We start from the raw sequence: 113,956 nt of genomic DNA, 5'->3' as shown, positions 1-113,956 counted from the left end.
CGTCCACCAGGGCGGCCCAGACGCTGCCCGGTTCCGCGTCCGGCACGTGCACCGACGCGACGGCCTCGTGCGCCGCCACCGCCCATTCGCCCCGGTCCGCCCCGGGGCCGCCGATCTCGTCCAGCCGGGCCAGCAGCCGCAGCCTGGCCACCCAGCCGGGCGAGCGCTCGGTGCTGCCCGGTCCCACCTGCACCACCTCGGGCATCGCGCCGGCCAGCGCCGCCGCCGCGGGGAGCAGCCGCTCCAGCGTCTCCACCGGGCGGCCGCCCGGCGGCGGCGGGACCAGGCGCAGCCCGGGGACCACCCGCTCGCCGACGACCAGCGTCGGGATCTCGAACTCCATCGGTCCCGCCGTCTGCGGCGGTCCCGCGGACTCCAGCGAGCCCGCCCTGATCCACTCCGCGAGCAGCCGGCAGGCGGTCTGACGGCGCCGGGGGTCCACGGTGACCATGGCGCCGAGCACCTGGGCGAGCGCGCCGTCCCGCCGGGCGCGGAAGTCGCCGGGCCGCAGCGCCCGGCCCGTGATCACCGACAGGTCGGCCGCGAGCTGCCCGATGAGCTCGTCGGCGGGGTCGCCGCCGGGGTCGTTCCTAGTGAACTCCACTGAACGGGTCCTTCGTCTTCTCGTAGCGCGTGCCCGAACTGAGAACCTGCTGGAAGACCGACCCCGGGGGAGCGGTGAGCAGGTCCATGTGGTCGGGCACCCCGGGCCGTTCCGGGCGCTGGTCGTGCAGGCGCAGGGCGCCACCCTGGTCCACCGACAGCCACAGGGCGTCCGCGGGGAGCTCCATGAACACCTCGAAGTCGGGCCGCCGGGCGTTCTCCGCGCCGGCGCCTCCCGGCGGGGTCCACGCCTCGTCCGGGCGGCGCCAGTACAGCGTCCTGCCGGACACCCGCCGGACCAGGCCGCCCGGCGGGACCGGGAGACCCGCCGCCAGCAGCGGCTTCTGCCGTTGCACGCCGATCCCCGGCTGGTAGACGTCCACGTAGAGGGACACCGCGAGCGCCGGGGCGTCCTGCGGGCCGGTCCGGTCCACCAGCGCGGGCAGGCCGGCGGGCAGCGGCTGCGGCCGTCCCTCCAGCCGCCAGCCGGGCACCCCCTTGCACAGCAGCATGGTGACCCGCTCCTCCTGGTCGATCTCGAACCGCACCTGTACGCCCGCCTCGCGCAGCCGCCTGGCCTCCTCCCGGCTGACCCTGGTCGAGGCCGCCCACTGGGTGTCGCCGTCGGACTGGTGCGCCTGGCCGAAGGAGACGTCGTACCGGTGGATCTCGATCTTGGAGGAGACCGGGAAGGCGGCACTCTCGGCGTAGGCGTTGCCGCTGCCGTCCGGGTACAGGTGCAGCCCCCTGCGGAAGACGGGCTCGCGGCGGACGGAGGCGGTGTCCTGCCGGATGTGGAAGTCGGCTGCCAGGTTGACCCGCAGGTTGGAGGAGTCCACGTCGAAGTACGACCGCCCGGCGACCAGCTGGTCGCACACCAGCGGGTCCTCCGGCGCGACCGCGAAGTCGGCCACCGCGTTCAGGTACATGCCGCCGAGCGCGGTCCCGGTCTTGCAGTACGCCGGGTCGAACACCACCTCGAACGTGGCGTCGAGGCCCTCCTCCTCGAACCTCGCCCGCAGCGACTCCTCGATCCGGCGGCGCAGGTACCCCGACAGCAGCGACCCGCCGGAGAACAGCACGTGGTCCACCGACTGAGCCGACTCCGCCGCGGCCGGCGCCGACGTGTGCAGCCCGCCGTGCGCGATCCCCGCCGCCAGCGCGGCGATCTGGTCCACGGCGTTGTCCATGAGCGCGGTCAGCTCGGCGGCGGTGACGACCGTCTCCGTGCCCTCTGCCGCCGCCTGGGCGGGCAGGCCCACCTCGATCCGGCGCGCCCCGCCGGGACCCGCGTCCTGCCCCTGGCCCCCGGCCACCCGGACGGTGACGTCGCGGGCGTTCTCCTTCTTCAGCCCCTGGTGCTTGACCTCCTCCGCGGCCCGCCACAGGGCGTCGAAGGCGGCCCGCCGCTGCTCCGCCTCCTGCCCCTGGAGGCCCTCGAACTTGGTGATCTCGTCCGGGACGTTCAGCTTCCGCTTGAGCGCCTGGAAGATGTGCAGCGTGAGCAGGTCACCGCCCAGGTGCATCCGGCCGCCGGAGGCGAGCACCTCCGGCTGCAACCGGTAGAACCGCCCCCGGGAGTCGCCCGCCTCGGCCGGCGTGGCGTCCACGATCGCGGCCTTGACCAGCGCGCAGTCGGTGGTGCCGCCGCCCACGTCGATGACCAGCAGGTTCTCGTGCCACTGCCGGGCCTTCGCCCACAGCTCCGGCGCCTCCCAGGCGCGCGGCCCCTCCGGGCAGCGGGCGTGCAGCTTGAACGCCTCCACGCCGAGCAGCGAGTCCGCGCCGAACCTGCGCAGCAGGAAGAACCCCGCCGCCGCGGCCGACTCGTCGATCGTCATCTCCACCCGCGGCGCCAGGTCCCGCACCACGGCGAGCAGCTCCTGGCGGCGGTCCGGCGGCAGCTTCGTCGGATAGGTGATGTTCACCCGGCTGATCCGCTCGTCCTTGCCCAGGCCGACCTCCTTGGCGACCAGGTCGATGAAACGCTGGTACACCTGGTGGAAGAGCTTCTCGCCGGACATGCCGGTGTCGGCGACCTCCTCCTTGAGCTGGACGAGATAGCGCTTCACGCCGCGCCGCCGGGCCTGCTGGGTGCCCACGCTCTCGTCGGCGAACTCCGCCCGCCCGTCGGCGACGATCAGGTCGCTGCTGCGGACCCTGGTGGACTGCAGGTGGTTGACCTCCAGCGGCGGCGTGCCCAGCACCTCACGCCAGGCCGCCGCCCCCTCCTGCGGACGGCGGGCGGTGCGCCGGTCGATCTCCAGCCCCTGGTCGGCGTCCGGGTCGAGGGAGAGGTGGGCGACCGCGACGGCCCGCGCCAGGCCGTCCGCCGGCAGGGTGCCGCGGTCCATGTAGATCGCACGGTTGTTGGTGATGGCGCACACCGCGCGGCTGGTGCCGAAGTCGAAGGTCGCGGAGACGAGGTCGCGTTCGTCCAGGTCCGGTTGGCCGGAACGGTCTTCGGGCGTCATGGTGAGGTCCTTGATCTGGTGGGGCAGAAGGCGGAAGGCGGCGCGGGTCAGCGGGGACGGGGCCGACACCGACGGCTGGTCGCGGCGGTAGTAGACGACCACGGTCGGCCGGGCCAGGACGGCGTCCCACGGGGTCAGGGCCAGGTCGAGGTCGTGCGCGGAACCGTCCTGCGGCGGCCGGATCCCGGTGGTCGCCACGGCGCGGGCGCCGTCGAGCAGGTCCACCCGCTCGATCCGGCCCGGCACCGTGCCGGCGGACAGGCGCAGCCACCCCTCCCCGGGCGCGTGGGCGAGTTCCAGCGCGGGAGGCTCAGTCGGCACCGTCGGATCTCGCCTCCGCCAGCTTCAGCAGGTCCCGCCGGATGTCGTCGAACAGGAAGGGCAGCTCGGAGTCGTCCAGGTCGTTCTTCGGGTTCTTGAAGAACTCGATCAGGTCGGTCCTGGCCCGTACCGCCGTGGCCTCGAAGAGCGCGAGCAGCAGGCGTTCCAGCAGCTTGGCCAGCTCGTCCCTGGTCCTCGCGACCTTGCGGAAGGTGAGCCAGTCGGGGGTGAGGTCCTCGCCCGCGCCCAGGGTGAGCCGGTCCACGAGCTGGCGGGCCAGCCGGGCGAACTGCCCGGCCGCCTGGGACACGGTCGCCTCGTCCAGGCCGGGCGGCCGCCGCCAGCCGGGAGCGCCGAACTCGGCCGTCGTGTACTCCAGCTGCCAGGCCGCCAGCTCGGTGTTCAGCAGTTCGCCGGCGTCGTTCACCGCCTCGTGGGCCAGGCGGTCGAAGTCGAGCCCGGCGAGCGCGGCCCCGACGTCCTTGGCCGGGCCGAGCCACTGGTCCTGCCGGTGCTGGAACGCCTGGCGGACCGCCCGCCAGGTGGACGTGCCGTACACGGCGTCGATGGACACCTTGGCCGCGATCTGGCGCAGCTCGGCGATCGGCGTGGGATCCTTGGCCGCCCGGTCGCGCTGCCTGGCGGCCACCGCCTCCTGCTCGCCCGGGTCGGGCAGCCGTTCGAGCGCGTCGTCCACCAGCTTCAGGCCGAGGGCGATCAGCCGGTCGAGCTCCTCCTCGTCGAGGCGGCCGGGATCCTGGGCGGACAGCTCGGCGATCACCCGCTGGAGCTGGCCGACCCCGCCGTCGTCCAGCGCGGCGAACACCGCCTCCTGGAGCGGTCCAGGCTCGGTCGCCGTGCGCCGCGCCTCCCGCCAGCCCTCGCGCTTGAGCTCGGCCGTGTGCCAGGCGTGCGGGTTGTCGGGGTCGAACCTCGCCCACGCCTCCTGGTCGCCCATCGCCCACGGGCCGCAGACGGCCACGATCCTGGCCTGCCTGCCGTTGCCGCCGAGCTGGCCGAGGTTGCTCGCCACGGCGCCGTCGAGCGTCTTCAGCTCGTTGGCGTTGGCGGGGTTGTCGACGGCGTCGAGCTTGGTGGCCACCAGCACCGGATGCGAGCCGGGCGGCGCCGGCGGCACCGCGAACGACGTGCCGGCGCTGCACGCCATGGTCAGCAGGGCGATGTGCGCGCGGTCCCGCATCTCCTGGATGATCACGTCTTCGAGCGGCCCGCCGGCTCGTTTGCCGGGAGTGTCCACCACGACGACCGAACGCGTCCCCGCCCAGTCGAGGTTCCACACGTCCCGCGAGACGGGCAGCCCGACGGTCACCCGGGCGACCAGCTCGGTGCCGGTGCCGGCCGCGTCGAAGGTGAGGGCGCCGCCCCTGTCCAGGTAACCGGCCAGGTCGTAGGCGGCGCCGTACCCGAGGGTCCGGGCGGCCTCCGCCATCGCGGTCACCAGCTTCTGGTTCGGATGGGCGACGGTCAGCAGCTCCGTCAGCGGGCGCGGGTCGTCCTCGGTGAGGTCGAGCAGCGCGCAGGCCCGGCGGCGGGCGCCCTCCTCGGTCAGGGTGAGCACCCGGATCTCCGGCGTACGGCCGGCGTCGTCCGCCTGGGTGAGCCGCAGTTCGGTGGCCGCCACGGTGACGGCGCCCGGCCCGACCCGCAGGAAGTCCGAGCCCAGCAGCAGCCGGAGCATGGTGGACTTCATCGAACCCGACTGGCCGAGGGCGACGATGCGCACCTCGCCCGCCTGTACCCGTACCATCTGTTCGAGTACGTCGCGCAGCTGGGCCACGACGTCCTGGAGTACCGGTGATTGACCGGTGAAATCGTATTCGGCCAGGTCCTCGACGGCTCTGGCGAACGGATCCCACTTCTTTCCGAGCCCCATGCATCACCTTCGTTCCCTGCCCGCCTGAGGCGGCGCAAGCCCGTCCCTGAACGTGTTCGCGCGGCCGGTGGAAACGACGGCCACGTGATCCAACCCCCGGCGTCACTGTATGTTCGCGGGAACATGAGTGCAGCAGTCCACTCAAAGTTGTCGCGAAACAACACATGCCGCGTCAGGGTGAAATCACTCGGCAGGTAATCAAGCGGATTAGAGGGGCCTAACGTTCCTCGGCGGGCGCGTCCGTCCCGGACGCGAGACGGGTCATGCCCGGGGCCGGGAGGACGCGAGATCGTAACACGATCTTCACATGTGCCGGCTGCGGGCTCCCGGCCCCCCGGCCCGGCGTACGCAGAACAAGCTTCCGGTCCAGGTCACCGGCCCTGCGCGGGCTCCCCTGAGGGGCATTCCGGCCATCCGATAACCGGGAAACAGTGCCCTTTCATCACTTCTGACCATCTTGACCGCTTTATCACCTCTTTATACCATCTTGATCATCTTCCTCTGGCGTCACCCGAGACGCCGTTTCAAGGACGCCACACCCCCTGGCAGGGGGTGCGATCGTCCCTGCCCTCCTTCAGGAGTCGTAAATGCTGCCAAGTACGGCGAGGCGCGGGAGACCCGCGCACGGGAAGGTGGCGGGCGCCGCGGTCGTCGCGCTGACCGCCCTCTTGCTGCCGTTGGGTCCCGCCGCGAACGCGGACCGGGACGACCACTCGCGCCCGGACCGAGACCACACCTCGTGTAGCACGGACCAGAACGCCCGCCTGGCCTCGGTACCGAGCCCGGAGAAGTTCTTCGGCTTCCCGCTCGGCGCCGGCCAGCCCCGGGTGGTCACCTCAGACGAGATCAGGCGGTACGTCGACGCCGTGGGCAAGGCGTCCGACCGCGTGGTCACCGGCACGATGGCGCACAGCGTCTCGGGCCAGGCGCTGCCCTACGCCATCGTGTCCGACACGAGCCACGTGACGAAGGGCGAGCTCGCCAAGATCGTCAAGCAGATCCAGTCGCTGCGCGACCCCCGCTCGCTCCGGGCGGACAAGGCCGCGCGCATCGCCGCGGACACCCCCGCCATCGTGTGGGTGGCCGGCAACGTGCACGGCGGCGAGACGAGCGGCGCCGACGCCTCGCTGAAGACGCTCTACGAGCTGGCCAGCGGGCTGTCCTGTGACGTCGCCAAGCGCAACGACAACACCGTCACGGTGATCGTGCCGACGCAGAACCCGGACGGCCGCGACGCGAACCGCCGGCAGAACGACTACGGCTTCGACCTCAACCGCGACTGGTTCGCCCGCACCCAGCCGGAGACCGACGGCAAGCTGGAGATGCTGCGCGCCTACCCGCCGCAGATCTTCGTCGACGCGCACGAGATGGGCGGGCGGCAGTTCTTCTTCCCGCCGAACGCCGACCCGATCCACCACGAGATCGCCGACCAGCCGGTCGACTGGATCAACCGGATCGGCGCGGCCAACTCCAAGGCATTCGGCTTCAACGGCGCCTGCACCGACCAGGTCACCGAAGAGTGCTACTTCAACTACGCCCGCTACGACCTGTTCTACATGGGGTATGGCGACACGGTCCCGGCCACCGGCTTCGGCGCCGCCGGCATGACCTACGAGAAGGGCAGCTCCTCGGCCGTCCAGGACCGCGTGCAGCAGCAGTTCAACGTCCAGTGGGCGACCACCGGCTGGGCCGCGGAGAACAGGCGCGAGATCCTCGACGGCTACTACAAGATCTGGCAGACCGCGCTCGCCGAGGGCGCCGCCGGCGTGCTGGAGCCGAACGAGGTCGTCCAGCCGACCAACACCGTGCAGTTCCCGGTCCCCGACGTCAAGATCCGCTCGTACTTCCTGATGCCCGACCGGCAGCTCGGCGACGTGCGCAAGCTGGTCGACCGGCTGCGCGACATGGACGTCGAGGTCTACGAGGTGCAGAAGCCCCTCACCGTGCGCAACGCCCAGATCTTCGGCGGGCGCAGCGCCAGTAACCTCCGGGTTCCGGAGGGCGCCTACTGGATCCCGATGGACCAGCCGCAGAAGCACTGGATCCAGGCGCTGATCGGCGAGGACCCGTACGTCCCCTTCCCGTACTTCTACGACGTCTCCTCCTGGAGCAACCCGCTGCTGATGGGCGTGGACGCCGTCTACACCGGTGACGCGGTGTCGCCCAAGGTCAAGCGGGTGAACGGCATCGAGGGCGGCGTGGCCTCCCTGGCCTCCTCCCGCGGCTCGTACACCTACCCGCTGGACTCGGCCGCCGCGTCGCAGCTCACCTTCCGGCTCCTGGAGTCCGGCGTCCCGCTGTCACGCGACCTGAAGACCGGGCTCGTCGGCATCCCCGCCCGCGACGTGCGGCGGAACGACCTGGACAAGCTGGCCGGATCGCTCGGCGTCACCGTCGAAGGCGGCTCCGACCCGGCCTCCGGCACGCCCCTGCGGCTGCCCGACACCGGCCTGTTCTCCGGCACCGGCATCTCCACCTCCTCCGGCTCCCACGGCGAGGCGCGGTACGTGCTCGGCTCCCAGTGGGGTCTCGACCTCAAGCCGGTGACCTCCGCCGACATCAACGGCAACACCCCGGCGTTCACCGAGCGCACCGCGCTCGTCGTCCCGGACGGCAGCAGCTCCACCGGCGGCCTGGACGCGAAGGGCCTGGCCAACCTCAAGGCGTGGGTGGCCGCGGGCGGCACCTACATCGGCCTGCGCAACGAGGGCACCCGGGTGGCGCGCAGCGCCGGCCTGACCTCCACCACCGAGAAGGCCAAGCCGACCGGCTACGAGGTCATCGGCTCGCACTTCCGGGTGGACGTGGACAACGCCAACCCCGCCGCGCTGGGCCGTCCCGCCGAGGACTTCCAGTTCAACAACGACGACCCGATCCTGAACCCGACCCAGACCGGCACCAACGTGCTCACCTACCCGTCGGGCGACTCCTTCTGGTCCAACGGCTACACCGTGCACGCCGACGCCCTCAAGGGTTCGGCGGCACTGGTCGACGAGCCGACCGGCTCCGGCCACGCCCTGCTGTTCGCGTACAACCCGCTCTTCCGCGGCTACAACGAGAACGGCATCCACCTGGTCGCCAACGCGCTCCTCTACCCGGCCGCCGCGGCCCCCGCCGCCACCGCGCAGCTGCGCGCGGCGTCCCCGCGGCCGGACGTGGACGCGCTGCGCGCCGCCGCCCAGACGGCCGAGCAGCCGCCGATCCTCGGCGGCGAGTGGCGCCCGATCACCATCCAGGTCGCCGACGCCGACCTGGCGCGGGCCGAGGCGGTCGTCCAGAAGTACACCGGCACCGCGACGTCGGCCAAGGCCGACGGCTCGGCGTACATCACCATCCCCAACCCGGACGGCCTGACCGAGCACGAACACCCGTTCCTGCACGACCTGGTCACCGACCTCCAGCGCACCGGCATCCCGCTGCGCTCCCTGGTGGGCTGATCCCCTCTCCCCCCGATGACGAACAGGTTCTGGCCGGACTCCCGGCCAGAACCTGTTCCATCGAGGGTGCTTCATCAGATGAAATCGCCACTGGTTCGGAATACGCCAGAAGGACACCACGGTGTGACCGGTTCGGGTGGCCGGGCGTTCCTCTGAGCACCGGGCCGGGGCGTCGGCCTGTGGTAACGGTTGAGGAACCGGGGCACCGCCGGCACTCCGGAAGAGATCCAATAGGGGCATGAGGGCCAGACAGCCGCGACCGCCGGTCCGGCAGGTCATCGCGGCGGCGGCCACGGCCAGGGCGCGTCGCGTGGCCGAAGCCGCGGAAGCGGCGGCTCCTCCGCCTGCCCTGCCCCGCCCGGGGTACCGGATGGGGCGGTGGACACGCCGATTACTGTGGCTCATCCCCCTGCTGGTGGGGATCGCCGGGGCCGCTGTCACGGCGACCGACGAGCGCATCCCGGACTGGGGACGCTGGACCCTGGCCGGTCTCGCCCTGGCCGGCGCCGCCGTCCTCGGCATCGCCGTACTCATCGGGCCGGCCGCGCGCCGCCTGGCAGGCGAACGCCACCCGCTCACCCAGGCCGAGCGCGGCCAGATGACCGCCACGGAACGTGTGGAGGCCGTCAACGCCGCCCGCCACACCCTGATCCAGGCCGCCACCGGGCTGGTCGTCATCGGCGGCGTCGTCTTCACCGCACAGGGCCTGTGGTACACGGCAGAGTCCCTCGAAGCCTCCCGGCTGGCCCAGCGGACCGCCGAGCAGGGGCAGATCACCGACCGGTACACCAAGGCCGTGGAACAGCTCGGCTCCACCAGGACGGACGTTCGTCTGGGCGGCATCTACGCCCTGGAACGACTCGCACAAGACTCCCCGCGCGACCATCAGACCGTTTACGACGTGCTGGCCGCGTTCGTTCGCGAGCACGACCTCAAGCCCAGCGTCCTCATCAAGGACATGCCCGAGGTGCCCGCCACTGACGTGCAAGCCGCGATGACCGTCATCGGCCGTCGAGACGCCAACCAGGATGTGAGTGTGCCCAACCTGTTCCTGATCCGCGTTCCCCGTATGGACCTGACCGGCGCGAATCTGCGCGGCGCGAACCTGTACGCCGCGGACCTGATCGAGGCGAACCTGACCAGCGCCCACCTGGCCGGCGCGATCCTGCGCAACGCGGATCTGACCGGCGCGGATCTGACCGGCGCGACCCTGACAGCGCAACTGCCCGGCGTGAACCTGCCGGGCACGGACCTGCGCGGCGCGGACCTGACCGGCGCGATCCTGCGTGGCGCGGACCTGACCGGCGCGGACCTGAGGAGCGTACGGGGAGTCACAGAGGACGAGATCAGGAGAGTGGCCCGAGTCGATGGGACCACGAGATTCTGATCGACATGCCGGCGATGCGGCGGTGACGTGGTGAGAACTGCCCGAATGGGGGCTTGGTCATTGGACCTCGGCCTCGGTCCATGCTCGGGTGAGGATCTCGTTGACGGTGTCGTCCGGGGTCTGGCCGGAGGTGTCGAGCCAGAGCCCGAGGCGGGGGGTCTCGTTCCGCAGGCTGTCGTCGAGCAGGTCGACGGTCCACCGGTTGTAGGCGTTCTTGCCGCGGGCTGCCTCCCGGGCGGCGATGGCCTCGGGCCGTGGGGCGAGCACCACGACGAGCAGCGGCCGCTGCCGGATGAGTTCGATCGTCTCGGTGAGGTGTTCGCCGAGGATGACGTCCTGGGCGACCACCGTGAACCCCTCCCGGAAGTACTCATCGCAGATCGCCGCTGTCAGTCGGTGGCGCAGACGCAGCTGCCGGACCGCCTCCTCGGAAGGATCGGGGGTCATGTCCGCCCGCCCGTTGATCACCATGCGCCGGAACAGGTCACCTCGGACGTGCACCGAGCGAGGCAGCCGTTCGGCCAGCGACTGCGCGACGGTCGACTTCCCGGCCGCCTGGATCCCGGTGATGAGGATGACGGCCTGCTGGTGTGCTTCGGTCACGGTGCGGTGTCCTTCGTGGATCGGCGGCAGCTGTCGGCGGCGTAGTCCATCCGCTCGGCCGGCCGGCCGAGCAGGTCGGTGGTGGAGAGCATGCCCCGGATGGCCACGACCCGCCGCAGATGCCATGGGTTGGCCGTCACCATAGTCGGCCACCGCCTCCACCGCCCAGTCCATCACCGCAGCGACGTCAGCCGGATCGGCCGGCGGCCGACGTGCACCCGCACGATCAGGTACGGCGGCACCCGGGTGTCGATCCCGTCGTTGAACAGCGGGGTCCGCGGCAACTGGTTGACGCTCACGTAGAGACAGCTGTCGCTCGCGAGCGCGAGGGTGTCCGGCCACAACAGGTCCGGGGCGTGCAGCACGGTCGACCACGTCCCATCGACGTCGCGCCTGAGGACCGCGCTGTGCTCGTACGCCGTGGCGTACACCGCGCCGTCGGTGTCGGACTCCAGCCCGTCGGAGGCGCCCTTGTCCCCGAGGTCCACGATCGTGGCCGCGACCTGCTCGTCGTCCAGTGAACGGTCGATCAGCGCGGCGGTCTCGACGCTGTACAGGCGACGGCTGGACAGCGGGCAGTAGTAGAGGAGACCGCCGTCGGCGCCGATGGCGATGCCGTCCGCGCCGACCTTGTAGTTCTCCCGGACGATGCCCTGCACGATCGCGCGGAACCCCTCCGTCGCCCTGGTGCTCTCGTGGCCGCGCAGCCGCGCCCAGTTCTCCCCGGTGCCGAGGTCGACCACGATCAGCGCACCCTCGGGCTGGGAGTCGGTGAGGTACGCGTACCCGCCGGAGCCCCGCGAGAAGTCGAACCGCACGTCGTTGAGGTACGTCGTCGGGGTCACCGCGTCAGGGTCGAGCCGGACGACGCGGACCACCTGGTCACCAGCCGGATCGACCTCCACCAGCTTCGGCCCGTTCTCGACCCAGGGGGCGAAGGCGAGGCTGCCGGTGTCGAGCAACCACACGTGCCCGACGGGGTCGGTGACGACGCTCTGCACCGAGACGAGCCGGACCTCCGTGCTCTCCGGGTGCCACACGTTGATCTCGGCGTTCGGGTACGGGACCGGCGTGCCGTCCACGACCTCGGCGACGGTGTACGGCACGTCGTCGCCCCAGCGGGGGAAGGAGACGAACACGCGCCCTTCGTCCGTCACGGTCAGGCCGGTCGGCATCAGGACGTCGAACGCCGCGACGATCTCGTAGTCGGGAGCGACCCAACTGCCCAGCGGTGCGGCGACGTTGGCGGGAGAGACAGCCTTTCCGGACATGATTTTTCCTTCCCGGCCATTCGATCACGACGGCGCCCGGCACCAGTGCGACCTGCGGGCGCGAGGATGTCGTTTGCTTCGTCTGCAACGAGTTCCAGGAGCGGTCTTGCCGATGCGAGAGGATCGAGTGCGCGGTCCCGACAGACCTCCCTACCATGTCCGCCCGCGGTGGCTGAGCTTGTCCCGCTCGCACGGGCAATACTCCGTAACGAGGCTGGTGGCATGGGCACCCTCCCGAGTGGCTACTTCCCACACCTGTCTACTTAATACCAATATGTCCGATTCATTGATCCATTCTGGCGGGTACCGCTGTTTCGTGGCCTTGGGCGGGGGCGACGTCGTTCAGGGGTGGAGGTCGAGCATCAGGGCGCGGTGGTCGGACACCTCGGGTGTGTTCACGATCTCGAATCGTGCGACGGCGGCGGGGTCGGAGACGAGCAGGTAGCTCGCATGCCGTACGGGCTTGGGGTAGCGGGAGGTTCTGGTGTCGGCGTCCCGGACCAGGTCGGTCAGTTCGAGCTCGGCGAGGATCCGGAACGTCTCGCTGCCGGGCAGCAGGTTGAAGTCGCCGCACACCACGGTGAGGTCGCCCTTCTCGCGCACGCCGGTGATGAGGTCCGCGAGCCGTTCGGCCTGTGCGCGGCGGACCGGAGTGTCGGCCTTCCCCCGTGCGTCCCGCAGGCCGTGGAGGTTGACGACGGTGACGAACCGCCGTGCCCGGCGGTCGAAGACGCGCACGGCCAGTGCGGCGCGGGGCCGGTCGTGGCTCGGCCATCGGTCGTGGTGTTCGACGTAGCCGCCGTGCACGAACGCGGATCGGATGCCGACGACGGGAAGCGTCTCGGCGACGAAGGAGGCGAGCCCGAAGTCCTGCTGATGCGAACGGTGCTCGTGGTCGTTGACCGGGCCGGAGTCGCTGGCGGTGAACAGGCCGTGGTGATGGGGGAGGCGCGAGCGGATGTCGGCCAGGAGGTCCGCTCGCTGCGGCAGCGATCGCTCGTCGTCGTCGAACCGGGTCCAGCCGCCGGCGGTCGGCGTGTGGGTCACCTCCTGCAGGCACAGGATGTCGGCGTCGCAGCCGTCGAGCCAGCGGGCGAGTTCGTCGAACATCGCGCCGCCCCAAGCGTTCAGGGAGATGATTCGCACGGTTACGAACTTAGATCACGCCGGACACCGCCCCGTTCGCCCCGGCCGACGTCACCTTCGGCTCGCTGCTCGCCCACGGGGAGTGAGCCCGGCTCAGCGGCGGGTCCAGATCGGCTGCGTCACGCCGGCCACCCGCACCTCGCGCCCCCGGAGCGCGACCTCCGCGAACTGCCACAGGATCGCGCCGGTGGGCGCGTGGATCACGATCGACGGGCCGAGCGGCATCTGCAGCAGCAGCTTGCCCGCCGGGTCGGCCGCCCAGCGCGGCACGCCGGGGGAGAGGAACCGCTCCAGCGGCACCCGGTGCACCGAGGCGACTTCGAAGGCGTCGCCGCGGGGCTCCTGACGCCCGCCGAAGGCCACCACCGGAGTGATCACGAACCCGGAGTCGGTGACGAAGTCGTCGAGCAGCCCCGCCACGGCCACGCCGGTGACCGCGATCTCCTCGGCCAGCTCCCGCAGCGCCCCCGCCACCGCCTCCTCGCCGTCGTCGAGCCGCCCGCCCGGCAGCGCCCACTGCCCGGGATTCCGCCCGCGCGGCGCCCGCCTGATCACGACGGTGTACGGCAGGCCGGCTCCGTCTTCGAGCACGCACACCGTGACCGCGGCCCGCCGGTGGCCTTCCGGCGGAGGCACGGCGCGGCGCTCGAAGGCGGCGAGGTTGGCGGTGACGTGCTCGCGGAGCTCACCGATCGGGGGAAGCATCCTCGTCAGGATCGCACACCCGGCAGCCCCGCACCCGGCCGGGATCAGCCGGCGACGACCTCGACCTGGTAGCGGCCGTGCTCGTCGCGGTGGGCGCCGTGGATGTCGGTGGCCAGGTCGGGGAAGGCCAGGTCGAAGTCCTCCAGGGCGCGCAGGTAGGTCATCAGCGGGCCGCCGGCCGGGCCGGTCGCCTCCCCCGGCACCAGCATGGGGATCCCGGGCGGGGTGACGACGACCGTGGTGGCGGCGATCCGGCCGGGCAGCGCGGACAGCCGCTCGCCGTGGAAGTCGAAGAACGCCCGCAGACCGGCGACTTCAGGAAGGCGACTCCTCCGGCGTGCGCCGGCGTGCGCCACAGTAACGGTGGTGGTCTTCCAGCCGCCGCAGCGCGCCGAAGAACGGCGGCAGGATGCGCTGGGCGTACTCGTCGGCCGCGTGCGCGATCCGCCCGGCGATGAAGTCGGGAGTGTCCTCCAGCGGGAAGACGTAGCCCTGGATGACCTCGTACACCCACAGCGGCAGCTCCTGCTCGGAGGTCATCAGGAAGACGGGTAACCGCCGGAAGCGCCTGGCCACCGCGTCGAGCACCTTGTCGGCACCCGGAGCGTCCCAGGCCGCGAGGACCGCCGCCAGCGACGCGTCCGAGCCGATCACCGCGAGCGCGTCGTCGGCCCGGTGCGTCCAGCGCACCTGGAGCCCTAGGTCGCCCATGGCGGTCCGCACCCGGCGGATCTGCTCGGCGAGCGCCGAGTCCGCGTCGGGGCGCTCGGCGACGGCGGCGAGGACCGTGTGCTGCATGGGGACTCCAGGAGGCCGGGGGTATCCGGCCCGCTCCTACCCGCACCTGATGATCGTCACACTATGCGTTCATTCGATTACTCGAATTCGGTGTCGCAGCCAGGCGGCGAACGCGTCCAGCGCCTCCGGGGCGTCGAGGCGGCCGACTCCGAGGCGGAACCGGTCGGTGGGCGTGGAGGTCAGCTCGGACCGGTAGTTGTCCGCGGGCAGCAGCAGGACGCCGGCCTCCTGGACGAGCGCCGCGCAGAAGTCCTCGACCGAGCCGGGACCCAGGTAGCGGGGGAAGCAGACGCAGCCGCCCTGCGGTGCCGACCAGGAGAACAGGTCGTCGAACTCGGCGAAGAAACGCTCGAAGTGCGGCAGGTTCGCGGCGATGATCCCCCGGTTGCGGGCCAGGATCGTCTCCCGCGCCTTCACCGCGATCCTGGCGAGGATCTCGCTGGGCGCGGCGTTGCAGATGGTGGTGTAGTGCTTGGCCCGCTCCAGGCGGCTCAGCAGCTCGTGGTCGCGGCAGGCGATCCAGCCGACGCGCAGCCCGGGCAGGCCGTAGGACTTGGACATGACACCGAGCGACAGCGCCCGCGCGGACAGGTCCGCCGCCTGCGGGAGCGTGGCGGCGGGGTCGAGCTCCAGGCCCCGGTACACCTCGTCGCTGAACAGGCGGATCCCCCGGGCGTCGCAGAGTTCCACCAGGCGCCGGAAGTCGGCCTCGGGGAGCAGCGCGCCGGTCGGGTTGTTCGGGAAGTTCACCGACACCACGCGAGTGTTCGGCCTGAGGGCGGCCTCGATCGCGGCCAGGTCGAGGGCGAACCCGCGGTCGGGGTCGAGCGCCACCCCGGTCACCTCGCACAGCGACAGCGGCACCGTCTCGGCCGACTGGTAGTTCGGCGTGACCACCACGGCATGGTCGTCCGGGCCGAGCAGCACCCGCATGGCGAGGTAGATCCCCTCCTCGGCGCCCGCGAAGCACAGCACGTCCTCGGCCTCCAGGCCGGTGTAGGTGCCCGCGATCGCCGCCCGCAGCCCGGGGTCGCCGTACGTCCGCGTGTAGCCGAGCCGCAGGTCCGTCCACGCGGCGCGATCCTCCTCGTCGGCCAGGGCGAGCAGGTCGGCCATGGGGAGGGTCTCGGCGTCGGACGCGGTCAGATGGTGGCGGGCGTCGAACTCCCACCGGGAGAAGTACGTCTCCAGCCGGAAGTCGGGCAGGGCGGTCACGAGGTGCTCCTCAGCTCGGTCAGCAGGGTGTAGAGGGAGGATCGGGAGACGCGCAGCGCCCTGGCCACCACCGGGGCGGCGCCCCGCATGCCGAAGATCCCGGCCCGGTCCAGCTCGGCCAGCACCTCCAGGCGGTCGGCGCGGGTGAGACGGTCGGGCGGGCGCCGCCGGTCGCGGACGAAGCCGCCGACGATGTCGTTCACCCGCTCGGTCCAGTCGTGCTCGAAGAGCGGCTCCGGCCGGGCGGCGACCGGCGCGGCGAAGCCCCTGAGCAGCGCCGCCGCGTCCTCGATCGGAGTCCGGTCGAAGTTGACGCACAGCAGGAGCTCCGGACGGCCGCCGGCGCCGGGGACGACCGCGCTCACCGAGGAGATCCGCCTGCCGTCCGCCGACGTCTTCTCGTACGGGCCGTGGACGCCGTCCGCGCCGAGAGGCTGCCGCGCCAGCTCGCCTAGGAACGACGGATCGCCTGGCTTCCTCCCCGACAGCGGGTTCCAGACGGCCAGGACCTCGTCCCGCTCCGCGTCGTGCAGGACGACCTCGGCGTGCGGGGCGAGCAGCGCGGCGATCGCGGCGCAGATCGGCGAATACTGGGACACCCTCGGATCGGACACTCGGACATTATGTCCTGGATGGACGAGTTGTCTAACCGGTGTCCGGCGCGCACCGGCTCTGTGCGAGAACCGTAGATGCGCTGACGGCGAGAACCCCCGCGGACGGTGGCTCCAGACGGTGGCTCTAGACGGTGGCTCTAGCCGGTGGCTCTAGACGGTGAGGCGGTGACGGCGGGCGGCCGTGCCGGTGACGCTCAGCCGTTCCAGGAGCAGGCCCTCCCGGGTGGACCAGGGGCAGATCTCGACGCTGGGCGTCTCGCAGGCGTCCATCAGCGCCTCGGCGACCAGGGCGCCGGCGAGGGACTGCTCGGCACGGTGCCCGCTGATGCCGGGGAGGTCGCCGCGGCGGCGGATGTCGGTGCGGGCCAGCAGGGCGAGCGAGGCGCGCAGGCCGGTGAGGGTCAGCTCGCGGGCCTTGCGCGGAGACGCTCCCCGGCCGGCGCTGAGGCGGGCCAACTGGGTGAAGGTCTTGGAACTCGCCAGCACCCGGGTGCCGGGCCGGGCCGTGGGCAGGCCGGGCAGTTCGCCGAGGGCCTCGCGCAGGTGCCGGCGTAACCCGGACAGGTGGCGCTTGGAGGACACGGTGCCGCCGGGCAGCCACTGGCGGGTGACCGTCCTGGCGCCGAAGGGCAGGGAGAGCACGGTGTCGGGCTGCCCGCCGGTGCCGGAGGCGATCTCCACGGTGCCGCCGCCGATGTCCAGCACCAGGAGCGGGCCGTGGTCACCCGCCCAGTGCCGGGCGGCGACGTAGGCGAGGCGCGCCTCCTCCCGGCCCGGCAGCACCCGCAGCCGGGTGCCGGTGGCCCGGGCGACCCGGCTGATGACCTCGTTGCGGTTGGGCGCGTCACGGATGACGGACGTGGCGAACGCGAACACCTCCGGCCGCGGATCGGGGCCGGCCTCCATCGCCTCGACCACCGCGCGCTGCACGCTGCGCACCCCGCGCTCGCGCAGCCGTCCGTCGGGGGCGAGCATCTGATGCAGCCTCAACCGCACCTTGCGCGACAGCACCGTTTCCAGTCCCGTCGCCGCTTGTGCCGGCCGGACCACCGTGAGCAGAGCACTGTGGCACCCGACGTCGAGCACTCCCGCCTGCTGCATTCCGCACACTCCTCTCGCGCCCGTCCCACCCCCGGACGGGGACCGGATCGTCCTCCTCCATCGATCGTCTTACCCGTTCATTGTCCTACAGAGCGCGACCGGCGCGATCTGTAGGCCGCTGAACTGCGCGTTCTTCAGGATCGGCGCGAGGCGGGGCCGGTCAGGCGGGAGCGGTGAAGGCCACGGCCGCCTCGCCGGCGTAGGCCAGGAAGGTGAGGGACTCCTGCAAATAGAGCTGTACGCCGTGGGCGTCGTGCGACAGGTAGCCGATGGAGAGGTCCTGGCCGAGGTGCAGGGCGAAGTCGCCGCCGCGGGTGGACAGCAGGAACGCGCCGTCGATGGCCGGGGCCCAGATGATGTCGCCGTCGATCACCCTGCTCAGGTGCTCGTGGATCGGGTACCCGTGGTCGGAGGTCTCGTTGACCGCCGTGTAGGCGTCGGCGCTGAGCGCCAGCGAGTACGGCCCGTCCACGCCGGCCAGCCGCAGGGCGGTCACCGCCTGGCAGCGGCTTCCGCCGGGTTTCTGATGGATCAGCTGGCCGGCCGCGCCGGTGGTCGTCAGGCGGAGAGGCAGCGCAGCACGACGGGCACGGTCGTGCCGCCGAGCTCGGCGATCAGCGCCATGCCGGTGGTCAGCGGGATCTGCCCGGCGGCGACCCGGCGGAGGATCGGGGGCGCGACCTTCCGCACCCGGTCGCACGGCTCCGCCGGCGGCGCGGCGGCGGCCCGCACCCCCACCCCCGCGGCCCCGGCGGCCTGCGCCGCGGAGGGAACGGTGAGGGCGAGCAGCCCGGCGGCGGTGAGGGTGCCGAGCAGGGTCACGGTGGGTCGCATTGGGGCCTCCTGGAGCGCGGGGAGCCGCGGGCGCGGCCCCGTTCACCTGCGCAGCGTAATACAACGAACACAGATAGTCATGACTGTCCCGGAGTGTCTGACCTGCGGCGTCATCCGTCCCGGCGGCCCGCGTCACCCTGCCCCGAGGTGCTTCCTCACCCACGCCGCGGACACGGCGGCGGACTCCTGCGGAGTGGGCTGGTCGGCGAAGTCCACCTCGACGACGTACCAGCCTTCGAAGCGGGAGAGCGTCGAGAGGACGGCGGCGAGGTCCACGTCGCCGCGGCCGGGCTCCGTCCACAGGTGGTCCGACGTGCTCCGCTCGTAGTCCTGCCCCCGCTCCCGTACGGCGTGGCGCAGGTCCTTGAGGTGCACCGCGCCGACCCGGTCCAGGTGGCGGCCGATGAACGCGGCCGGATCGGCGCCCGCCCAGGCCAGGTGCCCGGTGTCCGGCCCGAACAGCAGCGTCTCCGCGCTCACCCCGGCCAGGACCGCGTCCGTCTCCTCCGGGGTCTCGATCCAGGTGCCCACGTGCGGGTGCAGACAGGGCAGCACGCCCTCCGCGGCCATCGCCGCCGCCGCGGCGGAGAGCCCCTCGATGATCCGGTCCAGCCGGTCCCGGTCGAAGCCCGCGCCCACCCCGGGTGCGGCGAGCCGCGGCCCGGCGTCGCCGAACCGGTCGGCGATGAAGATCCGCTCCAGCCCGAGCTCGGCATGCGCCCCGGCGGCCCTCCTGGCCTGCTCCGTGGTCGCCGCGATCGTGTCACGCTCGCCGAAGGGCGCCTGGAAGTAGCCGGGCGCGGGCGCGAGCCCGGAGTCGTCGAGGAGACGGCGGTACCCGGCCACGGTCATCGTGCCGGGGATCTCCACGTGGACCGCGTCGAACCCGGCCTCGCGAAGCTGCCGGTAGATCTCCGGCAACGGCGGCGCCACCGTGGCGTCGTACCGGCCGTCCGCGGTGAAGTACCAGGTCAGGGGGTTGAACGCGACCAGGGGGCGGGGCATCGGAGTTCCTCTCGTCGGAAGGCCGGACCGGGCGCCGCCGTCGCGGGATGAGACCGCGGACGATCACCATTCAACATAGACCCGATCACCGGCGCCGCACAGGTCCGCACGGGGGCGTATCGGGCCGCCCTGCCTCTGCCCGCCCGGCCGGCCGTGCGCCCGGCGACGCCCCGCTCGCCCCGCCCGGTGAGCCGGTGGCCGTGCCGGGCGTGTGGCGGGTTAGCGGTGGCGGGCGCCCTCGTGGTCGGCGTGGCCGGCGGGTTCGAGTTGCAGGGTGGAGTGTTCGACGTCGAAGTGGCCGGCCAGGCACTCGTGGAGGCGGTCGAGGAGCCGGCCGAAGTCGCCGTTGGCGAGGGTCTCCTCCTCGACGACGACGTGCGCGGACATCACGGGCACACCGGAGGTGATCGTCCAGGCGTGCAGGTCGTGCACGTCGGTGACGCCTGGCTCCTCCAGCAGGTGGCGGCGTACCTCGTCCAGGTCCACGTCCCTGGGCGCCGCCTCCAGCAGGATGTGCACGGCCTCGCGGAGCAGCGCCCAGGTGCGGGGCAGGATGAACAGCGCGATGACCACCGAGACGGCCAGGTCGGCGTACGGCCAGCCGGTCAGGGTGATGACGACCGCGGCCACGATCGTCGCGACCGAGCCGACCAGGTCGCTGAGCACCTCCAGATAGGCACCGCGCACGTTGAGGCTCTCGGCCTGCCCCCGGCGCAGCAGCCACAGCCCGATCGCGTTGGCCGCCAGCCCGGCCGCCGCGGTGACCAGCATGATCGGCCCGTCCACCGGCTCGGGAGCGGTGAACCGGCCGACGGCCTCGTACAGGATGTACGCGCTCAGGCCGATCAGCAGCACCGCGTTGACGGCGGCGGCGAGGATCTCGGCCCGCTGGTAGCCGAAGGTACGGCGGGCGCTGGCCGGTCGCGCCGCCATCCACACCGCGAACAGCGCGAGCGCCACCCCCGCGGCGTCCGTCGCCATGTGCCCCGCGTCGGCGAGCAGCGCGAGGCTCCCCGACAACACCGCGCCGACCGCCTCCACGACCAGGACGGTCGTGGTGAGGACCAACACGATGACGAGCCGGCCGCGATGGGCGGCGGCCGCGGTCCTTTCCGTGTGCCCGTGTCCGTGTCCGTGCCCCATGAGACCTCACTCTCCCCAGACCGTCCGCTACAGCCGCTTTTATACAGCAATCACTGTATATACAGCAAGCAATGTATAGAGAGTCGAGGATCTATGCATGTACAGCGAATGGTGTACCGTGATAACCGTGTTCACTGCCGCGACGCGTCTCGACGCGATGGCCAGGCTCGGCCGAGCACTGGCGGACCCCAACCGCTGCCGCCTGCTCATCTCCCTGCTGGAAGGCCCCGCCTACCCGGCCAGACTCGCCGACGACCTGGGCCTCACCCGGCAGAACGTCTCCAACCACCTCGCCTGCCTGCGCGGCTGCGGCCTGGTCGTGGCCGTCCCCGAAGGCCGCCAGACCCGGTACGAACTCGCCGACGCCCGGCTGGCCCACGCCATCGAGGACCTGGTACACGTCGTCCTCGCCGTAGACCCCGACCACCAGTGACGCCACCGGGCCGCACCTCCGCCGGCCGATCGATACGTGAACACGCCGCCGGGTAGGGGACGTGGTCGGGTCCATGACCTCGACGGGTGGCCGGCGCCGGTAGGTCTCCGCGGTCAGGCGGATCCGGGGTTCGGCGCTCTTCACGTCTCCTCGGCTCGCGAACCCGGGCAGGTGAGCCGGAAGCGGATCGGACGGGGTGATTGGCTACGCTGGTCGTCTTGGCGAACATGAGTGTGGGTCGTGACTCCGGGGGGCACGATGGGCTCGCAGCAGGTGGCGCCGCTGGCCGGCGTGCGGGTGATCGAGGTCGGCGTGTTCATGGCGGCCCCGTTCGCCGCCATGCAGCTCGCCGACCTGGGCGCCGACGTCGTCAAGGTGGAGAACCCGGCCGGCGGCGACCAGGTGCGCGACGTCGGGCCGTTCCTCGACGGGCACAGCTCGCCGTTCGCCCGGCTCAACCGCAACAAGCGCTCGCTCGCGCTGGACCTGAAGTCCGCGGCGGGCGTGTCCGTGCTGCGCCGCCTCGCCGACCGTTCCGACGTGCTGGTGGAGAACCTCCGGCCCGGCGCCATGCGCAGGCTCGGCCTGGCGTACGAGGATCTGCGCCGGACCAATCCGCGGCTCGTCTACGTCTCGGCGTCCGGCTGGGGGCAGGACGGGCCGCTCGCCGCGCTGCCGGGCCTGGACATCATGGCGCAGGCGCGCAGCGGGCTGATGAGCATCACCGGCATGCCGGACGGCGACCCCGTCAAGGCCGGCGTGCCCGTCGCCGACCTGACCTGCGGCCTGTACGGCGCGCTGGCCGCGACGGCGGCGCTGCGGGCGCGCGAGCTCACCGGCGAGGGACAGCACATCGACGTCTCGCTGCTGGAGTCGGCCGTCTCGCTGGCCATCTGGGAGGCCGGGAAGTACTTCGCCACCGGGGAGTCCGGCCGTCCCCTCGGCTCCGCGCACCAGAGCTCGGCCCCCTACCAGGCGGTGCGGACCGCCGACGGCTGGTGCACCCTCGGCGCGGTCACCCCGAAGACCTGGACCGGCCTGTGCACCGCCCTCGGCCTGCCCGGCCTGCTCGCCGACCCGCGCTACGCCGACGCGCACGACCGGCACGCGCTGCGGCACGAGCTCATCCCCGCCATCGAGGCGGTGACCAGCGGACGGCCCACCGCGCGGCTCGTGGCCGACCTCGACGCGCACGGCGTGCCGTGCGCCCCCATCCACGACTACGCGCAGGTCTTCACCGACGGGCACCTGTCCGAACGGGACTTCTTCTGGGACGCCGAGCACCCCGCGCTCGGCGGCGTACGCCAGCTCGGCTCGCCGATGCGCTTCTCCGCGACCCCGGCCCGCCGGGGCCCCGCGGGACCGCCGCTCGGCGCCGACACGCTCGACGTCCTGCGCGAGACCGGCCTCGCGGAGGACGAGATCGAACGGCTGCTCGCCGACGGCGTGGCGGCCCGCCCCGCACCGATGACGGCGAGGATCCGACCAGGGGAGTGACACATCCATGACCCAGCCAACGACCGAGCCCACGACCGAGCCAACCGGACAGCGGACGGAGACCGGCGGCGAGATCCTCGTCACCAGGGACGGTCCGGCGCTGCGGGTGAGCTTCAACCGTCCCGCCCAGCACAACGCGCTGACCTGGGCGATGTGGGACGGTCTCTACGAGGCGTGCGAGACGGCCGACGCCGATCCCGGCGTGAAACTGCTGGTGCTGTCCGGCGAAGGCGGGCGGGCGTTCGTCGCGGGCACCGACATCTCCCAGTTCGCCGCCTTCCGTACCGGGGACGACGGCGTCGCGTACGAGCACCGGATCCAGCGGATCATCGACCGCCTGGAACGCGTCAGGGTGCCGACCGTCGCTGCCGTCCAGGGGTACTGCGTCGGCGGCGGCCTGATCGTCGCGGCGGCCTGCGACCTGCGGATCGCCACCACCGGGTCGAGCTTCGGCGCCCCCATCGCCCGCACGCTCGGCAACTGCCTGTCGATGAACACCTACTCGCTGCTCGTCCACCACCTGGGCCCCGCCCGCACCCTCGACATGCTGCTGCGCGCCCGCATGTTCACCGCGGAGGAGGCCGCGGCCGCGGGGTTCGTGGCCGAGGTCTGCCCGCCGGAGGAGCTCGCGGACCGGCTCGCGGAGACCGAGCGGCGGCTGCTCTCGCACGCGCCGCTGTCGATGTGGGCGGCGAAGGAGGCGGTCAGGCGGCTGCGGGTGGCGTCGCTGCCCGACGGCGACGACCTCGTCTTCACGGCCTTCGGCAGCGAGGACTTCCGCGCCGCCGTCCCGGCCTTCCTGGCGAAGGAGAAGGTCGACTGGCGGGGCGTATAGGCTTAACCCAAAGTAATGACATGGTAACGTAGCGTCGTGTAAGGCTGTGGCGACTCGTCGCGGGCACACCGCGCGAAGGGAGACGGCAAGGTGCGACGCAAGATCATGTTCTCGGCCGGGGTTCTGGCGCTGGGACTCGGCGCCGGAGCGCCGGCGGTGGCGGCCGAGGCCACCGGGGCGGACAACCTGGCGGCCCGTTCCCTCTATGTCTACGAGCACGACGACTTCAAGGGCCGCTGGTCGCTCCTCACGGCCAACGACGACAACTTCCTGAACAACTACTGGTCCGACAGCAGCGGGAACATCAGCGACAACATCAGCTCCTTCAGGAACACCGGCGACCAGCGCGCGGTGATGTACTCCGACGTGCGTTACTCCGGCGCCGCCTACACCGCCCTGGCCCACTCCTCGGACAGGGATCTGACCAGCAACAGCAACAACCCCTCCAACTTCGACAACGTGGCGAGTTCCGTCCGCTTCGTCATCTAGCGGGGCGAGGGGAAAGCGGAGTCGTGCCGATCCGCCGGAGCGGCGTCGTGGTCCTCACCGCGGGTCTCGTCCTCGCCGCCGGATGCGCGGCGGGGACGGGCGCCCCGGCACCGGCCGAGGAGGCCCCCGAGGTGAGCGCGGAGGTCCGCGGCCTCCGCGTCCCCTTCGACGACTACAGCCTGTCCCGGCTCGACATCCACACCGTCGAGCACGCCGAAGACCTGCTCACCCGCACCTGCATGCGCGGTCTCGGCCTGGACTGGGAGACGCTGCCGCCGCCGGCGGAGCAGGACACGGATCCACTCAACCGCAGGCGTTACGGCCTGATCGAACCCGAGCTCGCCCGCCGCTACGGCTACCACCTGCCGCCGCCGGCCCCGGACCAGCGTGCCCGCGCGGAGGTGTGGCGGCGCAGGGAGGCGCTGTCCCCGGCGGTGCGGCACGCGGCCTACGGCGCGGACGGGCAGGGCGGCTGCCGGGCCCGGGCCCGCGCGCGGCTGGCCGAAGGACTCCCCGACATCGACCGGCAACGGCTGAACGGCCATATCGGCGAGACCTTCAGGGCGTCCCAGCGGGATCCCGTGGTCGTGGCGGTCTTCGGCAGGTGGAGCGCGTGCATGCGGGCCAGGGGATTCACCTACGGCGTCCCCTTCGACGCGTCCGCCGATCCGGCCTGGGCGCGATCCGGGCGGGCGTCACCGCGGGAGATCGCCGTCGCCGAGGCCGACGTCGGCTGCAAGCGGCAGGTGGGGCTCGTCGCCCTCTGGTCCGCCGCCGAGCAGCGCATCCAGCGCGCCGCCGTCGCCGCCCACCCCGAGGACTTCCGCCTCTTCCTGCGGGCACGGGAAGCCGAGCTCCGCAACGCCCGTCAGGTCATCGCGGACGCGGCCGGGCGAGCAACTCGGGGATGAGGGGCAGCACGACGGTGAGCCGGGTGCCGCGGGCCGGAGGGCTGGTGACGGTGAGACGGCCGTCGGCGGCGGCGACGCGGTCGGCGAGGGCGCGCAGGCCGGAGCCGTGCGGGTCGGCGCCGCCCACGCCGTCGTCGGCCACCGTGAGCCACAGAGCCGCGCCCACCTCGCACACCTCGACGGTGACCTCGGTCGCGGCGGCGTGCTTGGCGGCGTTGGCGATGGCCTTGGAGGTCACGAAGTAGGCGGTCCGCTCCACCAGGGCGGGCAGCCGCCGGTCCGGCACGGTGAGCAGCCGTACCGGCACCAGCGCCCGTTCGGCCAGCGACTCCAGCGCGGGGCCGGGGAACCGGCCGCCATCCTGGAAAGGCCGAACCACTCGGCGCGATGAGTCACAATGAGTGACGTCGGGTGATCGTCTGGCACCCCCTGTTGTGTGAGGGGCGGGGGTTGGGGGGAGGGTTACAGGTCAGGAGGGGTTCCAGGATTTCTGGCACCTTCCTGGCAGGGGGCTGGCATCTGGCCTGGCACCCCTGGCATCAAGATCGAAAAGTGCTGGGCGCGCAGCCGTACGCGCACGAGAGCGCCCCCTGCCCTCGGATGAGGACAGGGGGCGCCGTGTTGGCACCTCAGCGGGGACACGACCTGGGGGAAGCATGCCCCCGCCGAGGGGCTCAGAGGGTCGTCAGACGGAGATGCCGCGCCGAGCGGAGATGATGCCCTGCTGCTCGGCGATGGCCGAGACGAGCGCGTGGGGGTGGTCGCGGCGGATCTGCGCGTACACCCCCAACGCCTTCTCCTTCTCCGTGGGTGGGTCGACCTTGGTGGCCCACCAGCCGTCGTTGAGTACGGTGAACCGCCACGCGGGGAAGGTCTGGTCGAGGACGTTCAGGTGGAGCGCCTCTTCTTCCGGGGTCATGGGAGATTCTTCGTTGGGGTGAGGACGTACCTGATTCGCGTCGCGACCGCATGTAGGTCGCCCACGGGGGCTATCGGGTCGCCCCACGACCACCAGAACTGGCGCACGCTGTCGCCGTCCAGGGCGACAGTGATGGACTCGCTGAGCTGCGACACCCGCGGGTTCGTCACGACCAGGCGCGGGGTGTCACCGTCCTCTACCCGGGCGCCCAGGGACAGGCTGCCGAGCACGTCGGCGAGAGCCTTCAGGTGAGAGACCGCGGACATCGGCGGGGACTCCGGCCGGCCTCTCATCGGGCGTCCTGAAGAACCCGCGGACGCGGAACCACCGGGGTCATCGAGCGCATCTGTTCGGCGAGGTCCTCGGCGGTGCGCGCCCACAGGACGACCGGCTCGGAGGCCGGCCACGCGGCGATGGCGTAGAACTTCCTGCGGTGCAGGCTGTAGAGCACCAGCCAAGCCGGGGTGGCCGCGTTGAGCTTGGCGGCGGCGGACCGGCGCTCCGGGTCGTGGTTTCGGCGGTAGAGAACCGAGGGCTGTTCTGTCCTAGGGTGATGCATTGGGTCGCACCTCCATGCGATCAAGGAGCCCGCCGACGCGCTGCAGACGCTCGGCGGGTTCCGCCATGTAAGGGGGTGAGCAGGCGCAGCGCCAGGCCGAGACTCCGGTCGGAGGGCGAATAAGCCGACGCCGCACCTGCTCACATCGCGACCGTAGAACGGGCGTGACGCGCTGTCATTGACACTTTTCCGGACGTGATCTCGGAAGTGTCAATCCGCGTTAAACGCGCAGGTCAGTAAGCCATTCCTATCGTGTCCGCGAGGCTGCGCATTTCGTCTGTAAGGGTTCGCCTGCGATTGATCACACGGCCGAGGATGTCTTTCGCGTACCGCTGCGAAGCAATCCATTCCGGCGAACTCTGCGATAGGTCGGTCAGGACGCCTAGGGCCTCACTGCGTTGACGCGTGGACACCAGGGCATTCGCCACGTCGAGACGATGCCGGTTTCTGCTGGCAGATTGCCCATGTAGGAGCGTGGTGGGGACGCGGGCTGCAATGGCGAGCACCTTGTCCGGCTTGTCCTGAACGGTCGAATGTTCGGCGTGAATCATCGCGACGGTGACGGGGCCGAACGTCCGTGTCGTGCTGGCATCCGAAAGCGTCTCGTGACCGATGCGCACGGCTGCTGAGCGGGCGAGCCTGATCGTGTCCTCCGCTTCCCCCTCGCGGTTGTCGCGGATCGCGGCAGCGGACACGTTCAGCAGCAATCGCCCCCACACGCTCAGCTCGGCGGTTGTGGCCCTGCTGAATCGGGGCTCAAGCTCATCAGCCCACCGGACGGTCAACTCGCGGGCGTCGTCGAGCAGGCCGCGGCGTAGGTGCAGCCAGCCCAAGGTGTTGACGGCCGCGCCGGCGTCCAACCGGTTGTCCGCCGTGTCGAGCGCGAGTTGCAGGGTGGGTTCGGCGGCGCCGTACTGGCGAGTCTGGGTGAGTATCCACCCGGTCATGTTGAGCAGCCGGGAGCGGACCGCCCTGCCGTCCCCGCTGAGGGCGTCAGCGTCGCGCAGAAGCAGCGGGAGGAGCGATGCGATCTCGGCGTACTTGTTGGCCGCCAGAAGCGGTTTGAGCGCCTCGAACCCGGCACGCACGCCTTCGGCGGTCGGCGGCTCTGACGGCTGTTCCACCTGCCCGATGAGGGCTCGCTTGGTGGGCTCCCATATCTCGCGTCCGGCTGGCTGTTCCTGGTCGTCAGGGCGGGGGCCGACGAGTTGCGTGGTGGGGATACGCAGAGCGGTTGCGAATCGGCGAACCGTTTCAAGTCGGGTGTCTTGGACGACGCCTTGCTCGATCTTACGTACGAGGCTGACGGAGACACCGGCCAGATCGGCTAGTTCCTTTTGGGTTAGACCCCGCCGCTTCCTGACAGTCTGGAGCCGGGCAGAAAGCTTCATTCTGCTGTAACCTTCGGGCATAGCCCCGCCGCCTTCCTGAAAGTCTCGTCAACTATCAGGCTAGCTGTGCGGGGCTCATTCATGTCCAGCGCTGGGGATATCTCCTGCTACAGGCATCGCCGTTGCGGCCCTGACATGAGAAAAGGCCCCCACCGCCCCGCCGGGAATGGCGAAGCGGTGGGGCGTGCGTCCGTCGCGGTGACGGACGCGCGGTGGCTGCTGCCGCTCACGGCGAGCCGGGTCAAGCCCATCAGGGCCAGGGCGATACCGCCGCGGACGAACAGCGGGTAGCGGACGGTGACGGGGACAGGGAAAGCGGTGTGCATGCGAACCTCCGGGGGACGACCCTCGGCCGAGGGAAGGGATGAGGAAGGCCGGCCGCGAGCGTTCCCGGCCTGGGTGAGGTAGAGCCGTACGAGGGTGTCGAGCACGGGCTACGGGCCGACGTCGAGCCGCACGGTGACCTGTTCGATCTCGGCGCGATGGGTCACAATGAGTGACGTCCAAGATGCTCAACGTGTCAACCGTGTTCGGGAGCGTTCATGCGCATGTCCTTCGCCTGCGGCGTGGCCGCGGCGGCGTCCCTCCTCATCTCGGCATCGCCCGCGCACGCGGCCCCGGCCCCCGCCCCCGCCCCGGTCCCGGGCACTTTCTCGCTGACCGTCTCCGGCGACGAGAACACCTGGACCAGAGGAGTGCGGCTCACCTGCCCGGGCGGCGCGGGAAACGGCCATCCGGATGCGAAGGGCGCGTGCGCGGCCATCCAGGCGGCCGGTGGGAACTTCGACCGGCTGAAGGAGCCGCCGGGCGTCTGCACCCTGGAGCACGCCCCGGTCACCGCGACCGCGAAGGGGACCTGGAACGGCAGGCCGGTCGACTGGCGCAGGTCCTTCGTCAACCTCTGCGAGCTGCACGGGGCGACCGGCCCGGTCTTCCGCTTCTGACCGGCGGCGGGACGAGACCACCGTGGCCACGAAGGTCACGGCCGCATCGCCGGCCAGGTCGAGGGAGACCGGATGCCGCCGTCCGAGCGCGGCCGACCCGCCTGGCCGGGCGGGTCATTTCCCGCCCAGGGCGCGGTCCAGTTCGGTGCGCAGGATGTGCTGGAAGGCGCCGACGTGGTCGGCGTTCATGAGGGTGTAATGCTCGCCGGGTACCTCGATGTACCGGTTCTCGCCGCGGGCGAAGTCGTCCCATCTGCGTAGTTCGCCGGCCAGCCAGTCCTGTTTGGTCCCGTGCAGCGGGATGGCGTAGAAGACGCTGAGCGAGGCGACGCTGCCGCTCGGCTCGTAGGAGCGGCCCGCCCTCACCAGGGACTGCGCCAGCTCGACCCAGGCGGCGAAGCCCTTCCGGTCCAGGTCGAGCTCGGCCAGGCGGCGCTTGGAGGCGGCCCGCATGATGTGGTCGATCTGCCGGGGCCGGGACAGGCCGCGGATCCGGCCGAGGAGTTCGTCCCCCTGCTCGGGGGTGACGAGGTCGAGGAAGAGGGCCAGGTGCACCGCGCCCTCGGTGAAGTCCAGCTCGTGCATGCGGGCCCTGATGTGCGGCGGCAGGTTGAAGATGCCGACGAAGTCCACCCGCTCGCCCTGCCCCTCCAGCGCCTTGGCGATCTCGAACGCCACGGCGGCGCCGTAGGAGTAGCCGGCGATCGCGTACGGCCCGGACGGCTGGCGCCGCCGGATCGCGCGCACGTAGCAGGACACCATCTCCTCGAAGCCGGTGAAGTACGGTTCGCCGCGGGCGAAGCCCCGGGCCCGGAGCGCGTAGAAGGGACGCTCGCCGGTGAAGTAGCCGGCCAGGTTGACGAAGACGAGGACCTCGCCCACCCCGGGGTGCACGCAGAACAGCGGGGTGCGGTCCCCGGTGAGCTGGAGGGGCACGATGGGGTCGTAACCGTCGCCGGTCCGCGCGCCACGGCCGAGCAGGGCGGCCAGCGCGCGGACGGTGGGCGAGCGCAGGATCGTCAGGACCGGCAGGTCGGCGGCCGGGAAGGCGCGCTGGAGGCGCTGCTTCAGCCGCAGCACGTCCAGCGACGTCCCGCCCAGTTCCAGGAAGTTCGCCGTGGCGCTGACCCGGCCGGGGTCGAGGCCGAACAGGTCGGCGTAGACGCCGGCGACCGCGCGCTCGGTGTCGTCGCGCGGCGGCACGTTCCCGCCGAGCCGCCGTTCGGTCAGCTCGGCCACCCAGCGCTCGCGGGCCTCGAACTCCCCCCGCTCCAGGCGACCGCGCAGCACCGCGCGCTGGATCTTCCCCAGGCTGGTCTTCGGCAGCTCCGCCCTGGGCAGCGGCAGGATCAGCGCCGGGCGGAAACCCCAGAGCAGTACGACGGTGGTGCGGATCGCCACCAGCACCCGGTGGATCGCCGCCTCGTCGGACATCGGCACGGCCGGGGTGAAGGCGATCACCAGTTGCTCGGTGTCGCTGCCCGGCGGCCGGGTCGGGAAGGCGGCCACGCAGGAGTTCTCGACCTCCTCCAGCTCTTCCAGCGCCGTCTCCACGTCGTGGCTGTAGTAGTTGACGCCGTTGACGATGACGCTCTCCTTGGTACGGCCGGCCAGGCGCAGCCGTCCGCCGACGAGGGAGCCGCGGTCCCCGGTGCGGAACCAGCCGTCCTCGGTGAACGCCGCGCGGGTCGCCTCCGGGTCGTTGAGGTAGCCGCGGAAGACCATCGGGCCGCGCACCTGGAGCTCGCCCGTGGCGCCCTCGGGCAGCGGCGTGTCCCGCTCGTCCGCGACGCGCAACCGCAGGCCGCGGACGGGCGGGCCGAGCGACGCGAACTCCCGCCCGGCGTCCACGGCGGGGAACTCGCGGGAGAAGGTGCTGCCCGCGCACGTCTCGGTCATTCCGAACGCGGGCGCGATCGCCTCCTCCCGCAGCCCGTACGGCGCCAGGCCGGCCAGGAAGCGCCGCGCGGTGGCGCACACGACCGCCTCGCCGCCGGAGATGACGAGCCGCAGCGCGGACAGGTCGAGTTCGGGATCCGGGGGCGCGTCGGCCAGTGCCCGGTCGATGCCGGCGAAGAGGAAGTTGGGGGCGAAGGTGAGGGTGACCCGGTGCGCCGCCGCCAGGCGCAGGAATCGCACCGGGTCGCTCAGGACGAACTGCGGCTGCACCTGGACCTGGGCGGCGCCGGCCGACAGGGGGAGCAGGTGCCCTTCGAAGGCGGCCACGTGGTCGAAGGCGATCCAGTTCATCATGACGTCCTCGGCCTGGAACTCCAGCCGTTCGGCCTTCGCGGCCAGGGCCGCCAGCAGGTTGCCGTGGGTGAGCATGACGGCCTTGCTGTCGCCGGAGGAACCCGAGGTCAGCATCAGCAGCGCCACCTCGTCCGGGTCGGGCGCCGGGAACGCCGGTTCGGGGTCGGCGGCGGGCAGGTCCTCCAGCAGCACGACCCGGAGGCCGGGCGCGGTCGGCATGTCCCGCCTGATGGCCGCGCTCGTGATCACCACCGGGTCGCCCAGCAGCCTGCCGACGTGCCGGAGCTGCGCCGCCCAGCGCCCGGCGTCCCCGCGCAGCGGCGTCATCGGGCACGGCACGTATCCGCCGAGCACACACGCCCAGAAGGCCGGGACGACGTCCCGCGGCCGTTCCAGCAGCAGCGCCACCCTGGCCCGCGGCGCGAGGCCCGCCTTCCGCAGCCCGGTGAGCAGGCGGCGGGCCAGGTCCAGCAGGTCCCGGTACGGCTGGACGTCGGCGTCGCCCGAATCGTCGATGTAACAGACTCCCAAGTCCGGCGGGGATGTCGCCGCGGCCCGCAAGAGGAGTTCCGCGATACCGCCGTTCCCGCCCGGACTGGCTTCTCTCCTGACATGAACTCGCGATTCGCCAGTCACGATATTTCCCCCCGTGCCGCCAGATTAGGCGGAATGGGGACGGGGGCCGCCGGGGAGAAGATGAGCTTTGATGGGTATCTTGCGGGAAAGTTACCGTCTTCCCGGGACGCTCTACTGGGGCATGACCGTGCTTTACGGCGGGACCGCAGGCCGGCGGCTACCGGCGGCCCAGGTTGAACTGCTCGAATCTGCGCTTGGTGGCCTCGATGTCGTTGAGCCGCGGAAACGGCTCACCGGCCGGCACGTCGACGTCGAGGAAGGCGCACAGCGGTTCCCAGCCCTCGCGCACGTCGAAGACCAGGAGCCGGTCGGCGGGCAGGCTCTGCCGTACGGTGGCCACATGCCGGTCGAAAGCCCGCGCGGCCTGCTCCTCGCTCGGCAGTTCGTCCGGGAAACGCAGATCCTCCCCGAAGGTGGCGCGCACGATCCGTCCCAGCAGCGGCTGGATGCGCGCGAAGCTCGCCTGGAAGGACACGGCCGCCGCCGGGGCGTCCGGCGGCATCGGCTCGGCGCGCAGGCTGATCATGTTGTGGAAGCTCGTGCACCAGCCCGCGGGGTCGCGCACGGTGAGGACGACCTTCGCCCGCGGGAACGCCGCCGCCTGCTCGCGCCAGAAGAAGCTGGCCGGCCAGTCCAGCGTCGAACGGTAACCCGCGAACACCCGCTCCCATCCCGCCGGGGTGTCCGGCACGGCGGGCAGCCAGCGGTCGATGAGCTCAAGATGGTCGTAGATCTCGAACATGTGGTAGCACGGCCCGAACCCCAGCCGCTCCAACGCCGCCTTGAGCGACAGAGTGCCCGTACGCGGCAGGCCCGCCCCGATCACCTCGATCATGCTTCCCGCTTTCTCGCTCCCGGCCGCCCGCGACACCTGCCCCGGGCCCACGGAAGCACTGTCCGGCGATCCGCGGCACGAGGCGCAGGCGCCGCGCCGGGCGTACGGGCTCGCTTGACCCGAAGTCACCGCCGCCTTGGGGCACGGTGCCCGCCCTGCACGGCGCCTGACCGAGTGCCGCTATCGCCGGTGCGTCACCACCAGGCGGTGACGACGCTGGCGGCGTTGCAGTCCCAGGTCGGGTCCTTGATGACGCAGGCGCGGAAGGCCCGGGTGCTGCCCGAGGCCGTCGCATAGCCGCTGGTGTAGTTCCGGGTGCCGATCAGCCGCGAGTCGTTGCCGTCGGACCTGCGGTCGCCGGTGATGTCGACCTCGAAGAAGACGTACATGTCGGCACGGCCGTTGAGCACCCGGCCCCAGCCGTACTGGACGCCGCCACACGTGCCGTACCTGATCTGCACGGTGTAGCCGTTGCCGTCGGCCTGCCTTCCGGTCTGCACGTTCGTGCACGAGCCGGGGTCCGACAGCCACGGGGCCGCCTGTGCGGGGGGCGTGGCCGCGATCGACATGGCCGCGGTCATGGCCAGGGTTCCCAACAGGGCGCCGATCCGGCGCCCGGCGCCGCTTCCGCGCCTCCGTGCGGAGCGAGTCGCCGGTTCGCCGAGCCGGGCGTCCCGCTTGAGCGTGAGCATAGGTGCGTCCTCCGCATGTGTTTCGCATTGATCAACTACGGCGTCCCCAGGATGCTGGAGTCCGACCGGGCTTGTCGTTGGCAGTGAGCGCCATGCAGTTGACGACGCGTGCCACGGCCCGCCGGGCGCGTGCCGCGGTCCGCCGGGCGGATGCCGCGTTCGCCGGGCGGGGCGGGGGCGGGCGGTGGCTGCGGGCGGGGGTCAGGCGGCGTACGGGCGTCCGGTTTTGGCGTCGCGCAGGGCGTGGGCCCACCAGGCGAGCTGGTCGAGCATGGTCTTGGCCGCGCTCTCGCAGCCGGCCGGGCCGGTGGCCGGGTTCTCGGGGTCGAACCCGCCCCAGGCGTTGTGGAAGCTGACGGTGTCGCGGATGGTCACGGCGTGCACCTCGGCGAAGACGATCCTCAGTTGCTCGATCGCGCGCAGCCCGCCGGACAGGCCGCCGTAGGACACGAAGCCGACCGGCTTGGCGTGCCACTCCCGCTGGTGCCAGTCGATGACGTTCTTCAGCGAGGCGGGGAAGCTGTGGTTGTACTCGGGGGTGATCACCACGAACGCGTCGGCCGTGTCCAGCCGGGGGCTCAGGCCGGCCAGGGCGCGAACGGTCTCGGGCGACGGGGTGCCGCCGTAGGCGGGCAGCACCAGGGGGAGCGGGACGTCCGCGAGGTCCACCACGTCGACCGTCATGTCGGTGCGCCCGGCCGTCTGGGCGGCGAACCACCGCGACACGACGGCGCCGAACCTGCCTTCCCTGACACTGCCGACGATCACGGCCACCTTCAGCGGGCGGGGGTTTTCCAGCATGGCGAGATTCTCCTGTTCGTTCACAACCGTTTCGGTGCGCAGGAACACTCTCGGACTTAAACAAAGGTTTAAGTCAAGCTAGGCTGGCCGGTATGCCGGACCAGGGGACGATCACCAAGGAACTCACCATCGGAGAGCTGTCCGAGCGCAGCGGCGTGCCCGCCTCCGCGTTGCGCTTCTACGAGCGCCAGGGGCTGATCCGCAGCCGGCGCACCACCGGCAACCAGCGCCGCTACCACCGCACGACCCTGCGCCGGGTCGCCTTCATCCGCGCCACCCAGAGCGCCGGCATGCCGCTGTCCTGCATCGGTTACGTGCTCGGCATGCTCCCGCACGACGCGGAGCCCACCCGGGAGTTCTGGGTCGGCGTCTCGGAGTACTGGAAGCAGGAGGTCAACGCGCGCATCGCGAAGATGGAGCGGATGCGCGACCGGTTCACCGAGTGCATCGGCTGCGGCTGCCTGTCCTTCGAGCAGTGCCTGCTCGTCAACCCCGGCGACGTCCTCGCCGAGCAGGGACCGGGGCCCCGGTTGCTGGAGTCCTGAACCGGCCGGACCGGTTGCTGGAGTCCTGAACCGGCCGGGCCGGTTGCTGGAGTCCTGAACCGGCCGGGCGGGGCCTCCGGTCCGCCGCCACGCTGGACGACGCGCCGCGGCCGTGCCCGGCCATGCCGTACGCGCCATTGACGGCCCGCGGGGTGGGGGCCGTTCAGTGCTTGCGGGCGATGCCGCCGAACATGAGGCGCTGGCCCACGGTGAGGTCGGCCGGCACCTGCTCCTCCGGGCGCCACAGGGGCAGCGGGACGACGCCGGGCTCGACCAGGTCGAAGCCGTCGAAGAAGGCGGTGATCTCCTCCGGCGTGCGGAACCTGCCGGTGCCGAGGAGGGAGAGGAACTTCTTCTCCGCGTCCCTGGCGTCCTGGGTGGAGGCGCAGAAGTGGGTGACGAACAGATGGCTGCCGGCGGGCACGGCCTCCATGTACGACCGCACGAGGCCCGCGGGATCGTCGTCGTCGTGCAGGTGGTGCAGGACGCCGACCAGCATCACGCCCACCGGCCGGTCGAAGTCGATCAGCCGCCGCACGTCCGGGGCGGCGAGGATCTCCGCCGGGTCGCGCAGGTCGGAGGTGATCACCGCGGTCCGGGCGTTCTCGGCCAGCAGCGCCCGGCCGTGGGCCAGCACCATCGGGTCGTTGTCGACGTAGACGACCCGTGCCTGCGGGTCCGCCCGCTGCGCGACCTGGTGGGTGTTCTCCACCGTCGGCAGCCCCGAGCCCAGGTCGATGAACTGCGTGACACCCTGGCCGACCATGAAGCGCACGCCGCGGCCCAGGATCTGCCGGTTGTAGGTGGCCACGTCGTAGATCTCCGGGACGACCTTCGTGATCTCATGGACGAAGGCCCGGTCGACCTCGAAGTTGTCCTTGCCGTTCAGGACGACGTCGTAGGCCCTGGCGATGCTCGGCCGGGTGGTGTCGACACCGCTCTTCCACAGGTCTCGCCTATCGGTCATCTCGCCCCATCTCCGCGTGGTGTGCCACATCATGATCGACAAGCTCCAGGGGATCTTATGGGAAAACCTGTAGCAGCAACGGCGATTCACCGTTTCTTCGACCGCGCGCACCGGCGAGAACGGGAACATCTCACGTGACCGTGACCCTCTGTCAGCAGGGAGACGCCTGATCGTGTGGACGAGCCTACGCACAGCCGTACTGTCCGTACTTTCCGTACTGTCGGTCGTGGCCGCCGGGGCGGCCTGCACGGCCGCGGGAGACACTCCGGCGGGTTCCGCCGCACCGCCGCGGGGCTCGCTGCTGGACGAGGTGCCGCGGGCCGGGGTGCTGCGCGTCTGCACCACCGGCGACTACCGGCCGTTCACCTACCGCGATCCCGCGACCGGCGCCTATCGCGGCATCGACGTCGACATGGCCCGCGACCTGGCGGGGAGCCTCGGGGCCAGGGCCGACTTCGTCCCGGTCACCTGGGCGAGCCTGCTCGCCCAGGTGACGGCGGGCCGCTGCGACATCGCCATGGGCGGCATCACCGCGACCCTCGAACGCGCCCGTGAGGCGGTGTTCACCGCGCCTTACCTGGAGGACGGGAAGGCGCCGATCGCCAGGTGCGAGGACGCCGGCAGGTACACCGGCCTGACGCGGATCGACCGGCGGGGCGTGCGGGTCGTGGTGAACCCGGGCGGCACGAACGAGACGTTCGCCCGCACGCGCCTGCGGCACGCCCGCGTCACCGTCTTCCCGGACAACAACCGGATCTTCGACGAGATCGCGGCGGGCCGCGCCGACGTGATGATCACCGACGCCGCCGAGGCGCGCTACCAGGCCCGGCTGCACCCGGAACTGTGCGCCGTTCGTCCCGACCGCCCTCTCACCTTCGCGGAGAAGGCGTACCTGATGCGCCGCGGCGACCCGGACTTCCTGACCTACGTCGACCGGTGGCTACGCCTGCGCACCCACGACGGCACCTACCGGCGCTTCGCGCGCGCCTGGGAATAGGTGAACGTATATCCCGTGGAAACAGCGCGATCCGGTGGAGCGTGACGTCACTTCGGAGGGGAAACAGCAGGTCACCGAGGATGTGAGCGCTGAGGCGGGCCGGTATCGAGACTGCCCTGCCCGGGTGCCGGCAGCCGGAACAACGTGCCGGGACATGCCTGGGCGGCAAGGCATTCTATATCGCCCGGGCCGGTGATTGTTCAGGGTTAACCCCATAGTGTGCGAACCGGTCGGAGGTTATGTTTGACCCGTTGGTCCGGCCGTTTCGATGCTCAATTCGGGCGAATGAAAAGAGGGCTCATGAAATTGAAACACCTGTTGACCGTCGCGCTTTTCGCAGGCGCGGGAGTGCTGCCGTTCGCGGTTCCGGCCCATGCCGGCGCGCTGAACGCCGCCTCCTGCACGGCCGGCCCGTATACGTCCGGTGGCCAATACGGTGCCGTTTCCAGCTGCCCCGCCGGTACTTATGGAGTGGCGCATCGCCCGAGGGTGACATGCCGCAACGACCTGAGGCCGCCGGGCCAGCCCGTCACCCAGTACACCAGATACGGAGGCTGGGTAGGGGCCACCAGCAGGTCATACGTTCTGTGCGACACCGGCGACGCCCGGCTCTCCTACGGAGTCCAGCAGCAGGTTCAGGAATCCCGCATGCGCTGACCGGCCTCACGGTGACGCCCGGCTCCGCCCGTCGCCCGGGTGACGTCCGCCCGCGTACGTGATCGCCTCTGTGGCCGCGTTCATGACGCGGTCATGAAACCGCCGGTGGCGCGCGGTCCTCGTGGGGAGGACCGCGCGCGGGGCGGTCAGCGGGTGATCTTCACGTCGTCGACGCCCGCTTCGACGAGGCTGGCCGTCGCGGCGTCGGCGGCCTCGACCAGGATGCGGACGGTCTGACCCGCGTACCCGGACAGGTCGGCGGTGGCCGTGTTCCACACGCCGTCCCGGTCGGTGGCCGCGCCGAGCTGCTGGAACACCGTGCCGGTGGTGGCGCCGGCGATCCGCACCCGGAGATAGTCGGCGCTGGAGGCGTTGCTGCCGTGCGCCAGGTACCACGACAGCGACAGCCGCAGCGGCCCGGTCGCCGGGAGCGTGATCGGCGGGGACTGGATGGCCGTGGTGCCGCCGTCCACGTCGTAGTCGCCCGCCGCCGCCCCGGCGAGCCGCCCGGTGACCAGGTCGTTCACGCCGCTCACCGTGGTGCCGAGCTGCTTGGTCCCGCTGGAGGCGGTCGCCTGCGGGTCGCCCCGCTCCCACAGGCCCGAGGTCGCGGTGCCGGCGACCTGCGTCCAGCCGGTGGCGGTCTCGAAGTCATCGGACCACACGGTGACCGGCGGCGTGGCGGTGCCGATCGTCCAGACGGCGTACGCGACGGCGTCGGCGTTGCGGTTCAGCGCGGTGTCGTTGATGTTGGCCGTGGTGTCGCAGGCCCGGTGGTAACAGACGTCGAACGCCTGCCCCGCCGTACCGCCCCACAGGGTCGCCTGGGCGCTGGACTTGACGCCCTCGGCCCCGGTGAAGGTGCCGCCCGCCGCGATGCCGACGCCGATGAACGGCCCGTAGTCGGAGCGGCCGTCGAAGTCGGTGCCGCGGGTCGGCACGCCGATCGAGGTGAAGTAGTCCGCGAGCACCTGCTCCAACTGGGCGGAACCGGCGGGACCGGGGCCCGCGCCCACGCCGTCGGAGTTGTCCCCGTCGTAGAGGAAGTATCCGGGGTTGGGGGAGCCGACCATGTCGAAGTTCAGGTATCCCTTGATCTTCGAGCGCTCGGCGGCCGGCAGGTTGTTCACGTAGTACTGGGAGCCGCGCAGACCCAGCTCCTCCGCTCCCCACCAGGCGAAACGCAGATGCTTGGTGGGCGCGAGGTTCTGCCGGGAGACCTCCAGCGCGGTCTCCAGGATGGCGGCGCTGCCCGAGCCGTTGTCGTTGATCCCCGGCCCGGCGGTGACGCTGTCCAGGTGCGCGCCCACCATCAGGATGTCGTTCGGGTCGCCGCCCGGCCAGTCCGCGATCACGTTGTAGCCGGTCGCGCCGTTGTAGGTGAAGGACTGCAGCGTGGTGCTGTAGCCCGCCGCGTCGAGCTGTCCGCGCACGTAGTTGGCCGAGGCCAGGTAGCCAGGCCGCCCGTGCGCGCGGTTTCCGCCGTTGGCGTTCGCGATGGCCTGGAACTGGGTCAGGTGCGCCTTGACGTTGGTGAGGGAGATGTCCGGCGGAGCCGCGGCCACGGCCGGCCGGTTCACCTGGAACGGCACGCCCGGTAAGGCCAGGGCGAGCGCGGCGATGATCACCAGGAGACGTCTCATGCGGGTCCTTCTGGGGTGGGGGGTGATGCATGGAACGTAACCTCGTGGCACGGCTTCGCCTAGTAGTCCAGTGACACTTCGGGATCTTGAGGCGTTGGGGGCAGATGGCCTGGATGGTCGGGTTCAGCGAAACGTCACCGGAGTACCGGGTGATGCGGTCAATAGCAGGAAGGGTACGGCCATGGGCCGTTCAGGTAGCTGGCCATGGCGTTCCAGCTGTAGAACCAGTCGGACGTGTTGGATTGGCACGCCATATAGCTGTAACCGAAATCGCCGTTGTCGTCGGGGTAATTGGTGAAGAGTACGCTGTGGAAGACCAGAAACCATTTCGCCCTGTTGCCGTTGTGTGCCCAGCACAGGGCTTTCAGGGTCTGGTCGTCCATGATGCCGGCGTCTTCCAGGTGTTGGAGAGCCGGCCAAATTTCAGTCAGATCCCTGGGACGGTCCCAGCCGGGGATGGGCAGCATATCTCCGCTGCTCGGTTCAAGAACGACGACCCGGTTTCCCGCGGTGAGCCAGTAGTAGCCGTCGCCGTCGGTCGTGGCGCAGGAGATGCCGTTGGCCCAGTGGTCTTTCTCTTCTTGGCCGAATTCTCCGCTGTCGATCCGGCTGAGCCCGGCCCAGGTGTCCGTCAGTTTTGACGGCGCCCAGGTGACAGAGCTTCCGGTGCCGTCCGTTCTCGCGCAGTATGTGCCGTTGAACAGCCACCACATCCCGGTGCGGGGGACGAAGGTGCACGTGTCCAGTCCGCTGTCGAACTGCGCATAGTCCTTGAGGCAGGGCCATCCGTAGGTGTCTCTGAAATCCTGGGGGTCGGCGTTCATGGAGTTCCCGTCATACGCCGTGGAGAAGTAAATCGACGACACCGAGGACTCGTCCGGATTCGAATTGGTGGCGGTGAAGGCCCAATGGCCGTTGTAGAGGTTGATGGAGTTCACGGTCCACCACCGCAGGCCGTTCACGGGGTCCGGGGGGTCCCATGAGCCCGGGGGGACGTAGCCCGGGTCAGGCTCCGGCACCACGGCAGGATCGGGAATGTATCCCTCCAGTTTGACCCTTCCGTCCGACACCCTGTCCGACACCGCCTTGATCGTCTGCGCCTCAACGTCGATATAGGCACTTATCGCCTCGAAGAGCGGCGCGAGATCCCCCAGCACCTCCATGGCGGCTTTCAGGTACTGATTGAAGAGCTTCTTCATGCCGCCGATCCAGATGACCGCCTGCTTGCTCAAGTGAATGGTGTAGTGAAGGCCGCTCAATTCGCAATAGACGTCTCCACTGATGTCGGCCTTTCCGGTGTTGGTCCCCCCGGGGCGCGGGCGGTGCACGAGCGTTCCATCAACAGGTTGATTCGGAAGCGGCATAGCGTCTCCTCCAGGACCACCACGGACGTGCGTCGGCAACGCGCGAGATACGAGTAACCAGACAGCGTGCCGATGTCGACACATCGAGTTTATCGAGCGGTGACGCGCCTATACAAGGGTTCTCCGACAGGCGGCCGAGTCACCGCACTCGAGTTCATCTGACCCCTTAAACATTGGATTTTCGGCGGATACTACGGCGACCCGGGGCCCGAAGTGACGCCTCCGGCATCTCATTGCCGGCCTGATATGCGCGCCCGCCAACCGGACATCGTCATAGACCCGTCCCATCCCGCGATCCTCATGTGTCCCAGTAGTTCTCATCGAAAACAACGCCAAGCGGCAACGGCTTGGTACTCCAGTGACATTTCCGCGATTCATGGATTCGGGTCTGCGTCGGTAGTGGCGGTCCTGGTCACCGGGTGGCTACGGGCGGGTGAGCGCCCGCCGTTCGGGGACCGGGGGCGGCGTCAGCAGGGCGAGCGTCTCCAGGGGGCCGGCCAGCAGGTCGGCGAAGGCGAGTTCGGCGGCGCCGACGAGGGTGGCGTCGTCGCCGAGTGCGGAGGTGCGGAGCCGTACCTCGCGGGAGATCACCAGTGTGTTGGCGGCCACCCGCTCGTGCACCTGGGCGGCCGAGCCCGGGTAGACCTCGCGCAGCATCCCGCCGAAGATGACGAGACCGGGGTTGAAGAGGTTGATCAGGTTGGCCACGCCGATGCCGAGCCAGTCGCCGATCCGGCACAGCGCGTCCCGGGCCGCGAGGTCGCCCTCGCCGGCGGCCCGGACGACGGCCCGCACGCCCTCGCGGCCGGTCAGCTCGCCGGACCGGCCGGCGGCGTCGATCAGGGCCTGCTCGCCGACCTCCGCCTCCAGGCAGCCCCGCGAGCCGCACCCGCAGGGCCGCCCGTCGTAGGGGTTGACCATCATGTGCCCGACCTCGCAGCCGTAGCCGCCGTCCCCGTCGAGCAGCCTGCCACCGACGATGATCCCGCCGCCGACGCCGACGTCCCCGTGCAGGTAGATGAGGTTGCCGAAGCCGATGCCCGCGCCGCGCTCGTGCTCGGCGAGCGCGCCCAGGTGGGCCTCGTTGCCCACCGCCACCGGCAGCCCGAGGCCCAGCCGCCGCCCCAGCTCGGTGCCGAACGCCTGGTCCACCCATCCCATGTTCGGCCCGAAGCGCACCATCCCGTCGCCGCGCCTGATCATGCCGCAGTAGGCCGCGCCGACCCCGGCGCACACCGGCCCTGGGGGCGCCTCCCCGTGCATCTCCCGGGCGAACCCGGCGAGCACCTCGACCACGTCGTGCAGGTCGGCCCCGGCGCGGGCCCGGACCGCCTCCCTGCGGTCCAGGATCGTCCCGCCCAGCCCGACCCTGGCCGCGACCAGCCGGTCCACCCGGACGTCGAAGGCCAGCACGTACACCCGCTCGGACTCCGCCCGCACCACCAGCGAGGGGCGGCCCGCCCTGCCGGTGTCCCCGGGGAGCTCCTCGCGGACCAGTCCGGCGGAGGTCAGCTCGGCGGTCAGCGCCATGATCGTGCTGCGGTTGAGTCCCATCCGCTCGGCCAGCACCGCCCGGGAGAGGGGGCCGCCCAGGTGCACGTGCCGGAGCAACGTACCCAGGTTGCGCCGGCGAATCTCCTCCTGGACCCGACCGGGCTTCAGCATGGTGGCATCCTGACGACTCGGGGCTGTCATCATCGGGCGCTGCGACGACGGGCGGGGCCCGTCACACGCTGACAGTCTCCCATCAGCGGCGCCTTGCCACCATCCTGCTCAGCACCACCGTGCCGATGAGGCACCAGATCACGTTCAGGGCGGCGGACGGCCAGGCCGCGAAGTAGGCGGAGTTGACCATGAGCCCGGCCGAGCCGGCGAGGTTGAGCACCTGATAGGCCGCGCCGTCGCCGGAGACGCGCGCGGTGGAGACCAGCATGTAGCTCACCAGGAGCAGCGCGGCCCCGGCCCAGCCGATCATGGAGATCAGCAGGGTCACGGCCGGTCCAGGAGGTGAGAACTCATGCCACCATGATCTGAGCACACTGGGTAAAGTACAAATAACGAATTCTGAAATCGACCTTAAGCTGAGCTTCATGGACATTGATCCCCGGCGGCTGCGCGTCCTGCGCGAGGTCGCCAGGCGCGGCGGCGTCGGCCGGGCGGCGGAGGCGCTGCACCTCACTCCCTCCGCCGTCTCCCAGCAGCTCGCCCAGCTCGAACGCGAGGTCGGCCTGGCGCTCATCGACCGGTCCCAGCGCAGGGCCACCCTCACCCCCGCCGGCCGGGTGCTGGCGGGCTACGCCGACCGGGTCGAGGAGGAACTGGCCGAGGCGAGACAGGAGCTCATCCGCCTCACCGAGCGGATCACCGGCCCGGTCACCGTGGCCGCGTTCCCCACCGTCATCTGGCACCTGCTGGTGCCCGCCCTCGGCATGCTGCGCGAACGGCACCCGCGCATCGAGCCGTTCATCCGCGAACTGTACGGCCCGGCCGCCCTTCAGGAACTGCGCCTGGGCGAGGTGGACGTGGCGATCACCGAGCAGGACATGAGCCGCCCGGTGCCCGCGCAGCCGTCGATGACGTTGCACCCGCTGCACGTGGACGAGTACCGGATCGTGGCGCCGCCCGGCATGCCCGCCCCGCGGAGCGTCGCCGACCTCGCCGACGTGCCGTGGGTGGCCGGGCCGGTCGAGCAGGCGTGCGGCCAGGCGCTCGAACGGCTGGCCGCCCTGCACGGCTTCGCCCCGCGCAAGGTGCACGTCATCGTCGAGTTCCCGCCCACGCTGGCACTGGTCGCGGCCGGTCACGGGGTCGCCATCGTCCCGGCCCTGGCGCTGCTCGACATGCCGGGGGGCGAGGTGCAGGTGACCGGCATCCGGGACGTGGGGGCCCGCCGGATCGACGCGGTGACCCGGGCCAACCGCAGCAGGTCCGGCGAACCCGACCCGGTGCAGGCGGTGGTCATCGCCGCGCTCCGCGACGCCGTGGCCGAACTCGGCGCCCAGCCGACCGGCCACGCCGACGCCGGATGAGCCGGGTACGGCACGGCGGAGGGCCGGCGTTTCCACGGGGGAGTAGGCGCCCGTCCCGGTCGGCCGACAGGTACGGCCGAGAACCCGGCGCTTTCCACGCCCGGCAGGACGGCCCGGCCAGGCCGCCGTGAGGCCGTCCCCGGTCGTCACGAGGCCGTCCCCGGCACGGCGGCGTGCCGGGCGGCGGCGCGTTCGGCCCGCCCGCCGTACCAGGCGCTCCACACGCCGAGCAGGGCGACGGTGCCGAGGAGCAGCACCCAGGACAGGCCCGCCATGACGTCCACGGGCAGCCGGTAGACGAGGACCGTGCGGAGGGCGGACTCGACGAGGAGGGCCGCCGCCCAGGTGAGCGTCATGACCCGGGGATCGAAGGCGGCGGCCCGCGGGGCGAGCAGCCCGCCCATGCTGACCCCGAGCAGCGCCACCCGCCGCGGATCGACGAACGGAAGGGCCGGCACGTGGTCGAGCACCCAGATAAACACCCCATGAGCTGATGTCTTGCGCTTTGGACCTTGTTTACTCGAATGGCTGGATAATTTCGTGGCCGGGCCAGTGGACGGGGGCGTGACCGAGGGGCGCCGGCGGGCTGGGGGAAATGACAGATGAGCGTTGCGGAACCACGGATGTCCGGCGGCCTGCCGCTGGACGTCTTCGATCCTGCGCCGGTCGGGATCGCCGCGACCAGCGGCCCGGACCACCGCCTCGTCTACACCAACCACGCCTACCGGCAGATCGCCGGCGTGCGCCCCCTGGGCCTGCCCGCACGCGAGGCGTTCGGCGACCTGCGCAGGCAGGACTACCTCTCCCATCTCGACCTGGTCATGGAGACGGGACGGACGATCACCCTGCGCGAGCTCCCGTTCGAGTTCCGCTCCAACGGCCCGTCCGGGCGCGAGCGCCGCGCCTCCACGAGGATGGCGAAGATCTCGCTGGCGGCCGGTGAGCCAGGCGTGCTGATCGTGGTCACCGAGCGCGCCGGCCAGGTCGACCCGGAACGGCAGTTCGGCTCCGCCGCCGGCGGGCGGGACAGGTTCCTCCAGCGTTACCAGAGCCTCCTGCAGATCGAGACGCAGGCCGTGTGGGTGGGCGACCTGCTCGGCCGGATCACCGAGCCGAGCCCCGGCTGGCAGCGGCTGAGCGGGCAGACCTGGGAGGAGTACCGCGGCGACGGCTGGCTGCGGGCCATCCACCCCGAGGATCGCGCGCCGTCCGTGGAGGCGTGCTACCAGGCGATGCAGCGGCAGAGCCACCTGGAACAGGTCTACCGGCTGAGGATGCCCGACGGCACCTACCGGCACGTCCGCTCGCGCGCCGTGCCGGTCATCGACCACGGCGAGGTGGTCGAGTGGGTCGGCTCCTGCGCCGACATCGAGCAGGAGTGGCAGGAGACGCGGCGCAGGGAACTCCTCGACCGCACGGCGGCGGCCACCGCGGACGTCGCCGACCTGGAGGAGGTGCTCGGCATGCTGTCCGAGGTGATCGTGCCGACCCTGACCGACGGCTGCGGCGTCTACCTGCTTCCCCAGTTCGAGGACCGGACGTACTCCCGCCCTTTCATCGCCGAACGGATCACCAGCACGAAACGCGACGGGCTGCCCGCGCACCAGACGCTGCGCACCGAACGGTTCGAACCGGACAGCGGTTTCGCCGAGGCGATCAGGACGCGCCGCCCGATCCGCCGCGTCTTTCCGGGCGGGAGGATCCCGCCCGGTGTCGTGCCGACCGGGGCCGAGGAGTGGTTCGCCGCCGCCGGGGTCAACAGCATGGCCCTCGTGCCGGTGATCGTCGACGGCGCCGTGGCCGCGGTGGTCGACGCCGTGAACTGCGGCGACCGCGAGCCGATCACCGCCGCCGACGTCGACCTGCTCGGCGGGATGCTGGACCACGCGCACGCCCACCTCAGCAACGCCATGCGGTTCCAGCGCACCCAGCGGGTGGCCCTGGCGTTGCAGAACTGCCTGCTGCCCGACCCGCCCCAGGTGCCCGGCCTGGAGATCACCGCCCGGTACCGGCCGAGCGTCACGACGTCGGAGATCGGCGGAGACTGGTACGACTCGTTCCTGCTGCCGGACGGCGCCGCGATCGTGACCATCGGCGACGTCGCCGGGCACGACCTGGCGGCCGCCGTGACCATGAGCCAGTTGCGCAACATGCTCAGAGGGCTCGCCGTGGACCGCCGCGAGCCGCCCGGCGACATCCTGCGCCGGCTCGACGTCGCCACCGAGTCCCTGCACCACGAGGGCATGGCGACCTGCGTCCTCGCCCGCCTGGAGAGCTCCGGCGACGGCTCGTGGCGGCTGAACTACTCCGTCGCCGGGCACCCGCCGCCGCTGCTCGTCACCTGCGACGGCGAGGCCCGCTACCTGGAGGACGGCGCCAACCCGCTCCTCGGCCTGGCCGGCGACGAGCCGCGCACCAGCGCGGTCGCCACCGTGCCGCCGCGGGGCACGCTGCTCTTCTACACCGACGGCCTGGTGGAACTGCCCGGCGAGCACCTCGACGCGGGACTCGACCGGCTGCGCGGGCACGCCGCCGCGCTGGCCCGCGCGCCCCTCGACGCCTTCTCCGACGCGCTGCTCACCCGGATGCCGATCGCGAAGAAGGACGACATCGCCATGATCGCCGTGCGGGTGCCCGGAGTCTGAGCCGGCGGTACTCCTCCACTCCGATGGAACGCTCGCTGCGAACACCTTGGACCCGGCCTTGCCAGCCCTTGCCGTCACGCTGGGTAGTCATGAGGTACGGCGTTCGACCATAGGAGCAGCCATGACCGTCACCACTCCGACCAGTCCCGTAGGGGAGCCGGCCGGCAGGTCCGGGCCCGCCGCCCAGGCCACGGACAGGCGGGCATGATGGACGTGGTGATCGGGGCCGGACTGGCCGGCCTGTCCGCGGCGGTGCACCTGGCCGCGGCCGGCCGCGCGGTGACGGTGGTCGAGTCGCGGCGGCGGCCCGGCGGCTGCTGCGGCACGGCGGAGCTGGGGCCCCACCGCTTCGACACGGGCCCCTCGGTGCTCACCATGCCGGGCGTCCTGGCCGAGGTCTTCGGCGCGGCGGGGGAGGAGCTGGACCGCTGGCTCCCGCTGCGCCGCCTGGACCCCGCCTACCGGCTGGAGTTCCACGACGGCTCCCGGCTCGACGTGGTCGCCGACGACGCCGCCATGATCGAGCAGGTGAGACTGCTGTGCGGGCCGGCCGAGGCGGACCGCTACCGGCGGTTCCGCGACCTGCTGGGCCGGATGTTCGCGGCCGAGTGGCCCGCCTTCATCGACGCCGACATGACGACCCTGGGCGCCATGGCGAAGCCGTACGCGCTGCTCCGGCTGGCGTCGATGGGCGGTTTCCGGCGGCTGGACCGGCTCGTGGCCGCGCACCTGACCGACGAGCGGCTCATCAGGGCGCACACCTTCCAGTCGCTGTACGCGGGACTGTCGCCGCGGCGGGCGCTGGGCGTCTACGCGGTCATCTCGTACATGGACACCGTGGGAGGGGTCTACTTCCCCAGCTCGGGCGGCATGCACGCCGTCCCGGTGGCGCTGGCCGCGGTGGCGGAGAAGTGCGGGGCGTCGTTCCGGTACGGCACCAGGGCCACCCGGGTGCAGGCCGACTCCGGCGGGGTGACGGCCGTGTGCCTGGACACCGGGGAGCGCCTTCCCGCCCGGAACGTCGTCGTCGCCTGCGACCTGCCGGCGGCGCACGCCGGCCTGCTGCCGGAGGCCGCCGCCGACTGGCGGCTGCGGCGGGCCCGCCACTCGCCCTCGTGCGTGGTCGTGCATCTCGGCCTGGACCGCCCGCTGCCCGGCAGGACCCACCACACCCTGCACTTCGGGCGCAGGTGGGAGGCAGGCTTCGCCGCGCTGGAGGCCGGGTGGCCGCAGCCGGACCCCAGCATCATGGTCACCCACGCGGCGCCGGACACCCTCACCGCGCTCGAACCCGTCCCCAACCTGCACGGTCACGGCTGGGAACGGGTGGAGCGGCGGCTGCTGGACCGGCTGGCCCGGCTGGGATACGGCGACCTGTCCGAGGCCCCCCGGCTGATCTGGGATCCGCGCAGGTGGCAGGCCGAGGGGCACTCGGCGGGCACGCCGTTCGCGCTGGACCACCGGTTCACCCAGACGGGCTGGTTCCGCCCCTCGGGCGTCGCCCGCCGGATCCCCGGCCTGCACTTCGCGGGCATGCACACCGCGCCGGGCGTCGGCGTCCCTCCCGTGCTCGTCTCCGGGCGGCTCGCCGCGCGCCGCATCCTGGCGGCCGGCCGGTGAGCGTCCGGCTGTCCGGCCGCGGGCCCGGCGGTCCGGTGAGCAGCCTCACCTCCAGCTACGAGCACTGCCGCCGCCTGCACGCCCGCTGCGGGCGCTCCTACTACCTGGCGACGCTCCTGCTGCCCGCCTGGAAACGCCCGCACGTGCACGCCCTGTACGGCTTCGCCCGGCACGCCGACGAGATCGTCGACTCCTTCCGGCACCCCGACCGGGCGGGCGCGCTGGACGCCCTCTCGGAGCGGGTCGCCGCGGCGTTCTCCGGCGAGCTGGTCGAAGATCCGGTGCTGCCCGCCTTCGCCCACACCGTGCGGTCCTTCGCCATCGAGCGCGCCGACGTGGCCTGCTTCCTGCGTGCCATGCGCGCGGACCTCACCGTGACCCGCTACGCCACCTACGACGACCTGCTGGAGTACATGGAGGGCTCGGCGGCGGTGATCGGCACGATGATGGTGCCGATCCTGGAGCCGCTGCCCGGCGCCGGGCGGGCCGCCAGGGAACCCGCCAGGCAGCTCGGCCTCGCCTTCCAGCTCACCAACTTCCTGCGCGACGTCGCCGAGGACCTGGCCCGGGGGCGGATCTACCTGCCGGAGGCGGACCTCGCCGCGTTCGGCGTCACCGCGCGCGACCTGCGCGGGCCGCGCGCGGGGCCCGCTTTGCAGGCCCTGCTCGCCTTCGAGGCCGAACGCGCCCGCCGCCACTACCGGGCGGCCCTCGCGGGCATCGACCTGCTCACGCCCTCCTCCCGGCCGTGCGTGCGCGCGGCGTACGGGCTGTACGGCGGCATCCTCGGTGAGATCGAGCGCGCCGGCTTCCAGGTGCTGGCCCGGCGGGCGCGGGTGCCGGTGCGGCGGCGGGCGGTCATCTTCGCCCGGCACCTACTGGCCGCGCTGGCCGCCGCCCGGTGGGAACGGCGCGCCGCGGTGGAACCGCCGTGAGCCGCGCGGGCGCACGGCGTGCCCGTCCTCGGCCCGGCGGCCGGACGGTGCCCGTCGAGGCGGGCGGCGCCGCCGACGCGCCGGGGACGGTCCGGTGAGCGGGTCAGGTCAGCGGGTCGGCGCCGTTCCACGCGCCCGCGCTGGCGAAGGGGCGGAACCGGGCGAACAACTCCTCGGCGTACCAGTCCTCCCCGCGTACCCTCCCGATCACCTCCCGGTGCGCCGCCCCCCGGTAGGCGAACCCGTCGACGGCGCCGGCGTCCCGCCACAGCGAGAACGTCGCCTGCCGGGCCAGCGGCCACTCCCCGACGCCGACGGAGGCCAGGCATCCCGGCTGCCCAGCCAGCAGCCGGTCCACGCGCGGGACCGCCCGGTAGAAGGCCACCAGCCGGGACGGCCTGATGGACGCCCTGGTCAGCACGGCCACCGGCCCCTCCCCGGCGGCCGGGCGGGGCGGCCGGGCCGCGCCGGCGAACGGGTCGCGGCCGCCCCAGCGCCCCCGCCACGCCAGCGGCGTCAGCCTGACGTGCCAGGACTCGGCCGCCTCCCGCCGCCACCCGCGCGCGACGGGAGAGCCGTCCAGGAACGCGGCCAGGTCGGCCTCCTCCCGCCAGACCGCGAAGAGCGCCCACCGTCGCAGGTCGGCTCCCAGGCTCATCGAGTCGCCCCGGCCGGTGCCGAGCAGCCGGTGGAACAGCAGCCCGCCGGTACGCCGTAGCACCGGCCGGTCGAACGCCATGTGCCGCATGCCCCCCGCATCCGCATATCTCACGAGATGGAAGGACGCGATGGTCTCCTGGTTCGCGGCGGTCATCGTCGGCTACCTTCTCGGCTCGATCCCCGTCGCCGTGCTGTGCGGCAGGGCGCGCGGCTTCGACCCGCGCGAGGTCGGCGACCGCAACCCCGGCTTCTGGAACGTGAAGGACCGGCTCGGCCGCCGGGCCGCCGCGGCGGTCTTCGCCGGTGACGCGCTCAAGGGCGCCGCGGCGGGCCTGACCGGCCTGGCGGCGGGCGGCGGCGCCTGGGGACCGGTGTACGCGGCCGTCGCGGCGGCCATGGCCGGGCACGCGTGGCCGGTGTTCGCCCGGTTCCGCGGCGGGCGCTCGGTGCTGACCTTCGCCGGCGGGTTCGCGGTGATCTGCTGGCCCGCCCTCCTGCTGGGCGTGGCGGTGCTGGCCTGCGCCGGCCTGGCCGCCAGGTCGTTCGCGATCGGCGCGCGGGCGGGGGTGTTCGCGCTGCCGGTGCTGCAACTCGGGTTCGCCCCGGTGGAACGGGTGGCGGCCACCGGGGCGCTGATGTGTTTCATCGGGCTGCGCTTCTGGCAGGCCGCGTCGGCCGCGCGCCGGAGGTGAGACGCGCGTAGGTACGGCCGCGCCAGGTGCGCGCCGGGCGCACGGTGGCCTGGGTGAGCCGGACGGCGGTGGCCGGGTCCAGCAGCGGCGACAGCCATACTCCGGCACCGGGCCGCACGTAGCTGCCGCGCAGCACACCGGCCAGCGACAGCCGCGCGGCCAGCAGCCCGAGGTCGAGCGCGGTCGGGCGGCCCGCCAGCAGGCGCAGCACCGGCAGCGCCGCCGTCAGCCACACCACGGCGAGGTCGGCGGCCTGCCGGCCGGGGGCGGTGACGTCGGCCAGCGACAGCGTACGGCCCCACTCCCGCCAGACCCCGGCGGCCGACTCGTGCATGTCCACCCGCAACAGGTCGCCCGCGTCCAGGAAACCGACCGCCCAGCCGTCCCCGGCCAGGGTCCTGACCAGGGCGACGTCGTCGGCCAGGTGGCCGCGCACCCGGGTCAGGGCGCCGGCCCCGAGCATCGCCGCCCGGTGGAACGCCATGCACTGGCCGTTCCCCACGGCCCGGCCGGGCGGCGGCGGGACGGCGGGTCCGATCGGGCCGAAACGGAGGACCAGGGTCGCCAGGAAGGAGGCGTGCAACGCCTGCTCCGCCGGTCCGTCGCAGACGAACCGCGGCCCGGCCGTCACCAGGTCGTACTCCTCCAGCGCGGCGGTGAGCGCGCCGAACAGGCCGGGCCGGGGCCGGGTGTCGGCGTCCAGTGTGACCACCACCGGGCCGCGCGCGGCCAGGAGACCCTGGTGCAGCGCCCACTGCTTGCCCACCCAGCCCTCCGGCGGCGGGCCGCCCGGCACGACCCGGGCGCCGAGCCCGGCGGCCACCCGGGCGGTGGCGTCGGTGGACTCGTCGTCCACGACGATCACCTCGGCCACGGCCGGGTCGGCCAGCGCGGCGGTGAGGCAGGGGCCGATGCGGTGCTCCTCGTCGCGGGCCGGGACGACCACCGAGACCGTGCCGGGGGCGCAGGCGACCGGGCGCAGCGGCGGCCTGCGACGGCGGCCCGCGGCGAGCCTGGCCCCGGCGGCGAGCGCCGCGGCGGCCTGGGCCAGGGTGAGCAGGGTCGTCCACCTCATGGCGCGCCGCCCTTGCCCGCGGGGAAGTCGTGGTTCACCAGATCGGCGACGATCCGCCCGCCCATGGCGACGAGGGGCAGCCCGCCGCCCGGATGGACCGAGCCGCCCACCAGGTAGAGCCCCCGCCGCGGCCCCCGGTTGCCGGGCCGGCGGAAGGGGGCCAGCGGGCCCGCGTAGGCGGCGCCGTAGATGGCCCCGCCCCACGACCGGTAACGGTCGCGCAGGTCGGCCGGGGTGAGGATGTCCACGAAACGCAACCGGCCGGCCAGGTCGTGGCCGCGCTCGGCCAGCCGTTCCAGCACGAGGTCCCGGTACGCCTCCGGGCTGATCGGCCACCGGGAGGGGTCGCGCGCCGGCACGTTGACCAGCATCGTCCAGCTCTCCGCGCCCGCCGGGGCCTGGGTGGGATCGTCGGCCGACGCGCAGCCGACGTAGACGGTCGGATCCCGGGGCGGCGTGCGGCGGCGGAAGACGTCGGCGAACTCCGCCGGATAGTCGGCCGAGAAGAGCACGGAATGGTGCGGCAGGTCGTCCGTGCGCCCGTCCACCCCCGCCAGCAGGAGGAACGCCGAGGAGGACGGCCCGAGCGCGGCGATCCGGCGCAGCCTGCGCCGGTCGGGCAGCAACCGCCCGTACAACTGGGCCGCGTCCACGTTGGCCACGACCACGTCGCCGCCCACCCGCTCGCCGCCCGCCAGCCGCACCCCTTTCACCCGCTGCCCGTCGGCCAGGATCCCGGCCACCGGCGTGTCCAGGCGCACCTCCACCCCGGCCCCGGCCAGCAGCGCGGCCAGGTCCCCGGCGAGGGAGGGCAGGCCGCCCGGCACGTACCAGCCGCCGCCGTCGTGCTCGACGGCCGGGATGCAGCCCAGCGCGGCGGGGGCGCGGTAGGGGTCGGAGCCGGCGTAGGTGGCGTAGCGGTTCACGTACTGGCGCAGCCGCGCGTCCTGGAAGAAGCGGCGGGCCAGGCCGGCGAGGGTACGGCCGGGCGCCACGGCGCGCAGGTCGCGCAGGCTCGGCCGGACGGGAGGCCGGTTCGGCGGCCCGGCGAAGAAGGCGCGCGAGGACACCTCGAAGCAGTCCCGCGCCCAGGCGTGGAAGGCCCGCCAGCGGACGCCCTGTCCAGGGGCCAGCCGTTCGACCTCCGCGGCCATCCGGTCCGGGTCCCGGTGGGCGGTCAGCCGGCTGCCGTCGGCGAAGCGGTAACGGCACAGCTCACGCGGCTGCACCAGGTCGCGTTCGACGCCGAGGTCGCGGAAGAGGTCCGGCAGCGTGAGCAGGGAGGGCCCGATGGAGAACGTGAAACCGTCGCGCCGGTGCTCGGCCAGCTTGCCGCCCAGCCGCGGCAGCCGTTCGAACAACCGGACCTCGTGCCCGGACCGGGCCAGCAGCAGGGCGCACACCATGCCGCCGACGCCGCCGCCCACCACGTTCACCGCCGCCATCGACGCCTCCACGCCAGCACCGCGAACGCCCCCATCCCCACCCCGCCGAAGCAGGCGATCAGCGGGTCCGGCGGCTCGAAGACGAACGCGAAGCCCACCGTCTCCATCACCGCCATCACCGTGTAGAGCGTGACCAGCGCGGTGCCGCCCGCGATCCCCCCGGCGACGGTGTGGACGGCGGCCATCATCAGCAGCGAGACCGCGAGCCAGCCCGCGAAGTTGCTCAACGGAACCCCCCGGTAGGGTCCCTCCTGCTCCCATACCCACAGGCCGAGCCGCAGCATCTGCGGATCGAGGAACAGATCCCAGGCGGTCAGCGCGACCGCGCCGGTGACGACCCGCGTCCAGCCGCCGCCGGGCGCGACCGCGTAGGCCGCGAGCCCCATGCCGGCCCAGGCCAGCGCCACCACGACGGGCACCCCGGCGAGCTGGGGCTGGAGCACGCCGGTGTAGCGGTAGGCGCCGAACGGGACTCCCGTCGTGGTGCCCAGCAGTTCGGCGGCGTAGCCGATGACGGCCGCGCAGCCGAACGCGGCGGCGGCCCTGGGCAGGGAGCACGCCGACGCGGCCAGGGCGAGCGACGACGCGGCGAGCAGCAGGACCACGACGCTGGTCAGCCCGACCGGCCGCGGGTGCAGCCCCGAGGCGACCTGGGCGGCGACCATGCCGGCCAGCAGGACCGATCCCGCCACGAGACCGGTCCGGGGTGTGCGGAGTGTGTCGGACACACCCGTCCCTTCGTCACCACCACCCCCTCCGGATGCGTGCCCAACCGCACGCCGCCTCGCGCGCGGCGCGGGCTCGCGCTTTAGAGTGGCGGTCGAAGGGGAGTAGTTCCTTCGCCGGTCCTCGACATGCTGGAGCGTCCGCCGCTCCCGGTGGCCGGGCCTCACCCAGGTGAGGCGGACGAGACCTTCGATCGGTCGGCGACGTGTCGCCGCGGCGGTCGAGGTCTCCGGGCGCGCAGCCCTCTGGAGTTCGCCCCGCGGGTGACGCGGAGAAGGAACCTCAAGGGAGCACGCATGACGCGACCGTCACCCCACCTCTCATCGGCCGCCCCGGAGCGGCGGCTGTTCCACCTGCTGTGGCTGTCCGTCGCGGCGGCCGTGGCGACCATCGCGCTCAAGACGGCGGCCTGGCTGGCCACCGGCTCGGTCGGGCTGCTGTCGGACGCGGCCGAGTCCGTCGTCAACCTGGTCGCCGCCGTCGTCGCGCTCGGCGCGCTGACCTGGGCGAGCAAGCCCGCCGACGAGGAGCACACCTTCGGGCACGGCAAGGCGGAGTACCTGTCGGCCGGCGCGGAAGGGATGATGATCTTCGTGGCGGCGGTGAGCATCGCCGTCGCCGCGGCCGACCGGTTCCTGCACCCGCGGCCGGTCGAGGACGTCGGCGTCGGGCTGGCCATCTCCGCCGTGGCGTCGTCGATCAACCTCGTGGTCGGCCTCGCGCTGCTGCGGGCGGGCCGCAGGCACCGGGCGCTCATCCTGGAGGCGGACGGCAGGCACCTGCTCACCGACGTGTGGACGTCGGCCGGGGTCATCGCCGCCGTCGCCGCCGTGGGCGTCACCGGCTGGCAGCTTCTCGACCCGATCATCGCGCTGGCGGTGGCCGCCAACATCGTGTGGACCGGCGTCGCCCTGATGCGCCGCTCGATCGGCGGGCTGATGGACCGCGCCCTGCCCGCGGCCGAGCAGGAGGTCATCCGCCGGGTGCTCGCCGACCGGCTGGGCCCGGACACCGGCTTCCACGCGCTGCGCACCCGGCAGGCGGGGCGGCGGGCGTTCGTCTCCATGCACCTGCTCGTGCCCGGCGCGTGGAGCGTGCAGCGCGGCCACGACCTCGCCGAGGAGATCGACCACGCCCTGCGCCGCCGGCTGCCGCACGCCACGATCTTCACCCACCTCGAACCCCGGGAGGACCCCCGCTCCTTCGAGGACATCGAACTCGACCGGGACCACCCTCCCGTCGCCACCGAATAAGCCCGCGACCGGTTCCCGGCGATGCGTTACGCTGCTGCACCCCCGGCCGGGATCGGCACGATGCAAGCTCCTCGCCGTCGTCAGCGTCAGCAAGACCCACATCACCTTCGCCGCCGCCCGCGGGCTTCGCCACGGGAGCCGTATTGATCTACATCGTAAAGGCGGACGCCGCCGTCCCGACCGTCAGCCCGTGGCGCGGGCGGCCAGGGTGGCGCGGGCGATTCCCGGGTCGTCGGCGAAGACGCCGTCCAGGCCGGTGTCGTAGAGCTTGTTCAGGTAGCCCATGACGTCGCCGGTGGCGATGGCGTGCACGGGGCTGCCGGGGTCGCCGAGGCGGAAGTCCGCCGGGAGGTGGTGGTTCTCCGGGCGCACGGTCCAGGCGTGCACGAGGAGGCCGGCCCGGTGCGCGTCGCCGACGAACGCGGTCGGCCCGGTGGTGCGGTTGCCGGGGCCGGTGGGGAGGATGAAGGCGGTGTGCACGCCCACGCCGTCGGCGTAGGCGGCGACGTCCTTCAGCCCGGCCGGGGTCGTCATCTCCACGCCGGTGGGCGGGTCGCCGGCGGCCACCCGGTCGTACGGGGGCCGGTGGAGGTCGATGAGCTGGATGAGCCGCAGCCCCGTCCTGCCGCGCAGGTCGCGCAGGTTGGCGGTCTCGAAGGACTGGATGAAGACCGGGTCGTGCCGGTCCCGCCAGCCGTGCTCGGCGAGGCCGGCGAGCAGCGGCTCCTCCAGCGGCAGGCCGATGGAGTCGAAGTAGGTGGGGTGCTTGGTCTCGGGGTAGACGCCGACACCGTGCCGCTGGGCGAGCTGCACGACCTCGTCCAGGGTGGGGATCTGGGCCAGGCCGTTGAAGGCGGTGTTGACCGGGCGGATGAGGGGGATGCGTTCCCTCGCCCGCAGGGTGCGCAGCTCGGCGAGGGTGAAGTCCTCGGTGAACCAGCCGGTGACCGTCGCGCCGTCGATGGTCTTGGTGGTGCGCCGGCCGGCGAACTCGGGGTGGTTCTCGACGTCGGTGGTCTGGCTGATCTCGTTCTCGTGCCGGGCGACGAGCACGCCGTCCTTGGTGGAGACCAGGTCGGGCTCGATGTAGTCGGCGCCGAGCGCGATCGCCGCCTCGTAGGCGAGCAGGGTGTGCTCGGGCCTGATGGCGCTGGCGCCCCGGTGTGCGATGACGATCGGATCCCCGGCCCGCCCGCCGGCGGCCACGCTGGAAGACTGCGACACGACCGCGACCGTACCACCCCCGCCCGTGCCCGGGCGCCCCCGCGGGCACGGGGAAGTTTCCCTGTTGATTAAGCGGCTCGGTGGCGGGGCGGGGCGGCCCGGGGGCGGCCTGCGCCTAGGCTCGCGCACGTGATCCGCTTGGGTGAGCTGTTCAAGCGTCTCGCGGTCGGCCGGGCGCTGCGCAGCGAGCAACTGCGGGAGACCCTCCTGTCCAAGCGCGTGGCGCTGCCGATCTTCGCGTCCGACCCGCTGTCCTCGGTGGCCTACGCCACGCAGGAGATCCTCCTGGTGCTCTCCGTGGCCGGGCTGGTCTATCTGCACCTGGCCTCCTGGGTGGCGGTCACCGTGGTGTGCCTGCTGGTCGTGGTGGTGCTGTCCTACCGGCAGGTGGTGTTCGCCTATCCGGGCGGCGGCGGGTCCTACGAGGTGGCCTCGGCCAACCTGGGCCGGTCGGCCGGCCTCGTGGTGGCCGCGTCGCTGCTGGTGGACTACGTGATGACGGTCGCGGTGTCGGTCGCCTCCGGGGTGGACAACATCGTCTCGGCGTTCCCGGCGCTGCACGAGTACCGGGTGGGCCTGGCGGTGGGGTTCGTGGCGCTGCTCGCCGGGGTCAACCTGCGCGGCGTGCGGGAGTCCGGCCGGGTGTTCGCGGTGCCCACCTACCTGTTCGTCGGCGCCATGCTGGTCATGTGCGGCACCGGACTGCTCCGCTGGCTGGCCGGCGACGCCCCGGTGGCCGAGTCGGCGTCCGCCGGGATCCGGCCCGAGCCCGGGTACGAGCACCTGACCGGCCTCGCGCTCGTCCTGCTCGTCCTGCGCGCCTTCTCCAGCGGGTGCACCGCGCTGACCGGGGTGGAGGCGATCTCCAACGGCGTCCAGGCGTTCCGCCCGCCGAAGTCGCGCAACGCGGCGGCGACGCTGGCCGTGATGGGCCTGATCGCGGTGACGATGTTCGCCGGGGTGACCGCCCTGGCGCTCGTCGCGCGGGTGCACATCACCGCGGACGCCTGCCGGCTCGCCGGCGCGGGCCCCGGGTGCGAGGCCGTGCCGCAGCGCACGGTGATCGCCCAGCTGGCCGCCGCGGTCTTCGGCGGCCACCACAGCCCCGGGTTCTACTTCGTCCAGGCGGCGACCGCCCTGGTGCTGGTGCTGGCCGCCAACACGGCGTTCAACGGGTTCCCGCTGCTGGCGTCGATCCTGGCCAGGCACCGTTTCCTGCCCGAGCAACTGCACAACCGGGGCGACCGGCTGGCCTTCTCCAACGGGATCCTGGCGCTCGCGGCCGTGGCGGCGGGCCTGCTGTGGGCCTTCCACGCGTCGGTGACCGACCTGATCCACCTCTACATCCTGGGGGTGTTCACGGCGTTCACCCTCTCCCAGGCGGGCATGGTCCGGCACTGGAACAGGAAGCTGCGCGGCGAGGCCGATCCCGCCCGGCGGCGCCGCCACCGGATCGCCCGGTCGATCAACGCCTTCGGGGCGGTGTGCACCGGTCTGGTGCTGGTGATCGTGCTGGTCACGAAGTTCACCGAGGGCGCCTACCTGGCGGTGGCGGCCGCCGTACTGCTGACGGTGCTCATGCGCGCGATCCGCCGGCACTACGACGCGGTCGGCTCCGAACTCGCGGTGACCGACGCCACCGCGCAGACCGTCGTGCCCAGCCGGATCTCCGCCGTCGTCCTGGTGGCCCGCCTCCAGACCCCCACGCTGCGCGCCCTCGGCTACGCCCGTGCCATCCACCCCAGCCACCTCACGGCGGTCACCGTGGCGGTGGACCGGGAGGAGAGCCGCGCCCTGGTCGAGCGGTGGGACGCCCTGGGCATCGACGTCCCGCTGACCGTGCTGGACTCCCCCTACCGGGAGGTCGCCCGGCCGCTGGTGGAGTATGTCCGCTCGCTGCCCAGGCACGGGGCGCGTGACGTGGTCAGCGTGTTCATCCCGGAGTACGTCGTGGGCCGCTGGTGGGAGATCCCGCTGCACAACCGGACCGCGCTGTGGCTGAGGAGCCGGCTGATGTTCGTCCCCGGCGTCATGGTGATCAGCGTGCCGTGGCGGCTCAGCTCGACCCGCGTACGGCCGCCGCGCCCCACCCCCCGGGCCCCCGGAGCCGTGCGGCGCGGCGAACCCGACCCGCGGATCCATCACCGCCCCGCGGACCGGTGACCGGGACGGGCGAGCCGGCCGCCGGTCACCCGCCGTGTGGCGGGGTGCGGGCGCGGAGTGCGCGGGCGGTGAACGGGGCGGCGGGGGACGGGCTGATCGTCGAGCACTGGGATGTCGTGCAGCCTGTGCCGGACGCCGCGGAGATCCCCAACGGGATGTTCTGAAGGCGCGGCTCAGAACGATCGGGGGACGGCGCGCTCCGCCGGTGGCTCCTGAGCCGGGTCGAAGAGGTGCAGGCGGTGGGCCGTGGCGGCGGCCTCGCCGCGGGAGCCCGCGCCGAGCTTGGCGAGGATGTTGGACACGTGCACGCTCACCGTCTTCGCCGAGATGAACAGCTCCTGGCCGATCTCGCGGTTGCTGTGGCCCGCCGCCACGAGCCGGAGCACCTCGGTCTCCCGCGCGGTGAGGCCGAGACGCGGCTCGTCGGTGGCGGAGCCGCCGGTGAGCTGGATCCTGGCCCGCCGGGCGAGGTCGCCGATGCCGTCGAGCAGCGGCGTCGCGCCGAGCCGCCCGGCCAGCTCCAGGGCCCGGCCCAGCCGCCCGGCCGCCTCCTCCCGCCCGCCTTCGGCCACGGCGATCTCGGCCGCCGCGAACAGCGTCCGTGCCTCCGGGTACGGCTGGCCCAGCGCGGCCCAGGCGGCGGCCGCGGCGTCGAAGGCGGCACGGTCCGGCGCGCCGCAGGCCAGGGCCGCCTCGGCGGCGAAGGTCAGCCCGGACGCCTCCCCCACCCTGCCGTCCGTGGGCAGCTTCTCCGCCACCTGCCGCAGCAGGGGCAACGGCGGACCGGCCACCCGGACGCCCGCGAGCAGCACCGGCCACGAATAGCGCGGCTCGGCCATCAGGTCCTGCTCGCGCAGGGCCCGCGCCACCACCTCGCGCGCCTCGTCGATCCGGCCGAGGGCGCGCAGCAGGTCGATCTCCCGCCGGATGGCGGGCAGCACGTTCTGCAGCCGGTAGGAGCCGCGGCCGAACAGCCTGCGCGACTCGGCGAACCGCGCCTGGGCGCCCTCCAGGTCACCGCGCGCCAGCGCGATGTCGGCGGCGAACGCCACCATGCTGCCGAGGTAGGGATCCGGCGGCGTGAGCTCCGTGACGTATTCGAGGGCCTCCAGCGCCTCGTCCCAGCGGCCGAGCGACACCAGGGGCTCGGCGAGGTTCATCGACAGGAAGGCGCCCTGCGTCCTGGCCAGGCCGTACTCGCCGGCGTCGGCGATGCCGGCGCGCGCCGCCGCGGCCGCCTCCTCGTGGTAGCCGGCGCCCTCCAGGACGTCGGTCTCGGAGATGGTCGCCCGCAGCACCGCGCCGTAGTCGCCGGCCCGATGCGCGATCGCCCTGGCCCGCGCGAACGCCTGGCGGTAGGAGTCCGGCGGGTCGGCGTGCCGGCTGCGGCCCCAGGTGACCGTGGTGAGCGCTTGGGACTCGGTGCCCGCGTCGCCCACCTCGTGCGCGATCGCCATCGCCTCCCTCGCCAGCAGGGCCCGCTCCTCGCGCTCGGCCGGCGCGTGCAGCATCCGGGCGAGGCTCTCCAGCACCTTGCCGCGCAGCCTGGTCGGCGGGTCGGCCGGCACGAGCGCGGCGGCGGCGCGCAGGTCGTCGAGGTAGCCGGCGCGGCTGAGGTCGTACTTGACCAGCCCGCGCTGGCGGAGCACGCGGGCCGCGGTGATCGGGTCGGCCCCGGCGTCGATCTCGTCCAGGGTGCTCCCGGCGAAGGCGAGCGCCCGCTCGAACTCCCCGGCGAGATGCGCCACCGTGATCGTCTGGCGGAGCACGTCCACGTGACCTGCGCCGATGCGGCCGGTCGCGTCGGGCACCCGGTCCCACAGTTCCAGGACCCGGGTGAGCATCCGCAACTGCTCGGCGTAGGCGGCGGACGCGCGGGCGACGGCGGCGGCCTGCCACGCGCTGATGAGCGCCCATGTCGGGTCGTGCGCCGAATGCCAGTGGTGGGCGAGCTCGACGGCTCCGCGGGGGGCGGGGAGCAGCGCCGGGTTGTCGCCCAGGGCCTCGGCGTAGCGCGTGTGCAGGCGGGTGCGCTCGCCGGGCAGCAGGTCGTCGTAGACCGCCTCGTGGATCAGGGCGTGCCGGAAGGCGTAACCGTCGCCGTCGACCGTGAGGACGTTGCCGGCGACGGCCGGGCGCAGGGCCCGGGCGAGTGTCTCGTCGTCGAGCCGGGCCACGGCGGCGAGCAGTGTGTGCTCGATCCGCGGACCGCCGGCGCTGGCCACCCGCAGCAGCTCCTGGGTCTCCTCCGGCAGCCGCTCCACACCGGCGAAGAGCAGGTCGCGCAGCGACTCGGGCAGCGGCCCGTCTTCCCCCTTGCCGAGCAGCGCCTCCACGAACAGCGGGTTGCCCTCGCTGCGCGCGTAGATCGTGTCGATCGTGCCGCCCGCCGGTCTGCGCTCCAGGATGCCGGCGACCTGCCGGACGACCTCCCTGCGGCTGAACCGGCCGAGTTCGACGCGCTGGACCCGGTCGAGCCTGCCCAACTCGGCGAGCAGCGGGCGCAGGGGGTGCCTGCGGTGGATCTCGTCGGAGCGATAGGTCACGGTGATGAGCAGCCGGGTGCCGGTGACCTGCGAGCGGACCAGGAAGGACAGCAGGTCGCGGGTGGAGCCGTCGGCCCAGTGGGCGTCCTCGATCACCAGGATCACCGGCTCGTGCTCGCCGAGCCGTTCCAGCAGGCCGAGGACCTGCTCGAACAGCCGGGCGCGGGCCTCGGACCCCTCGTGGCCGGGCTCGCCGAACTCGGGCAGCAGCCGGGCCAGCCCGCGGGTGGTGCCGCCGGGCAGCAGCGCGGCCAGCCGTTCGTGGCCCAGGTCGCGGGCGAGCGCCCGCAGCACCGCGGTGAACGGCGCGAACGGCAGGCCGCCGGTGCCGAGCTCCAGGCAGCCGCCGATCAGGACGCGGGCGTCGCCGGCCCGTGCGGCGAACTCCCGCACCAGCCGTGTCTTGCCGACGCCCGCCTCCCCGCCGACGAGTGCGGCCGAGGGGGACCCCGCACGCGCGTCGGCGAGCGCCTTCTCCAGTCTCGCCAGCTCCTTCGCCCGGCCGACGAAGAGGGGACTCACGACGTGCGTGCTCACGTGGACCAGGATGCCATCACCCGCGGGCTCGCCCGTCCCCCCTCGGGGGGAACGGCGTCCGGGCAGCCGTAGGCTCACAACATGAGCGGCTTCGAGATTGGCACCGACGGTCCCCAGGCGATCGTCGTCGGGATCGACGGCTCGGACACCTCGCACCGCGCCGCCGCCTACGCCTGGGGGCTCGCTCGCCGCCAGGGCTCCAGCCTGATCTTCGTGTTCGCCGCCGCCACCGGCGCCATCGCCTCGTTCATCCCGGACGCCAGCGCCACGGCCATCGAGGCGCAGGAGGAGGTCGGGGCCGAGCTGGGCGAGCGGATCGCCGCGCTGGCGGAGTCCATGCATCCCCGGGTCGAGCACACCTTCCGGGTGGAGCGCGGCGACGCCGCGTCCGTCCTGATCAGGGTCGCCGACGAGGTCAAGGCCGACGCGGTCGTCGTGGGCGCCTCGGCGCAGGCCGGGCACCGCCTCGTCGGCTCGGTGGCGGTCCGGCTGGTCCGAGCAGGCCGCTGGCCGGTCACCGTCGTGCCGTAAGGGGCGGGTGCCGGCGGCCGGAGGCGTGCTGGGAGGCGTCCTGGGACTGGGACGCGCCGGCGAGGACGGCGTCGGGAGGCCCGGGGGAGCGGGCGTCGAGGTCGTCGCGGCGCGGGGACCGCAGGTTTCTCCCGGCTTAAGGGATGCTGCCGGGTGGCCCTGCCGGGCGTCGAGGTCGTCGCGGGGCGGGGACCGTAGGTTTTCCCGGCTTGAGGGATGCTGCCGGGTGACCGGGAGGTCGAGACGCGCGGCGCCGGTCCGCCGATGCCCTTCCCTGCCGTCCGTGTGATCCATGGCACGCCGTTTCCGAGGGTTAACCCTCTGGTGGCCGTTCGCGGCGCTGGCGATGATCGTCTGGCTCTCCGGCGGCCGGTCGGGCGACCGTGCGATGGGGGAGGGCGCTGGGCGGATGATGATGTTCAGACGTGCGTTGTTACCCGCGGCCGGGCTCGTCCTGGCACTGGCGGCCACGGCGTTGCCGTCGCAGGCCGCAGCGGAGCGCGTGACCCAAGGACGGGCGGAGGAGCCGGTCGGGAACCCGGCCGGGGATCCGGCCGGGGGCGGGGCGGGCGTCGCGGAGGCCGCGGCGGCGGCGCGCGCGGCCGGGCGGCGGGTCGAGGCGACCGAGTTGCGCTCGGAGACGCAGCAGGTGTTCGCCAACCCGGACGGCACGTTCACCTCCGAGACCTCGGCGCTGCCCGAACGGGTACGGCGGGGCGCGGACTGGGTCCCGGTGGACACCACCCTGCGCGCGGCCCCCGACGGGACGGTGCGCACCGTCGCGACCCCGCTGGAACTCGCGTTCTCCGGCGGCGGCGAGCAGCCGCTGGCCCGGATCGGGGACGGCACCCGGTCGCTGGAGACGACCTGGCCGGGCCGGCTGCCACAGCCGGTGCTGGAGGGCAGCACGGCGACCTACCCCTCGGTGCTGCCGGACGTGGACCTGAAGATCACGGCGTCGGTGCTCGGCTACTCCGAGGTCCTGGTGGTCAAGTCGAGGCAGGCCGCGGCCGACCCCGCCCTGCGCAGGATCACGTTCGGCGCGCGGGCCACCGGCGTGACGGTGCGCGAGACCGCGGCCGGCGGGCTGGAGGCGGTCACCCCGGACGGGACCCCGGTGTTCCACTCACCCGTGCCGCTGATGTGGGACTCCTCCGGGCGGGCCGCCGGTGAGGCGCGGCCGGCGGAGGTGTCCCCGGCGGAGGTGTCCCCGGCGGCCGGGGGGCGCCAGGCGCCGATGGGCGTGGAGGTGACGCCCGGCGAGGTGACGGTGGTGCCCGACGAGGCCCTGCTGACCCGTCCCGACGCGGTGTTCCCGCTCTACATCGACCCCCAGTGGTCCGGGGCCAAGATCGCGTGGACGCATGTGGACCGCTCCTTCCCCAACCAGGAGTACTGGAACTCCGCCCACGATCCCGAGGCCGGCAACTACGGCGGCGGCCTCAAACGGTCGTTCTGGCGGATGAACTCCAAGAACGTCACCGGCAAGCACATCCTGAAGGCCACCTTCCGGATCACCCAGAACAAGTCGTGGGGCTGCACCGCCAACCCGCAGGCGCTGGAACTGTGGCTGACGGGGAGCATCTCCTCCGCCACCACCTGGAGCAGGCAGCCCGCCTGGCGGCAGAAGCAGGACGACGCGGCCTCCGACGCCGGCTACAGCCCCTCCTGCCCCGACGCGGGCATCGAGTTCGACGCCACCAAGGCCGTCACCACCGCCGCCGCCTCCGGATGGTCCACCACCACCTTCGGCATCAGGGACGCCGACGACCTGGAGAGCAGCACCTACGGCTGGAAGGGGTTCGCCAACTACCCCCGGCTGGTGGTCGACTACAACACCGAGCCCAGGGCGCTGGGCGCGGTCGGCACCAGCCCCGGCACGCCGTGCGCGACGGGCGCCTCGCGGCCGCACGTCAACGCCGGTACGGCCGGCTTCCCGTTGATCCTCCTGGCGAAGGTCTACGACCAGGACGAAGGGGACACGGTGCGGGCGCAGTTCAGGATGCGCCGCCTGGATCCCGCCGGATGGACCGCCTTCCCGTTGCCGGGCGAGGGCAGGACCAGCGCGATCGCCACCTCCGAGCCGAGGAGCCGCCAGTTCCCGGTGCCCGCCCTGTCCGACGGCGTGACCTACTCCTATTCGGGGCGCGCCGACGACGACGTGGACACCAGTGCCTGGTCCGACTGGTGCGAGTTCACCGTGGACACCACCGATCCGGTGACGCTGCCGCGGATCACCTCGGCCGACTACCCGGCCGACACTCCCGACGAGTGGCACGGCGGGGTGGGGGTGGCCGGGGCGTTCACGTTCGCCCCCGGGCCGGGCGACCCGGACGTGGCGGCGTTCGAATACGCCCAGGGCGACCCGGACGAGGTCACCGCGGCCACCCGGGTCGCCATCCCGGCGGGCCAGAGCTCGGTGACCGTGCAGATCGCGCCCCGCCGGGACTGGACGAACTTCGTCACCGTCCGGCCGGTGGACCGTGCGGGCAACGTCGGCGCCGCGGCCACCCACACCTTCCACGTCGCGCCGGGAGGCGGGCCGGTGGCGCGGTGGCGGTTCGACGAGACCTCGGGCCTCCAGGCCGCCGACTCGGCCGGCATCGGCACGCCGCGCCCGGTCAGCCTGGCCGGCGCCGTACGGTGGCCGGGCGGGCGGGTGCACGGATCGCTGGAGCTGGACGGCGCCACCACGCACGGCACCACCGAGGGTCCGGTGCTGCGCACCGACCGGGGCTTCACGGTCGCCGCGTGGGCGCGCCTGACCGACGACACCCGCGACTCCACGGTGATCAGCCAGGCGGGCGCCCACGCCAGCGGCTTCCGGCTGCACTACGACGCCGCCGAGCGGCAGTGGGTGTTCAGCCGGCACGCGGCCGACACCGCGGACGCCCAGGTCGTCCGCGCGGCGTCGGACGCGCCGCCGCTCCTCCGGGTGTGGACGCACCTGGTCGGCGTGTACGACGCGCCGACCAGGAGTCTGCGGCTGTACGTCGACGGCCTGCTCCAGACGCGGCGGGGCTCCTACACCGCCGCCGCCTGGCAGGCCGCCGGCGACTTCCAGATAGGCCGGGGCAGGACCGAGGGCGCGATGCGCGGGCACTTCCCCGGCCGGATCGACGACGTGCAGGCGTGGGACCGCATCCTGTCCGACCATCCGGCCACGGTGAACGACGACCACCTCGGCAACGAGATCCAGGCCATGGCCAAGCAGCCGCCCGGCCACCTGGCCTGGTGGAAGCTGGAGGAGGGGACGGGCGGAACGGCGGCCGACGCGGTCGGCCCGGTGCCGCTCACCCTCGCCGGCGGCGCGGCGTGGACGGGCGACGGCCACGACGGCGGCGGCGCGCTACGGTTCGACGGAGCCGACGACCATGCGGGGACCGGTGCCCAGCCGGTGCTGCACACCGACAGGAGCTACTCGGTGGCGGCCTGGGTGCGGCTGTCCGACCCCGGCGACGAGACGCTGCCCGGCAATTCGGCCGCCGCGGTCAGCCAGGACGGCCTCACCCGCAGCGGGTTCTTCCTGGGGTACCGGCGGTTCGAGGAGGACGGCGGGATCGTCCTGCGCTGGGCGCTCAGCGCGGTGACCAGCGACTCCCTCCAGGCCCCGTGGGTGCATCTGCGGGCCCAGGAGAAGATCGACTCCTCCGCGCTCGGCACCTGGGTGCATCTCGCCGCGGTCTACGACCAGCCCGCCCGGCAGTTGCGCTTCTACGTGAACGGCCAGATTCAGGACGCGCTTCCCTTCGTCGGCTGGCACGCCCCCCGCGGTTTCCAGGTGGGCCGCGGCAAGCGGGACAACGTCCCGGCCGACTTCTTCCCCGGTGACGTCGACGACGTGCACGCCTACGTCGGAGCGCTCACCGCCCAGCAGGTCATCGCGCTGGCATCCGGGACGACGCCCGACGCCTGACAGTTCGTCCCTTTCGTGAACATCGTCGCGCCTTCGGCGTGCCTGTGGAGGTTCATTGTGATCAGTCGTGCGCGTGTGTCGCGGTGGGCGCGACTGGCGCCGCCGATGGCGATCGTGCTGGTGGCGTCCCTGCTGGCCCCGGCTCCGGCCAGGGCGGCGCAGGACTGGGATCCGGCCGGCCCCCAGCCGCAGTGGTCGGTGCCGGGGCGGGTGGCCGAACCCGGGAAGCCGTTACCGGATCCGGGGGCCGCGAGCGCGGTGACCGCGCCGCGGGTGGTGTGGCCGGCGCCCGGCGTGGCGACGGTCCGCCCCCCTGAGGCGCCGGCCGCCGCGCGTGCCGTCCCGCCGATGGCCCGCGCGGGCACCCTTCCGGTGTGGGTGGGGCCGCCCGCCTCCGCTCCGGGCGGCGAACGGCGGACCGCCGCCGCGCCACCACCACCTGCGCAGGCGCAGGTGCGGGTCCTGGACGGGCAGACGGCGGACCGGGCCCGCATCACCGGCCTGGGGCTCCAGGTGGCGGCGGCGGGCCGGGTGTCGCTGCGGCTGGACTACTCCGGCTTCCGGCACGCCTACGGCGGCGACTGGGGTTCGCGGCTGCGCCTGGTACGGCTCGCGCCGTGCGCGCTGACCACGCCCGACCGGCCCGGATGCCAGGCGCGCACCCCGCTGGAGACGGTCAACGACGCCGAGGCCGGGCACCTGACGGCCGACGTGGACGCCACGGCGGCCGGGACGCTGCTGGCGGCCGAGGCGGGGCCGTCGGGCCCGGCGGGCGACTACAAGGCCACCTCGTTGTCCCCCTCGGCGACCTGGAGCGTCAGCAACCAGACCGGCGCCTTCTCCTGGAACCACCCGATGCGGATCCCGCCGGCGCCGGGCGGGCCGGTGCCCACGGTCGCGCTGAACTACTCCTCCGGAGGCGTGGACGGCCGGACCGTGTCCACCAACAACCAGACCTCCTGGGTCGGGGAGGGGTTCGACTACTGGCCGGGGTACATCGAACGCCGTTACCGGCAGTGCTCCGACGACGGGGTCACGCCCGAGCGGGCCGACCTGTGCTGGCGGTACGACAACGCCACCATGTCGCTCAACGGCCGGGCCACCGAGCTGATCCGCGACGACGCGACCGGCGCCTGGCGGCCCAAGGACGACGACGGGTCCAGGATCGAGAAGCTGACCGGCGCGCAGAACGGCGACCGGGACGGCGAGCACTGGCGGGTCACCTCCCCCGACGGCATCCAGTACTACTTCGGCCTGAACCGGCTGCCCGGCTGGCAGAGCGGCAACCCGGAGACCAGGTCGACCTGGACGGTCCCCGTCATGGGCGACGACGGCGGCGAACCGTGTCACAAGGCGGGCGACCTGGCCGGTTCGTACTGCGACCAGCCGTGGCGGTGGAACCTGGACTACGTGGTGGACCCGCGCGGCACGGCGTCCACGTTCTGGTACACCCCGGAGACCAACCACTACCGGCGCGACGTCACCACGCTGACCGACGGGCAGCCGAACGGCACCCCGGACGAGTACGTCCGGGGCGGGTTCCTGCACCGCATCGACTACGGCCAGCGCAGCGACTCGATCTTCACCGGTCACGCGGCCGGCCGGGTCCGCTTCCACACCGCCGAGCGGTGCATCCCCACCTCCGACTTCGACTGCGCGGAGAGCAAGTTCACCGCCGCCAACGCCTCCCGCTGGCCGGACGTGCCCTTCGACCAGGAGTGCAAGGCCGGTCAGGAGTGCGTGGACAACTACTCGGCGACGTTCTGGTCACGCAAGCGGCTGACCGGGATCACCACGCAGGTGCTCAAGGACGGGACGTTCAAGGACGTCGACACCTGGACGCTGCGGCAGGAGATGCGCGCGCCCGGCGACGGCACGGCCGCCTCCCTGTGGCTGGACGGCGTCCAGCACACCGGCAAGGTGGCGGGTTCGGCCACCCTGCCGGAGGTCCGGTTCGGCGGCGTGCAACTGCCCAACCGGGTGGACGCCCTGGAGGGCCTGCCGCCGCTGACGAAGTGGCGGGTGTCGTCGATCGAGAACGAGACCGGCGGCGGCCTGTCGATCGGCTACTCCGAGCCCGACTGCGAGGCGGGCCGTACGCCCGAGCCCGACTCCAACACCCGCCGCTGCTACCCGCAGTACTGGTCGCCGGGGGACGCCGCCGAGCCGGAACGCGACTGGTTCCACAAGTACGTCGTCACCCGGGTCGAGGAGCTCGACCACACCGGCGGCGCGCCCGCCAAGGTGGCCGCCTACGAGTATCTCGGCGGCGGGGCGTGGCACCACGCCGACGACGACGGGCTGACCGACGAGAAGTACAAGACGTGGTCGGAGTGGCGCGGGTACGGCCGGGTGCGGGTCGTGCACGGGGACGCCTCCGAGCCGCGCAGCATGACCGAGTACCGCTACTTCCGCGGCATGGACGGCGACCGGCAGGACGGCGGCGGCACCCGGGAGGCGACGGTGACCGACTCCGAGGGCACCGAGATGGCGGACCAGGAGTTCCTCAACGGCTTCGTCCGCGAGGAGATCAAGTACGACGGACCGGCCGCGGAACGGATCGTCTCGGCGACCGTCAACGACCCGTGGTCGCGCAAGACGGCCGAGCGGGAGCGTTCGTGGGCGACGACCACCGCGCGGATGGTCAAACCCGGCAGGAGCCACGTCCGTAAGGCTGTCGGCGACGACTGGCGGCGCACCCGGATCGACACCGCCTACAACGACGACGGGCAGCCCGCCGAGGTGAGCGACCTGGGCGACCTGGCCACCGCCGCCGACGACCGGTGCACCCGGACGAACTACGCCCGCGACGGCGACCGGTGGATGGTCTCCTACGTCTCACGCGCCGAGACGGTCGCCAAGGCGTGCGCCGCCGAGCCGAGCCGCCCCGGTGACGTGATCGCCGACGTGCGCACGTACTACGACGGCCTGTCCTGGGACGCGGCCCCCACCAGGGGGGATGTGACGCGCACCGCGAAACTCGCCTCCTACACCGGCGGCGAGCCGCGGTACGTCACCATCTCCACCTCCACGTTCGACGCGTACGGCAGGCCGCTGGAGACCGCGAACGCCGCCGGGCACAAGACCACCCAGACGTACGCCCCCGGCACCGGGCCGGTCACCAGGACCGTCCAGACCGACGCCACCGGCGGGGTCACCACCACCGACCTGGACCCCTCCTGGGGACAGCCGACGGCCACGGTGGACGTCAACGGCAAGCGGACCGAGATGACCTACGATCCGCTGGGCCGGCTGACCGGCGTGTGGCTGCCCGGCCGGGCGGCGAGCGCCACCCCGAACCTGCGGTTCGCCTACCTGATCCGCGCCGACGCGCCGACCGTGGTGTCCACCTCGACCCTGCGCAACGACGGCGCGACCTACACCACCGGGCATGCCATCTACGACGGCCTGCTGCGCCCGCGCCAGACCCAGCAGCCCGCCCCGGGCGGCGGCCGGCTGGTCAAGGACACCTTCTACGACACCCGCGGCCTGGTCGCCAAGTCCAACCACGACTACTACAACGAGCAGCCGCCGGGCACCGCGCTGTGGGAGCCGGCCGGCGACGACGACGTGCCGGGCCAGACCGTCACCACCTACAACGGGATGGAACTGCCCACGGCGTCCGTCTTCCGGGTGCGCGGCACCGAGCAGTGGCGCACCACCACCACCTACGACGGCGACCGCGTCCACGTGGACCCGCCGCCCGGGTCCACCCCGACCACCACGATCAGCGACGCGCGCGGCCGGACCACCGAGGTACGCCACTACCAGGGCGACGGCCCGACCGGCCCGTACGACGCCACCCGCCACACGTACACGCCGTCGGGCAGGCAGGCCACCATGCGCGACGCGCAGGGCAGCACCTGGACCTACCACTACGACCTGCGCGACCGGCAGATCCGGGTCGACGACCCGGGCAAGGGCACCACGACGCTGGCCTACGACGACCTGGACCGGCTCACCACCTCCACCGACGCCCGCGGCAGCAGCCTGCACACCACCTACGACGTGCTCGGCCGCAGGACCGCGCTGTACGAGGGCGCCGACGCCGGCGGGTTCAAGCTCGCCGAGTGGACCTACGACCGGCTGGCCGGCGGCACCGTGGTGAAGGGGCAGCAGGTGTCCGCCACCCGGTATGTCAGGAACGCCGCCGGCGGGGCCGACGCCTACACGACCCGGGTGACCGGCTTCGACGACGCCTACCGCCCCACCGGCACCGAGGTCGTCATCCCCGCGTCCGAGCGCGGGCTGGCCGGCACCTACGCCACCACCACCGAATACAACCTCGACGGCACCCCGCGCCGCACCGGCCTGCCGCAGGGCGGCGGCCTCCTGGCCGAGACGCTGCTGTACGGCTACGACGAACTCGGCAACCCCACCACGCTGCGCGGCCTGACCGGTTACGTCACCTCCACGGTCTACTCCAAGCTCGGCCTGCCCCTGCAGACCACGCTCACCGACGGCGGCCCCCGGGTCCTGCACAGCAACCTCTACGAGCAGGGAACCAACCGGCTCTCCCGGGCGCTGACCGAACGGGAGACCGTGCCGCGCTCGGTCGCCGACGTCAGCTACACCTACGACGCCGGCGGCAACCACACCAAGATCGCCGACACCCCGTCCGGCCAGACCCCCGACGTCCAGTGCTTCACCCACGACCACATGCAGCGGCTCACCCGGGCCTGGACCGGCACCGACCAGTGCGCCGCCGCCCCCACCCCGGGGGACGCCGCCACGATCATCGGCGGCGCCGCGCCGTACTGGCAGTCCTTCGCCTACGACGTCGTCGGCAACCGCACCAGGGAAACGGCCCACGACCCGGGCGGCGACACCGCCAAGGACGTCACCAGGACCTTCGCCTACGCCGGACCGGAACGCGCGCAGCCGCACACCCTGACCTCGGTCGCCCACCGGGGCGGCCCGCGCGACGGCCAGACCGACGCCTACACCTACGACGCCGCCGGCAACACCACCCAGCGCGGCACCGGCCGCACCCTGGAATGGGACGCCCAGAACAAACCGACGAAGTCGACCGACGACGGCAAGGTCAGCACCTACGTCTACGACGCCGAAGGCAACCGGCTCATCCGCCGCGACGACACCGGCGCCACCCTCACCGTCGCCGGGATGGAGATCCGGTACGACGCGGCGGCCGGCGCCACCGTCGCCACCCGGTACTACACGCACGGCGGCGCCACCGTCGCCGTCCGCACCAGGACCGGCCTGACCTGGCTGCGCGCCGACCACCACGGCACCGCCGAGATCACCGTCACCGCCACGGCCCAGGCCGTCACCCGCCGCAGAACCACCCCCTTCGGCGGCCCGCGCGGCACGGCCCCGGCCTCCTGGCCGGGCGAGCGCGGCTTCGTCGGCGGCACCGTCGACCTCGCCACCGGCCTCACCAGCCTCGGCGCCCGCCTCTACGACCCGGCCACCGGCCGCTTCCTCTCCCTCGACCCGCTCTTCGACCGGGCCAACCCGCAGACCTGGAACGGCTACACCTACGCCAACAACAACCCGGTCACGCAGTCCGACCCGACCGGCCTGTTCCCCATGGGCGGCGACAACTGCGTCACCCTCGGCTGCGCCAGCGGCGACCATCGCGGTCAGAACGGCGGCGGCGGGGGCGGAGGCGGCGGGGGCGGTTCCGGGAGCAACGGCGGCGGCGTCGGCTACGGCGGCGGTTACGCGGCGCCTCCGCCCACCCCTTCGTACCTGCCGCAGCAGACGTGCGACTGGTGGTGCCAGGCCGCCCCGGTCGTCGTCAACGTCTCCGTCACGGTGGTCGTCGGCGGCGTGTGCCTGGCCGCCACGAGCGGCGCCGGCAGCATCGCCTGCGCGCTGGGCGCCGGCGCGGCGGGCAGTGCCGCCGAGTATTACCTGTTCACCCCCCGCGACGAGCAGACCGTCGGCGACGCCGTCACCAGGACCGCGTTCGGCGCGGTCAGCAACGCGGCCGGCGTCGGAGTGGGTGGCAGCCTGCTGGGCGGCCTGGGCCGCATCGGCACCACGTCGGCGGGCGCGTCCACGGTGAACGGCGTCACCCGGGCCGCCGCCCGCCCCGGCTCCGCCGTCGCCGGCCAGTCCCGGCGCCTCGGACGCGAGGCGAGGGAGGAGGCGGACGAGGCCGCGAGCTGCCCCGTCAACAGCTTCGTCCCCGGCACCAGGGTGCTGCTCGCGGACGGCACGACCAAGCCGATCGAGAAGGTGAGACTCGGCGACAAGGTCCTCGCCACCGACCCCGAAGCGGGCAAGACCGCCGCCAAGCAGGTCACCGCCCTCATCCGGGGGCAGGGAACGAAGAAGCTCGTCGCCGTCACCGTGGACACCGACGGCACCCGGGGCACGGCGACGGCCACGATCACCGCCACCGACGGGCACCCGTTCTGGCTGCCGCGCACCCGTGAGTGGGCGGACGCCGGCGAACTGCGCCCCGGAATGTGGTTGCGGACGCCGGCCGCCTCCGACCTCCGGATCACCGCGACCAGGGTGTGGGCCGCGCAGGAACGCGTCTACAACCTGACGGTCGCCGGCATCCACACGTACTACGCACTCGCGGGCGCGGCTCCGATCCTCGTGCACAACAGCAACTGTCCCAACGGACGGCTGTCGGATCGGCTCCCGCAGGGGCTGTCGAGGCATTTCGTGAATGCGTATGACGACATCAGGGCCGGGAGGGGTGTTCCGCAGACGGATCCCGGCACGGGCCGGCAAAGGGTTTTCCAGGGCAGGGAAGAACACGGGCGCTCGTGGGCGGGTTCACTGGAATACAGAGTTCCCGGCACCAGCGGTGATGATTTCCGTATTCTGATGAGAACCCTGCCCGACGGTCGAACGGTAATGGGATGGACGACTAACCACTACCGGACGATCAACCGTTTCAGTGCACCCCACTTCCCCGACTTCGGATGGTAGTTCGAGGCTGGGCAGGGACCTTCCGACATGGAGTTTCGCATGGCCGACTCGGCAGGCAAGGCGATCGGATCGTATGCCGCCGGGCATGTGAAGCTGCACTTCACGCTCGGAGGCGAGAAAGCGGAGCGGCTTGTTCCATTGCGCACTCGGCGAGGCGGTCAATTCGAAAGGACAGCGGAACACTGTTCCGGCGCGCGGGAAAGGGATGGGCGCCTCACCGGCTGATTCCGTCATCGGCATTCTGCGGGAATTCGACGTGGACATGACGCTCAGGTAGGGCCGTCAGGTCCTCGCGGATCCGAGGGCCCGCCGGGCGATGCCCGGCGGGCCCTCGGCACGTCTCGGCGGCTGCCCGGTCAGGCGCGGAGGAAGGCGAGGACGGCGAGGACGCGGCGGTTGTCGTCTTCGGCGACGGTGAGGTCGAGGCGGTCGAAGACGTTGCGGACGTGGGCTTCGACCGTCTTGGCGCTCAGGCGCAGCCGTTTGGCGATGGCGGAGTTGGAGCGGCCCTCGGCCATCAGGGTGAGGACCTCGCGCTCGCGGGCGGTGAGGTGGTCCAGCACGGTGCGCTGGCGGCGCCGCGCCGCCAGGCGGCCGGCCAGCGCGGGATCGACGGCCCGGCCGCCCGCGCCGACCCTGCGTATCGCGCCGACCAGCTCCGCCAGGTCGGTGATCCGGTGCTTGAGCAGGTAGCCGGCGCCGCCCGCCGTACGGTCCGCGTCGTTCACGAAGGCCATGGCGTAGTCCACGTCGGCGTGCTGGGACAGCACCAGGACGCCCAGCCCGGGGTGCTCGGCGCGCAGCCGGCGCGCGGCGTCCAGGCCCTCGCGGGTGTACGTGGGCGCCATCTGGCCGTCGACCACGGCCACGTCGGGCAGGCCGCCGCGGACCAGGCGGAGGAGGTGTTCCGCATCGCCGGTCTGCCCCGTCACCTCGAAGCCGGCCTCGGTGAGCAGCCGGGCGAGGCCCTCCCGGAACAGCGTCATGCCGTCGCCGAGCATCACGCGCATGGCGGTGCCTCGCGGACGACGGTCAGTGTCATGTGAACGGCACTCCCGTGGACGGCTTCCCCCTGCCCGGCAGAAGCACTGAATGCCTGCCGGGCGCTGTCGGCCCATGATGACCAAACGGGCGTTGAGCAGGCAAAGGCTCATTGGATATGTCCGCATACCCGGGAGGTATGGGACGCCCGGGGCGGGCGCGCCAGGCCGGTCAGGGAGCCGGAGCTCCGCGCGCGCCTGACTTCCCGCCGTCAACAAAGCGGCGTCATACCCGTTGACGCCGCCGTAGCACGTATGTAACCTCTGCTCAACACTACGCAAGAATATTGCAAACCACTGTTCTTTTTCTCACTGTTCCTCGCAACTCTTCAGGGATGCACTGCGTCCGAGCACCTGCCCCCCATCCGTGTGCGGTGAAGGCGCGCGCCTTGACCGCCCGACCCTGTCGTGCCTGACGAGAGAGATAGAAGAACGCGAATGAGAAAACTGCACGGGCCATTACGCCGGGTGGCGGCCGTCGTCGCCGCCGCGGGGATGCTCGTCGTGGGGGCGGTCGTCCCGGCCTCCGCCGCGGTCGGGCCCAACCTGTCGCCGGGCAAGGCGACCTCAGCCAGCAGCTCCCAGGCCGGGCACCCCGTGTCGGCCGTCAACGACGGCGACCAGGCCACCTACTGGGAGAGCGCCAACAACAGCTTCCCGCAGTGGGCGCGGGTCGACCTCGGCACCGCGACCAGCGTGGACCGGATCGTCCTGAAGGTGCCCGCGCCGGCCGTCTGGCAGACCCGCACCCAGACGCTCTCGGTCCAGGGCGGCGCCGACGGGACCAACTACAGCACGGTCGTCGCCTCGGCGAACTACACGTTCAACCCGGCGACCGGCAACACGGTCACCATCGACTTCAACGCCGCGACCCACCGCTACTGGCGGGTGAACATCACCGCCAACACCGGCTGGCCGGCCGGGCAGATCTCCGAGTTCGAGGTCTACGCCGCCGGCGGCACCGGCGGGGACACCGCGAACCCGTCCGCTCCCGGCAACCTCGCCTTCACCCAGCCGGCCGCCGGTCAGGTCAGGCTGACCTGGTCCGCCTCGACGGACAACGTGGGCGTCACCGGCTACGACGTGTACGCCAACAACCAGCTCCGCGGCAGCGTCGGCGCGAACGTGCTGACCTACACCGACAACCAGCCGGCGTCGGCGACCGTGACGTACTTCGTCCGGGCCAAGGACGCGGCGGGCAACCAGTCGGCCAACAGCAACTCCGTGACCCGCAACGGCACCGGTGATCCGGGGACGAACCTGGCGATCGGCAAGGAGATGGTCGAGTCCGGCCACGTGCACACGTTCGTGGCCGCGAACGCGAACGACAACAACCTGGCCACCTACTGGGAGGCCAACTCGGGCGCGTTCCCGAACACGCTGACCGTCAAGCTGGGCGCCAACGCCACCGTCAACGCGGTCGTGCTGAAGCTGAACCCCGACTCCGCGTGGGGCACCCGCACCCAGAACATCCAGGTGCTGGGCCGTGAGCAGAACGCCACGACCTACCAGAACCTCGTGTCGGCGGCCAACTACACCTTCAACCCGGCCTCCGGCGGCAACTCGGTGACGATCAACGTCTCCGCGGCCGTCGCCGACGTGCAGCTGAGGTTCACCAGCAACACCGGCGCGCCCGGCGGCCAGGTCGCCGAGTTCCAGGTGATCGGCGTCCCCGCGCCGAACCCCGACCTCACGGTCACCGACGTCGGCTGGACCCCGGCGTCCCCGAACGAGGCCAGCCCGATCACGCTGTCGGCCACGGTCAGGAACGCGGGCACCGCCGCCTCCGCCGCGGACAGCGTCAACCTCAACCTGGACGGCACGGTGGCCGGCACCGTCGCGATCCCCGCGCTGCCCGTCAACGGCACCGCCACGGTGACCCACAACATCGGCACCCGCGGCGAGGGCAGCTACACGGTCAGTGCCAGGGTGGACGCGGACAACACGGTCTTCGAGCAGAACGAGAACAACAACACCCTCACCGCGTCGTCGCCGCTGGTGGTCGCCCAGGTCCCCGGCCCCGACCTGCAGGTCCTCAGCGTCACCTCCAACCCGCCGAACCCGGCCGTCGGAGCGGCGGTCACCTTCAGCGTGGCGGTGCGGAACCGCGGGACCAGCGCGACCGGCGCGACCACGGTCACCCGCCTCGCGGTGGGCGGCACGACGCTGAACACCAACACCCCGTCGATCGCCGCAGGCGCGACCGCCAACGTCGCCGTCAGCGGAAGCTGGACCGCCACCAGCGGCGGCGCCACGATCATCGCGACCGCCGACGCGACCAACGTCGTCACCGAGACGAACGAGAACAACAACACGTTCTCGCAGTCGATCGTGGTCGGGCGCGGCGCGGCGGTCCCGTGGGTCTCCTACGAGGCCGAGGCCGGCCGCTACCAGGGCACCCTGCTGGAGACCGACCCGCTGCGCACCTTCGGCCACACCAACTTCGCCACCGAGTCCTCGGGCCGCAAGTCGGTACGGCTGAACAGCACCGGACAGTTCGTCGAGTTCACCTCGACCAACGCCGCCAACGCCATCGTGGTGCGCAACTCCATCCCCGACGCGCCGAACGGCGGCGGCATCGACGCCACCATCAGCCTGTACGTCAACGACACCTTCGTCAGGAAGCTGACCCTCTCCTCGAAGCACAGCTGGCTGTACGGGAACACCGACGGCCCCGAAGCGCTGACGAACACCCCGCAGGCCGACGCGCGGCGGCTGTTCGACGAGTCGAACGCGCTGCTCGCGCAGACCTACCCGGCGGGCACCAGGTTCAAGTTGCAGCGCGACGCGACCGACAGCGCCTCCTTCTACATCATCGACATGATCGACCTGGAGCAGGTGGCGCCGCCGTCGAGCCAGCCGGCCGGCTGCACCTCGATCACCAACTACGGCGCGGTCGCCGGCGACGGGATCGACGACACGGCCGCCATCCAGCGCGCGGTGACCGACGACCAGAACGGCGTCATCAGCTGTGTGTGGATCCCGGCGGGACAGTGGCGCCAGGAGAAGAAGATCCTCACCGACGACCCGCTGAACCGGGGCCAGTACAACCAGGTGGGCATCAGTGACGTCACCATCCGCGGCGCGGGCATGTGGCACTCCCAGCTGTACACGCTGACCGAGCCGCACCTCGCGACCGGCGGCATCAACCACCCGCACGAGGGCAACTTCGGCTTCGACATCGACGACAACGTGCAGATCTCCGACATCGCGATCTTCGGCTCGGGCCGGATCCGCGGCGGTCCGGGCGGCGCCGAGGGCGGCGTGGGCCTGAACGGCCGGTTCGGCGAGAACACCAGGATCAGCAACGTGTGGATCGAGCACGCCAACGTGGGCGTCTGGGTCGGCCGTGACTACGACAACATTCCTGACCTGTGGGGTCCCGGCGACGGGCTCCAGTTCACCGGGATGCGGATCCGCAACACCTACGCCGACGGCATCAACTTCACCAACGGCACGCGCAACTCGCGGGTGTTCAACTCCTCCTTCCGCACCACCGGCGACGACTCCCTCGCGATCTGGGCCAACCGGTACGTGAAGGACCCGTCGGTGGACATCGCGCACGACAACAGCTTCGTGAACAACACGATCCAGCTCCCCTGGCGGGCGAACGGCGTCGCGGTATACGGCGGCTACGGCAACAAGATCGAGAACAACCTCGTCTACGACACCATGAACTACCCCGGCATCATGCTGGCCACCGACCACGACCCGCTGCCCTTCTCGGGGCAGACGCTGATCGCCAACAACGGCCTCTACCGCACCGGCGGCGCCTTCTGGAACGAGGACCAGGAGTTCGGAGCCATCACGCTGTTCGCGGCGACCAGGGACATCCCCGGTGTCACCATCCGGGACACCGAGATCCATGACTCGACCTACGACGGCATCCAGTTCAAGACCGGCGGCGGCAACATGCCGGGCGTCGCGATCACCAACGTGCGGATCGACAAGTCCAACAACGGCGCCGGGATCCTGGCCATGAGCGGCGCCCGCGGCAGCGCGACGCTGAACAACGTGACCATCACGAACTCGGCCACCGGCGACATCGTACGGCAGCCGGGCACGAGCTTCGTGATCACCGGCGAGTAACCCCGGCGAGAACCGCTCCCAAGGAACGACCGGCCATGCGGCGTGCTCCCCGCACGCTCATGGCCGGTCGCGTTTCCCGTTCCCGGCGCGTCTTTCGCCCGGCGCGGTTGAACCGGGACGTAGCGGATAAAGAGGCGACGCTCACGCCAGGCGTCTCCCCGTTGCCAGTGAGGATCCGCATGCCGCTTGACATTCGTTCCTGGACACCGGGACGAGAGGACACTCTGGTCGTCCGGATAGCGGGTGAGATCGATCTGGTCACGGTCGACGGGCTGCGGGCCTTCCTGCGCCCGGTCACGGGAAGCGGCCCGCAGGTGCTCATCGTGGACCTGACCGAGGTGTGGTTCATGTCCGTGGTCGGCGTACGCTGCCTGGACCAGGCGATGCGGCGGATGAAGGACCACGGCGGCGAGTTCCACGTGGTGTGCCCCCGGGGCGGCGCGGTGGACCGGCTCATCCGGTTCCAGGGCCTCCAGCACCTCATGCCCGTGCACGAGCGGATCCTCGACGCGCTCCGCGCGCCCGACCCGGCCTCCGGGCGACCGTCCGCGCGCCGCCCGGCCACCCTCGCCTCCGGCCAGGGCGGCTACGCCGTCCCCAGGACGGAGGAGGACGGCTCCCCGGCCTGACCGCGCACACCGCGCGGGGGCGTCAGACGGCGGTGGCGCCGCCGTCGGCGGCCAGGGTGGCGCCGGTGACGAAGCCGGCGCGGGGTGAGGCGAGGTACAGGATGGCCTCGGCGATCTCCTGCGGACGGGCCGTACGGCCGAGCGGGAGCGTGTTGCCGAGCGCCTCGACGCCGTCGCCCCACTCGACGAGGACGCCGGGGGTCATGGTCGGGCCGGGGGCGACGCTGTTGACCCGGACGCCCCGCGCGCCGAACTCCGCCGCCCAGGTGCGGGTGAGGGACTCCAGGGCGGCCTTGGTGGCGCTGTAGACGGAGGCGCCGGGCACGCCCATCGAGGCGGCCATGGTGGAGACGTTGACCACGGAGCCCTCACCCTTGGCGATCATGGCCGGGAGGAGCGCGGCCGTCAGGAAGAACGTCCCCCGCACGTTGGTGTCGAACATGGCCTCGAACGACTCGACGTCCTGGTCGAGCGTCGCGGCGGTCGGGAAGGCGGCGGCGTTGTTGACGAGGATGTCGACCGGGCCGGCCTCGGCGGCGAGGTTCCTGACCGAGTCCAGGTCGCCGAGGTCGGCCTGGACGAAGCGGACGCGCCCGCCGTCGCCGCCGATGTCGGCCACGGCGGCGGCCCCGCGCTCCTTGTCGCGCCCGGAGATGACGACCTCGGCGCCCTCCCGGACGAAAAGCTTCGCGGCTTCGGCGCCGATCCCGGCGGTGCCGCCGGTGATGAGCGCGACCTTGCCCTGAAGTTCCATGGTGAAGTCCTTATGCCGATCGGGACGGCGGTGAGCCGCCCGATGTTTTTGGAGTGACTGTTCCATTCATAGTGGCACAAAAATGGAGTGTCAACTCCAAAAAAGAGGTAAGGTTGCGGCATGACCGCCGGAGAAGTACGCCTGACGCGCAAGGGGCAGGCCACCCGCAACCGGATCGTCGCCGCGGCGGCGGAGCTGATGTTCGTCCGCGGCGTGGCCGGCACGAGCACCGACGACGTCCAACTGGCCGCGGGCGTGAGCCCTTCGCAGATCTACCATTACTTCGGTGACAAGAAGGACCTGGTCCGGGCGGTCATCGCCCATCAGACCGACGCCGTGCTGGCGGGCCAGCAGCCGTTGCTGAGCCGCCTGGACACGATGGAGGCGCTGAGGGCCTGGCGGGAGCTGATCGTCGACATGCAACGGCAGCGCGCGTGCGAGGGCGGCTGCCCGATCGGTTCCCTGGGCAGCGAGCTGGCCGAGACCTGCCCCGAGATGCGGCCCGACGTCGCCGCCGGGTTCGCCCGCTGGGAGGCGGCCATCCGCGACGGGCTGCGCACCATGCGGGCCCGCGGCGACCTGCGCCAGGAGGCCGATCCCGACCTCCTGGCGCTGGCGCTGCTGTCGGCCGTGCAGGGCGGGCTGCTCCTCACCCAGATCCGCCGCGACACCGCCGCCCTGGAAGCCGCCCTGGACGCCATGCTCGACCGCATCGCGTCCCTGGCGCCCTGACCGTCGCGACCTGCCTCCCGGCGATCGCGGCGACGGCGCTCATGAGAGCACGGGGAGAGGCGGGCGACGTGCGACGACGCTTGTGAGGGCGCGGTTCCGCCCTCCCCGGCGGGGCCGGGTCAGTCGCCGGTCGGCGGGACGTTCCCCCAGTACTCGTGCAGCGCGCTGAGGCGTTCGCCGCGCACCTCCACGATGATCGTCTCCCAGTTGAGGTATCCGGCCGTCGAAGGGGAGGCGCCCCGGGACTCGTACTCGTACAGGACGCGATGGCCCAGCGTGTTGACGGCCCGCCGCTCGCCGGTCACCCGGTTGCCGCCCTCCCCGTGGAACCGCGCCCACTCCTCGACGGCCCGCCGTCCCGCCTCCCCCTCATGCCGTCCGCGCCAGGGCCCCTCGGGGAACCAGAAGGAGAAGCGCGGGGTCAGCGATGCGAGGAACGGCTCCCAATCCCCGGTGAGCCACCCGTGGTCGAAACGGTCCATCGCCCGGTCGGCCACCCGCCGCACGCCGCCGGACGCCTCGGCGGAGGCCCGCGCGGGGGCGGCGAGTGCGGCGGCGCCGGCCAGCCCGCCGACGGCGGCGGCGAGCAGCGCCCTGCGTGACCCGGAACGGTCGATCATCAGCTCATCCTCTCCACGTACTCCGTGCACCATGACCCGGCAACTAGATCATGAGCGGCGGAAACACCGGATAAATCCCCGGCGGACGTGGCATGTGAGAGGAGCATCGCCATATCGGGTTCGCATCTGCTATGGATATATCGGATTAGGGTCGCATACAATGATGATTCAGCACAGGCGGAGGAAAACGCGCTGATCAGGCGTGCTCCGGAGGCACGAGCCGGCGAGGCGAGGGAGGGCTGATGCGGCCCACGTCGACGAACGTTTCGGATGCCGTGCGCGCGAGGGTGCGCCTGTCCGGCGAGGTGCGCTCGCCACGGGTGTGGAGCATGCCGGACCTGCGCGCCCTGCCGCAGCGGGCCGCCGAGGTGAGCTTCACCTGTGGCAGGACGGGCCTCCGGCGGCACCGCTACACCGGCCCGCTGCTGCTCGACGTGGCACGGGCTGCGGAGCCGCTCTGGGACGCGTCCGAGCGCAAGGACCGGTTGCGCTTCCTCGTCTCCGTGCTGGGCGGCGACGGCCATCACACGGTGCTGTCCTGGGGCGAGATCGACCCGGAGTTCGGCAACGCCCAGGTGCTGCTCGGGGTGCGGATGGACGACGACGATCTCGACGGCCGGGGGCCGCACCTCGTCGTGCCGGGCGACCGGCGCGGCGGCCGTCAGGTGAGCGAGATCGTGGAGGTGCGGATCTGCACCGACGCGAGCGCCTGGCGGAGCTGAGCGCGCCGGTCACCGCCAGGACGGCGCCGGCGACAGCCCGGGGGCGCTAGCGGTGGGTGAGCAGCGGGTGGTGGTGGTCGACGCCGGCCGGGCCGTCCGGGTCGGCGTGCACCGTGGCGGCGCGCAGGCGGGGCAACTCGTGGATCAGCCGGTGCTCGGCCTCGACGGCGACGGCGTGCGCCTCCACCAGCAGGAGCCGGTGATCGACCGCGATGTCCACCTCCGCGCGCAACGCGTGGCCGATCCAGCGCAGCCGTACCGAGCCGACGCGCCGGACGCCCGGAACCGACGCCAGGATCCCCTCGGCCCGCTCCACCAGACGCGGGTCCACGGCGTCCATCAGCCGATGGTAGATCTCGCGGAACGCGTCGCGCAGCACGAAACAGATGGCCACGGTGATCAGCAGGCCGACGACCGGGTCCGCGAGGGGGAGGCCGAGCGCCGAACCGCCCGCCCCGAGGAGGACGGCCAGGGACGTGAAACCGTCGGTGCGCGCGTGCAGGCCGTCGGCCACCAGCGCGGCCGAGCCGATCTCCCGGCCGACCCTCATCCGGTAACGGGCCACCCACTCGTTGCCCGCGAAACCCACCACGCCGGCGGCGGCCACCCAGCCCAGCGCCTGCACGTTCTCCGGATCGACGAGACGCCTCGCCGCCTCGTACCCGGCCAGCGCGGCCGACGCGGCGATCAGCGCCACGATGACGATCCCCGCCAGGTCCTCCGCCCTGCCGTACCCGTAGGTGAACCGGCGGGTGGCCAGCCGGCGGCCCACCAGGAACGCGATCGCCAGCGGTACCGCGGTCAGCGCGTCGGCGAAGTTGTGCAGGGTGTCGCCCAGCAGCGCGACCGACCCGGACACCGCCACCACGAACGACTGCGCCATCGCCGTGACCATGAGCACCGCGAAGGAGACGCCCAGCGCGCGCATCCCCCGAGCGCTGGACTCCAGCGCGGCATCCGTCCTGTCCGCGCTGTCATGGCTGTGCGGCGTGAGCACGTGCCCCACGGCGGCCCTCAGCCTCCCGAGCCGCCCTCGTGTCTCCCCGTGCCCGTGCCCGTGTCCATGCCCGTGTCCATCCCCGTGCCCGTGTCCATGCCCGTGTCCATCCCCGTGGCCGTGCGACGAGTCGGTGTTGTTCCGGTCAACCATGACGCACCTCGTTTGCACATCATCCCTTTCCTGGACTATATGTAGCCATGTACGTACGCGACAACGAATCAGGTGCGCCCTCTGTGCAGGAGCAACCGACAAGCGCGCAGGTGGAGGCGGCCACCGACGCGTTCCGCATGCTCAGCGACGCCACCCGGCTCCGGCTCATGTGGCTGCTGTCCTCCGGCGAGTACGACGTGGGATCGCTGGCCGTGGCCGTCGGCGTGCCCCGCCCCTCGGTCTCCCAGCACCTGGCCAAGCTGCGCCTCACGGGCCTGGTCGAGACGCGCAGGGACGGCAGGCGCGTGCTGTACCGCGCCCGTGACGTGCACGTCCGCACCCTCATCCAGGAGGCACTCTTCCACGCCGGCCACGAGGTCTCCGGCGAGCCGCGGCACGGCTAGCCCCCGGGCGGCGGCCCCGGAGGCCCGTGGCATGCTGTCCGCCAAGGAAGATCGGGACGGTCACGACGCCGCACGCCGCGGCTACGACGTCGTCGCGGAGGACTACGCGGCCCGGTTCCGCGGTGAGCCGGCGAGGTCGAGACCCGCCGCGCCTATCTGCCGGCCCGCCGTACCTGAATCGGTCACGGGCCCTCCCGTGCCGCCCCGCCCGGTTACGCTGGTCCCGGCGGGGCGCGGAAAGCCGTGCGCCCCCGGCGGTGCGACACCACCGGAGGTGTGCCATGCGGGCAGGGGCGACGCGGACCCTGGTGATCGCGGCGGTGCTGGCGGCACTCGCCGGCCCGGGCAGCGCGGCGCACGCCGCGGGGGCGTGGGCGGTGACCTACCTCGATCCGGTGCCCGCTCGGGTGAGCGCCGGGACGAGCCACACGCTCGGCCTGTGGGTGCTGGAGAACGCCAGGCATCCCGTGCGGGGCGGCGACCCCGGGCGGATCGCCCTCAGGTTCACCGACGGCAAGGGCGCCCAGCTGACCTTCGCCGCGGTGAAGCTGCCGGAGGCCGCCCATTACGCCGTGGCCTTCAGCCTGCCCAAGGGCACCTACCGGATCCACTCCATGCAGGGCGTGATCGCCCCGCACGCGCTCGGCACGCTGACCGTGCCCGGCCCGGTCACCCCAGGGCCGCTGCCGAGACATCTCCAGGCGCTGGACGGCCAGGTGCTGAAGGACCACTGGGGCGCGGTCCGCCCGCCGGGCTTCCCGGCCGTGGGCGGCGGCCGGGTGAAGGCCGACTCGTCCGCCATGCTGGCGACCCTCCGCTAGACCCTGCGCCAGGCCCTCCGCCAGACCCTGCGCCAGTCCGGGACGCGGGGGAGCGGCGACACCTCCATCCATACTTGACCTCAATATTTGTTGAGCTTCTAGGGTGGCCTCTGATCGGCGAACCGCCGTACCCGACAGAGGGGAAGGGTCTTGACCACCACTTCGGAAGACCGACCGGCTGTGACCGTGCTGGGTCTGGGCGAGATCGGCGCGGCGCTGGCCGGTGCGTTCCTGGCCGGGGGGCACCCGGTCACCGTGTGGAACCGCACGGAGGAGAAGGCCGGGCCGCTGGTCGCCGCGGGGGCGCGACGGGCGGAGAGCGTACGCGACGCCGTCCTCGCCGCGCCGCTCGTGGTCGTCAGCGTGAAGGGCAACGACGCGGCCCGCGAGATCCTGGCGCGGGCGGGCGACGCGCTCGCCGGGCGCGCCGTGGTCAACCTGACCGACGGCACGTCCGCCGAGGCGAGGGACGTGGCCGACTGGGCGGGGGAGCAGGGGGCGCGCTACCTGCACGGGCAGATCATGACGATCGCCCCGGGCATCGGGCATCCGGAGGCGGTCGTGTTCTACGGCGGCGACGAGACCGTGTACGACACCCATCGCCCGGCGCTCGCCCTCCTCGGTGGCCGCGGCACGTTCGTCGCCGCCGACGCCGGCGTGCCCACCCTGTACGGCATGGCCGTGCACGGCACCATGTGGGGGACGCTGAACGGCTTCCTGCACGCGGCCGCCCTGCTGGCCGCCGAGGGCATCGAGGCGGGGCACTTCCTGGAGCGCGCCGCCCCGTCGGTCGCCGCCCTGACGTCCTTCCTGCCGTCGATCGCCGAGGAGATCGACCGCGGCCGGTACGCCGTGGAGTTCGGCGCCCTCCGGCACCATCTGCCCTCGGTCGCCGACCTCCTCCGGGAGAGCCGTTCCCGCGGCGTCGACGACGCCCTCCCCGCCTACACCCTCGACCTCGTGACCAAGGCCGTCGCCGAAGGCCACGCCGACGACAGCTACTCGCGCCTGGTCGAGCACTTCAGAAGAAAAACCCACTAAACCCGTAGGTCTTGACGGAATTTGGCCCGCCGTGTTGGAGTGAGGTGTCCGCTAAGGAACGTCAAGGGGGCTGCGACCCATGCCTGTGGAGTTTCTCGGTATCGGCGGTACCAACGACGGCTCGGAGACCTCGCCGCGTTCGGGCCCCTCCTTCGACAAGGAGTACACGCTCAGGCTGGCCCTCGCTCACCAGGAGCACGGCTGGGACCGGGTCCTGTTCGCCTACGGGTCGGGGTCGCCCGACCCGGCGCAGGTCGCGGCGTTCGTGGCGGCGCGGGTGCCGGAACTGGGGATCCTGCTCGCGCACCGGCCGAACGTGTCCTACCCGACCTACGCGCTCAAGACGTTCGCCACCCTCGACCAGATCAGCGACGGGCGGCTGACCGTCCACTTCATCACCGGCGGCAACGACCACGAGCAGGGCAGGGAGGGCGACGTCCTGACCAAGGACGAGCGCTACTCCCGGACCAGGGAGTACATCCGGATCGTCAAGAAGGGGTGGACGTCCACGACGCCCTTCGACCACGACGGCGAGCACTACTCCTTCAAGGACTTCGTGTCCGACGTGTTCCCCGTGCAGCGCCCCCGGCCCGGGGTGTCCTTCGGCGGCTCGTCACCGGCGGCGTACGCGGCGGGCGGGGCCGAGGCCGACATCTACTGCCTGTGGGGTGAGCCGCTGGCCGAGACCGCGCAGCAGATCGCCTCGGTGCGGGAGGCGGCGCGGGCGGCCGGCCGTACGGACGTGCCGCGGATCCAGGTCGCGTTCCGGCCGATCATCGCGCCGACGGAGGAGCTCGCCTGGGAGAAGGCGCACCGGATCCTCGGTGACCTGCGGCGCGCCGGCGGCGCGAAGCAGCGGCGCGGACCGGCCGGCTCGCCGCAGAACGCCGGGTCGCAGCGGCTGCTGGAGGTCGCCGCGAAGGGCGAGCGGCACGACCGCGCGCTGTGGACGCCGACCGCCGCCGCGACCGGCGGCGCGGGCAACTCCACCGCGCTCGTCGGCACCCCGGAGACCGTCGCCGAGGCCCTGCTGGACTACTACGACCTCGGCGTGGACATCCTCTCCGCCCGCGGCTACGACATCCTCGGCGACGCCGTCGACTTCGGCCGCCACGTCATCCCCCTCGTGCGCGAGGAGGTCGCCAGACGCGACAGGGAAGCGGCCGGGCGGGAGGCGGCCGGCCGCGAGGGCGGGGCCGTCGCGGCGGCGCCGATCACACTCGCGCGATGACACTGCCCGGCACCCGGGCCGAGGCCGCGGCCGAGCGCCTGCCCGGAGAGGCTGCGCCGAAGGTGGTCACCGCGCCCCATCCGCTCCGCAGGCTGGCCGCGCTCGGCGTGCTGGTGCTGCTCGCGATGGCCGCCAGCGCGCTGATCACCAACCCGGCGTGGGAGTGGGACGTCGTCGGCCAGTACCTCTTCGCGCCCTCGGTGCTCCGCTCGGTCGTGCTCACCCTGCACCTGACCGCGCTCGGCATCGTCCTGGGATTCGCGCTCGGCACGGTGCTCGCGCTCATGCGGCTGTCGCCGAACCGGCTGCTGGCGGGAGTGGCCTTCGGATACGTGTGGCTGTTCCGGTCCGTGCCGCTGATCCTGCAACTGCTGTTCTGGTACAACCTGGCGCTGCTGTACCCCCGGCTGTCGTTCGGCGTCCCCTTCGGCCCGGGATTCTTCGACATCGGCACCATGGACCTGATCAGCCCGCTCGCCGCCGCCGCGCTCGGCCTCGCGCTGCACCAGGCCGCCTACGCCGCCGAGATCGTGCGCGGCGGGCTGCTGTCGGTGGACCCCGGCCAGCGGGAGGCCGCCGCCGCGCTTGGCATCCCGCGCGCCCGGCGGTTCCTGCGGATCATCCTGCCGCAGGCCATGCGCACCATCGTGCCCAACGCGGGCAACGAGATCATCGGCCTGGTCAAGGGCACCTCGGTGGTGTACGTCATGGCGCTGCCCGAGCTGTTCTACCAGGTACAGGTGATCTACAACCGCAACGGCAGGGTGATGGCCCTGCTGCTGGTCGCGGCGATCTGGTACATCGCCCTGACCACCGTGCTGTCGGTCGCGCAGTATTACGTCGAGCGCCACTACGGCAGGGGGCGCTCGTGACCGCGATGGTGGAGTTGCGCGACGTGCACAAGAGCTTCGGCTCCCTGCACGTGCTGCGCGGCGTGGACCTGGACGTGCGCAGGGGCGAGGTGCTGGTGATCCTCGGCCCCTCGGGGTCCGGCAAGTCGACGCTGCTGCGCACGATCAACCACCTGGAGAAGGTGGAGCGCGGCACGGTACGGGTGGACGGGGAACTCCTCGGCTACCGCAGGTCCGGCGACCGGCTGTACGAGTTACCCGAACGCGACATCCTGCGCCAGCGCACCAAGATCGGCTTCGTCTTCCAGAACTTCAACCTGTTCGCGCACCTCTCGGTCCGGCAGAACATCACCGAGGCGCCGCGGTCCGCGCAGCGCCGCCCGCCCGCCGAGGTCGAGGCGCTGGCCACCCGGCTGCTCGACCGGGTCGGCCTGGCCGACAAGGCGGAGGCGTACCCGCGCACGCTGTCCGGCGGCCAGCAGCAGCGGGTGGCCATCGCCAGGGCGCTCGCCCTGGAACCCAAGGTGCTGCTCTTCGACGAGCCGACCTCCGCGCTGGACCCCGAACTCGTCGGCGAGGTCCTCGCGGTCGTCAGGGACCTGGCGGGCGGCGGCACCACCATGATCGTCGTCACGCACGAGATCGGGTTCGCCCGCGAGGTGGCCGACACGGTCGCCTTCATGGACGGCGGGCGCATCCTCGAACACGGCCCGCCCGCCCAGGTGCTCGACCGCCCCGCGCACGAGCGCACCCGCGCCTTCCTCAGCAAGGTCCTTTAGCCGGCCTCAGCCGAAACCCTTGAGACATCACCCTGAGACATCGTCCAGAAGGATCGCCATGCGTCTGCCCGCCGCGCGTCTCGCGCTGCCCGCCTTACTCCTGCTCGCCCTCACCGCCTGCGCCGAGGAACCCGTGCTGAGCCCGGCCGGGGCGCCGAGCGCCGCCCCCACGGTCGCCGGTCAGCCGATCAATATCGGCCCGGACCAGCAACGGGTCACCACCGCGAAGGTGGACGCCATCGCCGCCAAGGTGCCCGCCGCCGTCGCCGAGGACGGCGAGCTGACCGTCGGGTTCAACGGCGAGGGCTCGCCGCCGCTGGTGTTCCCCGCCAGCGACGACACCACGCTGATCGGCGTCGAGACCGACATCGCCCACCTGATCGCCGACGTGCTCGGCCTGAGACTACGGCCGGAGAACAGCTCCTGGGAGAACCTCTTCCTGGCCACCAGATCGGGCAAATACGAGCTGACGCTCAGCAACGTCACCGTCACCGAGGAGCGCAAGGACCTCTACGACTTCGCGACCTACCGGATCGACCAGCTCGGCTGGCAGGTGATCGACTCCAGCCCGATCAGGCGGATCGAGAAGCCGGCCGACGTCGCCGGGCTGCGGGTCTCGGTGGGCTCGGGCACCAACCAGGAGAAGATCCTCCTCGAATGGGACGAGCAGAACCGGGCGGCCGGGCTCCGACCGGCCGAGATCCTCTACTACCAGAAGTACGGTGACGCGCTCCTCGCGCTGAAGTCCGGCCGCATCCAGGCGTACTTCGGGCCCAACCCGGCCATCGCCTACAACATCGCGGTCAGCGGCGGCTCCCGGATCGTCGGCACCGCCTCGGGCGCCGGCCCCGACCTGCAGGGACTGATCGCGGCGATGACCAAGAAGGGCAACGGCCTGGTCGGCCCGGTGCACGAGGCGCTGAACACGGTGATCGGGAACGGCACCTACGCCCAGGTGCTCAAGCGGTGGGGCCTGGCGAACGAGGCCATCCCGGAGTCCGTGGTCAACCCGCCCGGCCTGCCCAGGGAGGCGAGTTGAGCACGGCCGCCTTCGACGTGCAGCAGGCCGGCGTGGGCGACCCGGCCGTGGCGCCGCTGCTCGCCGGCCTGCGCGTCGAGTACGCCGCCCGGTACGGCCGCAACGACGAGCTGGACCGGTATCCCGCCGGAGAGTTCGCCCCGCCGCACGGCGCCTTTCTCATCCTGGTCTCCGGCGGGGAGACGGTCGCGGGCGGCGCGTTCCGGCGCTACGACCCCGTGACCGCCGAGCTGAAGCGGGTGTGGACCCATCCCGGCCACCGGCGCCGCGGTCTCGCCGCCGCGGTGGTCCGCGCGCTGGAACACGAGGCCGCGGACCGGGGGTACCGGCGCGTCTACCTCACCACGGGCCCCCGCCAGCCCGAGGCCGCCGCGTTGTACCTGGCCGCCGGCTACACCCCGCTCTTCGACCCGGACGACCGCCCGGTGCGGGGACCGCTGCCCTTCGAGAAGACCCTGTGACCCCGTTCCGGGTGTCACCCGGCAGCCGCGGGCGGCCGGTTCGCCGTCATGTGAGGACACGCCGGGGATGTGCGCGAATCGGCCGATGCAGTCGCACGAGGTGCCCGACATCGCCGAGGCGCTCGGCCGTACGGTGCTGGCCGCGGCCACCCTGGCCGGCGGGTTCTCCCACGAGACGTGCCTGCTCACGCTGGCCGACGGGCAGGTCGTCGCCCGGCTCGGCGGACCGGACCCGGCGGTCGAGGCCGCGGTGATGGCCGCGGCCTCCCGGCACGTGCCCGTCCCCGAGGTGCTGCTCGTGCTGCGGGCGGGCGACGGCACCCGCCCGGCCATGGTGCTGGAACACGTGCCGGGCACGCCGCTCGAACACGTGCTCGCCGGCGGGTACGGCGCGGCGGAGTACGGCGCGCTCGGCGCGGAGGTGGGCCGGGTCGTCGCGGACATCGGCGCGGTGACGTTCGACCGGCCGGGCTTCTTCGCCGACGAGCGGCTCACCGTCCGGCCGGAGCTCCCGTGGTCGCGGCAACTGGCGGAGATGGCCGAGACCTGCATGAACGCCCTCAGCGACCTGGTCACCCGCCCGGCCGGGCATCCCGTCGCCGACCAGGCGGCGCAGCGGATCCGGGACTGGGTCGCCGAAGGCGTGCCCGGCGATTGAGCACCCCAGGCGGCGCGCGGACCGGGGACTGGGACCGGGGCCCGTCAGCCGCCGGACCGGACGGCGGCGACGGCCGCCTCCAGCGTGGGGTGCAGGGAGAGGATCTGGTCCAGGCCGACGATGCCGAACACCCGGGTGAGGTCGGGGTTCAGGCCGGCGAAGGCCAGCGCCGCGCCAGCCGCCTGGGCGCGGTGGTAGGCGGCGACGAACACCGGGATGCCGGTGGAGTCGCAGTAAGTGAGGCCGGACAGGTCGATCACCAGCTCCGAGCCCGCCTCCAGCCGGATCTCCTCCACGGTCGCGCGCAGCCGGGGCGTGGTGTGGAAGTCCAGCTCCCCCGCCACGGTCAGCACGGTCGGCCCGGTGGGGTGCGAGAAGAGTGTGACGGCGAGGTCTCGGGCGGTCACCATGTCTCCTAAGCGAAGGGGTCGGTCGGGGACGGAACCGCGGGTGGCCCGTCTCACTTCCCTACCTTCCTCGCTCCCTTTCCGGCGCGGAGGGCGGGTATGCCGTCGTACGGGGACGGCTGGCCTATCCTACGGAATGCCGCACTGCAGTTCACCGCCGGTGCTGGTGAGGCCGTGCCGCACCTCGGCGAGGCGCTTCGAGGGAGAGGTGACGTGGTGAGCGATGCGGATCCGGTGGACCTGGTGTTTCCCGGCGCCGGCGAGATGGCCGTGCGGATGCGGGCGCACCCGTGGGCCGAGACGTCCATGGGGGAGCCGGGGGCGTGGCCGTCCAGCCTGCGCACCGCCGTGCGGATCTGCCTCACCTCCCGCTTCCCCATGATCGTGTGGTGGGAGAAGGAGCTCCGCTTCCTCTACAACGACGCCTACCTGCCGCTGCTCGGCACCAACCACCCGGCGCTGGCCAAGCCGGGCGACCAGGTGTGGGGCGAGATCTGGCACATCATCGGGCCGATGCTGCACTCGGTGATGACCACCGGCGAGGCCACCTGGTCGGAGGACCTGCTGCTCCCGCTGGTACGGCACGGCTACCTGGAGGAGACGTACTGGACCTACTCCTACAGCCCGCTGCACGACGACGAGGGCGTGGTGCGCGGCGTGTTCACCGCGGTGAGCGACACCACCGAGCGGGTCATCGGGGAGCGGCGCCTCGCGGTGCTCCAGGACATGGGGGCGCTGGCCGGCCACGCCCGCACCGTCACCGAGGCGTGCGGCCTGGTGGCCCAGGCGCTCGGCCGGGCCGCGGAGGACGTGCCGTTCGCCGCGATCTACCTGCGCCGCCCGGGGACCGACGAGCTGGCCCCCGCCGCGCTCAGCCCGGCGGGCGCCGATCCGGCCACGCTCGCGCAGGGGCCCGGCGGCTGGCCGGTGCGGGAGGTGCTGCGCACCGGCGCCCCGGTGACCGTGACCGACCTGGCCGGGCGCTTCCCCCCGCTGCCCGCCGGAGGATGGCAGGCCCCGCCGACCCAGGCGGTGGTGCTCCCGCTGGCCGGCGAGACCGGCGGGCAGACCATCGGCACGATCGTGCTCGCGGCGCGGGCCGGCCGGGCGCTGGACGAGGCGTACACGTCGTTCCTCGCCCTGGTGGCACGGCAGACCGCCGCGCTGGTCAACGCCGCGATCGCCTCCCAGGCACAGCTCAGGCGCGCGGAGGAGCTGGCCGAGCTGGACCGGGCCAAGACCACCTTCTTCTCCAACATCAGCCACGAGTTCCGCACCCCGCTGACCCTGATCATGGGGCCGCTGCAGGAGCTGCGCGCCCGGTTCGCCGACGGTGACGAGGGGGTCAGGGAGGAGCTGGAGTTCATCCACCGCAACGGGCTCAGGCTCGGCAAGCTCGTCAACACCCTGCTGGACTTCTCCCGCATCGAGGCCGGCCGGATGCGGGCCCGCTTCGAGCCGGTGGACCTCGCCGCCGTCACCGTCGATCTCGCCAGCGTCTTCCGGTCCGCCGTGGAGAAGGCCGGCCTGGCCTTCGAGGTGGACTGCCCGCCGCTGCCCGGCCCGGTGCACGTGGACCGCGAGATGTGGGAGAAGGTCATCCTCAACCTGCTGAGCAACGCGTTGAAGTTCACCTTCGAGGGTTCCATCGGGGTGGCGTTGCGGCACGAGGACGGGCAGGCGGTGCTCACCGTCGCCGACACCGGCGTCGGCGTGCCGGAGCAGGAGATGCCGCGGCTGTTCGAGCGGTTCCACCGGATCGAGAACGCCCGTTCCCGGTCCAACGAGGGCAGCGGCATCGGCCTGGCGCTGGTCAGGGAGCTGGTGGGCCTGCACGGCGGCACCATCACCGCGGACAGCCGCGAGCACGGCGGCACCGCCTTCACCATCCGCCTGCCGTCCGGCGCCGGGCACCTCGCCGCCGGGAGCGTGGTCCCGCCCGGCGGTCAGGACGGAGTCTCCGACGCCGGGAGCGTGATCTCGCCCGGCGGCCGGGACGGGGTCTCCGGCGCCGCCGAGCCCTTCGTGCAGGAGGCGTTGCGCTGGCTGCCGCACGACGGCGCCGGCCCACCGGCGGACACCGGCGTCGAGCCCTCACTCGGCGGCGCGGAGTTCCGGCCGGGCCGGGCCGGCGCGACCCCGGCCCGGGTGCTCATCGCCGACGACAACGCGGACATGCGGCAATATCTCACCCGGCTGCTCCGGGCCGCCGGATACCAGGTGGACGCGGTCACCGACGGCCGCGCCGCCCTGGAGACGATCCGCGCCGACGCCCCCGACCTGGTGGTCAGCGACGTGATGATGCCCCGCCTGGACGGCCTGCAACTGGTTGCCGCCCTGCGCGCCGACACCCGTACGGCGAGCGTCCCCGTGCTGCTGCTGTCCGCCCGCGCCGGGCAGGAGGCGTCGATCGAGGGGCTGGGCGCCGGGGCCGACGACTACCTGGTCAAGCCGTTCTCCGCCGCCGAACTCCTCGCCCGGGTGCGGGCCAACGTGGAGATGACCCGGCTGCGCGACCACCACGCCAGGTGGCGCACCGCGTTGATCGACTCCGTGCAGGAGGCGTTCTTCGTCAGCGACGAGGACGGCGCCATCGTGGAGATCAACAAGGCGTTCACCGACATCCTCGGCTACGGTCCCGAGGGCCTGCCGTACACGCCGCACCACCCGTGGTGGCCGAGCGAGACCTCCGACGCCGAGGCGCACCGGCTGGCCAGGGAGGCGTTCGACCTGGTCGTGGGGGAGCGGCGGGGGAGCCACATCAGCCCGGTCACCCACCGCGACGGGCACCGGCTGTGGGTGGCGGCCACCTTCAACCCGGTCGAGGACCCCGACACCGGCCGACGGGTGACCGTCGGCACCTTCCGCGACGTCACCGCCGAGCACTACGCCGTGCAGCGGGAGACGGCCATGGCGGCAGTGAGCGTCCGCCTGTCGGAGGCGGAGAGCCTGCCCGACGCCCTCCTGGGAGCCCTGGAGGAGTTCCGGGACGTGTGGTACGCCCGCCGGGTCATGGCGGTCACCTTCCCCGAGGCGGGGGAGCCGGTGCTGGTGTCCACCGAGGCGGCAGGCGGATGGGCCGAACTGCCGCCGGAGGAGCGGGAGTCGATCGGCGCCCTGCGCGAGCGTCCCCTGCTGACCCCGGTCGTCGGCGAGACGGCGTGCGCCGGGATCACGCTGGAGCATCCCGACGGGCTCCTCGCCGTATGGATCGACCTGGGCGAGAACCGGCCCTTCAGCACCGAGGACCAGACCCTGCTGGCACTGCTGGCGGGCTACCTCGGGCAGGCCCTGCACCGGGCGCACCAGATCGACCAGCAGCGCGAGACCGCCCTGGCCCTCCAGCGCGCCATCCTCGGCCCCTCCCGGCTGCCCGCCGGCTTCGCCGTCCGCTACGAGCCGGCCACCCGCCCGCTGGAGATCGGCGGCGACTGGTACGACACCGTCCAGCTTCCCGGCGGCCGGATCGGCATCGTCGTCGGCGACTGCGTCGGCCGTGGCCTGCAGGCCGCCACCATCATGGGCCAGTTGCGCAGCGCCTGCCGCGCCCTGCTCCTCCAGGACACCCGGCCCGCTCCGACGATCGCCGCGCTGGACCGCTTCGCCGCGCTGATCCCCGGCGCCAGGTGCACCACCGTCTTCGTCGGCGTCCTCGACCCGGAGACCGGTGACTTCACCTACTCCAGCGCCGGTCATCCGCCGGGCATCCTCGCCTATCCGGACGGCACCATCCGGCTCCTGGCGGAGGCCGGTTCCATTCCGCTGGCGGTCCGCCCGGGTCATCCCCGGCCGGAGGCGAGCTGCACCGTGCCCGCCCGGGCCACCCTGATGCTGTACACCGACGGCCTGGTGGAGCGCCGCCGCCACTCGCTGGACGCGGGGATCGGCCGGGCCGGCGCGGCTGTCCGGGCCGGGCAGAGTCTTCCGGTGGACGAGCTGGCGACGCGGCTCATGACGGATCTCTCGCCCGCGGAGGGCTACGACGACGATGTCGCCCTGCTCGTTTACCGGCATCCGGCGCCGCTGGAGGTGCACTTCCCCGCGATGTCCGCCCAGCTCGCCCCGGTGCGGTCCGCGCTGCGCGCGTGGCTGACCCGCTGCGACCTCCACCCCTCGCAGATCCAGAAGGTCCTGGTCGCCGCGGGGGAGGCATGCGCCAACGCCATCGAGCACGGACACCGGCACACCCCCGGGCACACCGTCCGCCTGTACGCCGCCGCCACGGTGAGCGACCTGCGGGTGACGGTGACCGACACCGGCTACTGGAAGGTTCCCGGTTCCCCTTCGCCGCACCGCGGCCGGGGGATAACCCTCATGCACGCCATGATGCACCAGGTGACCATCAAGCCCGGCCCGGCCGGCACGACCGTTGAGATGCACACGAGGATCAGCTGATGACCACACCTCTCACCCTCGCCACCTCCCGGCGTCCGGACGGCACCGTGGTCCTGACCGCCACCGGTGAGATCGACATGAGCAACGCCGCCGCCCTGGCGGAGGCCCTCACCCGGGCCGCCACGGGCCAGACCCCGCTGCTCGTGGACCTCACCGCGGTCGACTACCTCGACAGCGCCGGCCTGACCACGCTCTTCGAGCACGCCGAGCGCATCCAGCTCATCGCCCCCCCGCTCCTCACGCCCGTCCTGACGGTCTCCGGGCTGGCCGAGCTCACCACCGTCCACTCCTACGACCCCGCCGCGCGGCCGGACGGGGAAGGGCCGCCCGCGGTGTAGCGGGCGGGCGCGTCACCGGGTCGGCGACGCGGCGCGGCAGAGCGTGTCGCGGGCCGGGCGGGTGCCGGTGACCAGGAAGTCGGTGACGGCCCGGTCGCCGCACGCGTTCCCGTTGGCGAGGTAGGAGCCGTGCCCGCCCGCGTCGACGGCGACCATCCGCGCCCGGTCGCCGAACGCCTCGCGCATCTTCAGCGCGCCGGCGTACGGCGTGGAGGGGTCGCGCAGGTTCTGCACCAGGAGCACGTTGGACGGGCCCTTGGCGGTGATGCGCACCGGCGGCTCGGCGGGCCGCCACGGCCAGTACGCGCAGGGGCCCAGGTTGACCGGCATGCCGGCGGTCAGCGGGTGGGCCTTCCTGTCCTGGGTGACCAGCCGCTCGTGCAGCCGGGTCGAGTCCGGCCACTCCACGTCGTTGCACATGGTCGCGCCGGCGGTGGCGGCGGTGTTCTGCATCTGGGCCTCCGGCGGGGCGACGGCCGTGGGGAGCGGGCCCGAGGCCGCCGCCGTCTTCATCAGCCCGGCCAGGGCGGGGAAGCGCGAGTCGGCGTAGAACGCGTTCAGCATCGTGTCGCGCAGGACGTTGCCGTTCAGCTCGGGCGGGTTGGCGCCGGGCCAGGGGAGAGGCTTGCGGTCCAGGCGGGCCGCGAGTTCCAGCGTGGTACGGCGGACCGCGGCCGGCGTGCCGCCCAGGCCGTACTCCTCGTCGCGATCGGCCGCCCAGGCGGCGAAGTCGGGGAACCGGTCCTCCACGCCGATCGCGTAGTTGGCCAGCCAGCCGCGGGCCACCTTGTCCGGGTTGGGATCGTCGTTGCTGTCCAGGATCACCCGATCGGTGTTGCCGGGGAACATCGTGGCGTAGGCGGCGCCGGCGTACGTACCGTAGGAGACGCCCCAGTAGGACAGCCGCTGCTCGCCGAGGGCGCGCCGGATGCGTTCGATGTCCCTGGCCGCGGTGCGGGTGCTGATGCTGCGCACCACCGGGCCGCCGTTGCGCGCGCAGGCGGCGGCGAGCCTGCGGGACCAGGCGGTGTTGCGCGCGATGCCGCCGTCCGCGTCCGGCCAGGGCTTGAGCAGGGTGGGGTCCAGGTCGGCGTGGGCGAGGTCGCAGGACGCGAGCGTACTGGCGCCGACCCCACGCGGGTCGAAGCTGACCAGGTCATAACGGTCGAGCACCTCCTTGGGCATGGAGCGCGCCAGCGTGCTCGGACGGGACAGGCCGGGACTGCCCGGCCCGCCCGGAATGAACAGCAGCACCCCCCTGCGCAGCCCCGGCACGGCTGTGCGGATCCGGGAGACGGCCAGCGTGACGGTCTCCTTGCCGGGCGCACGGTAGTCGAGCGGCACCTGGAGGGTCGTGCACTCCTGCCGGGGGTCGAGCCCGGTCACGGCGGCGCAGCGGCCCCAGACCGGGGTGTCGGCCTGGGCCGGTACGGCCGGCGTGACAGCCAGCAGGGCAAGGGTGGTGGCGCCGATCACGGCGTTTCGTTTCATGGTTTCAAGTCTGTGAGCGGCGGCTTCCCGGTCCCAGGGAGTTGATCACCGATCGACCGTGATCTGCTCATGAACCGGGCATCCGGGTGAACACCACCGTCCGCCGCCTCACCACCGCACCCGCCGCGACCGGCATCCTCCTCCACCGGCGGCGCCTCGGCCGCCGCCGGCACAACGGCGGCCACAGGCGGGGGCTCGTCCCGGGCGGCGGGGCGGTGCCGGGCGCTAACGGGCCGGGGCGGTGCCGTCGGGGCGGTCGCCTTCCCGTGGCGGTCTGCGGCGGCCCGGGACGCGCATGGTGAGCAGTCTCGCCCGGGGCGCGACCCGTTCGGCCAGGTCGAAGAGGGCCTGGGTGCGTGTACGGTCGGCGTCGAGGTGGGTGAACAGGTTGACACCGAGGTAGAACGTGATCGCCGCGTAGGCGAGATCGCGCGGCGGCAGCAGCCTGGCCAGCGGCGATCCGCCGATCACCCGGTCCAGGGCCTGCTCGATGAACTCGATCCACGGCTCGGCCCGGGAGGTGATCTCCGAGCGGAGCTCGGGCCGGGCGATGCTCGCGCCGACCAGCTCGGAGAAGAGCGTGATGTGCCCGCCTTCGAGGTCGGCCCGGTAGATCGCGCTGGCCGTCTCGACGAGCTCCTCCAGGTTCCCGGCCTTCTGCACGGCCTGCCGGTAGGCCGCCATGCGCTGCTCGGAGGACCGGTCCAGCGCGGCCAGCAGCAGCGGGTCGACCCCACCGAAATGGTAGAAGACCAGCGCCGAATTCACCCCGGCCGCCTTGGCGATGGCCCGCGCGCTGGTGCCCGCGTACCCCTGGCTCCGCACGGTCTCGGCGGCGGCGTCGATCAGCCGGTCGCGGGTCTCCGCTCCGGACTGCTGCTTCTCGGTCACCGCACCCCCGCTTGACAGTCTCCCATCCGCTCATCATACGGTTTAATCACTTGATTAAATCTTCTGGTTAAGGCGGTGGATGTGGAACCTGAACGGGGACCGCAGCGCGAGGCACGATGGACGCTGGCCGGAGTACTGGCGGCGCTGTTCGCCGCGATGCTGCTCTACCGGGTGCTGCACGAGGGCCACCTGGAACAGACGGCGCTGTTCTACGTCGGCCTGCCGGCCGTGATCGCCGTCACCGTCGCCCTCACCGTCCGGCCCCGCGGCACCACCGGGATGATCATGGCGTCCATGACGGTGGCCCTGGCACTCGCCGGCCCGCTGCTCGGCGAGGGGATCGTCTGCCTGGTGATGGCCGCGCCGCTGTTCTACCTGGTCGGCGCGTTCGTCGGGGTGTTCATCGACCACGACAGGCGCCGCGGAAGCGGTCCGGGAGGCAAGGGGCAGATCAGCCTGCTGGTCGCGCCGCTCATCGTCGCCGCCGCCCTGGAGGGGACGGTGGCCTCGCTGCCCAGGGACAACGAGGTGACCGTCAGCCGGGCGATCGGATCGGCGGCGGATGTCGAGCGCGCGCTGGCCGCCGAACCCCGGTTCGGGCCCTTCGACTCGGCGTTCCTGCGGCTCGGCTTCCCCCTGCCGCTGCGCTCCGAGGGCACCGGGCTGGACCTCGGCGACACCCGCACGATCACCTTCACGCCGCGTCGTTCGCTCGGCATCGGAGCCCCGCTGGAACCCCGGTCCATGACGCTGCGGGTGAGCGAGCGCTCGCCCGGCCGGGTCGTCTTCGCGGTCGTCGAGGACACCACCCTCGCCCGCTGGCTCGACCTGCGTCAGGCGGTGTTCGACTGGCGCGGCGGCAGGCTGGAGGTCACCCTCGGCTACCGCCGTACGTTCGACCCGGGGTGGTACTTCGGCCCGCTCCAGCGCTACGCGGCGGCCGAGGCGGCCGGCTACCTCGGCAGGACGTTCGTCCCGTGAACGACCCGGCCCTGATCCGCGGTGTCGCGCTCTTCGCGCCGGTGGCGGCCGTCTGGATCGCCGTGGCCGTACGGCGGCCGGGTTCGCGAGACCTCGCCGCGATGATCCTCGCCACCGCGTGGAACCTGCTCACCCTGGCGGTGGCCAACGTCGTCGCGGCGCACGCGGGCTGGTGGACGTTCGCCGCCGAGGGCGCCCTCGTCGCGGGCGTGCCCGCCGACCTGCTCCTCGGCTGGGCGCTGCTGTGGGGCGCGCTGCCCGCGCACGTCCTGCGCACGCTCCCGCTGCCGCTCGTGCTCGCCGCCTTCGGCTGGCTGGACCTGGCCCTGATGCCACTGGCCGGTCCGGTCGTGACACTGGGCGCGGGATGGCTGTACGGCGAGGCCATCGCGATCGCGTGCTGCCTGCTGCCCGGCCTGCTGCTGGCCCGGTGGACCGCCGCGGACCGCCGGCTGCCCTGGCGGGTGACGTTCCAGGTGATCCTCGCGGGCGGGCTCGCGCTCGGCGTCCCCCTCGCGCTCACCGGGGCCTGGCGGCAGCCCGGGTGGGCGATCGGCCTGCTGGCGCAGGCGCTCGCCGTGCCGCTGCTCCTCGGGCTCGCCGCCGTACGCGAGTTCGCCGTCGCGGGTGGCACACCGGTGCCGTACGACCCGCCGAAACGCCTCGTCACCGGCGGGCCGTACGCCTACGTCCGCAATCCGATGCAGGCGGCCGTGACGGGCGCTTACCTGGTGCTGGCGGTGGCGGACCTCCGGTTCGCCGCCGCCGCGGGGCTCTCGTTCGCCTACGGGGCGGGGCTGGCCGCCTGGCACGAGGGCGGGCACCTCGCCGGCCGGTTCGGCGCGGACTGGGCGGACTACCGGGACCGGGTGCGCCCCTGGCTGCCCCGCGCGCGGCCGTACCCCGGCCTGCCGCACGCCGACCTGCACGTCGCCGCCTCCTGCGCGCGGTGCGCCGAGGTGGGCGGCTGGATCACCCGCGGGCGGCCGGTGTCGCTGCGGATCCTGCCCGCCGAGCGGCATCCGGCCGGGCTGCGCCGGATGACCTACGAGCGCGCCGACGGGCTGCGCGCCCACGGCGTGGCGGCCTTCGCCCACGCGGCGCAGCACCTCCACCTGGGCTGGGCGCTGGCCGGCTGGCTGCTCCTGCTGCCGGGAGTGCGGTGGTTCGCCCAGCTCTGCGCGGACGCCTTCGGCGCAGGCCCCGCCCGTCCGGCGCCCGCCGAGTCGGACGGGGTTCCCATCCGCCGGGGCCCTGCCTAGAATTCTGGATACTTGTCAATAAAAAATGCGCTGTGTCACCCGGGCGAGGAGTATGACAGTGGCCGCGAAACTGCACGCGTCATGGGCTCACGGATTCACCGCGGTGCCGGAGAACCCCGCCACCCGGGTGTTGCGTCAAGGATTCGGTGCCACTTTCACGATTCCGGCGAACACCGGCGAATGGATCCATCTGCCGATCCCCACCCCCGTCATCACCGCGAACGCGCGGGCCGTCCTGGACAAGGTGCTGTTCCTCTTCCACGCGCGCAACACCAGCTCACTGCTCCAGGTGGACGTCTACGACGGCCCCACCAGGATCCTGGCCGTTCGGGAAATGCGCATTCGCGGCGACCATTCCCGGGGGGTCGACGACAAGAATGTCGTCACGCTGCGTCGGCCCGCCATTCGTTTCGGCGTGGGAGTGTCATTACTGGTCGCCGCCGGTCAGAACCAGAGCGAATTCTTCGTCTCCGGATTCGGTGGGGACTTCTTTCACGACCTGCCCTGAAAACGGGCGGTAGTCTGGCGGCAGCGGATGGTACGGGCCCGGTGCGGGAAGGCCGAGACTGTCGTCCGGCGCTGCTAAGCTTTCCCTCGTACGCGAAAGCCACAGGGGTGGGAGAAATGGCCGAGAAGGTTATACGGGTAGACGACCTTGACGGGTCCGAAGGGGCGGATGTCGTCCGGCGTGAGTTCTCGGTCGTGGACCGCACGTTCAGCATCGATCTGAGCGACGACAATGACAAGCGCCTTCGTGAGCTCCTCGACGGCCTTGCCGACTATATCGAGCACGCCACCGAGGTCAAACAGGCCGGCCGGGCACGAAAGCGGAGCGACGCCACGAGCAGGCTGGCCAACGGGCACACCAACACCGACGTGCGCGCCTGGGCCAAAGACAACGACATCGAGGTCAGCGCGCGCGGGTCGATCGACTCGGAAGTCTACGACCTTTATCACGACGCATTCCCGGACTCGAAACCAGAGGAATGACCGAAGAAAAGGGCCGGCCCGATGGGTTCGGCCCTTTTCATCATATGTTCGTCATATGGCCGCCGGCGTCCGGCGGTGCACGGTGTGGATCGGGTGTCGCACCCAGGTCGGCTCGGGCGGTGTGGTGGTGCTCGGTGCCGGGTCGGCTCGGGAGGTGTGGGTCAGGTGTCGGCGCTCGGCCGGCCCAGGTGGCGTAGCTGCGCCGGGGACAGCACGGAGATGTTCTGGTCCACCGGGGTCTCCGAGTACTGCAGGATGGTCCACCGCTTCCAGTCGGCGGGCGCGGAGACGGTGCCCTTCGCGCTGTAGTTGGCGACCCACAGCGGATAGCGTTCGAGGCCCTTGCCGTAGGTGTCGGCGAAGCTCCAGTTGCTGTAGAAGAGCGGCGTGGTGCCGGTCCTCTCCCGCACGTGGGCGAGCCAGATCCTGGCCCACTGGTTGACCTCGGCGACGGACCTGCCGTCGGTGGTCTCCAGGTCGAGGACGAGCAGGTCGCCGCGCTTGACGGGCTGCCCGTCGACCACCGAGAGGAAGTGGTCGGCCTCGGCTACGGGGTCGTTGCGCGGATGGCCGAAGTGGTAGGCGCCGCGCACGATGCCCTTCTCGGCCAGCGCCTTCCAGTGCCGGGCGAAGGCGCTGTCGTCGATGGTCAGCCCCTCGGTCGCCTTGACGATGCCGAACTTCGCCGGGCTCGCGGCCCAGTCGTACTGCGGCTGGTAGGAGGACACGTCCTGGCCGTAGGTGAGCACCGCTCCCCGAGCCTCGACGGCCTGGACGGGAACGGCCTCGGCCTGCGCGGGCGTCGTCACCACCACGCCGGTGAGGCCGGCGGCGAGGAGCGCCAGGGCCGCGATCAGTTCGCGCAGCCGTGCGCTGACGCGCAGCGGCGGCAGTTCGGGGCGCGGGGGAAGCCACCGGGAGATGCGGGGGAATTTCAGTTGCGGGGGAACGGGCATATGGATCGGTTCCTTGCTTGCCTGCCACCTCCCGGACGGGCCGGCGGCCAAGTAGGGAAACACACGCGCACATCGTCGGTGCGACCGTGCTGATTCACCCCGGTACCGCGGTGTCGCGGATCAAGTGGTCGTGTCTCTGGAACACGCCCCCGGGCCGTACGCTTCTTGGGCGGCCTTATAGGGGATCGGGGCATGGGGAATGTGCTGAACGTTAGTCACCGGCTCAAACGTTTGCAAGCCGGGGACCGTCCGGTGACAGAAATCTCCATATGCCAGGGAATTCTTTTACCCGATCACGAGGTGAATATGGTCCAGTTCTCCGCCGTCCGGAATCCCATGTCCAGGTAAAGGGGGACGCCCATCGGGCTGGCGTGCAGGAAGGCGGTGCGGGCGCCCGCCTCGTACGCGTCGCGCAGGACCGCCGCCGTCGCCGCCCGGCCGTAGCCGCGCCGCCGGTGCGGCGGGGGGACCGCGAGGTTGAACACGCCGACCAGGTCGTTCACCAGCACGCCGAAAGAGGTCGCCACCGGCACGCCGGCCGCCTCGGCGAGGTACGCGCTCATGGAGACGTGGTCCATGACGGCGGGAAGGGTGAAGGCCGTGAAGATCTCCGCAGGTCCCTCGTATCCGGCGGCCATCGTCTCACGGTACGTGTCGCCCTCGGCCCCGGCGACGCGGCGGACCCGCGGCTCGCTTGTCCCGGTGGCCCCCGCGTCCTCCTCCGTGAGCTTCTTGATCATGAAGGGCAGCGTCATCCGCCGGTCCAGCCCGTGACGGGCGGCCGTGTCCGCGATCCGGTGGCCCACGTGCTCACCGCGCACCTGGACGCTCCACGTCACCGCAGCCAGCCCCGGGGCTGCGGCGAAGCACGCCACCTCGTCGGCGTCGGCCTCCCGCGCGACGCTGAAGACGCCGTTCAGCAGCGACATCGGCGCGCCGGTGACGAGCACCGACGTGCCGTGCGCCCCCATCCGGTGGAACCCGGCAGGCTGCGCGTCGGCGAACATCGCGAGCGCGGCCATCCACGCCTCGGCCGCCACGTCCGCTCGATCCCTCTTTTCCCCCTTTTTCATACGAAAACCATACAAATAACCCAGCCTGACCCGTGTCCAGGACCCCGGTCGGGCCGGGTCACCGAACCCGCGCGGAACCGGGGCCGCTCGCCGGGCTCGGCCCCCGCGCGCTACCCGACCACCGGCCGCGCGCTCCGATCCACCGGCCGAGGCCGGTCACAGGGTCCGTCAGATCAGGGGCCGTCAGATCAGAGGCCGTACTCCTCCAGCAGGTGGAGCCAGAACTCGCTCACGGTCGGGAACGCGGGAACGGCGTGCCAGAGCCGGTCGAGGGGGATCTCGGCGGTCACCGCGATGGCGGCCGCGTGCAGGTGGTCGACCACCGCGGGGCCGGCGAAGGTGACGCCGAGGAGCACCCGGCGGTCCTCGTCGACGACCGCCTTCGCCCGGCCGGTGTAGCCGTCCGCCTGGAGGTAGGCCCCGGCCACCGCGCCCAGGTCGTACTCCACGGTGCGCACCGGGAAGCCGCGGGCGCGGGCCTGGGCCTCGGTGAGCCCGGCCGCGCCGACCTGCGGATCGGTGAACACGACCTGCGGGGCGCCCAGGCCGTCGGCGATGTCGCGGAGCGCCGGCAGGTCGTCGGGCAGGCCGCCGGCGCGGGCGGCGATCACGTCGCCGCACACCCGGGCCTGGTACTTGCCCATGTGGGTGAGCAGGTTGAGCCCGTTGACGTCGCCGACGGCGTACAGCCAGCCGCCGGGGACGCCGGTCACCCGCATGCTCGCGTCCACCTCCAGCGGGCCGTGCGGCTCCAGGCCGGCGGTCTCCAGCCCGAGGTCGCCCACGGCGGCCCGGCGGCCGGTGCCGACGAGGATCTCGTCGGCCTCCACCACCGAGCCGTCCTCGGTGTGCACAGTGACCGGGCCGCCGGGTTCCGGCCGCTCGACACGGGAGAGCGAGCGGCCGAAACGCAGGTCGATGCCCGACTTCCGGAACGACGCGGCGAGCAGTTCGCCGGCGAACGGCTCGGTCCGGGTGAGCAGCCGGTCACCGCGCACGAGCAGGGTCGTCTCGTGCGCGCCGAGGGAGTGGAGTGCCTGGGACATCTCGCAGGCGACCGGGCCGCCGCCGATCACCACCAGCCGTTTGGGCACCTGCCGGACCGCGGTCGCGTCGCGGTTCGTCCACGGGCGCGCCTCCAGCATCCCGGGCACGCCCGGGATCGCGGGGTCGCTGCCGGTGGCGACCGCGACGGCGTGCCGGGCCCGCAGCGGCCGGACGGCGCCGTCCGGCGCGGTCACCTCCACGCGCAGCGCACCGGCCAGGCGTCCCCGGCCGCGGATGAACGTCGCCGGCAGCTTCTCGACCCAGTCCACCGCGCCGTCGTCGTCCAGATGGGACACGGCCTCGTCACGGCGGGCGAGTACGGCGGCGGCGTCGATCGGGCCGCGCAGCTCCACCCCGGGCAACCGGCCCACCTCGGCGGCCAGCTCCATCGGCCGCAGCAGCGCCTTGCTCGGGATGCACGCGTAGTAGGCGCACTCGCCGCCCACGAGGCGCTCCTCGACGACGGCGGCCGTCAGGCCGCCGCGTACGACACGCGCGGCCACGGTCTCCCCGACCGGCCCGGCGCCTATCACGATCACATCGAAGACATCGGTTTCGTCCGCCACGGACACCACCCCCGTCGCCGCCGCGTGATGGGCGAGTTTCATCCCAGTCTCGCACCGCGTCGGGCGACGGAAGGGAAAGCGCAGGGCAGGGGAGCCTCATGCGACCGCGGACCCGCCGCTCGCTCCGAGGCGCTCCGAGGCGCTCCGAGGCGCTCCGAGGCGCTCCGAGGCGCTCCGAGGCACGAGTCGCTTCGAGGCGCGTCGAAACGACCCCGGTCTAGCGTTGCCGTGAGACCGCGCAGACAGGAGTCCGAGCACCATGACCTTCCGCGACCTGCACCACGGCGACCGGCCCCTGGTCCTGCCGAACGCCTGGGACGTGCCCTCGGCGCTGGCCTTCCTCGACGCGGGCTTCGAGGCGATCGGCACCACCAGCTTCGGCGTCGCCTCCGGCCTCGGCCGTGCGGACGGCGGCCGGTCCACCGGGGACGCCAACCTGTTCCTCGCCAGGAGCCTGTCCCGGCTGCCGTGCCACGTCAGCGTCGACATCGAGGACGGTTACGCCGACGAGCCCGACCGGGTCGCCGGCTACGTCGCCGCGCTGGCCGCGTTCGACGTGGCGGGGATCAACATCGAGGACAGCACCGGCGGGCGGCTCGTCCCGCCCCGGGCGCACGCCGCGAAGGTCGCCGCGATCAAGGAGCGTTGCCCCGGCGTGTTCGTCAACGCCCGCGTCGACACGTACTGGCTCGGCCAGGAGGCCACCGTCGCCGAGACGCTCGCCCGCGCCGCCCGGTACGCCGAGGCGGGCGCCGACGGCGTCTTCGTCCCCGGCGCGGCCGAACCGGACGTGCTCCGCGAACTGGCCGGGAGCATCCCGGTCCCGCTGAACGTGCTGGTGATCCCCGGCCTGCCGGTGGCCGAACTGGGGCGGCTCGGGGTGCGCCGCGTGAGCACCGGGTCACTGCCCTACCGCGCCGCGATCGGCGCCGCCGTCGAGGCTGCGGACGCCGCCCGTGCCGGGCGCGCCGTGCCCGCCGCGCCGCCGTACGCGGAAATGCAGGCCAGGCTCCTCCGTTACGAGAAAAACTGACCCCCGCCGGAGAAATTACGCGGACATCACCCGCGTCCCGTGCGGGGACAATACGCGGACATCACCCGCGTCCCGGGCGGAGACAATACGTGGACATCACCCGCGTACCCCGGCGGAGACGCTACGCGGACTCTAACCACGTACCCCGGCGGTGTGGCGATGCCGGCGCCCGGGTATCGCACTTCCGGAAACTCACCCCCACAGGCCGGCCGCGCGGAACACCGGCGCGCGGCACGAAGGGGGCGCGGTTTCGTGGAAGAACGCGACGCCGGAGCGTCCGTCGTCACAGGCCGCGGCCCCGGCGCCCCGGCGGACGGCGCGGGACACCCCGGGCGGTGGGGCGTCATGTGCGTGCTCGGCGCGGTGTCGTTCATGGCCCAGCTCGACTTCTTCATCGTCAACGTGGCGCTCGCCGGGATCGGGAAGACGTTCCCCGGTTCGACGGTGTCCGAGCTGTCGTGGGTGCTCGACGCGTACGCCGTCGTCTTCGCCGCCGTGCTCGTCCCGGCCGGGCGGATCGCCGACCTGCGCGGCCGGAAGAAGGTCCTGCTCGCCGGTGTCGCGCTGTTCACCTGCGCGTCGGCCCTCGCGTCGTTCGCCCCCGGCCTGGGGGTGCTGGTCGCCGCGCGCGCCGTCCAGGCGGTCGGCGCGGCCATGATCGTGCCCACCTCGCTAGGACTGCTCTACCCGTCCTTTCCCCGGCGGCAGCACACCCTCGTCGTCGGGCTGTGGGCGGGCGTGGCGGCCGTGGCGGCGTCGGCCGGCCCGCCGGTCGGCGGGCTGCTCGTCACGATCGACTGGCGGTGGATCTTCCTGGTCAACCTGCCGATCGGCGTCGTGACGATCATCGCCGGGGCCGTGCTGCTCCCCGAGGTGCGCGAACCCCGTGGCCGCGGGCTCCCCGACCCGGTCTCGGCTGTCACCTTCCTGCTCGCGGTCGGCCTGGTCATCCTCGCGATCGTGCAGGGACCGCACTGGGGCTGGACCGGCGGGCGCACCGCCGCGCTGTTCGCCGCGGGCTGCGCCGCCGCGGCGGTGACCGTGTGGCGGATCCGCACGGCGCCCGCGCCGATCGTCGAGAAGACGCTGTTCCGCAGCCGCCGGTTCACGGCCGCGACCGTGGCGCTGTTCCTTTTTTTCACCGGCTTCGGGATCTTCCTGCTCGGCAGCGCCCTGTTCATGCAGGAGGTGTGGCACTTCACGCCGCTGGAAACCGGCCTCGGACTCGCCCCCGCGCCGATCTTCGCCATCGTCTTCGCGGTCGGCACCGGCCCGATCCAGCGCCGCTTCGGCGCCACCCTGCCCGCCGTCGCGGGCACCGTCACGATGGCCGTCGCCGCCGGATACTGGCTGCTCGCCGCGCACGACCGGCCCGCCTACTGGACCGCGCTGTTCCCCGGCCTGATCCTCATGGGGATCTCCGGCGGCCTCTCCCAGGCGCCCCTGTTCGCCGCCGCGGGCGGGCTGTCCCCCGACCGCGCCACCACCGGCAGCGCCGTGCTCACCATGAGCCGCCAGGTCGGCGGAGCCGTCGGCGTCGCGCTCCTCGTCGCGCTGACCGCGGAGGCGGGGGCGGGGGCGGCCACCGGCTACCACCGGGCGTGGTGCGTCCAGGCCGGGTGCGGCCTCCTGGCGGCCGTGGCCCTCCTGCTGCTCCGGCCCGCCCGGTCCCGCCGTCCATGACCTCACGACATGGCGCGAAAGTTTCGGGGGACGGATCTCACGTTCGGCGACCGCCGTACGTCTACCGGGTGTGAGCGGGCCGCACCGGCGGTCCCACCACCTCGGAAGGATGAGGCGACATGGGCAGGACGCACACCACGATCTCGTCACCGCTCGGCGAACTGACCGCGGTCGCCGAGGACGGCGCGCTGAAAGGGCTGTACTTCGAACGGCACCGCGGCGGCCTCAAACGGGAGGAACTGGGCGAACGCGGCGAGGAGGGGTTCGACGAGGTCCGCCGCCAGCTCGCGGAGTACTTCGCCGGGCAGCGCACCCGCTTCGAGCTGCCCCTCGCCGCGGACGGAGAGGACTTCCAGCGGCAGGTGTGGCGGCTGCTGGAGAAGATCCCCTTCGGCGGGACACGCTCCTACGGGGACCTCGCCCGCGAGCTCGGCGACGTGTCGCCGGCCCAGGCGGTCAGGGCCGCGTGCGCGCGCAACCCGCTGTCCGTGGTCGTGCCCTGCCACCGGGTGGTCCGCTCGGACGGCGGCGCCGGGGGCTACGTCGGCGGCGCCGGCGCCAAGCGCCTCCTGCTCACCCTGGAGTCGGCGCCATGACCGTCAGGTGGCCGGCCGTTTGGCCTCCCGCGGGACCTCGGCGACCGGAGGGAACGGGCGCGGATAGGGGGCGCCGACCTGGAAGTGCGCGGCGAGGGCGTCGGCGAAGGCGGCGGCGATGCGCAGCTCGCCCTGGGCGTTGGGATGGGTGCCGTCCCAGGTGTGCGCCGAGGCGACGAACTCGGCGTGCGTGGCCGCCACGGCGACCGGCGAGCGCCGGGTGTGCAGCTCGTGCGCGGCCAGGATCAGCCGCCGGTTGAACTCCGACACCCGGGCGTTGAACACCGGGTCGTCGTGCGCCCTGGCGGTGTCCGGCAGGGTGCCGAGCAGCAGCCGCGCCGCCGGGTTGCCCCGGCGCGCGCCGGCGACGAAGGCGCGCAGGTTGGCCTCGTTCTCCTCGGCGCTCAGGCCGTACCAGAACAGGTCGTTGATGCCGAGCAGGACCAGCAGGTGATCCGGCCGGTAGCGGGCGACCTTGCCCTCGATCTCGTTCATCTCCAGGCAGTAGGGCCGCCCCCACTGGGCGTTGTGGTCGGTGTCGAACGCGGGATCGGCGTAGGTCAGGTCGCCGTCGCCGGTCGGCTCGGTGGTGATCGCGTCCAGGTCGCGGCGGGGGCCGACGAGGTCGAACGCGACCCCGTGGGCGAGGAGGTGCCGGCAGAGCCGGTACCGCCAGGTCCAGTCGCCGCTGCTGCCGTGACTGATCGAGTCGCCCACGATCATCAGCCTGAGGACGCCCTGCTGCGACATGGCCCTCCAAAGGATACCGATAGTCATCGATTGCATCCAGAGCGTAGCCAACAGGGAGGGAGTGGGGAAGCCCCCCACGTCTCAGGGGTGCCCGCCGACGCGGCGGGTCAGCTCGCGGGTCGCCCTCGTCACCTGCGCCGCCAGCGCGGGCCGCGCCGCGAGGTCCAGTTGCCCGCTGGGGAAGGTGACCGCGAGCCCGGCGACCGGCCGCCCGGTGTGGTCGCGGACCGCCGCCGCGACGGACGAGAAGCCCGGCGTGACCTCCCCGTCCTCGCTGGCGTACCCCCGCCTGCCGACCTCCGCGAGCAGCGCACGCAGCGCGGACAGGGTGCGCGGGCCGGTCCCGTGCCGCTCGGCGAAGGCGCCGGCGTCCGGGAACAGCGCGCGGACCTCGGCGGGGAGCAGACCGGCCAGCATCGCGCGCCCGCTGGCCGTCAGATGGGCGGGCAGCCGCACGCCGACGTCGGTGACGAGCAGCGGGCGGTTCGGCGCCCGCTCCTCCACGACGTAGAGCACCTCCCGGCCGTGCAGCACCGCCAGGTGCGCCGTGTGGCCCACCACCTCGACGAGCCGGTGCAGCACCGGCTTCGCCAGCCGGGCCAGCGGCGCCTGCCGGGTGTACGCCGTCCCGATCTCGAACGCGCTGACGCCCAGCCCGTACGTGCGCTCCTCCGGCAGGTGGACGGCGAACCCGGCGGCCGTCAGCTCCGCCAGGAGGTGGTAGGTCGTGGACCGGGGCAGGCCGAGCTCGCGCGCCAGCGCCGCCGCGGAGACGGGCCCCGCCTGACGGGCCATCGCCTGGAGGATCGCGAGCGTCTGCCGGGCCGCCGGCACCCCCCGGTGCGGCCGGCGACCTTCGGGTACGCCGTTGGCCATGCCCCAGCTTAGGCACAACGTCTGGGATCCCAGACACCGTTACGGCTCAACGTCTAAGAATCGGCCCCCTCCACCCGGTGTGATGGGCAGTGTGAACGACGCGAAACAGATCGAAGTGGGGGTCGGCCCCGTGCACCCGGACGACGTCGTCCAGGTGGCCAGGCACGGCGCCGGTGTACGCCTCGCCGACGACGCGCTGGCCGAGGTCGCCAAGGGCCGCGAGGTCATCGAGGCTCTGGCCAAGGACGACCAGCCGCACTACGGGGTGTCCACCGGCTTCGGAGCGCTGGCCACCAAGCACATCCCGGCGCACATGCGGGCCCGGCTGCAGCGCAGCCTGATCCGCTCGCACGCCGCGGGGACCGGGGCGGAGGTCGAGCGGGAGGTCGTCCGGGCGCTGATGCTGCTCCGGCTGTCCACGCTCGCCACCGGCCGCACGGGCGTGCGCGTGGAGACGGCGCGCGCCTACGCCGCGATGCTGGACGCCGGGCTGACCCCGGTCGTGTACGAGTACGGCTCGCTCGGCTGCTCCGGCGACCTCGCGCCGCTGTCCCACGTGGCCCTGGCGCTGATGGGGGAGGGCGACGTGCGTGACGCGGAGGGCACGCGGCGGCCGGCCGCCGAGGCGCTGCGCGAGCACGGGATCGAGCCGGTCGAACTCGCGGAGAAGGAAGGGCTCGCCCTGGTCAACGGCACCGACGGCATGCTCGGCATGCTCGTGCTGGCCCTGGCGGATCTGCGCCTGCTGCTGGCCACCGCCGACGTCGCGGCCGCGATGAGCGTCGAGGCGCTGCTGGGCACGGACGCCGTCTTCGCGGCGGACCTCCAGGCCCTGCGCCCGCACCCCGGCCAGGCCGAGTCCGCCGCCAACCTGCGCGCCCTGCTCGCCGGCAGCGACGTCATGGACAGCCACCGCGGCCCGGACTGCACCCGGGTCCAGGACGCCTACTCGCTGCGCTGCGCGCCGCAGGTGCACGGCGCCGCCCGCGACACCGTCGCGCACGCCGCCCTGGTGGCCGGCCGCGAGCTGGCCGCGGCCATCGACAACCCGGTGGTGACCCCGGACGGGCGGGTGGAGTCGAACGGCAACTTCCACGGGGCGCCGGTCGGCTACGTCCTGGACTTCCTGGCCATCGCCGCCGCGGACGTCGCCGCCATGAGCGAGCGGCGCACCGACCGGTTCCTCGACGTGGCCCGCAACCACGGGCTGACGGCGTTCCTGGCCGACGACCCCGGAGTGGACTCCGGGCACATGATCGCCCAGTACACCGCGGCGGGCATCGTCAGCGAGATGAAGCGGCTCGCCGTGCCCGCCAGCGCCGACTCCATCCCGTCCTCGGCGATGCAGGAGGACCACGTGTCGATGGGCTGGGCCGCGGCGCGCAAACTCCGGCGCTCGATCGACGGCCTGACCAGGGTGCTCGCCATCGAGATCCTCACCGCGGCCCGGGCCCTGGACCTGCGGGCCCCGCTCCGGCCGGCGCCCGCCACCGCCGCCGTGCGCGACTCGATCCGGGCGCAGGGCGTCCAGGGGCCCGGCCCGGACCGGTACCTGGCGCCGGAGATCGAGACCGTGGTGGCCGCCGTGCGCACCGGAGCCGTCCTCGCCGCCGCGCGGGCCGCCGGCGCCCGCCTCGCCTGACCCCGCCGAACTCGAACAGCACGGGCTCATCCGCCCGGTTAGGAGACGACCACCGATGACTGACGACACCCGCCGGACTGTACGGTCCCCCCGGGGCACGGAGCTGTCCTGCCAGGGGTGGCAGCAGGAAGCCGCCTTCCGGATGCTGCACAACAACCTGGACCCGGAGGTGGCCGAGCACCCGGAGCAGCTCGTCGTGTACGGCGGGTCGGGCAAGGCGGCCAGGGACTGGCCCTCCTTCCACGCGATCGCGCGTACGCTGCAGGGCCTGAAGCAGGATGAGACGCTGCTCGTGCAGTCCGGGCGGCCGGTCGGGGTGATGCGGACCCACGAGTGGGCGCCGAGGGTGCTGATCGCCAACTCCAACCTGGTGCCCGACTGGGCCAACTGGGAGGAGTTCCGCAGGCTGGAGGCGGCGGGGCTCACGATGTACGGCCAGATGACGGCCGGGTCGTGGATCTACATCGGCACCCAGGGCATCCTCCAGGGCACCTACGAGACGTTCTCCGCCGTCGCCGCCAAGCGGTTCGGCGGCACCCTGGCCGGGACGATCACGCTGACCGCCGGGCTGGGCGGCATGGGCGGCGCGCAGCCGCTGGCCGTCACCATGAACGACGGCGTCGCCATCTGCGTCGAGTGCGACCCGTCCCGGATCGCCCGCCGGATCGAGCACCGCTACCTCGACGTCGAGGCCGCGAACCTGGACGACGCGCTGCGGCTCGCCGTCGAAGCCCGCGACGCCCGCCGGCCGCTGTCCATCGGGCTCCTCGGCAACGCCGCCGAGGTCCTGCCCGAACTCCTCGCCATGAACGCGCCGATCGACATCGTCACCGACCAGACGTCGGCGCACGACCCGCTGGCGTACCTGCCCCTCGGCATGGCGTTCGGCGACATGCGGGACGAGGCGGCCAAGGACCCGGCCGGGTTCACCCTCCGGGCCCGCGAGTCGATGGCCAGGCACGTCGAGGCGATGGTCGGCTTCATGGACGCGGGCGCCGAGGTCTTCGACTACGGCAACTCGATCCGCGGCGAGGCCAGGCTCGCCGGGTACGGCCGCGCGTTCGACTTCCCCGGCTTCGTGCCCGCCTATATCCGGCCGCTGTTCAGCGAGGGCAGGGGCCCGTTCCGGTGGGCCGCGCTGTCCGGCGACCCCGCCGACATCGCCGCCACCGACCGGGCGATCCTCGACCTGTTCCCCGAGAACGAGTCGCTCGCCCGGTGGATCAGGCTGGCCGGGGAGCGGGTCGCCTTCCAGGGACTGCCCGCGCGGATCTGCTGGCTCGGGTACGGCGAGCGCGACAAGGCCGGGCTGCGGTTCAACGACATGGTCGCCTCGGGTGAGCTGCGCGCCCCGCTGGCCATCGGCCGTGACCATCTGGACTGCGGATCGGTGGCGTCGCCGTACCGGGAGACCGAGGGGATGCTCGACGGATCCGACGCCATCGCCGACTGGCCACTGCTGAACGCGATGGTCAACGTCGCCTCGGGCGCGTCCTGGGTGTCGATCCACCACGGCGGCGGCGTCGGCATCGGCCGCTCCATCCACGCCGGTCAGGTGGCCGTCGCCGACGGCACGGACCTGGCGGCGCAGAAGCTCGAACGCGTCCTGACCAACGACCCGGGCATGGGCGTGATCAGGCATGTCGACGCGGGGTACGACCGGGCGGCCGAGGTCGCGGCCGAGCGCGGCGTCGTGATCCCGATGGCGGAGTGAGCGACACGCCGCCGGAGTGAACGACACGCCGCCGGAGTGAACGACACGCGGCCGGAGTGAACGACCGCCCGCGGCCGGAATGCACATCCGGCCGCGGGCGGACACCGCCGCTCGCCCGTCCGCCCGCCCCCGCCCGTCTGCGGCCGTTCGCCTGGCGCCGGTGAACAATCGGAGGGTCAACCCGCGGCCCGCACACGCCATCCCGGCCGCGATTCTGGGGCAAAAGGCGGCCGATATCCGCCGCCTGCTCGACGCCCTTATATGCCGGAAAGTAACAATCGCCGGCCACCGAAATGCTTGGCGATCGCGGACCCGTGTTTGGCTTTCACGGGGCGACCGCCCAGATCGCTCTGGACTAGCGTCTCTGGGCGTAGACGTCGATTCGCAATATTTTCCGTGGATCGAATTCTACGCCCGTAAGTCCGTGCATTATGCCGGGCTCGACCGTTGGACAAGGAGTGATGTCTCGTGCTGAAGCATGCCCTCGCCGCCGCCTCTCTGGTGGGGCTCGGCCTCCTCGCCCCCTTGGCGATGTCGGCTCAGGCCGCCGCGGCGGACGCCGTCGACCGGAAGGTCGCTTCCGTCTCCCCGGGCTACCCCTGTCACTACACGCCCTTCGGCTACCACTGCCACGGCAACCCTTTCGCCGGAACCTACTGGCACCCGGGCCATTACGGCCACTGGCATCCTCACCACCATCACTACCCTCACCACCATCACCGCTAGCGGTGCGGGGGGCGACGACCGGGTGACCCCCGGACGCCGGCTCCTCCAGTGCCGGACTTCCGCGCGTGGGGCCGGGCGGGCGCGCCGAGCGCCTGCCCGGCCGCCGTCTCCCGGCAGCTGGGCCGGAAGCCGGGCGGGCCGAGGGGAGGATGCCGTGAGCGGCGTTCGGCGGGAGGGCTCAGACGGTGTCGACGACCATGATCTGATCGACGACGGCGGACAGGTCGGCGCCCACGATGTCCGGCCGCCGGCCGATCGGGCTGAGGACCATGCCGGGACGCGCGATGAAGGCCGCCCGGCAGCCCGCGGCCATCGCGCCGCCCACGTCCCACCAGTGCGCGGCCACCAGGCGCACCTCCGAGACGTCCACCCCGAACGTCTTCGCGGCGGCCAGGTAGGGATCGGGCAGCGGTTTGAGCCGTTTCACGCTGTCGGCCGAGATGACGGCGTCGAAGTAGCCGCGCAGGCCGCTGTTGGCGAGCTGCGCCTCGGCGACCGGTCCGACGGAGTTCGTCAGCGCCGCCGTCTTGAGGGAGGTGGTGCGCAGCCGCCGCAGCGCGCCCGGCACCTCCGGATGAGCCGGCAGCGAGCTCATCCGCTCGACGATCGCGGCCGCGTCGGCCGGTGAGACGGTACGGCCGTGCCGTTCGGCGAGCATCAGCAGCGCGGCGTGCTGCGCGGTGCTGTAGTCCACGTATTCCCCGGTCAGACCGCCCACGAAGGTGATCTGAAGCATCTGCCTGAACCACTCGTCACGGAGGGCGGCCGAGCCCAGCAGCGCGTCGAAGGCTTCGTCGAGCGCGGCGAGGTCGAGCAGGCTCTCGTTGACGTCGAACGCGATGACTCTGGTCATAACCGGCTTCTTACCTGCGTGGACGCCTTCACGCCTGCGCCGGTGCGGTGACCGGCCGGGACCTGCCTACTGGAGCGGGAAGGGGACGCCGTGCTCGCTCTCCGGACGCGGGCCGTGGATGCGCCGGTCCTGTTCCGCGATGGGGACGTCGTTGATGCTCGCCTCCCGGCGGGCCATCAGCCCGTCGTCGTCGAACTCCCAGAGCTCGTTGCCGTAGCTCCGCCAGAACCGCCCGTCGGCGTCGTGGCACTCGTACTGGAAGCGCACGGCGATGCGGTTGCCGTCGAAGGACCACAGTTCCTTGCGCAGCGCGTAGTCGAGCTCGCGCTCCCATTTCTGGGTGAGGAACTCGACGATGGCCTCGCGCCCGGTGACGAAGGTGTCGCGGTTGCGCCAGGCCGAGTCCGGAGTGTAGGCGAGCGAGACCTTGTGCGGATCGCGGGTGTTCCACGCGTCCTCGGCGGCCTGGACCTTCCGCAGCGCGGCCTCACGGTCGAAAGGCGGCAGCGGGGGGCGCTTGCTCATGCTGTTCCTCCTCAGGTGGCCCACAGCCGAGAGAACTATCGTTCTCCCTTGTGATCAAGGCTAGGGAACGCTGGTTCTCCTCGTCAAGGCGTGGCCGGGAGATTAGGCCGGATCCGGCGGATCCCCTGGTCCCGCCTTGACGGACCGGTGCTCACGTCACCGGGTCGCCGTGCTGGATGGCTGGCGCGGGGGCGTCCTGGTGGCGGGGGAGGCGCAGGACGAAGCGGGCGCCGCGGGGGCTGTCCTCGATGCGGAGGGTGCCGCCGCTGGTCTCGGCGATCTGGCGGGCGATGGGCAGGCCGAGTCCGGTGC

99 protein-coding genes (1 of these 99 cut by a window edge) are annotated in these 113,956 nt (G+C 72.4%); 46 read left to right on the top strand and 53 right to left on the bottom strand.

The window, feature by feature from the left end; translation table 11 throughout:
- The 3 genes in view from QSK26_RS21215 to QSK26_RS21205 are tightly spaced (each overlapping or abutting the next) and all read right to left on the bottom strand, a layout consistent with a single transcriptional unit that may run on beyond the window.
- Window positions 1–604, bottom strand: partial view of a serine/threonine-protein kinase gene (locus QSK26_RS21215; RefSeq protein WP_285776949.1) — the 5' portion only. It extends 230 nt beyond the left edge of the window; the window shows 604 of its 834 coding nt (coding positions 1–604); it begins with the start codon at window positions 602–604; the stop codon falls past the left edge of the window.
- Window positions 591–3,398: an acetate and sugar kinases/Hsc70/actin family protein gene (locus tag QSK26_RS21210; protein ID WP_285776948.1), complete on the bottom strand. Its 2,808-nt coding sequence runs from the start codon at window positions 3,396–3,398 to the stop codon at window positions 591–593. The genes QSK26_RS21215 and QSK26_RS21210 overlap by 14 nt, the downstream gene beginning before the upstream one ends.
- Window positions 3,388–5,292 carry a hypothetical protein gene (locus QSK26_RS21205; RefSeq protein WP_285776947.1) on the bottom strand — a complete coding sequence of 635 codons (1,905 nt, stop codon included), beginning with the start codon at window positions 5,290–5,292 and terminating at the stop codon, window positions 3,388–3,390. The genes QSK26_RS21210 and QSK26_RS21205 overlap by 11 nt, the downstream gene beginning before the upstream one ends.
- A gap of 587 nt (window positions 5,293–5,879) precedes the next feature.
- On the opposite strand from QSK26_RS21205, the gene QSK26_RS21200 reads away from it, so the two are divergent.
- Together QSK26_RS21200 and QSK26_RS21195 are read left to right on the top strand one after the other, a co-directional pair.
- Window positions 5,880–8,729 carry a M14 family zinc carboxypeptidase gene (locus tag QSK26_RS21200; RefSeq protein ID WP_285776946.1) on the top strand — a complete coding sequence of 950 codons (2,850 nt, stop codon included), beginning with the start codon at window positions 5,880–5,882 and terminating at the stop codon, window positions 8,727–8,729.
- Window positions 8,730–8,967: 238 nt separating this feature from the next.
- Window positions 8,968–10,116, top strand: a complete 1,149-nt coding sequence (locus tag QSK26_RS21195; RefSeq protein WP_285776945.1) for a pentapeptide repeat-containing protein — start codon at window positions 8,968–8,970, stop codon at window positions 10,114–10,116.
- A gap of 57 nt (window positions 10,117–10,173) precedes the next feature.
- Here the strand turns inward: QSK26_RS21195 and QSK26_RS21190 are convergent, their stop codons facing one another.
- The 14 genes from QSK26_RS21190 to QSK26_RS21125 form a co-directional block, all read right to left on the bottom strand.
- Window positions 10,174–10,719, bottom strand: coding sequence for an AAA family ATPase (locus QSK26_RS21190; protein ID WP_285776944.1), 546 nt, complete (start codon window positions 10,717–10,719; stop codon window positions 10,174–10,176).
- The gene (locus QSK26_RS21185) at window positions 10,716–10,862 is read right to left on the bottom strand and encodes a hypothetical protein (protein WP_285776943.1); all 147 of its coding nucleotides are present in this window, start codon (window positions 10,860–10,862) and stop codon (window positions 10,716–10,718) included. The genes QSK26_RS21190 and QSK26_RS21185 overlap by 4 nt, the downstream gene beginning before the upstream one ends.
- Window positions 10,863–10,892: 30 nt before the next feature.
- On the bottom strand, window positions 10,893–11,990 hold the full coding sequence (locus tag QSK26_RS21180; RefSeq protein ID WP_285776942.1) for an L-dopachrome tautomerase-related protein: 1,098 nt from the start codon (window positions 11,988–11,990) through the stop codon (window positions 10,893–10,895).
- Between the two features lie 342 nt (window positions 11,991–12,332).
- The gene (locus QSK26_RS21175; RefSeq protein WP_285776941.1) at window positions 12,333–13,136 is read right to left on the bottom strand and encodes an endonuclease/exonuclease/phosphatase family protein; all 804 of its coding nucleotides are present in this window, start codon (window positions 13,134–13,136) and stop codon (window positions 12,333–12,335) included.
- A gap of 93 nt (window positions 13,137–13,229) precedes the next feature.
- Entirely contained in the window at window positions 13,230–13,841 is a 612-nt protein-coding gene (locus tag QSK26_RS21170) for an NUDIX hydrolase (protein WP_285776940.1), read from the bottom strand.
- 44 nt (window positions 13,842–13,885) lie between these two features.
- Window positions 13,886–14,197: an Orn/Lys/Arg family decarboxylase gene (locus tag QSK26_RS21165; RefSeq protein ID WP_285776939.1), complete on the bottom strand. Its 312-nt coding sequence runs from the start codon at window positions 14,195–14,197 to the stop codon at window positions 13,886–13,888.
- Window positions 14,157–14,639 carry an Orn/Lys/Arg decarboxylase N-terminal domain-containing protein gene (locus QSK26_RS21160; RefSeq protein WP_285776938.1) on the bottom strand — a complete coding sequence of 161 codons (483 nt, stop codon included), beginning with the start codon at window positions 14,637–14,639 and terminating at the stop codon, window positions 14,157–14,159. Before QSK26_RS21160 ends, QSK26_RS21165 begins: the two co-directional genes overlap by 41 nt.
- A 69-nt stretch (window positions 14,640–14,708) precedes the next feature.
- Entirely contained in the window at window positions 14,709–15,854 is a 1,146-nt protein-coding gene (locus tag QSK26_RS21155) for an aminotransferase class I/II-fold pyridoxal phosphate-dependent enzyme (RefSeq protein ID WP_285776937.1), read from the bottom strand.
- Complete coding sequence (locus tag QSK26_RS21150; protein WP_285776936.1) at window positions 15,851–16,468, bottom strand: helix-turn-helix transcriptional regulator; 618 nt, start codon at window positions 16,466–16,468, stop codon at window positions 15,851–15,853. Before QSK26_RS21150 ends, QSK26_RS21155 begins: the two co-directional genes overlap by 4 nt.
- A gap of 150 nt (window positions 16,469–16,618) precedes the next feature.
- The gene (locus QSK26_RS21145; RefSeq protein WP_285776935.1) at window positions 16,619–17,569 is read right to left on the bottom strand and encodes a Ppx/GppA phosphatase family protein; all 951 of its coding nucleotides are present in this window, start codon (window positions 17,567–17,569) and stop codon (window positions 16,619–16,621) included.
- Window positions 17,570–17,729: 160 nt separating this feature from the next.
- Window positions 17,730–18,065 carry a family 1 encapsulin nanocompartment shell protein gene (locus QSK26_RS21140; protein WP_285776934.1) on the bottom strand — a complete coding sequence of 112 codons (336 nt, stop codon included), beginning with the start codon at window positions 18,063–18,065 and terminating at the stop codon, window positions 17,730–17,732.
- Between the two features lie 62 nt (window positions 18,066–18,127).
- Complete coding sequence (locus tag QSK26_RS21135) at window positions 18,128–18,403, bottom strand: hypothetical protein (RefSeq protein ID WP_285776933.1); 276 nt, start codon at window positions 18,401–18,403, stop codon at window positions 18,128–18,130.
- 132 nt (window positions 18,404–18,535) lie between these two features.
- Window positions 18,536–19,408, bottom strand: a complete 873-nt coding sequence (locus QSK26_RS21130) for a sugar phosphate isomerase/epimerase family protein (protein WP_285776932.1) — start codon at window positions 19,406–19,408, stop codon at window positions 18,536–18,538.
- A gap of 219 nt (window positions 19,409–19,627) precedes the next feature.
- Window positions 19,628–20,551, bottom strand: a complete 924-nt coding sequence (locus tag QSK26_RS21125; RefSeq protein ID WP_285776931.1) for a cation diffusion facilitator family transporter — start codon at window positions 20,549–20,551, stop codon at window positions 19,628–19,630.
- A gap of 127 nt (window positions 20,552–20,678) precedes the next feature.
- On the opposite strand from QSK26_RS21125, the gene cmtR reads away from it, so the two are divergent.
- The 5 genes from cmtR to QSK26_RS21100 all read left to right on the top strand — a co-directional run bounded on the left by cmtR (window position 20,679) and on the right by QSK26_RS21100 (window position 24,716).
- Window positions 20,679–20,984: a Cd(II)/Pb(II)-sensing metalloregulatory transcriptional regulator CmtR gene (gene cmtR, locus QSK26_RS21120; protein ID WP_285776930.1), complete on the top strand. Its 306-nt coding sequence runs from the start codon at window positions 20,679–20,681 to the stop codon at window positions 20,982–20,984.
- A gap of 240 nt (window positions 20,985–21,224) precedes the next feature.
- Entirely contained in the window at window positions 21,225–22,481 is a 1,257-nt protein-coding gene (locus QSK26_RS21115; RefSeq protein WP_285776929.1) for a CaiB/BaiF CoA transferase family protein, read from the top strand.
- Window positions 22,482–22,488: 7 nt separating this feature from the next.
- Complete coding sequence (locus QSK26_RS21110) at window positions 22,489–23,316, top strand: enoyl-CoA hydratase/isomerase family protein (protein ID WP_285776928.1); 828 nt, start codon at window positions 22,489–22,491, stop codon at window positions 23,314–23,316.
- Between the two features lie 90 nt (window positions 23,317–23,406).
- Complete coding sequence (locus QSK26_RS21105) at window positions 23,407–23,805, top strand: peptidase inhibitor family I36 protein (RefSeq protein WP_285776927.1); 399 nt, start codon at window positions 23,407–23,409, stop codon at window positions 23,803–23,805.
- A gap of 23 nt (window positions 23,806–23,828) precedes the next feature.
- Window positions 23,829–24,716 (top strand): hypothetical protein, encoded by an 888-nt coding sequence (locus tag QSK26_RS21100; RefSeq protein WP_285776926.1) that lies wholly within the window; start codon window positions 23,829–23,831, stop codon window positions 24,714–24,716.
- Here QSK26_RS21100 and QSK26_RS21095 read toward each other — a convergent pair.
- The 5 genes from QSK26_RS21095 to QSK26_RS21075 form a co-directional block, all read right to left on the bottom strand.
- Window positions 24,679–25,095, bottom strand: coding sequence for an ATP-binding protein (locus tag QSK26_RS21095; protein ID WP_285776925.1), 417 nt, complete (start codon window positions 25,093–25,095; stop codon window positions 24,679–24,681). The two genes, QSK26_RS21100 and QSK26_RS21095, sit on opposite strands and share 38 nt — an antisense overlap.
- A 306-nt stretch (window positions 25,096–25,401) precedes the next feature.
- On the bottom strand, window positions 25,402–25,635 hold the full coding sequence (locus tag QSK26_RS21090) for a hypothetical protein (RefSeq protein ID WP_285776924.1): 234 nt from the start codon (window positions 25,633–25,635) through the stop codon (window positions 25,402–25,404).
- Window positions 25,632–25,901, bottom strand: a complete 270-nt coding sequence (locus tag QSK26_RS21085) for a hypothetical protein (protein WP_285776923.1) — start codon at window positions 25,899–25,901, stop codon at window positions 25,632–25,634. Before QSK26_RS21085 ends, QSK26_RS21090 begins: the two co-directional genes overlap by 4 nt.
- Window positions 25,902–25,924: 23 nt before the next feature.
- Window positions 25,925–26,194 (bottom strand): hypothetical protein, encoded by a 270-nt coding sequence (locus QSK26_RS21080; RefSeq protein ID WP_285776922.1) that lies wholly within the window; start codon window positions 26,192–26,194, stop codon window positions 25,925–25,927.
- A 233-nt stretch (window positions 26,195–26,427) separates the two neighbouring features.
- On the bottom strand, window positions 26,428–27,606 hold the full coding sequence (locus QSK26_RS21075) for a helix-turn-helix domain-containing protein (RefSeq protein WP_285776921.1): 1,179 nt from the start codon (window positions 27,604–27,606) through the stop codon (window positions 26,428–26,430).
- A gap of 521 nt (window positions 27,607–28,127) precedes the next feature.
- Here QSK26_RS21075 and QSK26_RS21070 point away from each other — a divergent pair.
- Window positions 28,128–28,529, top strand: a complete 402-nt coding sequence (locus QSK26_RS21070; protein ID WP_285776920.1) for an SSI family serine proteinase inhibitor — start codon at window positions 28,128–28,130, stop codon at window positions 28,527–28,529.
- A gap of 114 nt (window positions 28,530–28,643) precedes the next feature.
- On the opposite strand, the gene QSK26_RS21065 is transcribed toward QSK26_RS21070, so the two are convergent.
- From QSK26_RS21065 to QSK26_RS21050, 4 genes are all read right to left on the bottom strand, one after another.
- Entirely contained in the window at window positions 28,644–31,313 is a 2,670-nt protein-coding gene (locus QSK26_RS21065) for a non-ribosomal peptide synthetase (RefSeq protein WP_285776919.1), read from the bottom strand.
- Window positions 31,314–31,575: 262 nt separating this feature from the next.
- Window positions 31,576–32,253, bottom strand: a complete 678-nt coding sequence (locus tag QSK26_RS21060) for a sulfotransferase family protein (protein WP_285776918.1) — start codon at window positions 32,251–32,253, stop codon at window positions 31,576–31,578.
- Window positions 32,254–32,447: 194 nt separating this feature from the next.
- The gene (locus QSK26_RS21055; protein ID WP_285776917.1) at window positions 32,448–32,945 is read right to left on the bottom strand and encodes a hypothetical protein; all 498 of its coding nucleotides are present in this window, start codon (window positions 32,943–32,945) and stop codon (window positions 32,448–32,450) included.
- 201 nt (window positions 32,946–33,146) lie between these two features.
- Window positions 33,147–33,746, bottom strand: a complete 600-nt coding sequence (locus QSK26_RS21050) for an NADPH-dependent FMN reductase (RefSeq protein WP_285776916.1) — start codon at window positions 33,744–33,746, stop codon at window positions 33,147–33,149.
- Between the two features lie 92 nt (window positions 33,747–33,838).
- On the opposite strand from QSK26_RS21050, the gene soxR reads away from it, so the two are divergent.
- On the top strand, window positions 33,839–34,291 hold the full coding sequence (gene soxR / locus QSK26_RS21045; protein ID WP_285776915.1) for a redox-sensitive transcriptional activator SoxR: 453 nt from the start codon (window positions 33,839–33,841) through the stop codon (window positions 34,289–34,291).
- Window positions 34,292–34,454: 163 nt separating this feature from the next.
- Here soxR and QSK26_RS21040 read toward each other — a convergent pair whose 3' ends face one another.
- Window positions 34,455–35,258 (bottom strand): SAM-dependent methyltransferase, encoded by an 804-nt coding sequence (locus QSK26_RS21040; protein WP_285776914.1) that lies wholly within the window; start codon window positions 35,256–35,258, stop codon window positions 34,455–34,457.
- A 172-nt stretch (window positions 35,259–35,430) separates the two neighbouring features.
- Between QSK26_RS21040 and QSK26_RS21035 the strand changes: the two genes are divergently transcribed.
- A complete protein-coding gene (locus QSK26_RS21035; RefSeq protein ID WP_285776913.1) occupies window positions 35,431–36,255 on the top strand; it encodes a transporter substrate-binding domain-containing protein in 825 nt (274 codons plus the stop codon).
- An 803-nt stretch (window positions 36,256–37,058) separates the two neighbouring features.
- On the opposite strand, the gene QSK26_RS21030 is transcribed toward QSK26_RS21035, so the two are convergent.
- The 4 genes from QSK26_RS21030 to QSK26_RS21015 form a co-directional block, all read right to left on the bottom strand.
- Window positions 37,059–38,555 carry a M28 family peptidase gene (locus tag QSK26_RS21030; protein ID WP_285776912.1) on the bottom strand — a complete coding sequence of 499 codons (1,497 nt, stop codon included), beginning with the start codon at window positions 38,553–38,555 and terminating at the stop codon, window positions 37,059–37,061.
- 158 nt (window positions 38,556–38,713) lie between these two features.
- Window positions 38,714–39,919: a hypothetical protein gene (locus tag QSK26_RS21025; protein WP_285776911.1), complete on the bottom strand. Its 1,206-nt coding sequence runs from the start codon at window positions 39,917–39,919 to the stop codon at window positions 38,714–38,716.
- Window positions 39,920–40,342: 423 nt separating this feature from the next.
- The gene (locus tag QSK26_RS21020; RefSeq protein WP_285776910.1) at window positions 40,343–41,584 is read right to left on the bottom strand and encodes an ROK family transcriptional regulator; all 1,242 of its coding nucleotides are present in this window, start codon (window positions 41,582–41,584) and stop codon (window positions 40,343–40,345) included.
- A gap of 82 nt (window positions 41,585–41,666) precedes the next feature.
- Entirely contained in the window at window positions 41,667–41,912 is a 246-nt protein-coding gene (locus QSK26_RS21015) for a CBU_0592 family membrane protein (protein ID WP_285776909.1), read from the bottom strand.
- Between the two features lie 97 nt (window positions 41,913–42,009).
- Between QSK26_RS21015 and QSK26_RS21010 the strand changes: the two genes are divergently transcribed.
- The gene (locus tag QSK26_RS21010; RefSeq protein WP_285776908.1) at window positions 42,010–42,948 is read left to right on the top strand and encodes a LysR family transcriptional regulator; all 939 of its coding nucleotides are present in this window, start codon (window positions 42,010–42,012) and stop codon (window positions 42,946–42,948) included.
- Between the two features lie 146 nt (window positions 42,949–43,094).
- Here the strand turns inward: QSK26_RS21010 and QSK26_RS21005 are convergent, their stop codons facing one another.
- Complete coding sequence (locus tag QSK26_RS21005; protein ID WP_285776907.1) at window positions 43,095–43,418, bottom strand: hypothetical protein; 324 nt, start codon at window positions 43,416–43,418, stop codon at window positions 43,095–43,097.
- 132 nt (window positions 43,419–43,550) lie between these two features.
- On the opposite strand from QSK26_RS21005, the gene QSK26_RS21000 reads away from it, so the two are divergent.
- From QSK26_RS21000 to QSK26_RS20990, 3 genes are all read left to right on the top strand, one after another.
- Window positions 43,551–45,593, top strand: a complete 2,043-nt coding sequence (locus tag QSK26_RS21000) for a SpoIIE family protein phosphatase (protein ID WP_285776906.1) — start codon at window positions 43,551–43,553, stop codon at window positions 45,591–45,593.
- A 204-nt stretch (window positions 45,594–45,797) separates the two neighbouring features.
- Window positions 45,798–47,213, top strand: a complete 1,416-nt coding sequence (locus tag QSK26_RS20995; protein WP_285776905.1) for a phytoene desaturase family protein — start codon at window positions 45,798–45,800, stop codon at window positions 47,211–47,213.
- A 35-nt stretch (window positions 47,214–47,248) separates the two neighbouring features.
- Entirely contained in the window at window positions 47,249–48,148 is a 900-nt protein-coding gene (locus QSK26_RS20990; protein WP_285776904.1) for a phytoene/squalene synthase family protein, read from the top strand.
- 103 nt (window positions 48,149–48,251) lie between these two features.
- Here QSK26_RS20990 and QSK26_RS20985 read toward each other — a convergent pair whose 3' ends face one another.
- A complete protein-coding gene (locus QSK26_RS20985) occupies window positions 48,252–48,962 on the bottom strand; it encodes a spheroidene monooxygenase (protein ID WP_285776903.1) in 711 nt (236 codons plus the stop codon).
- Here QSK26_RS20985 and QSK26_RS20980 point away from each other — a divergent pair.
- Window positions 48,937–49,500 (top strand): glycerol-3-phosphate acyltransferase, encoded by a 564-nt coding sequence (locus tag QSK26_RS20980; RefSeq protein ID WP_285776902.1) that lies wholly within the window; start codon window positions 48,937–48,939, stop codon window positions 49,498–49,500. The genes QSK26_RS20985 and QSK26_RS20980 overlap by 26 nt on opposite strands.
- Here the strand turns inward: QSK26_RS20980 and QSK26_RS20975 are convergent.
- Genes QSK26_RS20975 through QSK26_RS20965 form a run of 3 tightly spaced genes read right to left on the bottom strand, consistent with a single transcriptional unit; the run spans window position 49,451 to window position 52,748 of the window.
- Window positions 49,451–50,575 (bottom strand): glycosyltransferase family 2 protein, encoded by a 1,125-nt coding sequence (locus tag QSK26_RS20975; protein WP_285776901.1) that lies wholly within the window; start codon window positions 50,573–50,575, stop codon window positions 49,451–49,453. The two genes, QSK26_RS20980 and QSK26_RS20975, sit on opposite strands and share 50 nt — an antisense overlap.
- Window positions 50,572–52,020, bottom strand: coding sequence for a phytoene desaturase family protein (locus tag QSK26_RS20970; protein ID WP_285776900.1), 1,449 nt, complete (start codon window positions 52,018–52,020; stop codon window positions 50,572–50,574). Before QSK26_RS20970 ends, QSK26_RS20975 begins: the two co-directional genes overlap by 4 nt.
- Window positions 52,008–52,748: a carotenoid biosynthesis protein gene (locus QSK26_RS20965; protein ID WP_285776899.1), complete on the bottom strand. Its 741-nt coding sequence runs from the start codon at window positions 52,746–52,748 to the stop codon at window positions 52,008–52,010. The genes QSK26_RS20970 and QSK26_RS20965 overlap by 13 nt, the downstream gene beginning before the upstream one ends.
- A gap of 294 nt (window positions 52,749–53,042) precedes the next feature.
- Here QSK26_RS20965 and QSK26_RS20960 point away from each other — a divergent pair, with 294 nt between their 5' ends.
- Complete coding sequence (locus QSK26_RS20960) at window positions 53,043–53,999, top strand: cation diffusion facilitator family transporter (RefSeq protein ID WP_285776898.1); 957 nt, start codon at window positions 53,043–53,045, stop codon at window positions 53,997–53,999.
- A gap of 183 nt (window positions 54,000–54,182) precedes the next feature.
- Here the strand turns inward: QSK26_RS20960 and QSK26_RS20955 are convergent, their stop codons facing one another.
- Complete coding sequence (locus tag QSK26_RS20955; protein ID WP_285776897.1) at window positions 54,183–55,223, bottom strand: glycerophosphodiester phosphodiesterase; 1,041 nt, start codon at window positions 55,221–55,223, stop codon at window positions 54,183–54,185.
- A 129-nt stretch (window positions 55,224–55,352) separates the two neighbouring features.
- Here QSK26_RS20955 and QSK26_RS20950 point away from each other — a divergent pair, with 129 nt between their 5' ends.
- Both QSK26_RS20950 and QSK26_RS20945 read left to right on the top strand, forming a co-directional pair.
- Window positions 55,353–57,386 (top strand): APC family permease, encoded by a 2,034-nt coding sequence (locus tag QSK26_RS20950; RefSeq protein WP_285776896.1) that lies wholly within the window; start codon window positions 55,353–55,355, stop codon window positions 57,384–57,386.
- Window positions 57,383–57,550 (top strand): hypothetical protein, encoded by a 168-nt coding sequence (locus QSK26_RS20945; protein WP_285776895.1) that lies wholly within the window; start codon window positions 57,383–57,385, stop codon window positions 57,548–57,550. Before QSK26_RS20950 ends, QSK26_RS20945 begins: the two co-directional genes overlap by 4 nt.
- A gap of 9 nt (window positions 57,551–57,559) precedes the next feature.
- Here QSK26_RS20945 and QSK26_RS20940 read toward each other — a convergent pair whose 3' ends face one another.
- Window positions 57,560–60,469, bottom strand: coding sequence for a helix-turn-helix transcriptional regulator (locus QSK26_RS20940; protein WP_285776894.1), 2,910 nt, complete (start codon window positions 60,467–60,469; stop codon window positions 57,560–57,562).
- Between the two features lie 81 nt (window positions 60,470–60,550).
- Between QSK26_RS20940 and QSK26_RS20935 the strand changes: the two genes are divergently transcribed.
- The 3 genes from QSK26_RS20935 (at window position 60,551) to QSK26_RS20925 (ending at window position 71,828) form a co-directional block, all read left to right on the top strand.
- Window positions 60,551–61,000 carry a universal stress protein gene (locus QSK26_RS20935; protein WP_285776893.1) on the top strand — a complete coding sequence of 150 codons (450 nt, stop codon included), beginning with the start codon at window positions 60,551–60,553 and terminating at the stop codon, window positions 60,998–61,000.
- Window positions 61,001–61,346: 346 nt separating this feature from the next.
- The gene (locus QSK26_RS20930; protein WP_285776892.1) at window positions 61,347–64,916 is read left to right on the top strand and encodes a LamG-like jellyroll fold domain-containing protein; all 3,570 of its coding nucleotides are present in this window, start codon (window positions 61,347–61,349) and stop codon (window positions 64,914–64,916) included.
- 105 nt (window positions 64,917–65,021) lie between these two features.
- Window positions 65,022–71,828 carry an RHS repeat-associated core domain-containing protein gene (locus QSK26_RS20925; RefSeq protein WP_285776891.1) on the top strand — a complete coding sequence of 2,269 codons (6,807 nt, stop codon included), beginning with the start codon at window positions 65,022–65,024 and terminating at the stop codon, window positions 71,826–71,828.
- 356 nt (window positions 71,829–72,184) lie between these two features.
- Here QSK26_RS20925 and QSK26_RS20920 read toward each other — a convergent pair whose 3' ends face one another.
- Entirely contained in the window at window positions 72,185–72,838 is a 654-nt protein-coding gene (locus QSK26_RS20920) for a response regulator transcription factor (protein WP_285776890.1), read from the bottom strand.
- 468 nt (window positions 72,839–73,306) lie between these two features.
- Here QSK26_RS20920 and QSK26_RS20915 point away from each other — a divergent pair, with 468 nt between their 5' ends.
- Window positions 73,307–76,957, top strand: coding sequence for a CARDB domain-containing protein (locus QSK26_RS20915; protein ID WP_285776889.1), 3,651 nt, complete (start codon window positions 73,307–73,309; stop codon window positions 76,955–76,957).
- Between the two features lie 179 nt (window positions 76,958–77,136).
- Window positions 77,137–77,586: an anti-sigma factor antagonist gene (locus tag QSK26_RS20910; protein ID WP_285776888.1), complete on the top strand. Its 450-nt coding sequence runs from the start codon at window positions 77,137–77,139 to the stop codon at window positions 77,584–77,586.
- A gap of 22 nt (window positions 77,587–77,608) precedes the next feature.
- Here the strand turns inward: QSK26_RS20910 and QSK26_RS20905 are convergent, their stop codons facing one another.
- Window positions 77,609–78,340, bottom strand: a complete 732-nt coding sequence (locus QSK26_RS20905; protein WP_285776887.1) for an SDR family NAD(P)-dependent oxidoreductase — start codon at window positions 78,338–78,340, stop codon at window positions 77,609–77,611.
- Window positions 78,341–78,460: 120 nt separating this feature from the next.
- Between QSK26_RS20905 and QSK26_RS20900 the strand changes: the two genes are divergently transcribed.
- The gene (locus tag QSK26_RS20900; protein ID WP_285776886.1) at window positions 78,461–79,072 is read left to right on the top strand and encodes a TetR/AcrR family transcriptional regulator; all 612 of its coding nucleotides are present in this window, start codon (window positions 78,461–78,463) and stop codon (window positions 79,070–79,072) included.
- A 119-nt stretch (window positions 79,073–79,191) separates the two neighbouring features.
- Here the strand turns inward: QSK26_RS20900 and QSK26_RS20895 are convergent, their stop codons facing one another.
- Window positions 79,192–79,692, bottom strand: a complete 501-nt coding sequence (locus QSK26_RS20895; protein ID WP_285776885.1) for a nuclear transport factor 2 family protein — start codon at window positions 79,690–79,692, stop codon at window positions 79,192–79,194.
- A 242-nt stretch (window positions 79,693–79,934) separates the two neighbouring features.
- On the opposite strand from QSK26_RS20895, the gene QSK26_RS20890 reads away from it, so the two are divergent.
- Window positions 79,935–80,414: a molybdopterin-binding protein gene (locus tag QSK26_RS20890; RefSeq protein WP_285776884.1), complete on the top strand. Its 480-nt coding sequence runs from the start codon at window positions 79,935–79,937 to the stop codon at window positions 80,412–80,414.
- A 46-nt stretch (window positions 80,415–80,460) separates the two neighbouring features.
- On the opposite strand, the gene QSK26_RS20885 is transcribed toward QSK26_RS20890, so the two are convergent.
- Window positions 80,461–81,420 (bottom strand): cation diffusion facilitator family transporter, encoded by a 960-nt coding sequence (locus QSK26_RS20885; protein WP_285776883.1) that lies wholly within the window; start codon window positions 81,418–81,420, stop codon window positions 80,461–80,463.
- A gap of 227 nt (window positions 81,421–81,647) precedes the next feature.
- Between QSK26_RS20885 and QSK26_RS20880 the strand changes: the two genes are divergently transcribed.
- The 9 genes from QSK26_RS20880 to QSK26_RS20840 all read left to right on the top strand — a co-directional run bounded on the left by QSK26_RS20880 (window position 81,648) and on the right by QSK26_RS20840 (window position 88,849).
- Window positions 81,648–81,968 (top strand): ArsR/SmtB family transcription factor, encoded by a 321-nt coding sequence (locus tag QSK26_RS20880; RefSeq protein WP_285776882.1) that lies wholly within the window; start codon window positions 81,648–81,650, stop codon window positions 81,966–81,968.
- Between the two features lie 281 nt (window positions 81,969–82,249).
- The gene (locus QSK26_RS20875; RefSeq protein ID WP_285776881.1) at window positions 82,250–82,789 is read left to right on the top strand and encodes a hypothetical protein; all 540 of its coding nucleotides are present in this window, start codon (window positions 82,250–82,252) and stop codon (window positions 82,787–82,789) included.
- A gap of 180 nt (window positions 82,790–82,969) precedes the next feature.
- A complete protein-coding gene (locus QSK26_RS20870; RefSeq protein WP_285776880.1) occupies window positions 82,970–83,830 on the top strand; it encodes an NAD(P)-dependent oxidoreductase in 861 nt (286 codons plus the stop codon).
- A 79-nt stretch (window positions 83,831–83,909) separates the two neighbouring features.
- Window positions 83,910–85,061, top strand: a complete 1,152-nt coding sequence (locus QSK26_RS20865; protein WP_285776879.1) for an LLM class flavin-dependent oxidoreductase — start codon at window positions 83,910–83,912, stop codon at window positions 85,059–85,061.
- Window positions 85,058–85,933, top strand: a complete 876-nt coding sequence (locus QSK26_RS20860; protein ID WP_285776878.1) for an amino acid ABC transporter permease — start codon at window positions 85,058–85,060, stop codon at window positions 85,931–85,933. The genes QSK26_RS20865 and QSK26_RS20860 overlap by 4 nt, the downstream gene beginning before the upstream one ends.
- Before the next feature lie 5 nt (window positions 85,934–85,938).
- Window positions 85,939–86,691, top strand: coding sequence for an amino acid ABC transporter ATP-binding protein (locus QSK26_RS20855; RefSeq protein WP_285777098.1), 753 nt, complete (start codon window positions 85,939–85,941; stop codon window positions 86,689–86,691).
- A 58-nt stretch (window positions 86,692–86,749) separates the two neighbouring features.
- Complete coding sequence (locus tag QSK26_RS20850; RefSeq protein WP_285776877.1) at window positions 86,750–87,730, top strand: ABC transporter substrate-binding protein; 981 nt, start codon at window positions 86,750–86,752, stop codon at window positions 87,728–87,730.
- Window positions 87,727–88,191, top strand: a complete 465-nt coding sequence (locus tag QSK26_RS20845) for a GNAT family N-acetyltransferase (protein ID WP_285776876.1) — start codon at window positions 87,727–87,729, stop codon at window positions 88,189–88,191. Before QSK26_RS20850 ends, QSK26_RS20845 begins: the two co-directional genes overlap by 4 nt.
- Window positions 88,192–88,276: 85 nt before the next feature.
- The gene (locus QSK26_RS20840) at window positions 88,277–88,849 is read left to right on the top strand and encodes a phosphotransferase family protein (protein ID WP_285776875.1); all 573 of its coding nucleotides are present in this window, start codon (window positions 88,277–88,279) and stop codon (window positions 88,847–88,849) included.
- 44 nt (window positions 88,850–88,893) lie between these two features.
- Here the strand turns inward: QSK26_RS20840 and QSK26_RS20835 are convergent, their stop codons facing one another.
- Window positions 88,894–89,259, bottom strand: a complete 366-nt coding sequence (locus tag QSK26_RS20835; RefSeq protein WP_285776874.1) for an STAS domain-containing protein — start codon at window positions 89,257–89,259, stop codon at window positions 88,894–88,896.
- Window positions 89,260–89,472: 213 nt separating this feature from the next.
- Between QSK26_RS20835 and QSK26_RS20830 the strand changes: the two genes are divergently transcribed.
- Window positions 89,473–93,651, top strand: a complete 4,179-nt coding sequence (locus QSK26_RS20830; RefSeq protein WP_285776873.1) for a SpoIIE family protein phosphatase — start codon at window positions 89,473–89,475, stop codon at window positions 93,649–93,651.
- Complete coding sequence (locus QSK26_RS20825) at window positions 93,651–93,989, top strand: STAS domain-containing protein (protein ID WP_285776872.1); 339 nt, start codon at window positions 93,651–93,653, stop codon at window positions 93,987–93,989. Before QSK26_RS20830 ends, QSK26_RS20825 begins: the two co-directional genes overlap by 1 nt.
- A 12-nt stretch (window positions 93,990–94,001) precedes the next feature.
- On the opposite strand, the gene QSK26_RS20820 is transcribed toward QSK26_RS20825, so the two are convergent.
- Both QSK26_RS20820 and QSK26_RS20815 read right to left on the bottom strand, forming a co-directional pair.
- Window positions 94,002–95,480 (bottom strand): alpha/beta hydrolase, encoded by a 1,479-nt coding sequence (locus tag QSK26_RS20820; protein ID WP_285776871.1) that lies wholly within the window; start codon window positions 95,478–95,480, stop codon window positions 94,002–94,004.
- Between the two features lie 225 nt (window positions 95,481–95,705).
- A complete protein-coding gene (locus QSK26_RS20815; RefSeq protein ID WP_285776870.1) occupies window positions 95,706–96,371 on the bottom strand; it encodes a TetR/AcrR family transcriptional regulator in 666 nt (221 codons plus the stop codon).
- An 81-nt stretch (window positions 96,372–96,452) separates the two neighbouring features.
- Between QSK26_RS20815 and QSK26_RS20810 the strand changes: the two genes are divergently transcribed.
- From QSK26_RS20810 to QSK26_RS20795, 4 genes are all read left to right on the top strand, one after another.
- The gene (locus QSK26_RS20810; RefSeq protein ID WP_285776869.1) at window positions 96,453–97,352 is read left to right on the top strand and encodes a hypothetical protein; all 900 of its coding nucleotides are present in this window, start codon (window positions 96,453–96,455) and stop codon (window positions 97,350–97,352) included.
- A complete protein-coding gene (locus tag QSK26_RS20805; RefSeq protein WP_285776868.1) occupies window positions 97,349–98,614 on the top strand; it encodes a methyltransferase family protein in 1,266 nt (421 codons plus the stop codon). The genes QSK26_RS20810 and QSK26_RS20805 overlap by 4 nt, the downstream gene beginning before the upstream one ends.
- 58 nt (window positions 98,615–98,672) lie before the next feature.
- Entirely contained in the window at window positions 98,673–99,122 is a 450-nt protein-coding gene (locus tag QSK26_RS20800; RefSeq protein ID WP_285776867.1) for a DUF6623 family protein, read from the top strand.
- 116 nt (window positions 99,123–99,238) lie between these two features.
- Window positions 99,239–99,604: a histone-like nucleoid-structuring protein Lsr2 gene (locus tag QSK26_RS20795; RefSeq protein WP_285776866.1), complete on the top strand. Its 366-nt coding sequence runs from the start codon at window positions 99,239–99,241 to the stop codon at window positions 99,602–99,604.
- 161 nt (window positions 99,605–99,765) lie between these two features.
- Here the strand turns inward: QSK26_RS20795 and QSK26_RS20790 are convergent, their stop codons facing one another.
- From QSK26_RS20790 to QSK26_RS20780, 3 genes are all read right to left on the bottom strand, one after another.
- Complete coding sequence (locus QSK26_RS20790; RefSeq protein WP_285776865.1) at window positions 99,766–100,560, bottom strand: glycoside hydrolase family 25 protein; 795 nt, start codon at window positions 100,558–100,560, stop codon at window positions 99,766–99,768.
- Between the two features lie 293 nt (window positions 100,561–100,853).
- A complete protein-coding gene (locus QSK26_RS20785) occupies window positions 100,854–101,633 on the bottom strand; it encodes a GNAT family N-acetyltransferase (RefSeq protein ID WP_285776864.1) in 780 nt (259 codons plus the stop codon).
- A gap of 188 nt (window positions 101,634–101,821) precedes the next feature.
- Window positions 101,822–103,246 carry a dihydrolipoyl dehydrogenase family protein gene (locus QSK26_RS20780; RefSeq protein WP_285776863.1) on the bottom strand — a complete coding sequence of 475 codons (1,425 nt, stop codon included), beginning with the start codon at window positions 103,244–103,246 and terminating at the stop codon, window positions 101,822–101,824.
- Between the two features lie 259 nt (window positions 103,247–103,505).
- Here QSK26_RS20780 and QSK26_RS20775 point away from each other — a divergent pair, with 259 nt between their 5' ends.
- The 3 genes from QSK26_RS20775 (at window position 103,506) to QSK26_RS20765 (ending at window position 106,558) form a co-directional block, all read left to right on the top strand.
- A complete protein-coding gene (locus QSK26_RS20775) occupies window positions 103,506–104,279 on the top strand; it encodes an isocitrate lyase/PEP mutase family protein (RefSeq protein WP_285776862.1) in 774 nt (257 codons plus the stop codon).
- Between the two features lie 252 nt (window positions 104,280–104,531).
- Entirely contained in the window at window positions 104,532–105,962 is a 1,431-nt protein-coding gene (locus QSK26_RS20770; RefSeq protein WP_285776861.1) for an MFS transporter, read from the top strand.
- A 119-nt stretch (window positions 105,963–106,081) separates the two neighbouring features.
- Window positions 106,082–106,558, top strand: coding sequence for a methylated-DNA--[protein]-cysteine S-methyltransferase (locus QSK26_RS20765; RefSeq protein WP_285776860.1), 477 nt, complete (start codon window positions 106,082–106,084; stop codon window positions 106,556–106,558).
- Window positions 106,559–106,561: 3 nt separating this feature from the next.
- Here the strand turns inward: QSK26_RS20765 and QSK26_RS20760 are convergent, their stop codons facing one another.
- The gene (locus QSK26_RS20760) at window positions 106,562–107,308 is read right to left on the bottom strand and encodes a GDSL-type esterase/lipase family protein (protein WP_285776859.1); all 747 of its coding nucleotides are present in this window, start codon (window positions 107,306–107,308) and stop codon (window positions 106,562–106,564) included.
- Between the two features lie 81 nt (window positions 107,309–107,389).
- Window positions 107,390–108,184, bottom strand: a complete 795-nt coding sequence (locus QSK26_RS20755; protein WP_285776858.1) for an IclR family transcriptional regulator — start codon at window positions 108,182–108,184, stop codon at window positions 107,390–107,392.
- Window positions 108,185–108,266: 82 nt separating this feature from the next.
- On the opposite strand from QSK26_RS20755, the gene hutH reads away from it, so the two are divergent.
- The 3 genes from hutH (at window position 108,267) to QSK26_RS20740 (ending at window position 112,266) form a co-directional block, all read left to right on the top strand.
- Window positions 108,267–109,826 (top strand): histidine ammonia-lyase, encoded by a 1,560-nt coding sequence (hutH, locus tag QSK26_RS20750; protein WP_285776857.1) that lies wholly within the window; start codon window positions 108,267–108,269, stop codon window positions 109,824–109,826.
- A 55-nt stretch (window positions 109,827–109,881) separates the two neighbouring features.
- Complete coding sequence (gene hutU / locus QSK26_RS20745; protein ID WP_285776856.1) at window positions 109,882–111,540, top strand: urocanate hydratase; 1,659 nt, start codon at window positions 109,882–109,884, stop codon at window positions 111,538–111,540.
- Window positions 111,541–112,008: 468 nt separating this feature from the next.
- A complete protein-coding gene (locus QSK26_RS20740; protein WP_285776855.1) occupies window positions 112,009–112,266 on the top strand; it encodes a hypothetical protein in 258 nt (85 codons plus the stop codon).
- Window positions 112,267–112,444: 178 nt separating this feature from the next.
- Here QSK26_RS20740 and QSK26_RS20735 read toward each other — a convergent pair whose 3' ends face one another.
- The 3 genes from QSK26_RS20735 to QSK26_RS41845 form a co-directional block, all read right to left on the bottom strand.
- A complete protein-coding gene (locus QSK26_RS20735; RefSeq protein WP_285776854.1) occupies window positions 112,445–113,119 on the bottom strand; it encodes a haloacid dehalogenase type II in 675 nt (224 codons plus the stop codon).
- A 66-nt stretch (window positions 113,120–113,185) separates the two neighbouring features.
- On the bottom strand, window positions 113,186–113,644 hold the full coding sequence (locus tag QSK26_RS20730) for a nuclear transport factor 2 family protein (protein WP_285776853.1): 459 nt from the start codon (window positions 113,642–113,644) through the stop codon (window positions 113,186–113,188).
- Between the two features lie 151 nt (window positions 113,645–113,795).
- The gene (locus QSK26_RS41845) at window positions 113,796–113,942 is read right to left on the bottom strand and encodes a hypothetical protein (RefSeq protein WP_502888731.1); all 147 of its coding nucleotides are present in this window, start codon (window positions 113,940–113,942) and stop codon (window positions 113,796–113,798) included.
- Window positions 113,943–113,956 lie beyond the last annotated feature (14 nt).

The sequence above is a fragment of the Microtetraspora sp. NBRC 13810 genome, from assembly GCF_030268685.1.
GTDB lineage: Bacteria > Actinomycetota > Actinomycetes > Streptosporangiales > Streptosporangiaceae > BSRQ01.
The sequence above is the reverse complement of the archived record's forward strand: the minus strand, read 5'-3'. Positions and strand labels throughout refer to the sequence as shown.

What these genes read in the sequence shown, in the direction of transcription:
- QSK26_RS21205 (WP_285776947.1), bottom strand. Translation starts at nt 5,292, where the DNA reads ATGGGGCTCGGAAAGAAGTGGGATCCGTTCGCCAGAGCCGTCGAGGAC.
- QSK26_RS21200 (WP_285776946.1), top strand. Translation starts at nt 5,880, where the DNA reads ATGCTGCCAAGTACGGCGAGGCGCGGGAGACCCGCGCACGGGAAGGTG.
- QSK26_RS21195 (WP_285776945.1), top strand. Translation starts at nt 8,968, where the DNA reads ATGAGGGCCAGACAGCCGCGACCGCCGGTCCGGCAGGTCATCGCGGCG.
- QSK26_RS21185 (WP_285776943.1), bottom strand. Translation starts at nt 10,862, where the DNA reads ATGGTGACGGCCAACCCATGGCATCTGCGGCGGGTCGTGGCCATCCGG.
- QSK26_RS21180 (WP_285776942.1), bottom strand. Translation starts at nt 11,990, where the DNA reads ATGTCCGGAAAGGCTGTCTCTCCCGCCAACGTCGCCGCACCGCTGGGC.
- QSK26_RS21170 (WP_285776940.1), bottom strand. Translation starts at nt 13,841, where the DNA reads ATGCTTCCCCCGATCGGTGAGCTCCGCGAGCACGTCACCGCCAACCTC.
- QSK26_RS21160 (WP_285776938.1), bottom strand. Translation starts at nt 14,639, where the DNA reads ATGCAGCACACGGTCCTCGCCGCCGTCGCCGAGCGCCCCGACGCGGAC.
- QSK26_RS21145 (WP_285776935.1), bottom strand. Translation starts at nt 17,569, where the DNA reads ATGCAGCAGGCGGGAGTGCTCGACGTCGGGTGCCACAGTGCTCTGCTC.
- QSK26_RS21135 (WP_285776933.1), bottom strand. Translation starts at nt 18,403, where the DNA reads ATGCGACCCACCGTGACCCTGCTCGGCACCCTCACCGCCGCCGGGCTG.
- QSK26_RS21130 (WP_285776932.1), bottom strand. Translation starts at nt 19,408, where the DNA reads ATGCCCCGCCCCCTGGTCGCGTTCAACCCCCTGACCTGGTACTTCACC.
- QSK26_RS21125 (WP_285776931.1), bottom strand. Translation starts at nt 20,551, where the DNA reads ATGGGGCACGGACACGGACACGGGCACACGGAAAGGACCGCGGCCGCC.
- QSK26_RS21110 (WP_285776928.1), top strand. Translation starts at nt 22,489, where the DNA reads ATGACCCAGCCAACGACCGAGCCCACGACCGAGCCAACCGGACAGCGG.
- QSK26_RS21090 (WP_285776924.1), bottom strand. Translation starts at nt 25,635, where the DNA reads ATGACCCCGGAAGAAGAGGCGCTCCACCTGAACGTCCTCGACCAGACC.
- QSK26_RS21085 (WP_285776923.1), bottom strand. Translation starts at nt 25,901, where the DNA reads ATGTCCGCGGTCTCTCACCTGAAGGCTCTCGCCGACGTGCTCGGCAGC.
- QSK26_RS21080 (WP_285776922.1), bottom strand. Translation starts at nt 26,194, where the DNA reads ATGCATCACCCTAGGACAGAACAGCCCTCGGTTCTCTACCGCCGAAAC.
- QSK26_RS21075 (WP_285776921.1), bottom strand. Translation starts at nt 27,606, where the DNA reads ATGCCCGAAGGTTACAGCAGAATGAAGCTTTCTGCCCGGCTCCAGACT.
- QSK26_RS21070 (WP_285776920.1), top strand. Translation starts at nt 28,128, where the DNA reads ATGCGCATGTCCTTCGCCTGCGGCGTGGCCGCGGCGGCGTCCCTCCTC.
- QSK26_RS21060 (WP_285776918.1), bottom strand. Translation starts at nt 32,253, where the DNA reads ATGATCGAGGTGATCGGGGCGGGCCTGCCGCGTACGGGCACTCTGTCG.
- QSK26_RS21055 (WP_285776917.1), bottom strand. Translation starts at nt 32,945, where the DNA reads ATGCTCACGCTCAAGCGGGACGCCCGGCTCGGCGAACCGGCGACTCGC.
- QSK26_RS21050 (WP_285776916.1), bottom strand. Translation starts at nt 33,746, where the DNA reads ATGCTGGAAAACCCCCGCCCGCTGAAGGTGGCCGTGATCGTCGGCAGT.
- soxR (WP_285776915.1), top strand. Translation starts at nt 33,839, where the DNA reads ATGCCGGACCAGGGGACGATCACCAAGGAACTCACCATCGGAGAGCTG.
- QSK26_RS21040 (WP_285776914.1), bottom strand. Translation starts at nt 35,258, where the DNA reads ATGACCGATAGGCGAGACCTGTGGAAGAGCGGTGTCGACACCACCCGG.
- QSK26_RS21030 (WP_285776912.1), bottom strand. Translation starts at nt 38,555, where the DNA reads ATGAGACGTCTCCTGGTGATCATCGCCGCGCTCGCCCTGGCCTTACCG.
- QSK26_RS21025 (WP_285776911.1), bottom strand. Translation starts at nt 39,919, where the DNA reads ATGCCGCTTCCGAATCAACCTGTTGATGGAACGCTCGTGCACCGCCCG.
- QSK26_RS21020 (WP_285776910.1), bottom strand. Translation starts at nt 41,584, where the DNA reads ATGCTGAAGCCCGGTCGGGTCCAGGAGGAGATTCGCCGGCGCAACCTG.
- QSK26_RS21010 (WP_285776908.1), top strand. Translation starts at nt 42,010, where the DNA reads ATGGACATTGATCCCCGGCGGCTGCGCGTCCTGCGCGAGGTCGCCAGG.
- QSK26_RS21000 (WP_285776906.1), top strand. Translation starts at nt 43,551, where the DNA reads ATGAGCGTTGCGGAACCACGGATGTCCGGCGGCCTGCCGCTGGACGTC.
- QSK26_RS20995 (WP_285776905.1), top strand. Translation starts at nt 45,798, where the DNA reads ATGATGGACGTGGTGATCGGGGCCGGACTGGCCGGCCTGTCCGCGGCG.
- QSK26_RS20980 (WP_285776902.1), top strand. Translation starts at nt 48,937, where the DNA reads ATGGTCTCCTGGTTCGCGGCGGTCATCGTCGGCTACCTTCTCGGCTCG.
- QSK26_RS20985 (WP_285776903.1), bottom strand. Translation starts at nt 48,962, where the DNA reads ATGACCGCCGCGAACCAGGAGACCATCGCGTCCTTCCATCTCGTGAGA.
- QSK26_RS20975 (WP_285776901.1), bottom strand. Translation starts at nt 50,575, where the DNA reads ATGAGGTGGACGACCCTGCTCACCCTGGCCCAGGCCGCCGCGGCGCTC.
- QSK26_RS20970 (WP_285776900.1), bottom strand. Translation starts at nt 52,020, where the DNA reads ATGGCGGCGGTGAACGTGGTGGGCGGCGGCGTCGGCGGCATGGTGTGC.
- QSK26_RS20960 (WP_285776898.1), top strand. Translation starts at nt 53,043, where the DNA reads ATGACGCGACCGTCACCCCACCTCTCATCGGCCGCCCCGGAGCGGCGG.
- QSK26_RS20935 (WP_285776893.1), top strand. Translation starts at nt 60,551, where the DNA reads ATGAGCGGCTTCGAGATTGGCACCGACGGTCCCCAGGCGATCGTCGTC.
- QSK26_RS20930 (WP_285776892.1), top strand. Translation starts at nt 61,347, where the DNA reads ATGATCGTCTGGCTCTCCGGCGGCCGGTCGGGCGACCGTGCGATGGGG.
- QSK26_RS20925 (WP_285776891.1), top strand. Translation starts at nt 65,022, where the DNA reads ATGGCGATCGTGCTGGTGGCGTCCCTGCTGGCCCCGGCTCCGGCCAGG.
- QSK26_RS20920 (WP_285776890.1), bottom strand. Translation starts at nt 72,838, where the DNA reads ATGCGCGTGATGCTCGGCGACGGCATGACGCTGTTCCGGGAGGGCCTC.
- QSK26_RS20915 (WP_285776889.1), top strand. Translation starts at nt 73,307, where the DNA reads ATGAGAAAACTGCACGGGCCATTACGCCGGGTGGCGGCCGTCGTCGCC.
- QSK26_RS20910 (WP_285776888.1), top strand. Translation starts at nt 77,137, where the DNA reads ATGCCGCTTGACATTCGTTCCTGGACACCGGGACGAGAGGACACTCTG.
- QSK26_RS20905 (WP_285776887.1), bottom strand. Translation starts at nt 78,340, where the DNA reads ATGGAACTTCAGGGCAAGGTCGCGCTCATCACCGGCGGCACCGCCGGG.
- QSK26_RS20900 (WP_285776886.1), top strand. Translation starts at nt 78,461, where the DNA reads ATGACCGCCGGAGAAGTACGCCTGACGCGCAAGGGGCAGGCCACCCGC.
- QSK26_RS20895 (WP_285776885.1), bottom strand. Translation starts at nt 79,692, where the DNA reads ATGATCGACCGTTCCGGGTCACGCAGGGCGCTGCTCGCCGCCGCCGTC.
- QSK26_RS20890 (WP_285776884.1), top strand. Translation starts at nt 79,935, where the DNA reads ATGCGGCCCACGTCGACGAACGTTTCGGATGCCGTGCGCGCGAGGGTG.
- QSK26_RS20875 (WP_285776881.1), top strand. Translation starts at nt 82,250, where the DNA reads ATGCGGGCAGGGGCGACGCGGACCCTGGTGATCGCGGCGGTGCTGGCG.
- QSK26_RS20865 (WP_285776879.1), top strand. Translation starts at nt 83,910, where the DNA reads ATGCCTGTGGAGTTTCTCGGTATCGGCGGTACCAACGACGGCTCGGAG.
- QSK26_RS20860 (WP_285776878.1), top strand. Translation starts at nt 85,058, where the DNA reads ATGACACTGCCCGGCACCCGGGCCGAGGCCGCGGCCGAGCGCCTGCCC.
- QSK26_RS20855 (WP_285777098.1), top strand. Translation starts at nt 85,939, where the DNA reads ATGGTGGAGTTGCGCGACGTGCACAAGAGCTTCGGCTCCCTGCACGTG.
- QSK26_RS20850 (WP_285776877.1), top strand. Translation starts at nt 86,750, where the DNA reads ATGCGTCTGCCCGCCGCGCGTCTCGCGCTGCCCGCCTTACTCCTGCTC.
- QSK26_RS20840 (WP_285776875.1), top strand. Translation starts at nt 88,277, where the DNA reads ATGCAGTCGCACGAGGTGCCCGACATCGCCGAGGCGCTCGGCCGTACG.
- QSK26_RS20835 (WP_285776874.1), bottom strand. Translation starts at nt 89,259, where the DNA reads ATGGTGACCGCCCGAGACCTCGCCGTCACACTCTTCTCGCACCCCACC.
- QSK26_RS20825 (WP_285776872.1), top strand. Translation starts at nt 93,651, where the DNA reads ATGACCACACCTCTCACCCTCGCCACCTCCCGGCGTCCGGACGGCACC.
- QSK26_RS20820 (WP_285776871.1), bottom strand. Translation starts at nt 95,480, where the DNA reads ATGAAACGAAACGCCGTGATCGGCGCCACCACCCTTGCCCTGCTGGCT.
- QSK26_RS20795 (WP_285776866.1), top strand. Translation starts at nt 99,239, where the DNA reads ATGGCCGAGAAGGTTATACGGGTAGACGACCTTGACGGGTCCGAAGGG.
- QSK26_RS20790 (WP_285776865.1), bottom strand. Translation starts at nt 100,560, where the DNA reads ATGCCCGTTCCCCCGCAACTGAAATTCCCCCGCATCTCCCGGTGGCTT.
- QSK26_RS20785 (WP_285776864.1), bottom strand. Translation starts at nt 101,633, where the DNA reads ATGAAAAAGGGGGAAAAGAGGGATCGAGCGGACGTGGCGGCCGAGGCG.
- QSK26_RS20775 (WP_285776862.1), top strand. Translation starts at nt 103,506, where the DNA reads ATGACCTTCCGCGACCTGCACCACGGCGACCGGCCCCTGGTCCTGCCG.
- QSK26_RS20765 (WP_285776860.1), top strand. Translation starts at nt 106,082, where the DNA reads ATGGGCAGGACGCACACCACGATCTCGTCACCGCTCGGCGAACTGACC.
- QSK26_RS20760 (WP_285776859.1), bottom strand. Translation starts at nt 107,308, where the DNA reads ATGTCGCAGCAGGGCGTCCTCAGGCTGATGATCGTGGGCGACTCGATC.
- QSK26_RS20755 (WP_285776858.1), bottom strand. Translation starts at nt 108,184, where the DNA reads ATGGCCAACGGCGTACCCGAAGGTCGCCGGCCGCACCGGGGGGTGCCG.
- hutH (WP_285776857.1), top strand. Translation starts at nt 108,267, where the DNA reads ATGGGCAGTGTGAACGACGCGAAACAGATCGAAGTGGGGGTCGGCCCC.
- hutU (WP_285776856.1), top strand. Translation starts at nt 109,882, where the DNA reads ATGACTGACGACACCCGCCGGACTGTACGGTCCCCCCGGGGCACGGAG.
- QSK26_RS20735 (WP_285776854.1), bottom strand. Translation starts at nt 113,119, where the DNA reads ATGACCAGAGTCATCGCGTTCGACGTCAACGAGAGCCTGCTCGACCTC.
- QSK26_RS20730 (WP_285776853.1), bottom strand. Translation starts at nt 113,644, where the DNA reads ATGAGCAAGCGCCCCCCGCTGCCGCCTTTCGACCGTGAGGCCGCGCTG.